115 protein-coding genes and 1 tRNA gene are annotated in these 111,586 nt (G+C 61.3%); 42 read left to right on the top strand and 74 right to left on the bottom strand.

Annotation, left to right across the window (positions count from 1 at the left end):
• The first annotated feature begins 24 nt into the window (after positions 1-24).
• Positions 25-474, top strand: a complete 450-nt coding sequence (locus IB248_RS14710; RefSeq protein ID WP_018857786.1) for a hypothetical protein — start codon at positions 25-27, stop codon at positions 472-474.
• 27 nt (positions 475-501) lie between these two features.
• On the opposite strand, the gene IB248_RS14705 is transcribed toward IB248_RS14710, so the two are convergent.
• The 3 genes from IB248_RS14705 to IB248_RS14695 form a co-directional block, all read right to left on the bottom strand.
• On the bottom strand, positions 502-861 hold the full coding sequence (locus IB248_RS14705) for a response regulator (RefSeq protein ID WP_007789408.1): 360 nt from the start codon (positions 859-861) through the stop codon (positions 502-504).
• A 138-nt stretch (positions 862-999) separates the two neighbouring features.
• On the bottom strand, positions 1,000-1,542 hold the full coding sequence (gene hpt, locus IB248_RS14700) for a hypoxanthine phosphoribosyltransferase (RefSeq protein ID WP_018857784.1): 543 nt from the start codon (positions 1,540-1,542) through the stop codon (positions 1,000-1,002).
• A gap of 75 nt (positions 1,543-1,617) precedes the next feature.
• The gene (locus tag IB248_RS14695; protein WP_113161169.1) at positions 1,618-2,325 is read right to left on the bottom strand and encodes a hypothetical protein; all 708 of its coding nucleotides are present in this window, start codon (positions 2,323-2,325) and stop codon (positions 1,618-1,620) included.
• A 148-nt stretch (positions 2,326-2,473) separates the two neighbouring features.
• Between IB248_RS14695 and ftsE the strand changes: the two genes are divergently transcribed.
• From ftsE to IB248_RS14675, 4 genes are all read left to right on the top strand, one after another.
• Positions 2,474-3,133, top strand: coding sequence for a cell division ATP-binding protein FtsE (gene ftsE, locus IB248_RS14690; RefSeq protein WP_007528031.1), 660 nt, complete (start codon positions 2,474-2,476; stop codon positions 3,131-3,133).
• Between the two features lie 55 nt (positions 3,134-3,188).
• Positions 3,189-4,136 (top strand): ABC transporter permease, encoded by a 948-nt coding sequence (locus IB248_RS14685; protein WP_245267959.1) that lies wholly within the window; start codon positions 3,189-3,191, stop codon positions 4,134-4,136.
• 69 nt (positions 4,137-4,205) lie between these two features.
• Positions 4,206-4,913 (top strand): YdcF family protein, encoded by a 708-nt coding sequence (locus IB248_RS14680; protein WP_025661883.1) that lies wholly within the window; start codon positions 4,206-4,208, stop codon positions 4,911-4,913.
• 84 nt (positions 4,914-4,997) lie between these two features.
• Positions 4,998-5,795 (top strand): 1-acyl-sn-glycerol-3-phosphate acyltransferase, encoded by a 798-nt coding sequence (locus IB248_RS14675; protein WP_018857779.1) that lies wholly within the window; start codon positions 4,998-5,000, stop codon positions 5,793-5,795.
• A 2-nt stretch (positions 5,796-5,797) separates the two neighbouring features.
• Here the strand turns inward: IB248_RS14675 and IB248_RS14670 are convergent, their stop codons facing one another.
• Positions 5,798-6,331 carry a gamma-glutamylcyclotransferase gene (locus IB248_RS14670; protein WP_192241129.1) on the bottom strand — a complete coding sequence of 178 codons (534 nt, stop codon included), beginning with the start codon at positions 6,329-6,331 and terminating at the stop codon, positions 5,798-5,800.
• A gap of 51 nt (positions 6,332-6,382) precedes the next feature.
• Between IB248_RS14670 and IB248_RS14665 the strand changes: the two genes are divergently transcribed.
• Complete coding sequence (locus IB248_RS14665) at positions 6,383-7,378, top strand: DUF2125 domain-containing protein (RefSeq protein WP_018857777.1); 996 nt, start codon at positions 6,383-6,385, stop codon at positions 7,376-7,378.
• A 10-nt stretch (positions 7,379-7,388) separates the two neighbouring features.
• Here the strand turns inward: IB248_RS14665 and IB248_RS14660 are convergent, their stop codons facing one another.
• The 3 genes from IB248_RS14660 to IB248_RS14650 form a co-directional block, all read right to left on the bottom strand.
• A complete protein-coding gene (locus IB248_RS14660) occupies positions 7,389-8,318 on the bottom strand; it encodes a prephenate/arogenate dehydrogenase family protein (RefSeq protein WP_018857776.1) in 930 nt (309 codons plus the stop codon).
• A complete protein-coding gene (gene hisC / locus IB248_RS14655) occupies positions 8,315-9,424 on the bottom strand; it encodes a histidinol-phosphate transaminase (RefSeq protein WP_192241128.1) in 1,110 nt (369 codons plus the stop codon). The genes IB248_RS14660 and hisC overlap by 4 nt, the downstream gene beginning before the upstream one ends.
• Positions 9,425-9,520: 96 nt before the next feature.
• A complete protein-coding gene (locus IB248_RS14650; protein WP_025661878.1) occupies positions 9,521-10,297 on the bottom strand; it encodes a class I SAM-dependent methyltransferase in 777 nt (258 codons plus the stop codon).
• A 54-nt stretch (positions 10,298-10,351) separates the two neighbouring features.
• On the opposite strand from IB248_RS14650, the gene gloB reads away from it, so the two are divergent.
• Both gloB and IB248_RS14640 read left to right on the top strand, forming a co-directional pair.
• Positions 10,352-11,122, top strand: coding sequence for a hydroxyacylglutathione hydrolase (gene gloB, locus IB248_RS14645; protein WP_018857773.1), 771 nt, complete (start codon positions 10,352-10,354; stop codon positions 11,120-11,122).
• On the top strand, positions 11,122-11,544 hold the full coding sequence (locus tag IB248_RS14640; protein ID WP_018857772.1) for a cupin domain-containing protein: 423 nt from the start codon (positions 11,122-11,124) through the stop codon (positions 11,542-11,544). The genes gloB and IB248_RS14640 overlap by 1 nt, the downstream gene beginning before the upstream one ends.
• A gap of 13 nt (positions 11,545-11,557) precedes the next feature.
• On the opposite strand, the gene IB248_RS14635 is transcribed toward IB248_RS14640, so the two are convergent.
• Positions 11,558-12,451 carry an EamA family transporter gene (locus IB248_RS14635; RefSeq protein ID WP_169681359.1) on the bottom strand — a complete coding sequence of 298 codons (894 nt, stop codon included), beginning with the start codon at positions 12,449-12,451 and terminating at the stop codon, positions 11,558-11,560.
• A 30-nt stretch (positions 12,452-12,481) separates the two neighbouring features.
• Positions 12,482-13,258: a DUF3108 domain-containing protein gene (locus IB248_RS14630; RefSeq protein ID WP_113161191.1), complete on the bottom strand. Its 777-nt coding sequence runs from the start codon at positions 13,256-13,258 to the stop codon at positions 12,482-12,484.
• 238 nt (positions 13,259-13,496) lie between these two features.
• Here IB248_RS14630 and rpmB point away from each other — a divergent pair, with 238 nt between their 5' ends.
• Positions 13,497-13,793, top strand: a complete 297-nt coding sequence (gene rpmB, locus IB248_RS14625) for a 50S ribosomal protein L28 (protein ID WP_024316182.1) — start codon at positions 13,497-13,499, stop codon at positions 13,791-13,793.
• A gap of 115 nt (positions 13,794-13,908) precedes the next feature.
• Positions 13,909-14,544: a queuosine precursor transporter gene (locus tag IB248_RS14620; protein ID WP_192241127.1), complete on the top strand. Its 636-nt coding sequence runs from the start codon at positions 13,909-13,911 to the stop codon at positions 14,542-14,544.
• A gap of 138 nt (positions 14,545-14,682) precedes the next feature.
• Here IB248_RS14620 and IB248_RS14615 read toward each other — a convergent pair whose 3' ends face one another.
• The 4 genes from IB248_RS14615 to IB248_RS14600 form a co-directional block, all read right to left on the bottom strand.
• A complete protein-coding gene (locus IB248_RS14615) occupies positions 14,683-15,714 on the bottom strand; it encodes an esterase-like activity of phytase family protein (RefSeq protein WP_192241126.1) in 1,032 nt (343 codons plus the stop codon).
• A gap of 21 nt (positions 15,715-15,735) precedes the next feature.
• A complete protein-coding gene (cobT, locus tag IB248_RS14610) occupies positions 15,736-17,631 on the bottom strand; it encodes a cobaltochelatase subunit CobT (RefSeq protein ID WP_192241125.1) in 1,896 nt (631 codons plus the stop codon).
• A 12-nt stretch (positions 17,632-17,643) separates the two neighbouring features.
• Positions 17,644-18,636, bottom strand: a complete 993-nt coding sequence (gene cobS, locus IB248_RS14605; RefSeq protein ID WP_018857765.1) for a cobaltochelatase subunit CobS — start codon at positions 18,634-18,636, stop codon at positions 17,644-17,646.
• A gap of 312 nt (positions 18,637-18,948) precedes the next feature.
• On the bottom strand, positions 18,949-19,560 hold the full coding sequence (locus IB248_RS14600) for a J domain-containing protein (protein ID WP_018857764.1): 612 nt from the start codon (positions 19,558-19,560) through the stop codon (positions 18,949-18,951).
• A gap of 100 nt (positions 19,561-19,660) precedes the next feature.
• Here IB248_RS14600 and IB248_RS14595 point away from each other — a divergent pair, with 100 nt between their 5' ends.
• Positions 19,661-19,942, top strand: coding sequence for a BolA family protein (locus tag IB248_RS14595; RefSeq protein ID WP_026371844.1), 282 nt, complete (start codon positions 19,661-19,663; stop codon positions 19,940-19,942).
• A gap of 55 nt (positions 19,943-19,997) precedes the next feature.
• Here IB248_RS14595 and IB248_RS14590 read toward each other — a convergent pair whose 3' ends face one another.
• The 4 genes from IB248_RS14590 to IB248_RS14575 are packed head-to-tail and all read right to left on the bottom strand — an operon-like array spanning position 19,998 to position 23,555.
• On the bottom strand, positions 19,998-20,477 hold the full coding sequence (locus IB248_RS14590) for a DUF2938 domain-containing protein (RefSeq protein WP_192241124.1): 480 nt from the start codon (positions 20,475-20,477) through the stop codon (positions 19,998-20,000).
• A gap of 53 nt (positions 20,478-20,530) precedes the next feature.
• Positions 20,531-21,841, bottom strand: coding sequence for an HlyC/CorC family transporter (locus tag IB248_RS14585; protein ID WP_192241123.1), 1,311 nt, complete (start codon positions 21,839-21,841; stop codon positions 20,531-20,533).
• Entirely contained in the window at positions 21,838-22,968 is a 1,131-nt protein-coding gene (gene aroB / locus IB248_RS14580; RefSeq protein ID WP_112667914.1) for a 3-dehydroquinate synthase, read from the bottom strand. The genes IB248_RS14585 and aroB overlap by 4 nt, the downstream gene beginning before the upstream one ends.
• Entirely contained in the window at positions 22,968-23,555 is a 588-nt protein-coding gene (locus IB248_RS14575) for a shikimate kinase (RefSeq protein WP_062374831.1), read from the bottom strand. The genes aroB and IB248_RS14575 overlap by 1 nt, the downstream gene beginning before the upstream one ends.
• A 146-nt stretch (positions 23,556-23,701) precedes the next feature.
• Here IB248_RS14575 and IB248_RS14570 point away from each other — a divergent pair, with 146 nt between their 5' ends.
• The 5 genes from IB248_RS14570 to IB248_RS14550 all read left to right on the top strand — a co-directional run bounded on the left by IB248_RS14570 (position 23,702) and on the right by IB248_RS14550 (position 27,492).
• Positions 23,702-23,878 carry a hypothetical protein gene (locus IB248_RS14570; protein ID WP_018857758.1) on the top strand — a complete coding sequence of 59 codons (177 nt, stop codon included), beginning with the start codon at positions 23,702-23,704 and terminating at the stop codon, positions 23,876-23,878.
• 4 nt (positions 23,879-23,882) lie between these two features.
• Complete coding sequence (gene xerD, locus IB248_RS14565) at positions 23,883-24,836, top strand: site-specific tyrosine recombinase XerD (RefSeq protein ID WP_025661865.1); 954 nt, start codon at positions 23,883-23,885, stop codon at positions 24,834-24,836.
• Between the two features lie 61 nt (positions 24,837-24,897).
• Positions 24,898-25,851: an acetyl-CoA carboxylase carboxyltransferase subunit alpha gene (locus tag IB248_RS14560; protein ID WP_018857756.1), complete on the top strand. Its 954-nt coding sequence runs from the start codon at positions 24,898-24,900 to the stop codon at positions 25,849-25,851.
• A 188-nt stretch (positions 25,852-26,039) separates the two neighbouring features.
• Complete coding sequence (locus IB248_RS14555) at positions 26,040-27,263, top strand: murein L,D-transpeptidase family protein (protein WP_192241122.1); 1,224 nt, start codon at positions 26,040-26,042, stop codon at positions 27,261-27,263.
• Positions 27,264-27,267: 4 nt separating this feature from the next.
• Positions 27,268-27,492 (top strand): sulfurtransferase TusA family protein, encoded by a 225-nt coding sequence (locus IB248_RS14550; protein WP_018857754.1) that lies wholly within the window; start codon positions 27,268-27,270, stop codon positions 27,490-27,492.
• 1 nt (position 27,493) lies between these two features.
• On the opposite strand, the gene IB248_RS14545 is transcribed toward IB248_RS14550, so the two are convergent.
• The gene (locus IB248_RS14545; RefSeq protein ID WP_018857753.1) at positions 27,494-28,654 is read right to left on the bottom strand and encodes a GTP-binding protein; all 1,161 of its coding nucleotides are present in this window, start codon (positions 28,652-28,654) and stop codon (positions 27,494-27,496) included.
• Between the two features lie 12 nt (positions 28,655-28,666).
• Positions 28,667-29,791, bottom strand: coding sequence for a D-alanyl-D-alanine carboxypeptidase family protein (locus IB248_RS14540; RefSeq protein ID WP_025661862.1), 1,125 nt, complete (start codon positions 29,789-29,791; stop codon positions 28,667-28,669).
• A 157-nt stretch (positions 29,792-29,948) separates the two neighbouring features.
• Here IB248_RS14540 and IB248_RS14535 point away from each other — a divergent pair, with 157 nt between their 5' ends.
• Together IB248_RS14535 and IB248_RS14530 are read left to right on the top strand one after the other, a co-directional pair.
• On the top strand, positions 29,949-31,112 hold the full coding sequence (locus IB248_RS14535) for a M20 aminoacylase family protein (protein WP_018857751.1): 1,164 nt from the start codon (positions 29,949-29,951) through the stop codon (positions 31,110-31,112).
• 72 nt (positions 31,113-31,184) lie between these two features.
• Positions 31,185-31,261: transfer RNA gene (locus IB248_RS14530), tRNA-Arg, on the top strand.
• A gap of 139 nt (positions 31,262-31,400) precedes the next feature.
• Here the strand turns inward: IB248_RS14530 and IB248_RS31755 are convergent.
• Entirely contained in the window at positions 31,401-31,592 is a 192-nt protein-coding gene (locus IB248_RS31755) for a hypothetical protein (RefSeq protein WP_245267958.1), read from the bottom strand.
• Positions 31,593-31,608: 16 nt separating this feature from the next.
• On the opposite strand from IB248_RS31755, the gene IB248_RS31750 reads away from it, so the two are divergent.
• Complete coding sequence (locus tag IB248_RS31750) at positions 31,609-31,869, top strand: hypothetical protein (RefSeq protein WP_156828757.1); 261 nt, start codon at positions 31,609-31,611, stop codon at positions 31,867-31,869.
• 40 nt (positions 31,870-31,909) lie between these two features.
• Here the strand turns inward: IB248_RS31750 and IB248_RS14520 are convergent, their stop codons facing one another.
• The 4 genes from IB248_RS14520 to IB248_RS14505 are packed head-to-tail and all read right to left on the bottom strand — an operon-like array spanning position 31,910 to position 35,408.
• A complete protein-coding gene (locus tag IB248_RS14520) occupies positions 31,910-32,707 on the bottom strand; it encodes a 3-methyl-2-oxobutanoate hydroxymethyltransferase (protein WP_113470276.1) in 798 nt (265 codons plus the stop codon).
• A 29-nt stretch (positions 32,708-32,736) separates the two neighbouring features.
• A complete protein-coding gene (locus tag IB248_RS14515; protein WP_192241121.1) occupies positions 32,737-33,963 on the bottom strand; it encodes an FAD-dependent oxidoreductase in 1,227 nt (408 codons plus the stop codon).
• Positions 33,964-33,973: 10 nt separating this feature from the next.
• Positions 33,974-34,288 (bottom strand): MocE family 2Fe-2S type ferredoxin, encoded by a 315-nt coding sequence (locus IB248_RS14510; protein ID WP_018857747.1) that lies wholly within the window; start codon positions 34,286-34,288, stop codon positions 33,974-33,976.
• A gap of 31 nt (positions 34,289-34,319) precedes the next feature.
• Positions 34,320-35,408, bottom strand: a complete 1,089-nt coding sequence (locus IB248_RS14505; RefSeq protein ID WP_026371841.1) for a fatty acid desaturase family protein — start codon at positions 35,406-35,408, stop codon at positions 34,320-34,322.
• Positions 35,409-35,551: 143 nt separating this feature from the next.
• Between IB248_RS14505 and IB248_RS14500 the strand changes: the two genes are divergently transcribed.
• Positions 35,552-36,583: a LacI family DNA-binding transcriptional regulator gene (locus IB248_RS14500; protein ID WP_192241120.1), complete on the top strand. Its 1,032-nt coding sequence runs from the start codon at positions 35,552-35,554 to the stop codon at positions 36,581-36,583.
• 25 nt (positions 36,584-36,608) lie between these two features.
• Here the strand turns inward: IB248_RS14500 and IB248_RS14495 are convergent, their stop codons facing one another.
• Positions 36,609-37,253 carry a ThuA domain-containing protein gene (locus tag IB248_RS14495; protein WP_113470297.1) on the bottom strand — a complete coding sequence of 215 codons (645 nt, stop codon included), beginning with the start codon at positions 37,251-37,253 and terminating at the stop codon, positions 36,609-36,611.
• Positions 37,254-37,428: 175 nt separating this feature from the next.
• On the opposite strand from IB248_RS14495, the gene IB248_RS14490 reads away from it, so the two are divergent.
• Positions 37,429-37,575: a hypothetical protein gene (locus IB248_RS14490; protein WP_167354926.1), complete on the top strand. Its 147-nt coding sequence runs from the start codon at positions 37,429-37,431 to the stop codon at positions 37,573-37,575.
• Positions 37,576-37,582: 7 nt separating this feature from the next.
• On the opposite strand, the gene IB248_RS14485 is transcribed toward IB248_RS14490, so the two are convergent.
• Positions 37,583-37,849 (bottom strand): BON domain-containing protein, encoded by a 267-nt coding sequence (locus tag IB248_RS14485; protein ID WP_112660330.1) that lies wholly within the window; start codon positions 37,847-37,849, stop codon positions 37,583-37,585.
• Between the two features lie 190 nt (positions 37,850-38,039).
• Between IB248_RS14485 and dxr the strand changes: the two genes are divergently transcribed.
• Complete coding sequence (gene dxr / locus IB248_RS14480; RefSeq protein WP_113470273.1) at positions 38,040-39,233, top strand: 1-deoxy-D-xylulose-5-phosphate reductoisomerase; 1,194 nt, start codon at positions 38,040-38,042, stop codon at positions 39,231-39,233.
• 33 nt (positions 39,234-39,266) lie between these two features.
• Here the strand turns inward: dxr and hemA are convergent, their stop codons facing one another.
• The 4 genes from hemA to IB248_RS14460 form a co-directional block, all read right to left on the bottom strand.
• On the bottom strand, positions 39,267-40,481 hold the full coding sequence (gene hemA, locus IB248_RS14475) for a 5-aminolevulinate synthase (RefSeq protein ID WP_169681369.1): 1,215 nt from the start codon (positions 40,479-40,481) through the stop codon (positions 39,267-39,269).
• Between the two features lie 193 nt (positions 40,482-40,674).
• A complete protein-coding gene (locus IB248_RS14470) occupies positions 40,675-41,472 on the bottom strand; it encodes a xanthine dehydrogenase family protein subunit M (protein ID WP_018855711.1) in 798 nt (265 codons plus the stop codon).
• A 12-nt stretch (positions 41,473-41,484) separates the two neighbouring features.
• On the bottom strand, positions 41,485-43,830 hold the full coding sequence (locus tag IB248_RS14465) for a xanthine dehydrogenase family protein molybdopterin-binding subunit (RefSeq protein ID WP_192241119.1): 2,346 nt from the start codon (positions 43,828-43,830) through the stop codon (positions 41,485-41,487).
• Between the two features lie 81 nt (positions 43,831-43,911).
• Positions 43,912-44,403, bottom strand: a complete 492-nt coding sequence (locus tag IB248_RS14460) for a (2Fe-2S)-binding protein (RefSeq protein WP_018855713.1) — start codon at positions 44,401-44,403, stop codon at positions 43,912-43,914.
• A 268-nt stretch (positions 44,404-44,671) separates the two neighbouring features.
• Here IB248_RS14460 and IB248_RS14455 point away from each other — a divergent pair, with 268 nt between their 5' ends.
• The 3 genes from IB248_RS14455 to IB248_RS14445 all read left to right on the top strand — a co-directional run bounded on the left by IB248_RS14455 (position 44,672) and on the right by IB248_RS14445 (position 53,216).
• Positions 44,672-44,935, top strand: a complete 264-nt coding sequence (locus IB248_RS14455) for a glycine zipper domain-containing protein (RefSeq protein WP_025662706.1) — start codon at positions 44,672-44,674, stop codon at positions 44,933-44,935.
• A 170-nt stretch (positions 44,936-45,105) separates the two neighbouring features.
• Positions 45,106-47,037, top strand: a complete 1,932-nt coding sequence (locus IB248_RS14450) for an autotransporter assembly complex family protein (RefSeq protein ID WP_192241118.1) — start codon at positions 45,106-45,108, stop codon at positions 47,035-47,037.
• 68 nt (positions 47,038-47,105) lie between these two features.
• Positions 47,106-53,216 carry a translocation/assembly module TamB domain-containing protein gene (locus IB248_RS14445; protein ID WP_192241144.1) on the top strand — a complete coding sequence of 2,037 codons (6,111 nt, stop codon included), beginning with the start codon at positions 47,106-47,108 and terminating at the stop codon, positions 53,214-53,216.
• Here the strand turns inward: IB248_RS14445 and IB248_RS14440 are convergent.
• The gene (locus tag IB248_RS14440) at positions 53,213-53,641 is read right to left on the bottom strand and encodes an Lrp/AsnC family transcriptional regulator (RefSeq protein WP_018855717.1); all 429 of its coding nucleotides are present in this window, start codon (positions 53,639-53,641) and stop codon (positions 53,213-53,215) included. The two genes, IB248_RS14445 and IB248_RS14440, sit on opposite strands and share 4 nt — an antisense overlap.
• 130 nt (positions 53,642-53,771) lie before the next feature.
• Between IB248_RS14440 and rocF the strand changes: the two genes are divergently transcribed.
• The 4 genes from rocF (at position 53,772) to IB248_RS14420 (ending at position 57,428) form a co-directional block, all read left to right on the top strand.
• On the top strand, positions 53,772-54,707 hold the full coding sequence (rocF, locus tag IB248_RS14435; protein ID WP_112825832.1) for an arginase: 936 nt from the start codon (positions 53,772-53,774) through the stop codon (positions 54,705-54,707).
• A gap of 12 nt (positions 54,708-54,719) precedes the next feature.
• A complete protein-coding gene (gene rocD / locus IB248_RS14430) occupies positions 54,720-55,919 on the top strand; it encodes an ornithine--oxo-acid transaminase (RefSeq protein WP_018855719.1) in 1,200 nt (399 codons plus the stop codon).
• 99 nt (positions 55,920-56,018) lie between these two features.
• On the top strand, positions 56,019-56,777 hold the full coding sequence (locus IB248_RS14425; RefSeq protein WP_169681377.1) for a glycerophosphodiester phosphodiesterase family protein: 759 nt from the start codon (positions 56,019-56,021) through the stop codon (positions 56,775-56,777).
• 174 nt (positions 56,778-56,951) lie between these two features.
• Complete coding sequence (locus IB248_RS14420) at positions 56,952-57,428, top strand: chemotaxis protein CheW (RefSeq protein ID WP_007796914.1); 477 nt, start codon at positions 56,952-56,954, stop codon at positions 57,426-57,428.
• 142 nt (positions 57,429-57,570) lie between these two features.
• On the opposite strand, the gene IB248_RS14415 is transcribed toward IB248_RS14420, so the two are convergent.
• The 18 genes from IB248_RS14415 to IB248_RS14330 all read right to left on the bottom strand — a co-directional run bounded on the left by IB248_RS14415 (position 57,571) and on the right by IB248_RS14330 (position 76,446).
• Positions 57,571-57,816 carry a formate dehydrogenase subunit delta gene (locus IB248_RS14415; protein ID WP_169681378.1) on the bottom strand — a complete coding sequence of 82 codons (246 nt, stop codon included), beginning with the start codon at positions 57,814-57,816 and terminating at the stop codon, positions 57,571-57,573.
• Complete coding sequence (gene fdhD / locus IB248_RS14410; protein ID WP_169681381.1) at positions 57,806-58,633, bottom strand: formate dehydrogenase accessory sulfurtransferase FdhD; 828 nt, start codon at positions 58,631-58,633, stop codon at positions 57,806-57,808. The genes IB248_RS14415 and fdhD overlap by 11 nt, the downstream gene beginning before the upstream one ends.
• On the bottom strand, positions 58,633-61,512 hold the full coding sequence (fdhF, locus tag IB248_RS14405) for a formate dehydrogenase subunit alpha (RefSeq protein ID WP_025658212.1): 2,880 nt from the start codon (positions 61,510-61,512) through the stop codon (positions 58,633-58,635). The genes fdhD and fdhF overlap by 1 nt, the downstream gene beginning before the upstream one ends.
• A gap of 4 nt (positions 61,513-61,516) precedes the next feature.
• Complete coding sequence (locus tag IB248_RS14400; protein ID WP_169681383.1) at positions 61,517-63,073, bottom strand: NADH-quinone oxidoreductase subunit NuoF; 1,557 nt, start codon at positions 63,071-63,073, stop codon at positions 61,517-61,519.
• Entirely contained in the window at positions 63,070-63,549 is a 480-nt protein-coding gene (locus IB248_RS14395) for a formate dehydrogenase subunit gamma (RefSeq protein ID WP_026371588.1), read from the bottom strand. The genes IB248_RS14400 and IB248_RS14395 overlap by 4 nt, the downstream gene beginning before the upstream one ends.
• A gap of 169 nt (positions 63,550-63,718) precedes the next feature.
• The gene (locus tag IB248_RS14390; RefSeq protein WP_018855726.1) at positions 63,719-64,612 is read right to left on the bottom strand and encodes a LysR family transcriptional regulator; all 894 of its coding nucleotides are present in this window, start codon (positions 64,610-64,612) and stop codon (positions 63,719-63,721) included.
• A gap of 170 nt (positions 64,613-64,782) precedes the next feature.
• Complete coding sequence (locus IB248_RS14385) at positions 64,783-65,553, bottom strand: SDR family oxidoreductase (protein ID WP_018855728.1); 771 nt, start codon at positions 65,551-65,553, stop codon at positions 64,783-64,785.
• A 71-nt stretch (positions 65,554-65,624) separates the two neighbouring features.
• Entirely contained in the window at positions 65,625-66,089 is a 465-nt protein-coding gene (soxR, locus tag IB248_RS14380; RefSeq protein WP_018855729.1) for a redox-sensitive transcriptional activator SoxR, read from the bottom strand.
• 137 nt (positions 66,090-66,226) lie between these two features.
• Positions 66,227-66,634 carry a F0F1 ATP synthase subunit epsilon gene (locus IB248_RS14375; RefSeq protein ID WP_018855730.1) on the bottom strand — a complete coding sequence of 136 codons (408 nt, stop codon included), beginning with the start codon at positions 66,632-66,634 and terminating at the stop codon, positions 66,227-66,229.
• The gene (locus tag IB248_RS14370) at positions 66,634-66,870 is read right to left on the bottom strand and encodes a hypothetical protein (RefSeq protein WP_018855731.1); all 237 of its coding nucleotides are present in this window, start codon (positions 66,868-66,870) and stop codon (positions 66,634-66,636) included. Before IB248_RS14370 ends, IB248_RS14375 begins: the two co-directional genes overlap by 1 nt.
• On the bottom strand, positions 66,870-68,315 hold the full coding sequence (gene atpD / locus IB248_RS14365) for a F0F1 ATP synthase subunit beta (RefSeq protein WP_018855732.1): 1,446 nt from the start codon (positions 68,313-68,315) through the stop codon (positions 66,870-66,872). Before atpD ends, IB248_RS14370 begins: the two co-directional genes overlap by 1 nt.
• Before the next feature lie 24 nt (positions 68,316-68,339).
• Positions 68,340-69,224, bottom strand: coding sequence for a F0F1 ATP synthase subunit gamma (locus IB248_RS14360; RefSeq protein WP_018855733.1), 885 nt, complete (start codon positions 69,222-69,224; stop codon positions 68,340-68,342).
• Between the two features lie 24 nt (positions 69,225-69,248).
• The gene (gene atpA / locus IB248_RS14355) at positions 69,249-70,778 is read right to left on the bottom strand and encodes a F0F1 ATP synthase subunit alpha (protein WP_007796947.1); all 1,530 of its coding nucleotides are present in this window, start codon (positions 70,776-70,778) and stop codon (positions 69,249-69,251) included.
• Positions 70,778-71,338 carry a F0F1 ATP synthase subunit delta gene (locus IB248_RS14350; RefSeq protein ID WP_018855734.1) on the bottom strand — a complete coding sequence of 187 codons (561 nt, stop codon included), beginning with the start codon at positions 71,336-71,338 and terminating at the stop codon, positions 70,778-70,780. The genes atpA and IB248_RS14350 overlap by 1 nt, the downstream gene beginning before the upstream one ends.
• 258 nt (positions 71,339-71,596) lie before the next feature.
• Positions 71,597-71,986 carry a hypothetical protein gene (locus IB248_RS14345; protein WP_025658205.1) on the bottom strand — a complete coding sequence of 130 codons (390 nt, stop codon included), beginning with the start codon at positions 71,984-71,986 and terminating at the stop codon, positions 71,597-71,599.
• A 77-nt stretch (positions 71,987-72,063) separates the two neighbouring features.
• Positions 72,064-74,280, bottom strand: coding sequence for a primosomal protein N' (locus IB248_RS14340; RefSeq protein WP_113471981.1), 2,217 nt, complete (start codon positions 74,278-74,280; stop codon positions 72,064-72,066).
• Positions 74,281-74,340: 60 nt separating this feature from the next.
• A complete protein-coding gene (locus IB248_RS14335; protein WP_018855737.1) occupies positions 74,341-75,477 on the bottom strand; it encodes an AAA family ATPase in 1,137 nt (378 codons plus the stop codon).
• 21 nt (positions 75,478-75,498) lie between these two features.
• The gene (locus tag IB248_RS14330; protein ID WP_018855738.1) at positions 75,499-76,446 is read right to left on the bottom strand and encodes a GNAT family N-acetyltransferase; all 948 of its coding nucleotides are present in this window, start codon (positions 76,444-76,446) and stop codon (positions 75,499-75,501) included.
• Positions 76,447-76,587: 141 nt separating this feature from the next.
• On the opposite strand from IB248_RS14330, the gene IB248_RS14325 reads away from it, so the two are divergent.
• Entirely contained in the window at positions 76,588-77,523 is a 936-nt protein-coding gene (locus tag IB248_RS14325) for a tyrosine recombinase XerC (RefSeq protein WP_018855739.1), read from the top strand.
• An 80-nt stretch (positions 77,524-77,603) separates the two neighbouring features.
• Positions 77,604-78,683, top strand: coding sequence for a TraB/GumN family protein (locus tag IB248_RS14320; RefSeq protein ID WP_018855740.1), 1,080 nt, complete (start codon positions 77,604-77,606; stop codon positions 78,681-78,683).
• On the opposite strand, the gene IB248_RS14315 is transcribed toward IB248_RS14320, so the two are convergent.
• The 17 genes from IB248_RS14315 to sdhC all read right to left on the bottom strand — a co-directional run bounded on the left by IB248_RS14315 (position 78,680) and on the right by sdhC (position 96,148).
• A complete protein-coding gene (locus IB248_RS14315) occupies positions 78,680-79,183 on the bottom strand; it encodes a cytochrome b/b6 domain-containing protein (RefSeq protein WP_026371589.1) in 504 nt (167 codons plus the stop codon). The two genes, IB248_RS14320 and IB248_RS14315, sit on opposite strands and share 4 nt — an antisense overlap.
• Positions 79,184-79,279: 96 nt before the next feature.
• Positions 79,280-80,686 (bottom strand): dihydrolipoyl dehydrogenase, encoded by a 1,407-nt coding sequence (lpdA, locus tag IB248_RS14310; RefSeq protein WP_018855742.1) that lies wholly within the window; start codon positions 80,684-80,686, stop codon positions 79,280-79,282.
• Positions 80,687-80,712: 26 nt separating this feature from the next.
• Positions 80,713-81,351 carry a LysE family transporter gene (locus tag IB248_RS14305; protein WP_169681385.1) on the bottom strand — a complete coding sequence of 213 codons (639 nt, stop codon included), beginning with the start codon at positions 81,349-81,351 and terminating at the stop codon, positions 80,713-80,715.
• A gap of 20 nt (positions 81,352-81,371) precedes the next feature.
• The gene (locus tag IB248_RS14300) at positions 81,372-82,124 is read right to left on the bottom strand and encodes an SDR family oxidoreductase (RefSeq protein WP_018855744.1); all 753 of its coding nucleotides are present in this window, start codon (positions 82,122-82,124) and stop codon (positions 81,372-81,374) included.
• Positions 82,121-82,645 carry a hypothetical protein gene (locus IB248_RS14295; protein ID WP_018855745.1) on the bottom strand — a complete coding sequence of 175 codons (525 nt, stop codon included), beginning with the start codon at positions 82,643-82,645 and terminating at the stop codon, positions 82,121-82,123. The genes IB248_RS14300 and IB248_RS14295 overlap by 4 nt, the downstream gene beginning before the upstream one ends.
• Before the next feature lie 78 nt (positions 82,646-82,723).
• Positions 82,724-83,968, bottom strand: coding sequence for a 2-oxoglutarate dehydrogenase complex dihydrolipoyllysine-residue succinyltransferase (gene odhB, locus IB248_RS14290; RefSeq protein ID WP_018855746.1), 1,245 nt, complete (start codon positions 83,966-83,968; stop codon positions 82,724-82,726).
• A 29-nt stretch (positions 83,969-83,997) separates the two neighbouring features.
• Positions 83,998-84,315, bottom strand: a complete 318-nt coding sequence (locus tag IB248_RS14285) for a YciI family protein (RefSeq protein WP_026371591.1) — start codon at positions 84,313-84,315, stop codon at positions 83,998-84,000.
• A 12-nt stretch (positions 84,316-84,327) separates the two neighbouring features.
• Positions 84,328-87,312 carry a 2-oxoglutarate dehydrogenase E1 component gene (locus tag IB248_RS14280; protein WP_018855748.1) on the bottom strand — a complete coding sequence of 995 codons (2,985 nt, stop codon included), beginning with the start codon at positions 87,310-87,312 and terminating at the stop codon, positions 84,328-84,330.
• 161 nt (positions 87,313-87,473) lie between these two features.
• Positions 87,474-88,379 carry a succinate--CoA ligase subunit alpha gene (gene sucD, locus IB248_RS14275; RefSeq protein WP_112655586.1) on the bottom strand — a complete coding sequence of 302 codons (906 nt, stop codon included), beginning with the start codon at positions 88,377-88,379 and terminating at the stop codon, positions 87,474-87,476.
• Positions 88,380-88,397: 18 nt separating this feature from the next.
• Positions 88,398-89,591 (bottom strand): ADP-forming succinate--CoA ligase subunit beta, encoded by a 1,194-nt coding sequence (gene sucC / locus IB248_RS14270; protein WP_018855750.1) that lies wholly within the window; start codon positions 89,589-89,591, stop codon positions 88,398-88,400.
• 40 nt (positions 89,592-89,631) lie between these two features.
• Positions 89,632-90,594 (bottom strand): malate dehydrogenase, encoded by a 963-nt coding sequence (gene mdh, locus IB248_RS14265; protein WP_112655582.1) that lies wholly within the window; start codon positions 90,592-90,594, stop codon positions 89,632-89,634.
• Positions 90,595-90,774: 180 nt separating this feature from the next.
• A complete protein-coding gene (zapE, locus tag IB248_RS14260) occupies positions 90,775-91,938 on the bottom strand; it encodes a cell division protein ZapE (RefSeq protein WP_113471984.1) in 1,164 nt (387 codons plus the stop codon).
• Positions 91,939-91,986: 48 nt separating this feature from the next.
• Positions 91,987-92,496 (bottom strand): protease inhibitor Inh/omp19 family protein, encoded by a 510-nt coding sequence (locus tag IB248_RS14255; RefSeq protein ID WP_026371592.1) that lies wholly within the window; start codon positions 92,494-92,496, stop codon positions 91,987-91,989.
• A gap of 223 nt (positions 92,497-92,719) precedes the next feature.
• Positions 92,720-93,499: a succinate dehydrogenase iron-sulfur subunit gene (locus tag IB248_RS14250; RefSeq protein WP_018855754.1), complete on the bottom strand. Its 780-nt coding sequence runs from the start codon at positions 93,497-93,499 to the stop codon at positions 92,720-92,722.
• A 12-nt stretch (positions 93,500-93,511) separates the two neighbouring features.
• Positions 93,512-95,353 carry a succinate dehydrogenase flavoprotein subunit gene (gene sdhA, locus IB248_RS14245; protein WP_169681391.1) on the bottom strand — a complete coding sequence of 614 codons (1,842 nt, stop codon included), beginning with the start codon at positions 95,351-95,353 and terminating at the stop codon, positions 93,512-93,514.
• A 7-nt stretch (positions 95,354-95,360) separates the two neighbouring features.
• Positions 95,361-95,741, bottom strand: a complete 381-nt coding sequence (gene sdhD, locus IB248_RS14240; RefSeq protein WP_018855756.1) for a succinate dehydrogenase, hydrophobic membrane anchor protein — start codon at positions 95,739-95,741, stop codon at positions 95,361-95,363.
• An 11-nt stretch (positions 95,742-95,752) separates the two neighbouring features.
• Positions 95,753-96,148 (bottom strand): succinate dehydrogenase, cytochrome b556 subunit, encoded by a 396-nt coding sequence (gene sdhC / locus IB248_RS14235; protein ID WP_025658184.1) that lies wholly within the window; start codon positions 96,146-96,148, stop codon positions 95,753-95,755.
• A gap of 312 nt (positions 96,149-96,460) precedes the next feature.
• On the opposite strand from sdhC, the gene IB248_RS14230 reads away from it, so the two are divergent.
• Entirely contained in the window at positions 96,461-96,985 is a 525-nt protein-coding gene (locus tag IB248_RS14230) for a hypothetical protein (protein ID WP_018855758.1), read from the top strand.
• On the opposite strand, the gene IB248_RS14225 is transcribed toward IB248_RS14230, so the two are convergent.
• Genes IB248_RS14225 through tsaD form a run of 5 tightly spaced genes read right to left on the bottom strand, consistent with a single transcriptional unit; the run spans position 96,975 to position 100,445 of the window.
• Positions 96,975-97,622, bottom strand: a complete 648-nt coding sequence (locus IB248_RS14225; protein ID WP_113471993.1) for a methyltransferase — start codon at positions 97,620-97,622, stop codon at positions 96,975-96,977. The genes IB248_RS14230 and IB248_RS14225 overlap by 11 nt on opposite strands.
• Positions 97,623-97,629: 7 nt before the next feature.
• A complete protein-coding gene (locus IB248_RS14220; RefSeq protein WP_025658181.1) occupies positions 97,630-98,061 on the bottom strand; it encodes an EVE domain-containing protein in 432 nt (143 codons plus the stop codon).
• A gap of 2 nt (positions 98,062-98,063) precedes the next feature.
• The gene (locus IB248_RS14215; protein ID WP_018855761.1) at positions 98,064-98,357 is read right to left on the bottom strand and encodes a YciI-like protein; all 294 of its coding nucleotides are present in this window, start codon (positions 98,355-98,357) and stop codon (positions 98,064-98,066) included.
• A 10-nt stretch (positions 98,358-98,367) separates the two neighbouring features.
• Entirely contained in the window at positions 98,368-99,351 is a 984-nt protein-coding gene (locus IB248_RS14210; protein WP_018855762.1) for an NAD(P)H-dependent glycerol-3-phosphate dehydrogenase, read from the bottom strand.
• Entirely contained in the window at positions 99,348-100,445 is a 1,098-nt protein-coding gene (gene tsaD, locus IB248_RS14205) for a tRNA (adenosine(37)-N6)-threonylcarbamoyltransferase complex transferase subunit TsaD (protein ID WP_018855763.1), read from the bottom strand. Before tsaD ends, IB248_RS14210 begins: the two co-directional genes overlap by 4 nt.
• A 73-nt stretch (positions 100,446-100,518) precedes the next feature.
• Between tsaD and hemC the strand changes: the two genes are divergently transcribed.
• The 7 genes from hemC to IB248_RS14170 all read left to right on the top strand — a co-directional run bounded on the left by hemC (position 100,519) and on the right by IB248_RS14170 (position 106,960).
• Entirely contained in the window at positions 100,519-101,448 is a 930-nt protein-coding gene (gene hemC / locus IB248_RS14200) for a hydroxymethylbilane synthase (protein WP_018855764.1), read from the top strand.
• 7 nt (positions 101,449-101,455) lie between these two features.
• A complete protein-coding gene (locus IB248_RS14195) occupies positions 101,456-102,160 on the top strand; it encodes a uroporphyrinogen-III synthase (protein WP_113471987.1) in 705 nt (234 codons plus the stop codon).
• A gap of 89 nt (positions 102,161-102,249) precedes the next feature.
• On the top strand, positions 102,250-103,476 hold the full coding sequence (locus tag IB248_RS14190) for a COG4223 family protein (protein ID WP_192241117.1): 1,227 nt from the start codon (positions 102,250-102,252) through the stop codon (positions 103,474-103,476).
• Between the two features lie 3 nt (positions 103,477-103,479).
• Complete coding sequence (locus IB248_RS14185; RefSeq protein WP_169681400.1) at positions 103,480-105,072, top strand: heme biosynthesis protein HemY; 1,593 nt, start codon at positions 103,480-103,482, stop codon at positions 105,070-105,072.
• A gap of 15 nt (positions 105,073-105,087) precedes the next feature.
• The gene (locus IB248_RS14180) at positions 105,088-105,573 is read left to right on the top strand and encodes a TerB family tellurite resistance protein (protein WP_018855768.1); all 486 of its coding nucleotides are present in this window, start codon (positions 105,088-105,090) and stop codon (positions 105,571-105,573) included.
• Positions 105,563-106,324: a glutamine amidotransferase gene (locus IB248_RS14175; protein WP_169681401.1), complete on the top strand. Its 762-nt coding sequence runs from the start codon at positions 105,563-105,565 to the stop codon at positions 106,322-106,324. Before IB248_RS14180 ends, IB248_RS14175 begins: the two co-directional genes overlap by 11 nt.
• Positions 106,325-106,474: 150 nt before the next feature.
• On the top strand, positions 106,475-106,960 hold the full coding sequence (locus tag IB248_RS14170) for a RidA family protein (RefSeq protein WP_018855770.1): 486 nt from the start codon (positions 106,475-106,477) through the stop codon (positions 106,958-106,960).
• Positions 106,961-106,966: 6 nt separating this feature from the next.
• On the opposite strand, the gene IB248_RS14165 is transcribed toward IB248_RS14170, so the two are convergent.
• Positions 106,967-108,214 (bottom strand): MFS transporter, encoded by a 1,248-nt coding sequence (locus tag IB248_RS14165; RefSeq protein WP_062374159.1) that lies wholly within the window; start codon positions 108,212-108,214, stop codon positions 106,967-106,969.
• Between the two features lie 138 nt (positions 108,215-108,352).
• Between IB248_RS14165 and IB248_RS14160 the strand changes: the two genes are divergently transcribed.
• Both IB248_RS14160 and IB248_RS14155 read left to right on the top strand, forming a co-directional pair.
• Positions 108,353-108,643 carry a YggT family protein gene (locus IB248_RS14160; protein WP_016556606.1) on the top strand — a complete coding sequence of 97 codons (291 nt, stop codon included), beginning with the start codon at positions 108,353-108,355 and terminating at the stop codon, positions 108,641-108,643.
• Positions 108,640-108,954, top strand: a complete 315-nt coding sequence (locus IB248_RS14155) for a DUF167 domain-containing protein (protein ID WP_018855773.1) — start codon at positions 108,640-108,642, stop codon at positions 108,952-108,954. Before IB248_RS14160 ends, IB248_RS14155 begins: the two co-directional genes overlap by 4 nt.
• Here the strand turns inward: IB248_RS14155 and ppa are convergent, their stop codons facing one another.
• Both ppa and IB248_RS14145 read right to left on the bottom strand, forming a co-directional pair.
• Positions 108,955-109,491, bottom strand: a complete 537-nt coding sequence (gene ppa, locus IB248_RS14150; protein ID WP_018855774.1) for an inorganic diphosphatase — start codon at positions 109,489-109,491, stop codon at positions 108,955-108,957. It lies immediately after the preceding gene.
• A 660-nt stretch (positions 109,492-110,151) separates the two neighbouring features.
• A complete protein-coding gene (locus IB248_RS14145) occupies positions 110,152-110,361 on the bottom strand; it encodes a helix-turn-helix transcriptional regulator (RefSeq protein WP_018855775.1) in 210 nt (69 codons plus the stop codon).
• Between the two features lie 94 nt (positions 110,362-110,455).
• Between IB248_RS14145 and IB248_RS14140 the strand changes: the two genes are divergently transcribed.
• A complete protein-coding gene (locus tag IB248_RS14140; RefSeq protein ID WP_192241116.1) occupies positions 110,456-111,340 on the top strand; it encodes a LysR family transcriptional regulator in 885 nt (294 codons plus the stop codon).
• Positions 111,341-111,586 lie beyond the last annotated feature (246 nt).

Here is a 111,586-nt window from a genome sequence, read left to right as displayed (position 1 = left end):
CAGCTGAATAACTATAGCGATTCGATGGCAATTCTTTTCAAGACCGTAATCGGTGAAAACGCGGCATTCGAGTTGATCGAGAATGCGCTCTCCCGTACCGGCGAATACGATGGCTACCTAAACGTCGTGGCTGACGAAGGCGAGAAGACTCTCCCTTGGTCACCCGGCATGCATGCCGAGCAGTTCCAGGCGGAAATCACGGAAATTCTCCGTTCGACCTGGGATATCTGCCGCTTCTGGGTGATCTACGAGCGGCGCGACGACCGGCAGGACGCCGAAGCCAACGCCATCCGCAACGCGGCGTTTAGGCTGACGCGCGGCTATGCCGGCGTCATCGTCGTGACGCTCAGCCTGCTCCACAAGCGCGACAGCCTGGCCGATATCGAACTGATCTTTGTATGTTTCCAGCAGGACTTCCAGCGACGCAATTTTCGCGTCCGCTATGAAGGCAAATTCATCCCCGATGAGGGCTGAATAGTCGAGATCATGCCGTTAGCCGCCTCAGGCGGCCAACGCACGCGCGACAGCCTTGCGGATATCGGGCAAGGCAAAGGGCTTCGAGACGACATCGACGATCTTCTCCGCCAAGTCGTCCGCGCGTTCGCGCTGTTCCGCGTAGCCAGTCATCAGCAGGATCTTCAGTGCCGGGAAGGCGGATTTTGCCTGATGCGCCAGTTCGATGCCGTCCATCACAGGCATGCGGATATCCGAGAGCAGCAGGTCGTAGACGCCGTCTCTGAGTTTTTCCAGTCCCTCCGCACCGTCAGCGGCTTCTTCGGTCTCATGACCGTCAAGACGCAAAGCGCGGGCTACGAAAGAGCGTAGGGAGTCCTCGTCTTCCGTAATCAGAATTTTTGCCATGGTGTGCATCACTCCGTTTCATGCCCCGCAACGGAAATCACACGAGTTTCCTTTGCGATCGGTAAACGGCAGGAAGGGATGGACGGGATGGTTAACAACCCGTCTCATCGTGGCACATTCAGGGTCAGGTCGTGATCCCTAGGCGTCGCCGGTGACGACGCCGACAAATGGGAGTTCGCGGAAGGCGTAGGCGACATCCATGCCGTAGCCGACGACGAAATAGTCGGGGCATTCGAAACCGACATAGTCGGCCTCGAGCTTTTCCTTGCGCTTGACGCTCTTGTCGAGGAGCACGGCGATGGTGACGTTGCGGGCGCCGCGCTCGTAGAGCAGTTCCTTGGCAAACAGCAGCGTACGGCCGGATTCCAGAATATCGTCGATCAGAAGAACGTCGCGATCCTTCACGTCGCTGTCGATATCCTTGACGATCCGCACGCCTTGCGAGACCGTGCCGGTGCCGTAGCTCGAGAGAGTGATGAACTCGACCTCGGGCGCGAGGCCGCTGTCATGCAGCGCGCGGATGAGGTCCGCGGCAAAGATGAACGAGCCTTTCAGCACCGCAATAACCAGCAGGTCCTTCGTCGGTCCCGATGCAATCTGCTTCGCCATGGCATGATTGCGTTCGGCAATCTGCTCGGCTGTGAAGAGTGGCTCGATGTTTTTTCCGCGCACGACGGGCATAAGCAGGCTTGCTCCATGAATAGAAGCACAAGCCGTTACCACAAACGGCGCGATGAAACACCCCTTTAGAGCCCTTCAGGGCATGAACGAAAGCCGGACTTCCGGCATTTTTCCACCGGTGTATTGGACTCTCGTAGAAAATCCGCGGCTTTGACCTGCGTAGATGACATCCACCGGCGGGTTGATGACGATGCTTGCGGTCAACTGCTCGCCGGCAAAAAAGTTGGCGCGGATGGGGCGAACGATCTGCGTCGTGCCGCTCTGGTTGTCGATGATGCCGTTGATCAGCAACACCTGCATCCCGTTTGCCTCGCGGGGCGTGATCGTGACATGCGAGAAATGCAGCGGTGCCTCTGCCGGTGCAGCGTCGCTTTCAGAGAGGCCGGAGAAGCCACCGACGAGACCAAACACCAGCACCGAAAGCGCGACCACCAGGGCGGCGAAAGTCTTGACCGATGCCTGCTGCAGCCAGGCTTCGCCCGCTCGGACGAATGATTCCATCGAAGCTCGCGGGGACGTCGGCCGGAGCATCGAAGGCGCCGGGGGACGTCGGCGATTGCCAGTGAAGCTCCGGGCATCAAAGGCCTGGGAGCGGTTGTTGATCACTACGAATTCGGCATCGGCCACATCGGCTGGGCGGGCTCGGCGGGCCTCGCGCTTGATCGGCTCGGGCGGCAGAAAATCATAGCTGCGGCCGGGCGCCTGGCGTCTGAACGAGGAGGAGGTCATGATGACGGCCTTTCCGGTGTCCACATGGTTTCGAGCCGGACGGAAATCCGGCATTGAAACGAATCCTCCTCAGTCGTAAATTTTAATGGTTAATGCTTCGCAAAGATCGCCATCAAAGCGGCGTCTTTCCGATAAATTTACTGGTTGTTAATGCTGTTGGTTAACAAGTCGTGCGGTGAACAAACAAAAGACTGATCTATCGTTGATCCACTTCGAAAATGTCGGTTTGCGCTATGGGATGGGCCCGGAAATTCTCCGGGACCTGACGTTCGACATTCCGAAGAAATCGTTTCAGTTCCTGACCGGCCCCTCGGGCGCCGGCAAGACCACCTTGCTCAGGCTGCTGTTTCTATCGCTGCAGCCAACCCGCGGGCTGATCCGCATGTTCGGACGCGACATTTCCGATATCCCGCGGCCCGAGCTGCCGCTGCTGCGGCGCCGCGTCGGCATCATCTTCCAGGAATTCCGGCTCCTCGACCACTTGACGACCTATGAGAACGTGGCCCTCCCGCTGCGCGTTCGTGGCAAGGACGAGAGTTCCTACAAGACCGACGTGCTGGAACTTCTGAAGTGGGTCGGTCTCGGCGAGCGCATCAACGTTCTGCCGCCGGTGCTATCGGGCGGCGAAAAGCAGCGCGCCGCGATCGCGCGGGCCTTGATCGACCGTCCCGAGATCCTGCTTGCCGACGAGCCGACCGCCAACGTCGACCCGCCGATGGCCCGCCGTCTGCTCAATCTCTTCCTTGAGCTTAACCGTCTCGGAACGGCCGTTGTGATCGCCACCCACGATCTGGCCCTGATGGACCAGGTTGAAGCCCGCCGCATGATACTCTCGGAAGGGCACCTTGATATCCATGACTAAAGCAGCGCCCAAACCGCCGGCGGAGGCCGCCCCGAAAGGTCAGAAGCGGCCGGAGATGAAGGTGCGGCCGACGGCGCCGATCCTGCCGTCTGCCAACATTCAGGGCAATGCGCTAATGGTGGTGATCGCCATCATGGCCTTTCTCGCCTGCCTGACGCTCGGCGGCGTCAGCATGGTGCGTTCCACAGCGGCGAGCTGGGAGAGCCAGATTTCCCGCGAGATCACCATCCAGATCAGGCCCGATGAGGGCTTGGACATGGAAAAGACGCTGGCGCAGGCGCGCGATCTCGCTCTGACATTCGTCGGCACCAAGGACGGTCAGATCGTCGACGAAGCGGCAACCGCCCGCCTACTCGAACCCTGGCTCGGCACAGGGCTCGACATCAAGGAACTTCCGGTCCCGCGGCTTGTCATTATCACCATCGACGAAAGCAACCCGCCCGATTTCGAGGCAATGCGCTCCCTGCTCAAGGGGAGCATTCCGCAGGCTTCGCTCGACGATCACCGCACCTGGGTCGACCGTCTGGTGTCGATGGCCCACACGACGGTCATGATCGGCACCGGCATCCTGCTGCTTGTCTTCTCGGCCATGGTACTGACAGTCGTTTTCGCAACCCGAGGAGCTCTCTCTGGCAACCGCCATATCGTCGAGGTGCTGCATTTCGTTGGCGCCGAAAGCTCTTTCGTCGCCAACGAGTTTCAGAAGCACTTCCTGAAGATCAGCCTGAAGGGATCGGCGGTTGGGAGCGCCCTTGCAGCGCTGTTCTTCCTCACCGCCGGCTTCTTGCAGAGCCGGACCTTGGCGACGCCGCAGACGGACCAGGCCACCGCGCTCTTTGGCACGTTCTCGGTCGGCGCGCTTGGCTATCTCGGCATCTTTGCGACCATGATCGTCATCGCCCTGCTGACGACCTTCACGGCACGGCTGACGGTGATGCGGACGATTTACGAGATCGATACGTTGCGTTCCGACCCGACACGGGCGGATGGGCTCGTGAATTAAGCTTGTCATGCCTTTTTTGCCATGAAAGCGTCTGTTCGCCGCCGCAATCTGCATATATTTTTCCGATTCATGAGCATGGGACACATTCCGCGCACCCCGATTCGCCCTGGAGCGGAGCTTCTTCGCTCCGACGGGCGACCTGTTCGCGGCCCCGTGCGACGCATGCTGCGCTGGGGCGGCATGGCCTCCATCCTTGCCATCGCCCTGATTTTTGGTGGGTTCCTGCGCTTTGCCGATTCCGTCACTACCCTGAAACCTCCGCTTGACCCACGGGCAGACGCAATCGTCGTTCTGACGGGTGGCTACCAGCGAATCGACCAGGCCGTCGAACTGCTGCAGAAAGGCGCCGGAAAACGCCTGCTGATTTCGGGCGTGCATCCGACAACCACGCCGAAGCAGATCCGCAGGATGACCCAGGCCTCGCCGGAACTTTTCACATGCTGCGTCGACGTCGGCTACGACGCACTCGACACGATCGGCAATGCCCAGGAAGCATCGAACTGGATCCACCAGCGCGGCTACAAGAGCGTCCTCGTCGTCACCAACAACTACCACATGCCGCGCAGCCTGGCGGAACTCGCTTATGTCGACGCCGAAACGCAGTTCATTCCCTACCCCGTTGTGAACACGGACCTGAAGACCAGCGACTGGTTCACCGATCCCAACGCCGTCCGGGTCATGCTCGCCGAATATGCGAAAGTGCTCTTCGCCGGCGCGCGCAATCTGACGGGACTTGGCCGGCACCCTGGGCTCCGCTCGGCAGGCGTCTCCGGCTAAAGCCGAGGGAAACCTTTTTCTGAACGCCAATATCGTGTAGGAGGGCGCAACCGCCTCTTGCGGACATTGGCCTCGGGAAAATTTATGATCGCCCTGCGTTCCGTTCTCTTCAACACGATCTTCTACGCCAACCTCATCGTTCGCATGATCGTGCTCTCCCCCTATTATTTCGTCGCGCCACGCAAGGACGCCTACCGCATACCGAAGAACTGGGCACTGTCGAGCCACTGGCTGATGGAGAAGATCGTCGGCACGACCTTCGAGATCGAGGGCATGGAGAATCTGCCCGATGGCGGCTATATCCTGGCGCCGAAGCATCAGTCGTTCTGGGATACCTATGCCCTGCTGCCGTGGCTCAAGGATCCGGTCTACATTCTGAAGCGAGAGCTGATGTGGATCCCGCTCTTCGGTTGGTATGCCAAGAAGCAGCGGATGATCCCGGTCAATCGCGGCGCCCGCGGCAAGGTGATGGTCGAGGCGTTGAGGCGAACCAAGGAAGAGCTGGCAACCGGCCGCCAGCTGATCATTTACCCCGAAGGCACGCGCCGCCCGCCCGGTGCCGAACCGCTCTACAAATACGGCATCGCCCGCATGTACCGCGACCTGCAGCTACCGGTCGTGCCGGTCGCCATGCACCCCGGCCTGTTCTGGCCGCGCCGCAGCACGTTGCGCTACCCCGGTCACTTCAAGGTGCGGATCCTGCCGCCAATCCAACCCGGCATGGACCCCGATGCCTTTTTCGCGCATCTGATCGAGGTGACCGAGAAGGCGAGCGATGAACTGCTGGTCGACACGGTCAAGCGCAACCCGAACCTGCCGCTCCCGCCGACCGCCGCTCGTCGGCTCGCGGAATTGCAGAAAGCGAAGGCAACGACGGCCTGAACTCAGGCCGCGTTTCTTAGTCGTTCCACTTCGCTGACCACCTGCTCCAGCCAGTGGTCGCGAATGCCCATTTCCCGCAGGTGTGCCAGCGTATTGAAGACATAGGCGTCGTTCGGCCCTGATCGGCCCTCCGCACCGTGGACAACGTGCGCCGCCGCGATCGCGTCGAGCCCACCGGCATATTGCGTATGCGCTCGATCGACGACGTAGGCGACCGCCTTGCTGCTCCGGCCGTCCGCCAACTGGAGGGGCAGGCAACGCTCAAGATAGACGTTGGTTACGAGCTCGCGCTCCCTCAGATAGTCGATTGTCTCGCCCCACTGATCCGGCGCGATCCGAAAGGCCATTCCACGGCAGGAACCACCACGATCAAGGCCGAGCACGAGGCCCGGTTTCTGCTGCGTGCCGCGATGCACCCAGGAATGCACGCAGAGCGACCGTCTATAGCCATAGACAAGCGCCTGAGAACGCTCCAAAAATTCGAAGCCCGGATTCCACATCAGTGATCCGTAGCCAAACACCCAAAATTCGTCCATATCGCACGCCAGACCCACATTCCCACTCGCGCGTCACCTTTGGAGAACATCATGGCAGCGTCAAGCCCATCCCGCAGCGGCAGAAAATTCTGGTGGCTCGGCTGCATCCTCCTCCTGGTGATCGCGCTTTATACGAGTGGCTGGTTCTATGCCGCCGCGCAGCTGAAAACGACGGTGCTGAAGGCGATCGCGCCGGGCAACACCGCAGGCGTCACCGCCGAATGCGCCGATATCGACTTCCGCGGCTATCCGTTCCGGATCGGCCTGTTCTGCTCGAAGGTCGATGTCGATGACAACGTCAACGGCGTGTCGGCGAGTTTTGGCGAGCTGCGCTCCGCAGCCCAGGTCTATGCTCCAGGGCATATCGTTTGGGAACTCGACTCGCCCGCCGAGATCCGCACCGCCCACGGCCTGACGCTCAATGCCGAATGGGCAAACCTGCAATCCAGCCTGATCACCAAGCTAAAGGGCATCGACCGCTCCTCCACCATCATCGACGGGCTCAAGGGGACGGCGGCTTCCCAGACCGGCCAGACGATCAATTTCGACGCTGCTCACACGGAGATCCACCTTCGCCAGAACAACGGCGACCTGGATGGCGCGATCTCGCTGAAGGATTCCAATACCGCCATCAAGGACTGGCCGGCATTCCCGAAGCTCTCGGCGAGCGCCGACGTGACGCTGGCCGGCAAGGCCGGCATGATCGACGGCAGCGACCAAAAGGGCCTCTACGGCGCCAGCGGCGAACTGCGCAAGGTCGTGGCCGACATCGGCGACGGCAAGGTCATGACCCTGAGCGGCCCCTTCTCCTTCGACGAGGAGGGCTATCTGTCGGGCAAATTCAAGCTGGAGATCGAACAGCTCGGCCCCTGGCGCGACAGCGTCAAGCAGACCTTCCCTGAAATCGCCAAGACGGTCGACACTGCCGCCAAGCTGCTGAAAGCTTTGGCGGGCGGCGGCGACAAGGTTTCCGTCGATCTCGTTGTAGCACGTGGCAATGCCACGGTCGGCGGTTTCATTCCGTTGGGATCGATCCCGCCGATCTGAAATAGAGCCTTCAGGCTTTCTTTTCGAGCGGATGCGGACGGCCGAAGTCCGGCGCATCGACGTCCTGGCCGGCCTGGATGATCGAACGGCGGATGGCACGCGTGCGGGTGAACAGATCGAAGATCTTGTCGCCCTCGCCCCAGCGAATGGCCCGCTGCAGATAAGCGAGGTCCTCGGAGAAGCGCGCCAGCATTTCGAGGATCGCATCCTTGTTGTGCAGGCAGACGTCGCGCCACATCGTCGGATCGGAAGCGGCCAGACGCGTGAAGTCGCGGAAGCCGGACGCGGAATACTTGATTACTTCCGATTCCGTCACCGCCTCGAGATCATCCGCCGTGCCGACAATGTTGTAGGCGATGATGTGGGGCAGGTGTGAGACGATGGCGAGCACCTTGTCGTGGTGCTCGGGATCCATCTCGTCGACCTTGGAGCCGAGCGTTTCCCAGAACCGCCGCAACTTTTTCAATGCCGCTTGGTCGGTTCCGGCGATCGGGGTGAAGATGCACCAGCGCCCTTCGAAGAGCCCGGGAAATCCGGCGTCTGGGCCGGATTTCTCCGTGCCGGCAAGAGGATGGCCGGGAATGAAATGCACGTGCGGCGGCATATGCGGCTGCATTTGGGCAATGACGGATGCCTTGGTCGAACCGACATCGGTGACGATGGCACCGGGCTTCAGGCTGCCGGCGATTTCTTTCGCCACGCTCTCCGACGCGCCGACGGGAACCGACACGATCACCAGGTCCGCATCCTTGACGGCCTCTGCCGACGAGGTCGTATAGCGATCGCCCAGGCTCAACTCCTCCGCTCGCTTCAGCGTTTCGGCGCTGCGCGTCGAGACGACGATCTCACCTGAGAGACCGAGCCGCCTGATATCATAGGCCAGCGAAGAGCCGATCAGGCCGATCCCGATCAGCGCAATGCGATCGAACTGCACCGTCATGACTTGCGTCCCATGAACTCGCCGAGCGCTTCGATGACGCCACGGTTCGCCTCTTCCGGACCGATGCTCATGCGCAGCGCGTTCGGGAAGCCATAGCCCTTTACAGCGCGCAGGATATAGCCGCGGCTGGTCAGGAACTCATCGGCTTCCGGCGCGCGCTTGCCATCGACATCCGGGAAGTGGATGAGCACGAAGTTGGCGACCGACGGCGTCACCTTGAGGCCGAGAGCCTCGAGCGCACCCGTCAGCTTCTCGATCCACATCTGGTTGAAGGAGGCGGCCTCCTGCGTGAACGCCTGGTCGCGAATGGCTGCAGCGCCCGCGGCAATGGCTGCGGCGTTCATGTTGAACGGGCCGCGGACGCGATTGACCGCATCGATGATGTCTGCCGGCGCATACATCCAGCCAACGCGAAGCGCGGCCAGGCCATAGACCTTGGAGAAGGTACGGGTCATGACGACGTTGGCATTCGACGAAACGATCTCGATGCCGGCCTCGTAGTCGTTGCGGCGGACATATTCCGCGTAGGCGGCATCGAGCACCAGAACGACCTGCTTCGGCAGGGATGCCTGAAGACGGCGGATTTCGCTGACCGCAACATAGGTACCCGTCGGATTGCCGGGATTGGCGATGAAGACGATCTTGGTCTTCGGCGTAACGGCCGCCAGAATGGCATCGACGTCGACCGTCTGATCCTTCTCCTTGACGACGACAGACGTCGCACCCGCGCCCATGATCTGGATCTTGTAAACGAGAAAGCCGTGCTCGGTGATGATGCCTTCGTCGCCGGGCCCGAGATAGACATGGCAAAGCAGGCCGAGCAACTCGTCCGAGCCATTGCCGCACATGATGTTGGCGGGGTTCAGACCATGCACAGCCGCGATCGCCTCACGAAGTTCCGTCGCCTGGCCATCAGGATAGCGCTCGAGACTGCCGGCGGCATTGCGGAAAGCTTCGATCGCCTTCGGGCTCGCGCCAAGGGGTGTTTCATTGGAAGAGAGCTTGTAGACGCGGGCAACGCCCGGCGCATGTTCCTTGCCCGGCACATAGGCTGCGATATCCAGAATACCGGGACGCGGAACGGGCTTGCTCTTCTCTTCGCTCATGGGATCGACCTTGGAAATACCGGGAAAATTCGGCTGAAATTGCCCCGTGGCAATAGAACGGAACGGCGCCCTTGTCGAGTGCCACGGCTTTAGGCTCTAACGACTGCGCGTCGTTGGAACGCCGTGCGGCGCCAGAACCGGTACGAAGACGCGCCGCGAGGCGCGGGCGGCAACCGGCAGGCCCTGATAGAGCCGCTTCTGCGCCTCGACGATAATAACGCCCGAGAATGCCGGCCATAAGGCGCGTCCCACGCGGTCGAAGACACTGCGCAGGCTCATCATCGTGCGCAGCTTCGAGGGTGGAAAGAACAATGCTTCCGCCGTCGCGCCGGGCGTGAAATTGGTCTCGCGCAGAAGGCTCGTCAGCTGCCCTCGCGAATAGGGGCGTCCAGAGCCGAACGGCGTGTGTTCCATGCGCGCCCAAACACCGCGGCGGTTCGGGACGACGATGACCAGCCGTCCGCCTGGCGCCAATACGCGCCACAGCTCCTTCAGGGTTTCCCGCGGGCTTTCGGCGAATTCCAGGGAGTGGACCATCAGCACCCGGTCAATCGAGGAATCCGGCAGTGGCAATTCCTCGTCGAAGATCAGGGCGGTCGAGGAAAGAGCGCCTACCGGCCAGTTCACCGCCCCCTGCCCGGCCGGCATGAAGGCAAAGGTTCGCTCCGTGTCGGGTTGAAAGCGATCGAGGAAGGGAACCACGTAGCCGAGGCCAACGAGACGCTCCTGCGGTAGCCGCACCCAAAGCGACGAGAGGGCCATAGCGATCGAGTGCTCGGCAATGCGCCCGAGGTCGGAATGATAGAACTGGCGTAGGTCGACAATATCAGCGTGCATCAAGGCAAATGTTATCAGTGCACGGTTGGACTTCAAGGCGCGACCCTCTACATTCCCGATATACCCGCGATAAAGAGGCTGCCTGAAACTATGAAACCTTTGGATTTAGACGTTTTTCTCTGCCGCTCCGACAATTTCGGTGTGTTGGTGCACGATCCTGAAACCGGCCTGACGGCATCGATCGACGCTCCGGATGCAGGCGCAGTGGAGAAGGCTGCGTCCCGCCGCGGCTGGACGATCTCGCATATCTTCACAACCCATCACCATACGGACCACGTCGAAGGCAATCTCGCGCTCAAGGAACAATATGGCTGCGAGATCATCGGCCCGATCAACGAGGCGGTGGCAATCCCCGGCCTCGACAAGACCATGGCCGATGGCGATACATTCCTGTTCGGCGATCACACGGTACAGGTCATCGAGACTCCCGGACATACGGCCGGGCATATCTGCTACCACTTCGTCGACGACAAGCTGCTTTTTGCCGCCGATACGCTATTTGCGCTCGGCTGCGGGCGTCTTTTCGAGCGCCCGGCTGCCGATATGTGGCACTCGCTTCAGAAGCTTGCCGTGCTGCCTGACGAAACCGCGATCTACTTCGGCCACGAATACACACTGTCGAACGCACGTTTTGCGGTCACCATCGATCCGGACAACCAGCGACTGGTAGTCCGTGCGGCCGAAATCGAAGCTCTGCGGGCCGAGAACAAGTTCACCATCCCGACCACGCTGGCGCTTGAAAAAGAGACCAACCCGTTCCTGCGCGCCGCCGATCCGGCCATCCGTCGCAACCTGCTGATGGAGAACAAGAGCAACGAGGAAGTCTTCGCGGAGATCCGCCGGCGCAAGGACAATTTCTGATGTCGCCGGACGATATTATCCGCGAGCTTGGAATGCAGCCGCATCCCGAAGGCGGTTGGTACGTGCAGACGTTCCGAGACCTCAAGGGGGGATCGCGCGGCCACTCGACGGCGATCTACTATCTCCTGAAGGCGGGGCAGCGTTCTCACTGGCACCGCGTCCGTGATGCGGCGGAAGTCTGGCACCACTATGCCGGGGCTCCGCTTGCGCTTCACTGCTCTGAGGATGGCACCAGCAGCGAGACGCTGATCCTTGGGACTGACATCCCCAAGGGCGAGCGTCCGCAGGCGATCATTCCCGCCAACTGGTGGCAGTCAGCCGAAACAACGGGCGATTACACGCTAGTCGGATGCACGGTTGCGCCCGGCTTCGAATTCGCATCCTTCGAAATGGCACCGCCGGACTGGAAGCCGGCGGATTAGAGCCTTTCAGCGTCTAGGCTATTCCGCCTTGCTCAACCATCGTGGCCTTGCGGCGAAACATCTCGTTTGCCGCAAGCACGGCACCGCCTGTCACGAGCACGCAGGCGAGGGCGATCCGCCAGCTCGGCTCGGCAAAGCCGAACAGCGTGAGGTTGAGCGTCGAGAGAAGCGGCGCGGCATAGCTTGCGGCACCCAGGATCTGGATATCGCCGTTCTTGACACCGTAGTCCCACGCATAAAAAGCCGCTCCCACAGGAAAGAGCCCGAGGCCAACCACCGCGATCCACTGCAACGCCGTTTCCGGCCAGACGGTTGTCTCGAGCCCGAGATGGCAAATGAGCGACAGGATCGAGGTCGCGATGCAGAAGCCGGTGACGACGTCGGTCGAGACCGCATCGAACCGCCGTGTCAGCAGCGAATAGCCCGACCATGTGAAGGCGCAGAGGAAAGCCGCTCCATAGCCGACGGCATAGGCGCCATCGAAATTGATGCCGTTGCGTCCGACGATCAGGAAGGTGCCGCAGAGACCGGCCAACGCCCCAGCCACATGATACCAGCGCAGTCGTTCGCCCGGCAGCAGCGCCGATCCGACGACGATCAAGAGCGGCCAGAGATAGGCAATCAGCCCGGCTTCGACGGCCGGGGCGTTTCTGATGGCCGTGAAATAGAGGAAATGATACCCGAACAGGCCGGCGATCCCTGTCACCCAGACCTTGGCCGGCTGCTTGAGCAGCGCCAGGCGCGAACGATTGAGGAGCAGCACGACGATGCCGGGAATGCTGCCGATGGCAAAGCAGATAGCCGATAGCTGGAACGGCGGCATGGTGCCTGATGCAGCTGTCAACAGCGCCAGGATCGACCACATGAGAATGGCCGTAAAGCCGATTAGCGTCGCCCGAAGCTTCACCTGTCCCCCTTCACGGAGGCCCCTGCTCCGTCAGCTCGCACCGTACTTTACAGCGGTGATCGTCACCGGTCCGTATTGCGTCGGAATACGAACATAAACAGGAGCATATACATTTGCCGCATCTGACTTGGCAAACCAGATTTCCATCCGGCTGCTCTTGCTCAGATAATCGATATCCTTCCGCCCCTTCTTGTAGCCGGAGCGAGGGACGAACCGCACACTGCAGACGGTCGCCTTGCCGTTGAAACCCGTGGTCGAGAAATTCTGGGCACCCTTCGGCGAGAGCACGAGATCCATGCGCATCTCGCCGTCATAAATCGGCAGCTTCTGCGCGCAGACATTGGCATCTGCGGGGAAGATCAGACCCGAGATCGGATCGAGGACCGAGCGCATGTCGCTTGCCGGTACGTTGACCCAGTTGTTCGGAGGCTTTCGGGGCGGCTTCACCGTCGTCGAGGTGATATTGCCGTTGCTGTAGCGCACCTCGTATGTCCGGGCGCGCTTGCCGCTCTTGTAGTAGAGATAGTAGCGGGACGCCTGCAGTCGGTCGCCGCGCAGAACGCCGTCGACGCTCGTCTTGGCGGAGATGTTGGTAACGAGGTCGGCAAGGCCGGCCGAGCTGATGTCACCCGACACCTGGTAGCTCTTGTCGTCCTCGATCTTCGTCAGGAAGGCGGCGCGCGCAATCGTCAGTATACCGAGCGAGACCCTGTATTCCGTCCGATGCACGATCTCGCTCGCGCTGGCCGGAACGGCCATCAGCGCCGCGACCGCGGAAACAAAAATGCGTTTGCCCAGATGAGCCATGAAATGAACCTTGTTCAAGCGGCTGGTAAAGCCGTTCATCACGGTCTATACGCCTGTGTCACGACGAAGCAAACACAAGCTTTTTGACAGAATTGCGGGAAACGCCAAGGTTTGGCTTGACGCACGCGGCCTGCCTGACTATAGAACCGCAACTTTCCAATCATGGCCCGTTGGATTGCTAGCCCGATTTTGCGCGGGTCCGCAACCGATGGCCGAGAAAAACAAGAATAGGTGTTCCATGTCCCGCATGTGCGAATTGACCGGCAAGGCAGTCCTGACTGGTAACAATGTCAGCCATGCCAACAACAAGACCAAGCGCCGGTTCCTCCCGAACCTGTGCCAAGTTACGCTGATCTCCGACGCGCTCGGCCAGCGTTATCGTCTTCGCGTTTCGGCTGCTGCTCTTCGTTCCGTCGAGCATCGCGGCGGTCTCGATGCCTTCCTGCTGAAGGCAAGCGAAAATGAACTGTCGATGCGCGCTCGTCTGCTGCGTCGCCAGATCGTCAAGAAGACTGCCGAAGCTGCTGCTGCGTAAGCTTCGACCGCTTCTTCTTCATACGGCTTCAAAAGGCTTGCACGGATAATATCCGGACAAGCCTTTTGCTTTGCCGATTGTTCCTCGAACTGGTGGCATACCCCAGGATAAAAAAATGCTGACGACTCGCTCTACGCTGATCTATGTCGCACTGATGACGCTGGTTGTCGTCGCCTCGAACTTCCTCGTCCAGTTCCCGCTGCATGCCGAGCTCGCCGGCATCAATCTGGCCGACATCCTGACCTGGGGCGCCTTTACCTATCCGGTCGCCTTCCTCATCACCGATCTGACCAACCGCCAGTTCGGCCCGCAGGCTGCCCGCAAGGTTGTCTTCGCCGGCTTCGTCGTTGGCGTGACGCTGTCCTTCTATACCTCGGTTCCGCGTATCGCGATCGCCTCCGGCTCGGCCTACCTCGCCGGGCAGTTGCTCGATATCTCGGTCTTCAACCGCCTGCGCCGGCAGGCCTGGTGGCGCGCACCGCTCGTCGGTTCGCTCATCGGGTCGATGCTAGACACGGTGATTTTCTTCTCCTTCGCCTTTGCGGCCTTCTTCGTCTTCCTCGGCCCGAACGATCCGTTCGCGCTTGAATCGGCGCCAATCCTCGGCGTCTTTTCCGCTGCGGCACCGCGCTGGATTTCCTGGGCGATTGGCGATTTCTCGGTAAAAATGATCGTCGGCCTCGTGATGCTGCTGCCCTATGGCGCACTGATGAACGTGCTGCGCCCGATGCAGGCCGCACGCGCCAACTAAAAAGCCCGAAGCCACTATCTCGGACGGACGACGGAGCCGATGCTCCGCCGTTTTGCGTTCGAGCACACGGAAACTCGCTGCACGATTGGCTATTTTGCGGCTACGCTGCTTCGAGTGATCGGCGGCTGATGCCACGTTTCAATTCTGTAAGCGGGCCGTGTCGCCGGCTCGCGGTTCCACCAACCGGAACTCCAGCATCAGATTTCGCTGCAGGATGGAGTGATTGTCATCGGAGACGATCACCACGTGCGTGGTGCCGTCTTCGGCTGCGAAGGCATCCAGACCTTCCATATTGTCGATCTGGTAGCTGAAGTCGCCCTGCAGCAATATCTCGCCGTCCATGACGGCGCCCGGGCGGATGTCGGCCGCCTTGATGCGGCGAATGCGCATTCCGATACCTTCCGCCATGTTGAAACGGCGCTCCAGGAGCAGGAGATCACCATTCGGCAGGAAGGTGCCGTCCGTTGCATCGAAATCGCCATAGTGAGCGAGCGCAAGGCGTCCCTTCTGCGGCCCGTCCAAGATTGCTGCATAGGCATTCCCGTCAGCGTCCAGGCTGCGCTCCGCGACGATCAATGTGCCCCCTTCCAGAACGCTGTCGACGGGCGCAACGGCGATCGTCTCGAAGCCGCGATTCCCCCGCAGCGATTTCTTGGGAAAGGGAATCGGAAGGGCATCGATCGCACGCGATGTCTCGAAACCCGGATCGGGATAGACATCGACGCGATGATCCTGCTCGAAGGAAACGAGGATCCGGTCGCCATGCAGCGTCAGGCCCTCGGCATCCATATACCCCTTGCCTTCGAAGCTGCGCCCCACGCGGTTCTTCATCGGCGTGATGGCGACTTCGGCGAGACCCGACAGGCGTCCCTGCGGATCGCGTTCGATATGGCCCGTCATCCAGTGACCGGTGTCCAGCACGCCGACGAAATGCGTCTTGTCCGATCGAAACCGGATCGACGACAAAGAGCCGAACAGTCGATGCGGCGAGACCATTTCCAGCCCGCCGAGAAACTCGAGAGAGCCGAATATGATCTCATCGGAGCCGATCTTGAAATCGGTGATGACGCGACTGCGGACCTCGACGTCGCCCTCGGCAAGCGCCGACGACGTGAGAGCCGCCAGCCCGAAAGCAATTGACATGACGCTGGCGAAGGGCTTCCGGAGCATCCAGAAAGCGTCCTTTCGCGGTTAACCGGCGCGGCGGAGGCGACCGCCCCGCGGCTGGGCGGTCTTATCTTCAAACAGCGACGCAAGCTGCTCGGTCATGGCACCGGCCAGCTCGTCAGCATCGACGATCGTTACGGCGCGCCTGTAATAGCGCGTCACGTCATGGCCGATGCCGATTGCCAGCAGCTCTACCGGTGAGCGCGTCTCAATCCGGTCGATGACGGCACGCAGATGTCGCTCCAGGTAGTTGCCCGGATTGACCGACAGCGTCGAGTCATCCACCGGCGCACCGTCGGAGATCATCATCAGGATCTTGCGCTGCTCACGGCGGCCGATCAGGCGGTTATGCGCCCACATAAGCGCTTCGCCGTCGATGTTCTCCTTGAGCAACCCTTCGCGCATCATCAGGCCGAGATTGGGCCGCGCGCGACGCCAGGGAGCGTCGCCCGACTTGTAGATGATATGCCGCAGATCGTTGAGACGGCCCGGCGTCTGCGGCTTGCCGCTGGCAAGCCACTTCTCGCGCGCCTGTCCGCCCTTCCAGGCCTTCGTCGTGAAGCCCAGGATCTCGACCTTGACGCCGCAACGCTCCAGCGTGCGGGCCAGGATATCGGCGCAGGTGGCGGCAACCGTGATCGGACGGCCGCGCATCGAGCCCGAGTTGTCGATCAGAAGCGTCACCACCGTATCGCGGAACTGCGTGTCGCGCTCCATCTTGAAGGAGAGCGCCTGCATCGGGTCGATGATCATGCGCGTTAGGCGTGCCGGGTCGAGATAGCCTTCCTCGAGATCGAAATCCCAGGAACGGTTCTGCTGCGCCATCAGGCGGCGTTGCAGGCGGTTGGCCAGTCGACCGACCGCGCCCTGCAGGTGCGCAAGCTGCTTGTCGAGGAAGGCCCGCAGGCGCTCGAGCTCGGCCGCGTCGCAAAGCTCTTCGGCGGTAATCGTCTCGTCGAACTCCTCGGTGAAGACGTGGTAGTCCACCTTCTCGTTGAAGTCGTCGAAGGGCGTGTTCGGACGGCGGGTCTCGCCCGGCGTCTCGGAATCTTCCTCGCCTTCTTCCTGCATGTCGTCGTCGGAGATCTCGGCGCCTTCGGTCTCGCCGTCCTCCATCTGCTCGTCGGCGACCTCGCTGTCCTCTACGGGCGCGGCATCCGAACCCGCATCGTCATCGACCTCCTCCTGATCCTGCTCGTCGCCGTTCGGCTGGTCTTCCTGCTCAGATTCATCGTCGGACTCTGGCTGACTGTCGTCGTCACCGTACTCTTCCGCCATTTCCATGACGGAGAGCATGTGGCGGATCACCTTGGAAAAGGCCTGCTGGTCGCCGATGACGGAGGGAAGGTCGTCGAGGTCGGACCCAGCCTTCTCCTCGATGAACGAGCGCCAGAGATCGAGCACCTTGCCGGCGGAGGCTGGCGGCTTCTCGCCCGTCAGCTTCTCACGCACCATCATGGCCATCGCTTCGCCGATCGGCGCGTCTTCCTGCCGCTCGATGCCGGAGAAATTCGCCTTGGAGTATTTCTCGTCGGTCATCGTCCGGAGATTCGTGGCCACGCCTTCCATCCGCAGCGCACCGATCGATTCCACGCGCGCCTGCTCGACGGCGTCGAAGATTGCCCGCGCGTCGGAGCCTTGCGGGGCCATCGTCGCATGAACCTTGTCATCGTGGCATGCGAGCCGCAGCGCCATCGAGTCGCCGAGACCGCGCGTAATCGCCAGCTCACGCATGGTCGGGCGCTTGGAAAGCTCCGGCAGACGGATCCTTTCGGCCGTCATTCCAGGGCGTTCATTGGCGAAGGTCACCTCGACGTCGCCGGCGATCGCGCGCACGCTGCCGGTTATCGCCCGGCGCAACGGCTCGACGTCGACAGGCGAGCCGGGCTTTGCTTTCGAATTGTCACCGCGAGCAGCCATGATCGGTCGGCCTTAGGCCTCCAGGACGATGTTGGCGGCGCTTTCCTTCAGCTCGACGCCGAAGGCGCGCTGGTAATGCTCGGCAACCAACGGACGCTCCAGCTCGTCGCACTTGTTGAGGAAGGTGGTGCGGAAAGCGAAGGCGATGTCACCGAAAATCTCGGCATTCTCGGCCCAGGTGATAACCGTACGCGGGCTCATGACGGTCGACAGGTCACCGTTCATGAAGGAAGCACGGGTCAGATCGGCGACGCGCACCATCTTGGAGACAAGATCGCGACCTTCCTTGTTCTTCCCGAAGCTCTTCACCTTTGAAGCGACGATGTTCACTTCATGGTCGTGCGGCAGGTAGTTCAGCGTGGTGACGATCGACCAGCGGTCCATCTGCGCCTGGTTGATCTGCTGCGTGCCGTGATAGAGGCCGGTCGTGTCACCAAGACCAATCGTGTTTGCGGTCGCAAACAGGCGGAAGGCCGGGTGAGGACGGATGACACGGCTCTGGTCGAGCAGCGTCAGGCGGCCGGACGATTCCAGCACGCGCTGGATGACGAACATGACGTCAGGGCGGCCGGCATCGTATTCGTCAAAGACGAGCGCGACATTGTGCTGGTATGCCCAGGGCAGGATGCCGTCCTTGAATTCGGTGACCTGCAGGCCGTCCTTGAGCACGATTGCATCCTTGCCGACGAGGTCGATACGGCTGACATGGCTGTCGAGGTTGATACGCACGCAGGGCCAGTTGAGGCGGGCGGCGACCTGTTCGATGTGCGAGGACTTACCCGTGCCGTGATAGCCTGAAATCATCACGCGTCGGTTATGGGCGAAGCCGGCAAGAATGGCGAGCGTCGTCTCGCGGTCGAAGAGATAGTCGGGGTCGAGGTCCGGAACATAGGCGCTGCCCTGGCTGTAGGCCGGCACGCGAATGTCGGAATCGATACCAAAGACCTCCCTGACCGAAACGGTGGTGTCCGGAAGCTCCGAAATATCAAGGTCAATCTTGCTCATCATGTCTCCAAGGCGGGTGCCCGACACCCGGCCATACTGTCTCAGCCCATTTCGCAACCATGACGCCGCAGTTTACCCCGCGCTCGTTCATGTCGGAACGTCGGCGATGCTTCTCCGGGACTGAAACGAAACCTCGGGGGCGATAATCTACCGCTAGCGAGCATTCTTGAACAAAGTCCCGGACAAGAAACGCCGCGCCCGGAAGTGGCCGAGGCGCCTGTGGGACAAACGCAGAAACTTATGCCGCGGTTGCCTGCGGCCTCAGCCGATTTGGGACCATACCTGATTGAAGACCAAGAGCAAGGACGGGAATTAACAAAAACCGTTCTGCTTCAATAATTGATAGGCCTGGATGACGGCGCGGAAGCGTTCCTCCGAGCCGCGGTCGCCGCCATTGGCGTCCGGATGGTGCTTCTTGACCAGTTCCTTGTAGCGGCTCTTGATCTCAGAGGAGGTGGCGCTAGCATCAAGCCCCATCGTGTCGAAGGCCTTGGCTTCCAGGCTTTTCAGCTTGCGCTGCTCGGGAAAGCGCGGGCCGCTCCCCTTGGTGCCGTTGACGAAGCCGAAGGGATCGCGCACCCGGTAGGAGCCCGAGCGCATATCGGAGTGCAGCGGGCTGTTCTTGGCGGCCTTGTTGACGCCGACCGTCCAGGTCGGGCGATGCCCTGTTATCGCTTCCTTCTGGTAGCGCGCAATCTCGCCGTCGGAAAGGCCGGAGAAGTAGTTGTAGCCCTTGTTGTATTCCTTGACGTGCTCGAAGCAGAACAGGAAGAACTGTCCCTCGGCATTGCGTCCGACGGGAGCGCGATGCACGCCTTTTTTGTCGCAGCCATCCCACTGACAGGCAGGGGGTGCCTGTTCGGTTTCCTGCTCGCGTTTGCGGCGGGTGCGGATGCGGTCGAAGTATTTGGAATCGAGTCTCATGACGGCGCTAATTATGGGCCTGCGAAGAGGCGACAACAAGAATTGACAAACCGGAATGTTGCTGGCTTGGTGGGAACCTTTTTCGCCAAGCAACGAGACCATGACACTGCAGACCCGCATCGAAGAAAAGCTGACCGCCGCGTTCGCGCCGGAGCGCCTCAGCGTCATCAACGAAAGCCATCTTCATGCGGGCCATCAGCCTGACATGACGGGCACCGGCGAGACCCATATCCGGGTGCGCATCGTATCCGCCAAGTTTGCCGGCATGCCGCGACTGGCGCGGCACCGTGCGATCACGGAGCTTCTGAAACCAGAACTGGATGCCGGATTGCATGCACTCGCCGTCGAACCGGCAGCCCCTGGGGAGCCGGTGCGTTGGTAGGCGGCTGCGTGAATATAGGAACTGGGCGGCGCTCTCCCAAGAGCGCCGCAAAGACTTAGCGGATGAGAAGCGCGGTGCCGTAGAGCCCGAGCGCAAAGAAGGTATGCGCAACGAGATTGAGAACGCGCACCTTGTTCGGATTGGGCGTCTTGGAGGCCGCCACTCCGAGCCCCATGCCCGGCTGCATCAGGAACCAGCCGGCGCCGACGGCGACGATGGCGAAGATCCAGGCAGGCAGGAGAGTCGGCGTATCGAGCCAGGCGGAGCCGACGATCAGCACCAGCAGCAGACCGTAGATAATGCCGACGGCATAATGGCCAATCCAGCCGAGCGCCCGCTCGTGCCGATAGGGTTCGGCGGCATTGATGTCGTCGTGAAAGACGCTTCCCTTGGCCACTTCCTTGAACCAGCGCCCGGCCGGCGCCCAATTCGGCAGCCCGCCACCAGACGTGACGCCGTAGAGCACGGTCCAGATATCCATGAGCGCGGTCGCGCCGATACCGATGATCACAGAGCGCCAGATAATATCAAGCATGTGAAATCCCATCAAAAATGTGCCGCCGGCCCCCTCGGCCAGATCGGCGAAGGTCAGGCCGGCTTCGCCCCGTCCTCCTCGGCCGAGCGGATACGAAGCCTGGTGATACGGTTCTTCTCGCGCTTCATGACGATGAAGCGCTTCCCATGAAAGGTGAAGGCCTGGCGCTCTTCCGGAATGGTCATGGATTCGTGGATGACCAGACCAGCGATCGTCGTCGCCTCCTCATCCGGCAGGTGCCAGTCGAGCGCCCGGTTGAGATCGCGGATCGGCACCGTTCCGTCGACGACGATCGAGCCGTCGGCCTCCTGGCGCACGCCCTGCATCTCGATATCGTGCTCGTCGGAAATATCGCCGACAATCTCTTCCAGAATGTCCTCCAGCGTCACGATGCCCTGCACCTCGCCATATTCGTCGACGACGACGGCAAAGTGCTGCTTGCGGCGCAGGAAGGCGTTGAGCTGGTTCTCGAGACTGGTGCTATCGGGCACAAACCAGGGCTTCTGGGCGATCTTCGAAATGTCGAGATTCTCCGGCTCAACATTCGGCTCGGCAAGCGCCCTCAGAAGATCCTTCGCATGAACAACGCCAATAATATTATCCGTCGTGCCACGCCAGAGCGGCATGCGGGTAAAGGGGCTTTCAAGGATTGTCCGTACGACGACCTCAGGCGCATCGTCGGCATTGATCGCCCGCATCGCGGTGCGGTGGACCATGATGTCGGAGAGCTCGAGTTCGCCGAGATCAAGGACGCCGCCCAGACGGTCGCGGTCTGCCTTCACCACCGATCCTTCGCGATGCAGCAGATCGACGGCGCCGCGCAGTTCCTCGTGCGCGGAGAGCATCGAGACTTCGCGCGACAGATTGATGCCGAAGAGCGACAGTATCCGGCGAACGATCGCATTCACAAAGGACGAAACCGGACCGACGACGGCGACAAACATCTTGACTGCAGGAGCCGTGTTCAGCGCAAACCGATCGGGGGTGGAAATCGCCCAGCTCTTCGGCAGCACTTCGGCGAAGATGACCAGGATGACGGTCATCGCCAAGGTGGCGAGCGCCACGCCGGAATTGCCGAAGACGCCAAGAAACAGGCTGGTCGCCAGCGACGAGGACAGGATGTTGGCGAGGTTGTTGCCGATGAGCAGCGCGCCGATCAGTCGGTCGCGGCGTTCGATAAGCTGACGCACGATCCCCGCACGTTGCTCGCCGTTGGCTTCGAGCGTGTGGATGCGGCTGCGGGAGACGGCGGTCAGCGCGGTCTCCGAGCCGGAGAAGAACGCCGACATGAGGACGAGGGCCACGATAGAGACAATTTCCGGCCAGTATGCGGAAAAAAATGCCAACGTGCCGTCGAGGGTCATCGCGGGTGTTTCTCCTTGAGGAAGCTCAGCACTTCCGACGCAGGTACGTCATCGGCGACGAAGGACTGCCCGATGCCGCGGGTCAGGATGAAGGTCAGCTTGCCGCCCTTCACCTTCTTGTCCTGGGCAATCGTGTCCATCAGCATTTCGGCCGGCGGCAGCGCTCCCGGTATTTCCGACATGCGGGTGGGCAGGCCGACGGCCTTCAGGTGGGTTTCGACACGGCGGGCGTCATCCGTGCTTGCCAGGTTCATGCGCGCCGAGAACTCGTGCGCCAGAACCATGCCGATCGAAACACCTTCGCCATGAACGAGGCGAGCGCTGTCATAGGCGGTCGCAGCCTCCAGCGCGTGGCCGAAGGTGTGGCCGAGATTGAGGAGGGCGCGTTGTCCAGTTTCGCGCTCGTCGGCAACGACGACATCCGACTTTGCCTGACAGCTGGTGGCAATCGCCTCGATGCGCGCGGCACCGCCGGCAAAGACTGCCTGCCAGTTGGCTTCCAGCCAGGAGAAGAAATCAGGCTTATCGATCAGTCCGTATTTCGCGACCTCGGCGTAGCCGGCGCGAAACTCGCGAGCGCTCAGCGAATTCAGGACATCGGTATCGGCGAGCACCAGATCCGGCTGATGAAAAACGCCGATCAGGTTCTTGCCGTGGCGGCTGTTGATACCCGTCTTGCCGCCGACCGAGGAATCGACCTGCGACAGCAGCGAGGTCGGAACCTGCACGAAACGCACGCCGCGGCGCACGATGCCCGCCGCAAAGCCCGTGAGGTCGCCGATAACGCCGCCGCCAAGGGCGATCACGTAGTCGTTGCGCTCGATCCGCGCTTCGAGGACCTTGTCGCAAACGGTCATCAGGTGCTCGAAGCTCTTGGTCTTCTCGCCCGCCGGAAGCACGAGGGTGGCAGACGCGATGCCCGCTGCCTCGAGGCTTTGAACCAGCGCATCCAGATAGAGCGGCGCCACATGTGCGTCGGTGATGACAGCCGCCTTGCGGCCCTTCAGGCGCGAGGCGATCTCAGTACCGGCGCGTGCGATCAGGCCCGGCCCGATCAGGATATCGTAGGCGCGCTCTCCGAGCGGTACGTGAACCTTGCGTTCGGAGGCGGAGGCATCAGCATTCATCAGGCTGCACTTTCGGTTCGGGCGTCGATCACGGCTTTGAGTACTTCTTCCGCCATCAGCTCCTTGCGCACATCGCGCGAGAGGACGGTGAGGTCGGCGAGCTCGTAGATCGGATAACGCGCATTCATCAAGTTTTCGAGGGTCTGCTTGGGATTCTCGGTCTTGAGCAACGGCCGCGTGTCACGCTTGTTGACCCGCTCCCAGAGAACGTCGAGGTCGGCCTTCAGCCAGACGGAGACGCCGCCCTTCTTGATATGCTTGCGCGTCCGGTCGTTGATGAAGGCGCCGCCGCCGGTGGAGACCACCCGCGGACCATTCTTCAACAGGCGTTTCATGACGCGGGTTTCGAGCGCCCGGAATTCTTCTTCGCCATAGGCGGCGAAGAGCTCACCGATGGACATGCGGGAGACCCTCTCGATCTCGGCGTCGCTATCGACGAAAGGGATGCCGAGCTGATGCGCGACGATCCGGCCGACGGAGGACTTGCCCGCGCCCATCAATCCGACGAGGATCAGATTACGAGAACCGAGCGCAGCACGAGCCCTGTCTTTCAAGCTTTCGGCAACGGTCAGAACTGGGTCGCTCATTGGTCCATTCACACTTTGTTTGCGAACGGTATCGACAAATGCAGGTGTAGCGTCAAGTCGCGGGCAAGGGAAACGTGGTCCAAATGCACCTTCTTGCACTTGCAAACATGCTTCTTCATAAAGAAGCAGAGCCATGGAGTCGCCGAATGCCGAGTCTGTTCCGTTTTCTCGCCATATTGGCGATCATCGCCGGTGCGATATACGGAACGATGTGGGCATTGGTTGCTTTTGTCGAGCCACAGGAGCGCGACGTGACGATCCGCCTTCCGTCCGAGCGGGTCAATCCTCCGGCCACCGGCGCCATTAACCCGTCCAAGAAGTGAGACAATGAAGGATCTCGGCTGGGTTCACGTCGAAGCCTTTCTGGAAATGATGAGCGCGGAGCGGGGCGCTGCGGCCAATACACTCTCTTCCTATGAGCGGGATCTTGACGATCTGCACGGTTTCCTGAACGGCAAGGGAGTGCGCCTGCTGGAGGCGGCGTCGGCCGATCTTTCGGCCTACCTGTCTTCCCTTGCCGCCCAAGGCTTCAAGCCTTCCTCGCAGGCGCGGCGACTGGCGGCAATGCGCCAGTTTTATAAGTTCCTTTACGCCGAGGGTCTGCGCACCGACGATCCGACCGGCGTTCTCGATGCGCCGAAGAAAGGCCGGGCTCTGCCGAAAACGATGGGGGTCGACGAAGTTGGCCGGTTGCTCGAGCAGGCGGAAACCGAAGCGCAGGATTCCGCGCCCGGACAGTTGCAGCGCCTTCGCATGCTGGCCCTGCTCGAACTGCTCTACGCAACGGGGATGCGCGTCAGCGAACTCGTCTCGCTTCCGGCCCGCGTGCTCGACCAGGACGGACGCTTCCTGATGATCCGCGGCAAGGGCAACAAGGAACGGCTTGTGCCGCTATCGCAATCGGCGATCGTGGCGCTCAAGCTCTACGGCCGTATGCTCGCCGCTGAAAACGACGCCGCCAAAGTGCCGCAGGAAAGCCCTTGGCTGTTTCCCGCAGCGTCCAAGGAGGGCTATCTGCCGCGTCAGGTTTTCGCGCGTGATTTGAAAAATCTTGCGATCCGGGCAGGTCTTACCCCATCTATGATCTCGCCGCATGTCATGCGGCATGCATTTGCAAGTCATCTTCTCGCCAATGGCGCGGATCTTCGCGTTGTTCAGGAACTGCTCGGCCACTCGGACATTTCAACCACGCAAATCTATACGCATGTGTTGGAGGAACGGCTTCAACAACTGGTCCAAACGCACCACCCCCTTGCCAAACAGGCCAAAAAGCAGGAATAGGACCGGCGACAAAGGGCGAGCTCATCAAACTAGCCCCGGCAAAGGAACGGAAACGCACCTCATGCACAACTATCTCGACTTCGAAAAGCCGATCTCCGACCTCGAAGGCAAGATCATCGAACTGAAGAAGCTCGCCACGGAAGACGAGAGCATCGACACGTCAGATGAAATCGGCAGGCTCGAAGTTCGCGTTCGCGAAGCGATGGTCGACATCTACTCGAAGCTCAACGCCTGGCAGAAGACGCAGGTTGCGCGCCATCCGCAGCGACCGCATTTCGTCGACTATGCCAAGACGCTGTTTCAGGAATTCACGCCGCTTGCCGGCGACCGCAAGTTCTCCGAAGATGCCGCAATCCAGGCAGGCCTTGCCCGCTTCCGCGGCCAGCCCGTCGCCGTTCTCGGCCAGGAAAAGGGCAACGACACGAAGAGCCGCCTGAAGCACAATTTCGGCAGCGCCCGCCCCGAAGGCTATCGCAAGGCGATCCGCGTTCTCGAGATGGCTGACCGCTTCGGCCTTCCTGTTATCACGCTCGTTGACACGGCAGGCGCCTATCCGGGCGTCGGCGCCGAAGAGCGTGGCCAGGCCGAAGCCATCGCCCGCTCGACGGAAATGTGTCTCTCTGTGAAGGTACCGATCGTTTCCGTCGTCATCGGCGAAGGCGGCTCGGGCGGCGCGATCGCGATCGCCACCGGCAACCGCGTCTACATGCTGGAGCATGCGATCTACAGCGTCATCTCGCCGGAAGGTGCAGCCTCGATCCTCTGGCGCGATTCCGCCCGCGCCAAGGAAGCCGCCACCAACATGAAGATCACGTCCGAGGACCTGAAGGCGCTCGGCATCATCGACGGCGTCATCAGCGAGCCGCTCGGCGGCGCGCATCGCGATCCGGACAGCGTGATCGCCACGACCGGTGATGTCATTGCCAAAGCTCTGGGCGAGCTTTCCAACCGCACCGGCGAGCAGCTTCGCAACGAGCGTCGGCAGAAATTCCTCAACATGGGCCGCAATTTGTAGTGCACAAACGCGCGGCTGCGCCGTGAATGAGGCCAAACCTTGGCCACAATAATGTTATCAATAACATTACTACTTGCGGGGGACGCGAGCGCGCTTCATAGGCTGCTAAGAGTTTGTGAACCATAGTCAGCCTATGATTCGCTCCGCGTGCCGGGGCCGGGTTGCATACTGTTGATGGGCTTTTTTGAATGCGCATTCGTCATTTTGCATATGTTTCCCTGGTGGCGCTGGCTTTGGCCGGCTGCAACGATGCATTGGAAACCGCCCAGGTCGATCTTTCCAGCGTCAAGAACAAGGTCGAGCAGCCATTGCCGCCACGCATCCTGTCCGAGATGTCGGCCAAGAGCATGCAGCGCAACTCGCCGATCATGATCCGCATCTTCAAGGAAGAAGGCGCGCTGGAGATCTGGAAGGCGAAAACCGACAATCGCTTCGACAAGATCGCCGACTACAAGATCTGCGCCTGGTCTGGCCGCCTCGGCCCGAAGGTAAAAGAGGGCGACCGGCAGGCCCCGGAAGGCTTCTACAACCTGACGCGCGCCAATCTCAATCCGAACTCCAAATACTACCTCGCGATCAACACCGGCTTTCCGAACCGCTATGACGCTGTGAACGGCCACAATGGCACCAACCTGATGATTCACGGCGCCTGCTCTTCGTCGGGCTGCTACTCGATGACCGACCAGCAGGTACTGGAGATCTACGCCTTTGCCCGTGACGCCTTTGCCGGCGGCCAGTCGACAGTGCAGCTTCAGGCCTTCCCCTTCCGCATGACCGCGGAAAACATGGTGCGCCATCGCCTGAACCCGAACATCGAGTTCTGGAACATGCTGAAGGTCGGCTACGACAATTTCGAGGTCACCAAGCGTCCTCCCGAGGTGAATTTCTGCGAGAAGAAATACGTCTTCAACCAGCAGTCAACCGACAATGGCGAGTTCAATCCGGCCGGCAAGTGCCCGGCAATGTCGACGCCGCCGGCGCTGACCGCCGCGCTTGCCTCCTACGGCAAGACCTATGATGCCGACTACGCCAAGGCCATGAAGAAGTATGATGGCATGGCCTGGTACGACCCGAGCGAGGCGGAGCGCAAGGCCGTGGTCGCTAAGCTGCGAAAGGGTCGCGAACTGGCCTATGCACCGACCGGCACCTCGCTGGAGGCGGGCAAGATGGTCAAGGTCGCGGACCTCGAAGAGATGATGGCGAGCAAGACCGCGTCCGCGGTTGCCGCAAATGCGGCGCCCAATGCTACGCCGGCATCCTCCGAAGCAAAGGAAATTGCCGTCGCCGCTGCCGTTCCGGCTCAGGTTCCGATCCCAACGCCGAGCCCGCTGGCATTCGCGCCGGTACAACAGCCCGAACCGGTGGAAGTCGCCTCGAAGAAGCCGTTCTGGAAATTCTGGGGCAGGGACTGACGGCGTGAGCGCCATCCTCTATGACCTACGCGGGCTAAAGTGCCCGCTTCCCGTGCTGAAGACCCGCCGCAAGATGTCCTCCCTTCCGAGCGGCTCACTGATCCGCGTCGAAACGACAGATCCGCTCGCTGGCATCGACATCCCTCATTTCTGCAACGAAGACGGCCACGAACTGATCGAGGCTGAGACGACGGAAGGCGGCCACCGCTTCCTCATCCGCAAGCGATAGATTAAAATCGCATTCCCGGCACGGCAAGCGGATTGTCGTGCAGCGCGGTGCGATCCGGCGTGTCGATGCGCGGCTTGCCGAGAAACGCGTCGAACAGATCCTTGACGAAGGCTTCCGGCAGATCCTTGGTGATCAGCACCATGCGCGTGCGCCTGTCCTGAGGGTCGGGCCATGCGGGCAGGCGCGATGGCTGATGGAAGATGCTCTGCACGCCGTGAAGCACCAGCGGCCGATCCGGGCGGTCCGAGACCGCGACGATCGCCTTCATCCGCAGCAGCTTGTCGCCATGCGCCGAACGCAAGAGATCGATGAACATGTCGAGCGCCATCGGGTCGATCGGCTTGTCCTCGACGATCGAGAAGGACCGGATCGATGCATCGTGGCGGTTCACATCATGTGGGTCCTGGTGATCGTTCCCGTGATGATGATGGTGATGGTCGTCAGCACCATGGTGATGATGGTCATGCTGGTGATGCGCCTCATGCGCATCCTCATCCCGCAGCCAGCGTCCGACGTCGGCAATCTTGTTTGTCGGATCGTAGAGGCCGTTGACGAGCACACTGACCTGCCCTGCTTCGGCGCTGTCGGCATCCATCAATGCGGCACGCGGATTGAGCGCATCGAGACGCGCCTCCAGTGCTTCCAACACGTCTGGCGAAGCCATTGTCCGCTTGGAGAGAATCAGCCGATCGGCAACCGCGGCCTGCTTCACCGCTTCCTCGTGATTGTCGAGGGTCTGCGAGCCGTTGACTGCATCGACCACCGTCACGATGCCATCGAGGTCGAAATTGGTGGCGATGATGGGGTTGCCCATGATCGCCTGCATGACCGGTGCCGGATCAGCAAGGCCGGTCGTCTCGATCACGACGCGCTTCACCGGCTTGACGCGGCCCGTCTGTACCGCGTCCATCAGATTTGCGAGGGTATCGACGAGCTCTCCGCGCACCGTGCAGCATAGGCAGCCGTCCGACAGTTCGATGATCGCATCGCCCGAGCTTTCCACCAGTAGATGATCGATGCCGACATCACCGAACTCGTTGATGATCACGGCGGCGTCCTTCATCGCCGGATCCTTGAGGATCCGGTTCAGCAAGGTGGATTTGCCGGCGCCAAGAAAGCCGGTCAGGATGGTGACCGGTATCCGATCGGAAACAGCGCTCATGTCAAAGTGGCCTCAGAAAGTGGTCGGGCGTGGCAGCGGAACCGGGACCTTGGCAATCGTTCCCGCGGTATCCGCGGTCGCCAACTTGTCCGGCTGCGGTTCGTTCTGGCCCGGGATCAGTCCTGCGAAGACGAAGTTGGGGTCGTGGTCCATTTCCTGGATATAGGGAGACTGAACCTTCATGCGGCCCACTTCGTCGCGCGTTTCGCTGCGGACCTTGGCACCCTTGGCGCTGCAGATATCGGCGGTAATATCGGCGACCTGATCCTGACCCGGGCCATAGGGCCGTAATGAACTGAGCGTATCGGGCGCGGCAAACTGCGAAGTGAAGCCCTTTTGCAGCAGGTCGGCGGAGGCATCCGCCCGCGCCGCAAGACTGTCCGTGCCGAGCACGACAGAGATCAAGGTACGGCCGTTGCGCGTCGCCGAACCGATCTGGTTGAAGCCCGAGGCGCAGATGAAGCCCGTTTTCATGCCATCGGCGCCGGCAAAACGACCGATCAGCACGTTGATGCTCGGCACGTTCTTGGTGCCCGTCGTGATGCCTTCAAGCGAGAAGTATCCGGCGTATTGCGGGAACTCGCGACGAAGCGCCACGGAAAGGACCGCAAGATCGCGCGCCGTCGTATACTGGCCCTTGCCGGGCAGGCCGTTCGGATTGACGAAATGCGAGTCGGTCATGCCGAGCTTCGCCGCCTCGGCGTTCATCTTCAGCACAAAGGCTTCCTGCGTTCCGCCGACGGCCTCGGCAACGGCAACCGCAATGTCGTTTGCCGACTTGACCATCAGGATCTTCAGCGCGCTGTCGAGCGTCAGCTTCTGTCCCGGCTTGAAATACATCTTTGCCGGCGGCTGGGCTGCCGCCCGCTTGCTCATGACGATGGGGGTATCGAGGCTGATCTGGCCGGCGCGAACCGCGTCGAAAACCGTATAGACGGTCATGAGCTTGGTGAGCGAAGCCGGATACCATTTGCGGAAGGCTTCCTCGTGCTCCAGCACGCGGCCGCTCTGCACATCCACCAGAATATGCGGATTCGCATAGGCCTGAGCGGAGGCCGAGAGCGCGATGGCGGCTGCGGAAGCTACGATTGAAAGCGGCCGCAAGGCGGCAAGCAAACGGTTCTGGCGCGTCAACACGGTTCGTCCTTAAAGATGTCCGGAAGTCTCGAAAGTTTCCCCTATTTAACGTATATGGCCATGACATGGCAAAGGGCCTTGATTAAGTTATTTCTGCGGCATCGTGTCCTTGCGACCCGATCCCGTCCCCGTTTCGATTTCACGACAGGAAGCTGACATGCCGATTTTGAACAGAGCCGCCGAACTTCAAGACGAGGTGACAGAGTGGCGCCGGCATATCCATGCACGCCCCGAACTTCTTTTTGCGGTCGAGAACACCGCCGCCTTCGTGGCTGAAAAACTCAAGGAATTCGGCGTCGACGAGATCGTCACCGGCATCGGCAGGACCGGCGTCGTCGGTCTGATCAAAGGCAAGGGCGAGGGCGGGCGCACCATCGGTTTGCGCGCCGACATGGACGCGTTACCGCTTACCGAAATCAGCGGCAAGCCCTGGGCTTCCACGACACCTGGCAAGATGCATGCCTGCGGTCACGACGGCCATACGGCCATGCTGCTCGGCGCGGCCAAGTATCTGGCCGAGACGCGCAACTTCAACGGCAACATCGCGGTCATCTTCCAGCCCGCGGAAGAAGGCGGCGGCGGTGGCAACCTGATGGTCAAGGACGGCATGATGGAGCGCTTCGGCATCGAAGAGGTCTACGGCATGCACAATCTGCCGGGTCTTCCTGTCGGGCACTTTGCCATCCGTAGCGGCGCGATCATGGCCGCCACCGACGAATTCACCATCGCCATCAAGGGCCGCGGCGGCCATGCGGCCCAGCCGCACCGCACGATCGACCCGATCGCCATCGGCGCTCAGATCGTCAGCAATCTGCAGCTGATTGCCTCCCGCAATGTCGATCCGCTGCGTTCGGTCGTCGTCTCGGTCACCAAGTTCAACGCGGGCTTCGCCCACAACGTCATCCCGAACGACGCGACGATCGCCGGCACCGTGCGCACGCTCAATGAGGAGGTGCGTAACCTCGCCGAAACCCGCCTGAAGCAGGTCGTCAACGGCCTCGTTGCCGCCCACGGCGCAGAGGTTGATATCGACTTCAACCGGAATTATCCCGTCACCTTCAACCACGCGACGGAAACCGGCCACGCCGTCCGCATCGCCGGCGAGATTGCTGGCGCAGGCAACGTCAATGCGGAGATCGACCCGATGATGGGCGGCGAGGATTTCTCCTACATGCTGAACGCCCGTCCCGGCGCCTTCATCTTCATCGGCAACGGAGACACGGCCGGCCTGCACAACCCCGCCTACGATTTCAACGACGAAACCATCGCCCACGGCATTTCCTACTGGGTGCGGCTCGCCGAACAGCGCCTCGGCGCCTGAAATCTGACGTCAGTTACACATGCAAAAGAGCTTGGCTTCCGGCCAAGCCTTTTGTATGCATGACGCTCAAGTGGTCCCGTAGCTCAGCAGGATAGAGCATCAGATTCCTAATCTGAGGGTCACGCGTTCGAATCGCGTCGGGATCACCATTATTTTCAGTAACCGTGTCGTACTGCGCGCTTCCGCTCTGAGTTCAGGGCAACGGAACCGGCGCGTCGCTGAGCGTTCGCAGATATGCGATCACGTTCAGTCGATCAGTTTCATCAGGCGCTCCACGAATCTCCATGTTTACGCCTGGGGTTGTGAGGGTTGGACCGGCGAGAAAAATGTTGAGGTCCTCGAACGTCCAAGTCCCCTCCCACGCCAACAGGGAGTTGTCAGGGCGGCACCGGCGATCGGCAGACCGATCGCCGACTCCTTGTTCACGTTGGCGCCGCGCTTGATCAGCAACTCTGCCGCTTCGGGATGTTCGCTACGAATGGCCAGGAAAAGAGGATTGGCTCCCTTTGTCCTGCTCTTCGATGTCAGCCCCGGCGTCGAGGGCGGCCGCGATGGCAGTCGGGTCGCCGCTCTTCACCGCCTCGTGAAGTGGGCGGCCTTGCGTAGCCCACGCATCGGTCTTCCCCTCCGCCAACACGATGATCGCGAAGCATATACCCCGATCCCCCACCCGAATAGCTCGATCTGCCTTGCCGGCGGTCACGCGCGCCTTCTCGACCCACTGGGCGGCAATCATTTCCACGTGCCAGCGAGGTAGTCAGGCGATGAGGAGAGAAACGCTTTTGGTCTCCGACTACCTAAAGCCGTGACAAAAAACCTTCCAACTCCTCCCCATCGACAGACACGCGATGCCGTTCCTCCGGATAGGCGCCGCTGGCGATGTCGGTAGCGTATTCGCGGAATGCCGCGATCCGTTCAGCCTGGATGCGGTCATATTCGGCCGCCAGGTTGCGATAGACCTTGGCATGGCGCGGATATTTCCCGCGGTTTAGGCCGAGCACGTCCTCGGAGAAGAGATACTGGGCGTCGCATCCGCTGCCGGCGCCCATGGAGATCATGAGCATGGAGGTGCGTTCAGAAATCGCTGCCGCTACCTCGGCCGGCACGACCTCGATCTCCGCGCTGAAGGCACCCGCGGCCTCCAGATCCTTCACTTGCTTGTAGACAAGAGCCGCCGTTTCGGCCGTCTTGCCGACCGCGCGAAAGCCGCCCGTCCATGTGGCATGCGACGGGATAAGCCCCGTGTGTCCGCAGACCGGAATATGCTCGTCGCGCAGCCGCCGGATCGTCTGCAGGCTGGCGGCGCAATAGATGGCATCGGCCGAGGCCGCCCGCATCTTTACCGCCGAGCGCAGGATCTCATCGGTGGTGGCGCCGCTCTGGCCGTATTCGCCACCCGGAATGGCAAAACGCCCCGGGGCGGCATCGCGGAACCGCGGATCGAAAAGAAGTTCCGGCGGCACGGAAATCAGGTCGATGCCGGCAGCCTCGGCCGCTTCCGCCTCTTCGAGCGACACGACGCGCAGCATGCTGAGCTGCCGCTTGCCCTTCATCGCTAGGAGGTCATGCACAGTCGGTCGCAGTTGTTTGCCCATCGCCGATACCTTGAGAATGCGGCAGCCAGTCAGGCGGCCAGGAGGGATTTAAGTTTGACGCTGCTTGCGACAAGCGCTGCGGGATCCGGATGCGCACGCGCCGCAATCAGCATTTCGGCAAGCCGGATATCGCGCGCGACCACGTTGCCGCGACCGATGCCGCTGGCCGCAAGCAGCCTGCCGGCTTCATCTAGATGAAAGAGAATGAAAGCGCCGTCGCCGAGGTCGCGGCGCAAATGGCGAACGGCGCCCTCCGCGAGGCCGACGATCTGCAGCGTTACGTCATACTGATCGGACCAGAACCAGGGAACGGCGGAAACGGACGTGCCAAGCCCCATCATGTTGGCGGCGGCCAATGCTCCCTGTTCCTGGGCATTCCGCCAGGATTCGAGCCGCACACGCCGGCCGCCATAGATCGCGAGGGGGAACGAGCAGCAGTCGCCGGCTGCGTAGATGTCAGGCGCCGAGGTGCGCAGGAATTCATCGACGGCAATCCCATTGTCGATTGTGAGACCGGCCCGCGCGGCAAGCTCCGTATTGGGAGTGGCGCCGATTCCGATAAGCACGAGGTCCGCGCCGATCATATTGCCGTCGGACAGGTGGACAACGGCCTTTTCGTCGTCTTCCGCAATGGCTGTTATAGCCACCCCGCAGCGGATATCGACGCCCTCGAGCGAATGCCGTTCGCAGATCACCCCGGCAACTTCCTCCGGGACGCCGCGCTTCAGCACGCGTTCCAGGCCCTCGAGGACCGTTACGGAAGTTCCGAGCGCACGCGCCGTCGCGGCAAGCTCCAGGCCGATAAAGCCGCCGCCGATGATGACAATATGCTTTCCGGGCACCATTGCCCTGCGAAGTGCCACCGCATCGGCATGGGTGCGCAGCGAGCAGATATGCTTGCTGTCCTCGGCAATATCAGGAAGCACCCGCGCACGGGCGCCGGTCGCGAGCAACAGCTTGTCATAGGCAATGGTAGAGCCATCGGAAAGCGTAACGGACTTTGCTTGACGGTCGAGATCCTGAACCGTCAGGCCGGTCAGCAGACTGATGCCGCCTGCGGCATATCTCTCCAGTTCGGCGATGAATTTCGGTTCCTCAGTCCCTTGGTCGGACGCCTTCGAAAGCGGCGGCCGCTCGTACGGCGCGAGCGCCTCGCTTCCAATCAGCGTGATCTCGCCGTCAAATCCCTTTTCGCGGAGGGCAAATGCCGCGCGGGCGCCGCATTCCCCTGCCCCGATGATCACGAAATGGGTCATGACAGCCTCCTCAGATCGAGATGAAGACAGCGCCGTCTTCGACCTTCACGGGATAGGTGCCGAGGTTGACGCAAACCGGCGCTCCCTTCGCCTGCCCCGTTTTGTAGTTGAAACGGCCATTGTGCTTGGGACATTCGATGATCTCGTCCATGACCAGGCCGTCGGCCAGATGGACCTGCTCGTGCGTGCACAATCCGTCCGTTGCAAAGAATTCATCGTCGGGGCTGCGATAAACCGCGAACGTCCTGCCCTGGTGATCGAACCGCATCACGTCCTCTTCGTCGATGTCCTCGACGGCACAGACCTCGATCCAATTTCCGCTCATCTCGTCCTCCCAGGCTTATGCTTGGCGTTGTTTATTGGGCAGCCGGCGCAAGCTCGGCGTGGAATTCCTCGCGATAGGGACGCGCCGTCGCCGGCAGTTCGCGCTTCAGGAAATAGTCCTCATTGCGCAGCTGGCGCAGGAATGCCGGGAGCATCTCGCGATAGCCGGACCAGATCGACGGGTTTGCCGCCGGCAGGTCGTGCTTGATCATCGCATGCAGGCGCGGCAGCGCATGGTAGGGCACCATCGGGAACATGTGGTGCTCGACGTGATAGTTCATGTTCCAGTAGATGAAGCGGCTGATGGGGTTCATGTGAACCGTGCGGCTGTTCAGACGATGGTCGATGACATTGTCCGCGAGGCCCCCATGCTGCAACAGTCCGGTCAGCACATGATGCCACGCGCCATAGAGCCTGGGCAGGCCAATCAGCACCAGCGGCAGGATGGAGCCCATCGCAATCGCAACGGCGATCGTCGCGACATAGATGGCAAGCCAGATGCGGGCGATAAGTATCGCGCGGGGCTGTTCCATCTCGGGGATGAAGGTCTTCTCCTCTACGCCGATGACGCCGACGGCATTGCGCAGCATGTCGACCATCGCGTGCCAGACATCGAGAATGCCGAAGAAGTTCAGGATCAGCCGCAGCAGATCCGGCGGACGCATTACCGCAATTTCGGGATCGCGGCCGACGATGACAGTGTCGGTATGATGGCGCGTATGGCTCCAGCGCCAGGTCACCGGATTGCGCATGATCATGAAGCAGGCGATCTGATAGACCGCGTCGTTCATCCAGCGCGTCTTGAAGGCCGTGCCGTGACCACACTCGTGCCAGCGGCTATCCGATGCCGAACCGTAAAGCACCCCATATGCCAGAAAGAAGGGCACGCAGAGCCACGAGCCCCAGAAGTAGACGCCAAGTCCGCCAAGGAGGATCATTGCGCCCAGCCAGATGATCGTGTCAAGGATAGCCGGAGCGTCGGAGCGCTGCATCAGCGCTTTCATGTCCTTGCGCGCAACCTCGGTGTGATACCACTCGGCGGCGGCCAATCCCATGTCAACGGCTGTGCGGCCGCTTTCACCGAGCAGGCTGTAGTCCCGCTTCCTCGTCTGATCAGCCATCTCAACCTCCCGCATGCCATCCCTCCCGGCCTATGCAGACGAGAATATGTTGACTTTCATCAAGCGACAATGCAGCCTTGATGTATTCTATCAAAAGACATCATTGCGACCACATCACAATGATGGATTCTTGCAAGGACCGAATGGTGAAGCGACCGACAATACAGGATCTGGCGAATGCTTCGGGCGTCAGCGTCGCGACGGTCGATCGTGTGCTGAACGGCCGGCATCGGGTTAGGGAGGAGACGGCACGGCGGGTCTATAACGCGGCGGCCTCTATCGGCTACCATGCGGTCGGCTTGCTCCGGCAACGGGTATTCCAGGACCTCCCGCATCATCGGCTGGGCTTTCTTCTGCAGCGTCCGACGCAGTCGTTCTACCAAACGCTCGCCAGGGAAATCGAGCAAGCGGCGCATGCCAACACATCGTCTCGCATAACCGCCCAGATCGAATATGCGACGGCGTCCACGCCTGCTGCGATCATTGAAAAGCTGAAGCTTCTCGCCAGCCGCAACCAGGCGATCGCATTGGTCGGTCCGGACTATCCGGCCGTCGCGGCCGAGGTTGAAGATCTGAAGGCCAGGGGCATTCCTGCCTTTTCCATTCTGTCCGATCTCGCCAGTGGCGTGCGACAGGGTTATATCGGGCTGAACAATCGAAAGGTCGGCCGCACGGCCGCCTGGATGATCGCAAAGGCTGCCAAGAAACCCGGCAAGGTCGCCTGCTTCGTCGGTAGCCACCGCTATCATGGACATGAACTGCGCGAGATCGGCTTCCGCTCTTATTTTCGAGAGAACGCCCCGGATTTCGAGGTTCTCGAGACGCTGATCAACCTCGAAACCCCTGAAATAACGCACGAAGCCACCATCAATCTCCTCAAGCAGCACCCTGATCTCGTCGGCTTCTATGTCTGCGGCGGCGGCATGGAAGGCGCGATCTCCGCCGTTCGCGAAGAAGGTCTCGCCGGCAAGCTTGTCGTCGTCGTCAACGAACTGACGCCGGACTCGCGCTCGGCACTCGCCGACGACGTGGTGACCATGGCGATCGCGACGCCCGTCAGGAACCTCTGCACCGAGCTGATCACATTGATGACAACCTCGATAGGATCAGAGGACGACGCGGTCCCGGGTCAATCGTTCCTGCCCTTCGATATCTACACCTCGGAGAACATCTAGCCCTGCCGGCGACCCGTCCTCCGCCTTAGCGCCGTGCGGCCCAGGACAATCCGCGTCGAAGAATGAGGCGCATATAGGGGTGGTCGAACTCGCTCGCGACATGGCCGAGAGCGGAATAGAACACACGCCCCTGTCCGAACTGGCGCTTGAAGGCAACGGGCATTGTCACGTTGCGGGCGGCCGAATCATACTCTCCGGAAAAGCGCGTCGTCGCCAGGATTTCGACCGACGGATCGTAGTGGAGGTAGTACTGCTCGGACCGATAGTCGAAGTCGGGAATCCCCGCCATCACAGGATCATGCTGACGGGTCACGTTGACGCGGAAATCGATGATGTTGCCGGGATGGGAGACCCATGTTACCCCGGAGACATACCGGAACGGTGCGCTCTCCTTGAATGAAGTCGCCAGCGCGCCGTGATGCCCCCCGAGGCCGAGACCGCCGCGCACAGCCTCCACCAGCGCGTCTGCGTGCGCCTTCTCGATTTTCTCGCCGGTAACTACAGGCACGAGCAGATCGGCGCCCGCGATCACAGCTGACCCGAAGATGCCAAGGTCGCCGGTCACCTCGACGGCAAAGCCATCCTCGCGCAACAGGTCCGCGACGCGGTGGGCGCACGCTTCAGGCTCGTGGCCGCTCCAACCGCCCCAGACGATGATCGCTTTGCGCATAAGCACTCCCTTGCCGAACACATTGGGCCGCCGAGAGCGGCCAGATCTTCTTTACGACAAGACGGGTCGAGCAAGCCAGTGCAAGCCTTGCCGGACCATATTTTCTTCCGACTCTCGGAAGGCGGAACTTTCCGACCCGTTCTGCGTTTCGCGGAAAACGGAGGGAGTGCTCGCCATGCGTATGAAACTGACGTTGCTTGCATTCGCATATCTTGTCGTCAGCGGCCTGTTGCTGGCAACCACCTATAAATCGGCGGGACCGATCACGACGCCAAAGACAGATCGGGTCGCAGCCTTCCAGATGGAACGCTTCGCCGGCTGAGGGATAACTACGCTACCTTGATATCATTGCGCACGGGCCGCGTTCCCGCGAGAGCGCGCGCGACGGCGGTTGCACGCTCGATCTCGGCTGCCGTGGCAACCATGCCGGTCAGCACGACCTCACGACCTTCAAGCGTCACCTTCACATCAGCCGCATCAATCCCACCAGCGACAGCCAAGGCATTCGCTACGGCCTCCTCGAGCGCGGCATCCTGGTTAGCTCCAGTCTCGGGTTCGAAGGGTTCGCCATAGAACGTCGGTTGCTTGAAAACCATGTGCCTTCCTCCTGTCTCGATTACGAAACGCAGCAATTGGCCGATTGGTTTCGCGCCACCCTGTTAGACATGGCAAGGGGGCAACCGCCCTCTCCCGGATTCGCTGGATTTCTGCTGCGCCGCACACTTGCCGCTCATTTCAATCCCCTGTACAGCCAGAGCCAATGCAAGAGTTTTGGCGAAATCACCGATGATGGCAGGCGAAAGTGCGCCGAGGCGCCTCAGTATTTTTGGCTCAACCGGCTCGATCGGACAAAATACGCTCGACGTTATCGAGCAGTTGGGCGGTCGGGACTGCTATGAGATCTCCGTCGTAACGGGCAACGAGAACGTCCAGCTTTTGGCGCAGCAGGCGAAATCGTCAGGCGCCAAGCTTGCGGTCACCGCCAGCGACGGCAAATATCACTCGCTGAAGGAAGAACTGTCCGGCAGCGGCATTGCGGTTGCCGCCGGCGTATCGGGCCTGGCTGAGGCCGCCGACCTCGAGGCGGATTGGGTGATGGCCGCCATCGTCGGCACGGCCGGCCTCGCGCCGACACTGGCCGCCGCCCGCAAGGGCGCAACGATCGCGCTCGCCAACAAGGAATGCCTGGTGTCAGCCGGCGACTTGTTCGTCGATGCAGTGGCAAAGGGCGGCGGACGGCTGATCCCCGTCGACAGCGAACACAGCGCGATCTTTCAGTCTCTCGACGAAGACCAGCGGCACGCCGTCGAACGGATCATCCTGACGGCTTCGGGCGGTCCGTTCCGCACCTGGTCGCGCGCCGACATGGCGAATGTGACCGCTGCAACGGCGCGAGCGCACCCGAACTGGTCGATGGGACTGAAGATCTCGGTCGGAAGTGCCTCGATGTTCAACAAGGCGCTGGAGATGATCGAGGCGAAGCATCTCTTCGGCGTTCGCCCGGACCAGATCGAAGTGATCGTCCACCCGCAGTCGATCATTCACTCGATGGTCGGCTACACGGATGGATCGATCATCGCCCAGCTCGGCAGCCCCGATATGCGGACGGCGATCGGTTACGCGCTCGACTACCCGCGCCGACCGACACTGAACGTCGAGCGACTGGATTTCGCCAAGCTCTCGCGCCTCGACTTCGAGGCACCGGATGAACAGCGTTTCCCGGCGCTCAGACTGGCGCGCACCGCGCTGGAACGCGGCGGCCTACAGGGCGCCATCATGAATGCGGCCGAGGAAATTGCGTTTCACGCGTTTGTCGAGGAACGGATCGGCTTCCTGTCCATGGCCGACATTGCCGAAGCGGTGATGGACAAGATGATCGCAACCGGCGAAGCGAAGACGATGGACGACGTCTTTGCCGCCGATGCCGAAGCCCGCAGGCTCGCTGCCGAACTGGTAGCCCTCAGCGAAAAGGCCGCCTGACGGCGGCCCAATCTTTTCCCAAACAATGTACCTTTAGGCCACGTGCCGCGCCAGCGCGCAGCGCGCCCAGAGCGAATGCAGCGCCTCGACGAGATGTTCGATGTCGGCGTCGCTGTGCAGCGGCGTCGGAGTGATGCGCAGCCGCTCGGTCTTCTTCGGCACCGTCGGGTAGTTGATCGGCTGCACGTAGACACCGCAATTGTCGAGCAGCAGGTCGGAGATCCACTTGCACTTGGCGGCATCGCCAACCATGACCGGCACGATGTGGCTCGGGTTCGGCATGTGCGGAATGCCGCGCTGATCGAGCAGCGCCCTCAGCTTGCGGACACGATCCTGGTGGCGCGCCCGCTCGAACGGGCTGACCTTCAGATGCTGGATCGAGGCAACCGCACCGGCAGCAAGGGCCGGCGGCAGCGCCGTCGTGAAGATGAAACCAGAGGCAAACGAGCGGATGAAGTCGCACAGCGCCGTCGAGGCGGCGATGTAGCCGCCCATGACGCCGAATGCCTTGCCGAGCGTGCCTTCGATGACCGTCAGGCGGTCCATCAGGCCCTCGCGCTCGGCAATGCCGCCGCCGCGCGGACCATACATGCCGACGGCATGGACTTCGTCGAGATAGGTCATCGCGCCGTATTTGTCGGCGAGGTCGCAGATCTCCTTGATCGGGGCGATGTCGCCATCCATCGAATAGACCGATTCGAAGGCGATCAGCTTCGGCGCCTTCGGATCGGCGGCGGCCAGCTTGGCTTCGAGATCATGGATGTCGTTGTGCTTCCAGATCACCTTGTCGCACTTGGCGTAGCGAATGCCTTCGATCATCGACGCATGGTTCAAGGCGTCGGAGAAGATGATCAGGCCGGGGATCTTGGCGCCGAGCGTGCCGAGCGCTGCCCAGTTGGAGACATAGCCGGAGGTGAAGATCAGCGCCGCTTCCTTGCCATGCAGGTCGGCCAGTTCGTGCTCGAGCAGAACGTGATAGTGGGTGGTGCCAGAGATATTCCGGGTGCCTCCCGCACCCGCGCCACAGTGATCGATGGCATTCTTCATCGCCTCGATCACCTTCGGGTTCTGGCCCATGCCGAGATAGTCGTTGGAGCACCAGACCGTGACTTCCTTCGGGCCGTCCGCCGTGTGTCGCGTGGCGCGCGGAAAGCTGCCGCGGTGACGCTCAAGATCGGCAAAAACGCGATAGCGACCTTCGCTGTGAAGGCCATCCAGCTCGCTTTTGAAAAACGCTTCGAAATCCATGTCATGCTCCAGTGTCGTGCGAGCGTTTGTTGCCAACCGACGCACGCACGTCAACCCTTTGCCATCGCTTTACCATCAACTGCGGCAAAAGGCCCATAGCCTTGAATTATTTTAATTCGAAAAAGCTCGTTTTGGCCAGACGCAGCGAAGAATCGCGAGGCAGACACGCCGCCTCGCGATCCGACCGTTTGTGTCAGCCCGCCTCGGCGACGGCGCGTTTGGCCATCACTTTGATCAGGTTGGCGCGGTATTCCGCACTCGCATGCAAATCCGACATCAGTCCGGCAGGATTGACATCGATGCCAGCGATCGAACCGGCGGACCAGTTCGCTTTGAGGGCGGTTTCCATGGCGGTTTCGCGGAAGACGCCGTTGGCTCCCGCCCCGGTGACGGCAACCCTTACGCCACCAGCGCCCTTGGTAACGAAGACCCCCGTCATCGCATAACGCGATGCCGGATTTGGAAACTTCGAATATCCCGCTTTCTCGGGCGTCTCGAAACTGATGGCGGTGACCAGTTCACCATCTTCCAAGGCCGTCTCGAACAAGCCGGTAAAGAAATCGTCAGCAGCAATCTCGCGCTTGTTGGTGACGATGCTGGCATTCAGCGCCAACATGGCCGAGGGATAGTCCGCCGCAGGATCGTTGTTGGCAATCGAACCACCGATCGTGCCCATATGACGGACATGCGGATCGCCGATCATGCCGGCAAGGTCGCAGATGGCGGGACAAACCGCACGCAGAGCCGCTGATGCAGCGACTTCGGCGTGCGATGTGGCCGCCCCGATGGTCACCTTGCGACCATCGACCTTGATGCCCTGCATCGCCGGAATATGCCTGAGATCGACGAGGTCGCTCGGCGCGGCGAGACGCTGCTTCATCGTCGGTATGAGCGTCATGCCGCCGGAGACATATTTGCCTTCGGATGTTCCCGAAATCATCCTGACGGCTTCATCGACCGAGGACGCGCGGTGATAGTTGGTCTGATACATCGTCGTTCCTCCTCAATGAACCGCGCGCGCTGCCATCCACACTTTCTGTGGTGTGGCGGGCATCGTCAGCATGTTGTTGCCGATGGCATCGGTGATGGCATTGATGAGTGCCGGAGGAGACCCGATCGCGCCAGCCTCGCCGCACCCCTTGATGCCGAGCGGATTGCTCGGGGACGGCGTTACCTGATGCGACACCTTGAACGACGGCAAGTCGTCGGCGCGCGGCATGGCGTAGTCCATGAAACTTGCCGTCAACAACTGACCGTTCTCGTCATAATGCACGCCCTCGAGCAGGGCCTGACCGATCCCCTGCGCAATACCGCCATGCACCTGGCCCTCGACAATCATCGGATTGATGATGTTGCCGAAATCGTCCGCAGCGACGAACTGGATGATCTCGGTCTTGCCGGTTTCCGGATCGACCTCGACTTCGCAGATATAGCAGCCGGCGGGGAAGGTGAAGTTGGACGGGTCGTAGAAGGCAGTTTCCTTCAGCCCCGGCTCCATGCCGCCCGGCAGGTTGTGTGCGGTGTAGGCGGCCAGCGCCACCTGGAACCAGGGAAGGCTCTTGTCTGTACCGGCAACCTTCACCTCACCGTTCTCGATGACGATATCGCTTTCGTCGGCTTCCATCAGATGGGCGGCGATCTTCTTGGCCTTGGCTTCGACCTTGTCGAGCGCCTTGACCACAGCAGACATGCCGACAGCGCCTGAACGCGAGCCGTAGGTGCCCATGCCCATCTGCACCTTGTCGGTGTCGCCATGCACGATCGACACGCTCTCCAGCGGAACGCCGAGACGATCCGACACAAGCTGCGCGAATGTCGTCTCGTGCCCCTGCCCGTGGCTGTGCGACCCGGTGAGCACTTCTATCGTGCCTACCGCATTGACGCGAACCTCTGCCGACTCCCACAAGCCGACGCCCGCACCAAGCGATCCGACCGCCTGCGAGGGCGCTATGCCGCACGCCTCGATGTAGCAGCTCATGCCGAGACCGCGCTTCAGGCCGCGGTTGGCAGCCTCGGCCTTGCGCGCCGGGAAGCCGTTCCAGTCGGCCGCCTGCATCGCCGCATTGAGCGATGCTTCGTAGTCGCCCGCGTCATAGTTCATGATCACAGGCGTCTGATGCGGGAAGGCCCGGATGAAGTTCTTCCGCCGCAACTCGGCGGGCGAAATACCAAGCTCGCGGGCCGCCGTTTCCATCGTCCGTTCAAGCAGGAAGGTCGCCTCGGGACGGCCGGCACCACGATAGGCGTCAACCGGCGCGGTGTTGGTGTAGACCGTCCGCACGTTGGCATGGATGGCCGGAATATCGTATTGGCCGGACAGCAGCGTCGCGTAGAGATAGGTCGGAACCGCCGACGAAAACAGCGACATATAGGCGCCGAGATTGCAGATGGTGTCGACCTTCAGCCCGATGATGCGATGGTCGCTGTCGAAAGCCATTTTGACCTTGGAGACGTGGTCGCGGCCATGCGCATCCGTGAGGAAGGCCTCCGTGCGATCGGAGTTCCATTTCACCGGCACGCCTGTTTTCTTGGAAGCCCAGAGACAGACGATCTCCTCAGGATAGATGTAGATCTTCGAGCCGAAGCCGCCGCCGACATCTGGGGCGATCACCCGAAGCTTGTTCTCGGGCGCGACATTGTAGAACGCGCTCATCACGAGGCGCGCGACATGCGGGTTCTGGCTGGTCGTGTAGCAGGTATAGTGATCTTCGGCAGCGTCATAGATACCGAGCGCAGCGCGCGGCTCCATCGCATTGGGAGACAGGCGGTTGTTGTGGATCTCGATTTCCGTGACGTGCGCCGCTTCGGAAATGGCCTTGTCGGTTGCCGCACCATCGCCGAGCTGCCAGTCGAAGATCAGGTTGTTCTGAGCTTCCGGATGAAGTTGCGGCGCTCCTGGTTTCAGCGCCTCGACTGCCTCGACGACCACAGGCAATTCCTCGTAGTCGATGACGACGGCTTCCGCGGCATCGCGCGCTTCGGCGAGCGAGTCTGCGACAACGATGGCAACGGCATCGCCGACATAACGAACGGTCTCCACCGCCAGCGGGCGCCAGGCGCCCATCTTCATCGGCGAACCATCCTTCGAATGGATCATCCAGCCGCAGATGAGGTTGCCGATCCCGTCAGCGAGCAACTGCTTGCCATCAAGCACGTCGATAACACCCGGCATTGCCTTTGCCGAGGCGGCATCAATCCTCGTGATCTTGGCATGCGCATGCGGACTGCGGATGAAATAGGCGAATTTCATGCCCGGCACGACCATGTCGTCCGTGTAACGGCCCTTGCCGGTCAGGAACCGCTTGTCTTCTTTTCGTGCGACGCGCGCACCAATTCCTTCAACACCCATAATGTCCTCCCAATGGGGTTTCGGGCCTGGCATTCCGCCAAAGAGAATCGTGTTCGGCAGTCAGCCAGACAATCCTGAGAGCTACTCGGCCGCCTGCTTGGCAGCGCCATGCATCTGCTCGTTGGCAGACAGAACGGCTTTGACGATGTTGTGGTAGCCGGTGCAGCGACAGATATTGCCGTCGAGCTCATGGCGGACCGTTTTCTCGTCCAGATCGCCTCCGTGGCGCGAAATCATGTCGACGGCCGTCATCACCATGCCTGGCGTGCAGAATCCACATTGCAGGCCGTGGTGTTCCTTGAAGGCAGCCTGAACGGGATGCAGCTCACCGTTGCTGGCAAGCCCCTCGATGGTGGTGATCGTCGAACCCGACGCCTGGACGGCAAGGATCGAGCAGCTCTTCACTGACTTGCCATCCATGTGAACGACACAGGCACCGCATTGGTTGGTATCGCAGCCGACGTGCGTTCCCGTCAGGCCGAGTTTTTCGCGAATAAAATGGACAAGAAGCGTACGCTCTTCACAGTCACCGCTGACTGCCCGGTCGTTCACCGTCAGTTTCACTTTCGCCATGATTTCCTCCTCGCGCCTCCTCCAGGCGCGGACGGTATCATTTGACGTTTTCGCTTTGGGATCAACCACTACTTTAGGGAGGCTAATTAAAATTCAGCGCGTTCGGTTGTGGCGCATTTGCGCGCAATTGCACCACCAATTGTGCGAAAGCGGAAGCCGAAGGCAGGGTCGCTGCTTTTGCGCCACAGTTTGACGGCTAGCATGACAAAAAAGAATCAGGGACGGCCACAGCTCTTATTGAGGGCGACCAACCTAGGAGAATATTTTGATAAAGAAGATTGTCGCATTCGCCTTGATCGGCCTGTCGATCGCAAGCTGTACACCGACTGAGCGCGGGGCAGGCATCGGCGCAGCCTCCGGCGCGATCATCGGCGGCGCGGTGACGGGAAATGTACGCGGGGCAGCCGTTGGCGCGGCGGTCGGCGGCGTTTCGGGCGCTCTTATCGGCCGCGTCGCGGAGCAGCCGGGACAGTGCTACTATCGCGACGAGTATGGCCGCCGGTATATCGACGATTGCCGCGGCGACTATTGAGCCGGTCCGAAATCATCTCGAATCCCGGGTTCGGCGCCCGGGATTTCTTTTTTTTCCACCATTTCAGCGGCTAAGCGATTTAAAACGGTACACGTCGAGGAATTTTGCCGCTAAGGTTGCCGCCGGCCGGGGGGCGCGAAGCTTAATTCTAGTGTAACCAAAAGCGGTGTATGCAGATTAGAGGGACGGCACCGAAACCGGGTATAGCGTATCGGCGCGTAGGCACCATGTTGGTGGTCGCGGCTGCATTTGCGTTTTCGCCGGCTCTCGTCTCAGAGGCTTTCGCCTTCAAGCTTTTCGGCATCACGTTGTGGGGCAAGGACGACGAATCGGCCAGCGACCAGGTGCCCGATCCGGTGCGCTACGATGTGACACTGACGACCGACGCGAGCGATCCCGATCTCAAGGAAGCATTGGAAAACAGTTCCCGTCTGGTCGGCGACAAGGATCGGCCCGTCTCGGGCGATCTGGGCGTCGTCGTCAAGGCCAGAGACGACCGCGAACGCCTGCTTGCCGCCCTCTTTGAAAAGGCCCGCTACGGCGGCATCGTAACGATCAGGGTTGATGGTCGAAACATCGATGACCTGCCGCCCAATCCCACCTTCAATCGCTCGCGCCCAGTACCGGTGACAATCAGCGTTGCCGCAGGTCCCGTCTTCAAGGTCCGTGAGGTGCAGTTCGGCGGCGATGCTGCACGACGCAATCCAGCCGACTACGATCTTGCTCCGGGTGAGACAGCCGGTTCGCTGACGATCATCAAGGCTGGCGACAAAATCGTCGAGCAGCTGAAAAGCGAAGGCCGGCCGCTGGCGAAGTTGACGACCCGCAAGGTCATAGCCGACCACAGGACGAGCACGGCTGACATTGTCCTCGCCGCCGAGGGTGGCCCGGTCGCCCCAATTGGCGATGTCGGCGTCACGGGCGAAAAGGCCGTTCGACCGGGCTTCATCCAGCGCTATTCGCGGCTGAACAAGGGTGAACAATATTCGCCGGAGGCGCTGCGAAAGGCAGGCGAACGACTGCGCGCATTGGGCGTCTTCTCGAGCGTCACCATCCACGAGGCTGACGAACTGGCGCCAGACGGCACTTTGCCGATGACGATCGAGGTGTCGGAGGGCAAGCGGCGCTATCTCGGCATCGGCGCCCAGTATTCGACAACGGACGGCTTCGGCATCAACGGCTATTGGGGTCATCGCAATCTCTTCGGCGAGGCGGAGGCGCTGCGCATCGAAGGGTCTGTGGGCCGCTTGGGCGAAACGACCAACATCGGCGATCTCGACTATTCAGCCGGTATTACCTTCACCAAACCCGGCGCGTTTGTACCGGCCGCGACCTTGCGGGCCAGCGTCCTTGCCAAAACCGAAAACCCCGACGCCTATACTGCAAAACTCGTCACCGCCTCCCTCGGTCTTTCCTACGAGCTGTCGGACCTGGATACGATAACCGGCGCCGGCGAGGTGAGCTGGGAACGCGATGACGATGCCTTTGGCAACAACAGCTACCTGACCTTCTCGCTGCCTTTCCAGTATGACCGCGATGCGCGCGACAACAAGTTCGATCCGACCGAGGGCTATCGGGGGATGCTCAAGGCAACGCCAAGCTACGAGACCTACAACGGGACCTTCTTCTCGAGCTTCGAGGGCTTGATCACCGGATATCATGCGCTGGGAGCGGAGGACCGCATCGTTCTTGCCGGCAAGCTTGCCGCAGGTTTCCTTGTCGGGGCAGACGATCTCCAGAACATTCCTGCTACACGCCGATTCTTTGCTGGCGGTGGCGGCTCGGTTCGCGGCTTCAGTTACCAGGAGATCTCGCCCCGCAACGCCGACAATGAAGAGACCGGTGGCGCATCCTATGTCACTGCGTCGTTCGAGACCCGGATAAAGGTTACCGATACGATCGGGATAGTGCCCTTCATCGATGTCGGGACGGTTTCAGCAGACATTGCGCCCGATTTTTCCGACATTCGGGCCGGTGCAGGCATCGGCGTTCGCTATGCGACGCCATTTGGTCCACTGCGGCTTGATTTTGCAGTACCGCTCAACAAGTACGAGGATGGCACGGATTTCGGCATCTACGCTGGCATCGGTCAGTCATTCTAAACCCGCTCGCGGCTCGTGGCGCCTCGCGCGCCTTGAGCCGCCATAGAAACGGAGTAATGTCCGCGGCCATGCAGACACTGGCGAAAATCTTGAACTGGATCGTGCGACTGCTGGCCTATTCGGCTGGTGTCGTGCTGGTCCTTCTTGCCATCGCCATCGGTGTTTTCGGCTTCACGTCCTTTGGCGCGCGCATCGTCACCGACAGGGTCGCCTCGAGCCTTTCGAATCGGGATATGACCATCAAGGTTCAGGATCCCGGCGGGCTGCTGACTGGCGGGCTGCGCGCCAGCCAAATCGTGCTCTCCGACACCAGGGGCGTCTTCGCTCGGGTCGACAGGCTGGCGATTAACTGGAATCCCTTGGCGCTCCTAACCGGCCGGTTCCATGCCACAAGCGTCGAAGCCGCGGCAATCCACATCCTCAGACAACCGGTGCGCACACTTCCGTCCCGTCCGGCTGCAGAGGGTCAAAGCGACAGCGGCTTCTCGTTGCCGATCAAGCTCGACATAGACAAGATCGCCCTGCCGGAGATCAACCTCGCCGAACCGCTGATCGGGCGGGCCTTCACACTTGCCGCGGACGGCAGCCTGCGTGCCGACAATGAAGGCGGCAATGCCTCGATCAATGTCCGCCGTCACGATGTTCCGGATGCCAAGCTGATCGCCGATGTCGCCTTCATGCCGGATCGCAACCAGTTGCGGGTGAAGGCAAAACTGACGGAACCAAAGGGCGGGTTGCTCGCAGGTGTCCTGGCGCTGCCCGGCAACCCGGCGGTGGAAATCAGCCTGACCGGAGATGGACCGATCTCGGATTGGCGAGGCCAGCTGCAGGCAGCACTCGACGGACAGCAACGCGCCTCGATCGAAGCGCACCACACGCTGACGCCGGAAAGCCTTCACCACCTCGACCTCAAGGGTGGTGGCGACCTCAGCTCGCTGCTGCCAGCGGCCTTCCGTCCGCTCTTTGCCGGGCAGACGAACATCGACGTCGCCGCGAACTTCGACAACAGGGGAAAGATCGACATCCAGACCGGCAATCTGGCAACCGGCGCGATGGTCATCGCCGCATCGGGCACGCTGGATCCACGAGGCAAGAACAGCCTGAACGCCAATCTCTTGGGAACATCGGGACCCGTCGATTTCCGCTGGCCGCTGACCGAAGGCGAAGCGCGGTTTCTAATTTCCGGCATCAATCTTTCCCTGACCGGCGACGCCAAGGCCTCCCGCCTCAACGCCAGTGCCTCCCTCGATTCCGCCATGTTGCCCCAGGCGACGATTGGCAACGTGAAGCTGACGGCAAAGAGCGACAATTTCAATCTCGCCGGTCGCACCGGAAGCGTTCAGATTACGCTCGCCGCCGGTGATACGTCCTTCGTCAATCCCGACATCAACCGGGCAATTCAAGGCCCCGTTACCATCACCCTGCCATTGCAGATTTCGCCGGATGCGCTCGGCTTCAACGGCGCCACGATCGAAAGCGCTTCGGCAACAGCAGCCCTCAACGGTTCCTACAAATTGAGCGCCAGCGCGTTGACCGGCAATGCCAAGCTGACCATCCAGCCAGCCGCGCTGCCGCCTGCGGTCGCGACGCGTTTCAACGCACCAATCGTGATCGAGGGCCAGGTCGCGGGAACCGTTCCTTCGAAATTCAACGTCTCGAACCTCTCCATCAAGTCGAGCTCCCTCGAGGCGACCGGCGCGGTCGTGCTCGACGAAGATAGGCTCGATGCCAACCTCTCGGGTCGTATTCCGGATATGCAGCCGCTGCTGGCAGGCGCAGCGGGCGAATTGAACTACCAGCTAAGCGCAAAAGGCAATGTTTCGGCTCTCGCAATAGCGGCCAATATCAAAGGGCCATCACTGGTAATGGCCGGCCGGCAGGTCAAAGACCTCGACATCAACGTTTCCGGAACGGCGGACCCGAAGGCGCCGCAAGCAGACATCACCGCCAAGGGCACGATCGACAACCAGCCGATCAACGTCAGCACCGCTGTTCAGGCCGTGGACGGAAACATCCGGCTGCCGTCGATCGCCGCCGACGTCGGCAACAATCGCCTGACCGGCCACGTCGAACTGTCGCCGGCGTTTGCGCCGACCGGACAGGCGACGTTCGACTTCCCGGATATCAGCCTTCTCGCGGCACTTGCCGGACAGAAGGCAGAAGGCGACCTGAAGGGATCGGTCGATATCGCCAACGACAACGGCAGGATCGCCCTCAAGGTCGTAGCATCTGGCAGCGGCCTGAAACGTGACACCTTTGCCATCGTCAGGCCAGACATCAACGTCGCGGTCACCGACCTCAAAGCATTTGCCGCGACTGGCACGATCAAAGCGGAGGAACTTGCTTCCGGTCCTAACAAGGCTGAAAGCCTGGAGCTGAGTTTCACGCAGCAACAGAACCGGACGAACTTCGATCTCGGCGCCAGCTATGATGCCAATCCGTTGGTCGCATCGGGGAATGTCGAGGTGAACGCCGGCACGACGCTGCTTCGCCTCGACCGTTTCTCGGCGAAACCGCGCAACATTCCGGTGGAGCTTGCGTCGCCGTCGGAAGTGTCGATCAGTGGCGGCACCGTGACGCTTGATGCGATGGAACTGAAGACCGGCGATGGCTCGGTCCACCTGAGCGGTACCGTCGGCGAGACTCTTGATATCAAGGCGGACATCCGGAATTTGCCCGCAAGCCTTGCCAACAGTTTCGTGCCGAAGCTCGATGCCGCAGGCACAATTTCGGGGAAGGTCGTCGTGACCGGCACACCGGCAGCGCCGATTGCCAACTTTGACCTGAATTGGAAGGATGCCGCCACCAGCCAGACAAAGGGCGCCGGCCTGTCGCCGCTGGCGATCGGTGCAAACGGGACCTTTGCCGACAACACACTCAATTTTCAAACGAACCTCAGCGGCAAGGGCGGCGTATCGCTGAAGGCCGCTGGCAATGTCGTGACCGGTGGCCCGAACGCGCAGTCGCTGAAGGTGGATGCTGATATCGTCAACATCCCGGCCGGATTGGCGAATGCATTTGTTCCGGATCTTGCCGCCGAAGGTTCGATCTCGGGCAACGTCACGGCGGCCGGGAAGCTGCCCGACCCGGCGCTCGATTTCAAACTGAACTGGAAGAATGCCGCGACGAGCCAGACCAGAAGCGCCAAGCTCTCGTCGCTTGGGCTGACGGCGAGCGGCAACCTCAAGGACAATATTCTCAGCTTCAACACCTACGCACGCGGTAGCGGCAACATGTCGCTAAAGGCGACCGGCACCTACACCGTGGCAGGCGCCGACGCTCAGACGCTGAAGCTCGATGGGCAGCTCGCCAACATTCCGGCTGCCCTGGCCAACGGCTTCGTGCCGAATCTTGCCGCGGAAGGCATGATATCAGGCACGATATCGGCCTCCGGCAAGTTGCCGAAACCGACAGCAACCTTCGACCTTTCCTGGAAGGACGCGGCCACCAGCCACACCAGGGCAGCCCGCCTCTTTGGCATCAACTTGACGGCGACGGGCAATTTCGCGGATGAAAAATTGACCGTCCAGAGCGACCTTAGGGCGGACGGCGGGGTGGCGTTGAACGCCTCCGGCAACGTCTCCCTGGCGGGAACGAAAATCCAGGACCTGACGGCCAACGCCACGATACGCAATCTTCCCGCAAGCCTGGCAAACGCGTTCGTCCCGAACCTCGGCGCCAGTGGTACGATATCAGGCACCGCGTCCGCTTCCGGGACGCTGCAACAGCCGACGGCAAACTTCGACGTCAGCTGGAAGGACCTCGCAACCACTCAGACGAGGGAAGCACGCCTTTCCGCCCTCGCACTTGGCGCCAAGGGAACCTTCGCCAACAACACGCTCGATTTCGAGACGAATCTCGACGGCGATGGCGGCTCCGCCCTCACGGCGAAAGGAAAGGTTACTGTCGAAGGTACGGCCGTGAAGAGCCTGCAGGCGGATGCCACGCTTCGCAACCTTCCTGCCGCGCTGGCAAACAACTTCATGCCTGATCTCGGTGCCGAAGGAACAATCTCGGGAACGGCAACCGCGTCCGGATCGCTACCGATGCCGGCCGTCGATTTCAAGCTCGATTGGAACAACGCCGGGACTCGTCAGACCAGGGCTGCCGGCCTTTCTGGCCTTCGGCTGAACGCGACCGGCAACCTCGCCGACAACAGGCTCTCCTTTGATGCAACGCTGAACAGCACTCGCACCACCCTGCTGAAGGCAAGGGGTACGGCAATCCTCCAAGGCGCCGGAGTCGCGGGCCTCTCGGTCGATGCCGATATCGTGGATCTGCCCGCGAGCCTCGCTAATGGCTTCGTCCCGAACCTGGGGGCGGAAGGAACCATCTCGGGCACGGCAAGGACGTCGGGAACAGCGACCAACCCAATCATCGATTTCAGGCTGGACTGGAGGAATGTCGCAACCACGCAGACGAGGGCATCCGGTATCCGGCCGCTTTCGGCGAATGCAAGCGGAAGGCTTGCGGACGGCAGGGTCGACTTCATGACGAACCTAAGCGGCAGCGGCGTGTCGATGAGAGCTGGCGGCAACTTTGTCATCACTGGACCGAATGCCCCGTCGCTGACGGCCAATGCCGACATCTCCAATCTTCCCGCCGGGCTTGCCAACGCTTTCGTTCCGGGGCTTGCCGCCGAAGGCAATGTTTCGGGCACCGTCAGGGCATCGGGCCGACTGCCCGTGCCCGCTGTGGAATTCAACCTTGACTGGAGGGGCGCCGCCACCAGCCAGACCAGAAGCGCCGGGCTTTCGCCGCTCAGCATAACTGCGAACGGAAGACTGCAAGACAACCGGCTGACGATCGACACCAATGTGACGGGCGAGAGCGGGCTGTCCCTGCGGGGCGGTGGCAACGTTGGCATTACAGGCAATCGCGCGCTGGACCTGCGCTTTTCCGGCAACCTGCCGTTCGCCGTGCTCGGTGCGCAGCTTGCCGCCCAGGGGTTCGTTGCCGATGGCAGGGCCAATTTTGATCTGCAGATTGGCGGCACCGCGGCCGCGCCGTTGATCAACGGCACGGTTGCGACCAGTGGCGCAAGGATCGTCGATGTCCGTCGCAACCTTGCGATCAACAATCTGGCGGCAGACATCCGGTTCACCGGAAACCAAGCCGTGATCTCGCGCCTGACTGGCCAGCTTGCCAGCGGTGGCAGCATCTCAGCATCCGGCAGCATCGGAATCCAACCTGCCTCCAACTTCCCTGCGAACATCGACGTCAGGCTCGACAGAGCGGTCTACGTCGATGGAACGCTCGTGGTGGCGACCGTCGACGGCACGATCGGTTTGCGCGGTCCGCTGCTCGCAAATCCCACCCTGAACGGCAGGCTGCATCTGGAAAGAGCCTCGATCACCGTCCCCGAGAGGCTGCCGACCTCGCTGCGCGAAATCGACGTCAAGCACGTCAACGCCCCCAAGGGGGTTCTTGCCCAGTTGCGCGACGAGTCGCAGCAGGGTGCCCGCGCGAAATCCAACTCCTTCAATCTCGATCTTCAGCTGGACGCTCCCTCGCAGATCTTCGTGCGTGGTCGCGGTATCGATGCCGAACTGGGCGGTAGCGTCACGATCAGGGGAACGGCGGCGGAGCCCGTCGTTTCCGGCGGCTTCACCATGCGGCGCGGTCGCCTGACGATTCTCAACCGACGCCTCGATTTCACCAATAGAAGCCGTATCACCTTTGCCGGTGACCTCACCCCCGCCCTTGAGCTGGAGGCAAGCTCCACTTCCGGTTCCACGACGCTGACGGTCGATGTCAGCGGGCTCGCAACCGATCCCTCGATCACCTTCTCGTCGTCTCCGGCCCTCCCGCAAGACGAAGTTCTGGCGCAACTGATCTTCGGTCAATCAATGTCGAGGCTGTCGCCGGTTCAGATCGCTCAGCTTGCCGATGCCGTCGCCCAGTTGGCCGGCGGGCGCTCCGGATCGCTGTTCCAGGGCCTGCGCAATCAGCTTGGCGTCGACGATTTCGACATCAGCACCGATGCCAAAGGCCGCACCACCGTCAGCGTTGGCCGCTACCTGAATGACCGGACTTATTTCGAATTGCAGCAGACCACCGGCAAGGGCGGCGCGAAGGCAATCATCAATTTCGATGTCGGCCGTGGCGTGAAGTTGCGCGCCGGCGCGGGTGGCGACGGCGAAGGGGAAGCCGGCGTCGTTTACGAACACGAATACTAGAAACCGGTCTTGCTGGTTTTCAGCAGGATGTTGGTTTCCGTCGTATTGATGCCATTGATGAGCCGGATGCGGCGAAGCGTTTCGTCGAAGGAGACGAGGTCGCGGTCCTCAAGTTCGGCAATGAAGTCCCATTTCCCGTTGGTGCTGTGCAGGGCACGCACCTGCGGCAATCCACGGAGCTGATCGGCGACCTTGTCCGCAAGCTTGCCGAGTACTTCGATCATGACGATCGCGCGCACTCCGGCCGCGCGGGTTTCATGGCCGGTGCGAACGGTGAACGCCGTGATTGTGCCGTTGGCAACCAGCCGGTCGATGCGCGCCGCGACCGTCGCACGCGATGCACCGGTCATTGCCGCCAGCGAAGAAACCGGCGTGCGCGCATTGTGTCGCAAGGCGCTGAGAAGTTCTTGGTCGAGATCGTCCATGGCTGCCACTTTGTCAAAATGCACTTATCAAACTGGTCAATCATAGCGCATTATCGGCACTTTTTCATCTATTTGTCGCCGCGCCGATATCTCAATATGCTTTCGGAAAACACGAGCTAAAGAGGGACGCATGCAGCCACAAGCAAGATCGGTCACGCTCATTGGAGCACCACTGGAAGAGGGTTCGGGGCGCAGGGGCGCCGCGATGGGTCCAGCTGCCCTTCGCATCGCGGGCGTCGACCAGACACTGATCGATCTTGGCCATGATGTGGTCGATGCCGGGGATGTTCATGTCGTTCCGGCGCGCGATCTGCCGAACCATCCGAAGGCCCACAACCTGCGTGTCGTCGGCGCATTTACCCGTGCGCTCGAAGCCGGTGTCTATGATGCGGCCGCGGCCGGACGCTTTCCGCTGATCCTTGGCGGCGACCACAGCCTGTCGATGGGCACGGTATCAGGCATGGCGCGCTACGCCGCCCAGCAGGGCCGGCCGCTCTTCGTCCTCTGGCTCGACGCCCATTCCGATTTCAACACCCCGGCGACCTCGCCCTCCGGCAATATCCATGGCATGCCGGTCGCCTATTTCTGCGGCCAGGCCGAACTTGCCGAGATCCTGCCGAAGGACCGCCCCTTCGTTGATCCGCGAAACGTCTTTCAGGTCGGCATCCGGTCGGTCGATGCGTCTGAACGGGAGCTCATCAAGGAGCATGGCGTCAACGTCTTCGACATGCGTTGGCTCGACGAACAGGGCGTTGCCGCGGCGATCCGCCAGATCCTTGGCGTCGTGTCCGATGCCAACGGCCTGCTGCATGTAAGCCTCGATGTCGACTTCCTCGATCCGGAAATCGCGCCCGGCGTCGGCACGACGGTGCCCGGTGGCGCGACGTTCCGTGAAGCGCATCTCATCATGGAGATGCTCTGCGACAGCGGCCTCGTCTCCTCGCTCGACCTCGTGGAGCTGAACCCCTTCCTGGACGACCGTGGCAAGAGCGCCCGGATCCTAGTGGAACTGACGGCAAGCCTCTTCGGCCGCCGCATTTTCGACCGTCCGACCCGCGCCGCCTGAGGAGAACCGACCATGAGCAACTCGAAGAACCTGATCGACACCGAACAGCGCCTCGGCGCCCACAACTACAAGCCGCTCGATGTCGTGTTGACCCGGGGCGAAGGCGTCTATGTCTGGGATACCGACGGCAAGCGGTATCTCGACTGCCTGTCGGCCTATTCGGCGGTGAACCAGGGCCATTGCCACCCCAAGATTCTGGCGGCGATGGTCGAGCAGGCCGGCAAGCTGACGCTGACCTCCCGCGCCTTCCGTAATGACCAGCTCGCCCATCTCTACGAGGAACTCGCGGCGCTGACCGGCTCGCACAAGATCCTGCCGATGAACTCGGGCGCCGAAGCCGTTGAAACCGCCATCAAGGCAGTGCGCAAATGGGGCTACGAGGTGAAGGGCGTGCCTGAGGGCAAGGCCGAGATCATCGTCTGCGCCGACAATTTCCATGGCCGGACCCTGAGCATCATCAGTTTCTCCACGGACCCGGACGCCCGCACCGGCTTCGGTCCCTACACGCCCGGCTTCCGCACGATCCCCTTCGGCGACGCCGACGCGTTTGCCGCCGCCATCAACGAAAACACGGTTGCGGCGCTGATCGAGCCGATTCAGGGCGAAGCAGGCGTCATCATCCCGCCAACCGGCTATTTCAAGCGCGTGCGGGAACTCTGCACTCAACACAAGGTGACCTTGATCCTCGACGAGATCCAGACCGGCCTCGGCCGTACTGGTAAGCTTTTGGCGGAAGAGCATGAGGGGATCGAGGCCGACGTGACGCTGATCGGCAAGGCGCTCTCCGGCGGCTTCTATCCGGTCTCGGCGGTCCTTTCCAATTCCGAAGTGCTGGGTGTCCTGAAGCCGGGGCAGCACGGCTCGACCTTCGGCGGCAACCCGCTTGCCTGCGCCGTGGCGCGCGCGGCACTCAAGGTCCTGACCGAGGAAGGCATGATCGAGAACGCCGCCAAGATGGGCGACTATTTCCAGGAAGGGCTGCGCTCCATCCGCTCCAACATCGTCAAGGACGTGCGCGGCCGCGGACTGATGATGGCGGTCGAACTCGTGCCTGAAGCCGGTGGCGCCCGCCAGTATTGCTACACCCTCAAGGACCGCGGCCTGCTCGCCAAGGACACGCACGAGAACACGATCCGCCTCGCCCCGCCGCTGGTGATCACCAAGAGCCAGGTCGACTGGGCGGTCGAGCAGATCGAAAAGACGCTGGCCTAGTGCTCATCTAGATCGCTGCGAAACAACGACTGGTGTAGCGGCCGTTTGAAACCTATGGTGAGCCCGATCGAGTTGGTCGAGCTCTCTATAGGGGAATGTATGGCCATTGGCTTATGGAAGCGCTCGCCGGACCGTCGCCCGCTTGCGATCGCCCATCGCGGGGGCGCAGCACTGGCTGCGGAAAACAGCATCTCTGCCTTCAAGGCTGCGGCGGCTGCCGGAGTTGACGCCATAGAGACTGATGTCCGGTTGACGCGGGATGGCGTTCCTGTTTGCGTCCACGATCCGGATCTTTCTCGGCTTTGCGGCGACGCACGAACCGTGTCGGACCTCGATCTGGCGACATTGCGCAGCCTGCTGCCAAGCATAATGACCCTTGGTGATGCCTTGGCTGCGTCTGACCCTTTGGGTATCCTGTTGGACATCAAGCTGAGCCACGAGGGTCAGATTGCGCAGATCATTTCCGACGTTGCGCAGCGCGGTGCGATGCGACGCGCGCTCATTGGACTGCGCAGTATCGCACTGATCGACACCACCCGCCGCTTGTCGAAAGACGTCGCGATCCTAGCCTTTCTCGAGGATCCTGCCTGCGCTGATGCGGCGCGCGCAGCTGGAGCCGACTGGTTCAGGTTGTGGCAAGGGTGGGCCACTCCAGCTGTGTCTGACACCGTTCGTGAGGCGGGGATGCGCGTCGCTGTCATGGTTGGGCAGCCTCGTTCGATCGCACTGCCGGAATACCCACCCTTTCCGGTGGGCCAGGTCGACCAGTACGGCCTCGAGCGCATCCTTGCCATCAAACCGGACGCCATCCTGCTTGACGATCCACGAATGATGACGCGGCCTACCGTTTCCACCTGACCAAAAATCAGCGGCCCCAATTTAGATTTGGGCAATACTCTTCGATTAAGGTCCGGAGTAACCGTATCGATACTCATCCACGGGACGAGCGCGCACGGTTTGAAGGCAAGTCGATCCGCGCCAATGGTGGCGCGGTTGCTTCTGCCCTGGCTTTTGGCGGTTGGGACAATACTTATGGCTACAATCAATTCCACGAATTTCAGCGGCGATACGCTCGAGATCATTGCCTTCAGACTTCACGATCAGGAATTCTGCGTAAAAACCACGACGATCCGCGAAATCCGCGGCTGGGCCCCGTCGACACCGATCCCGCACGCGCCAGCCGATGTCATCGGCGTAATGAACCTGCGCGGCTCGGTGATCCCGATCATAGACCTCGCCTTCAAGCTCGGCATGAAGAGCACGGTCGCCAACGAGCGCAGCGCCATCGTCGTGGCCGAAGTCCACAACATGGTCATCGGCATGCTGGTCGACCGCGTCTCGGACATCCTCACGATCTCCTCCAGCCAGGTACAGCCGGTTCCTGAAGTCACCGCTTCCTTCGATCGCGCCTTCTGCGAGGGTATCATCGCCTCGGAGAACGGCATGATCTGCTTCCTGAACCTCGCCAAGATGTTCAAGGAAAGCGAGACGGACGATCTCGCCGCCTGATATCGGCTCTTTACCCAGATAAAAAGCCGCCTGGAGGGCGGCTTTTTGTTGATGCTGCAGTAGCAGGAGAACTGTGGTCGCAGACTGGCCGGACGCGGACGCTGGCGTCGATACGTCAGCGCTGACGCTGCTGTTCGAGATCCTACTGGGGGGCGCTGGCCGCCGGCTCAGGCCGTTTGATCAAGGGCGCGGCTTGGACAACCAGCGGACTGAGGCCATTGCCCTCCCGCTCCATGATCTCGAACAACTGCCGCCGCATGCGCGGTTCCCAGAACTTGTTGATATGCGTCGCCACGCCCTGCGCGGCTTCGCTCTCCGGCTGGGTCTTGAAGAAGGTCGCGATCTGGTTGGCCATATAGACGAGCTTGGACTGCGTATCATGCGACATCGGATATGCTTCCCGGATGAATGCGGTGCGGATGCGTGAAAATCTCGAAGTCCTCGCCTCGCACCAGGGCGACGAGGGTCATGCCGGCCTCTTCGGCGGTACGAATTGCGAGAGCAGTCGGTGCGGAAATGGCAACGAGGACGGAGGCGCCGAGGATTGCCGCCTTCTGCACCATCTCGACGGACAGGCGGCTGGTAACGGCGACAATGCCTGCCGCGCCGGATTGCCGTTGCCGAGTGATCGCGCCACACAGCTTGTCGAGCGCATTGTGCCGGCCCACATCCTCGCGCACCGCCAGCAGTCCCTTGCCCGGCACATAGAAGCCGGCGCCGTGCACGGCGCGCGTCTCGCGATGCAGCGGCTGCGCACCGTTCAGCAGCGAGATGGCCTGAACGATATCGCGATGAGTGACTTGAAGCGACACATCGGCGACGTCAGGAACCTTGCGAACGGCCTGTTCGATCGACTCGATGCCGCAGAGCCCGCAGCCGACCGGTCCGGCCATGCTGCGTCGGCGGGCTGTCAACGCGGCGGCGACCTCGTCAACGAGAGAGATCTGGACGTCAATGCCCTTCTTGCCATTGACAATCTCAATTGCAGCGATCTGCCCGATGTCGGAGATGATCCCTTCCGTCAGGCTGAAGCCGATGGCGAAATCCTCGAGATTGCCGGGCGTTCCCATCATCACCGCATGCGTGCTGCCACCATAGGAAAAGGCGATCGGCACCTCCTCCGGAACGATCCGCTCGCCGGGCATGACGACGCCGCCGCTGCGGGCGGCGCGCTTCACGGCAAGGCGGGTCGGGCGGTCGCTCATCACTCGGCAGGCTCCAGTTTGCCAACGATGCGGCGGCTTTGGCGTGCCTGCTCGTCATAGTCGCGCTGCCAATCGGTCGGGCCGTTGGAAGGCGAGACCTGCACCGCCGTCACCTTGTATTCCGGGCAGTTCGTCGCCCAGTCGGAGAAGTCGGTGGTGATGACATTCGCCTGCGTGTCCGGATGGTGGAAGGTCGTGTAGACGACGCCGGGCGCGACGCGATCGGTGATCAGCGCACGCAAGGTGGTGTCGCCCGAGCGGCTCATCAGCTTCACCCAATCGCCATCGCGAATGCCGCGCTGTTCGGCATCGTGCGGATGGACCTCCAACCGGTCTTCGGAATGCCAGACGACATTTTCGGTGCGGCGCGTCTGGGCGCCGACATTGTACTGGCTGAGAATGCGCCCGGTCGTCAGCAGCAGCGGGAAGCGCGGTCCCGTCCGCTCATCGGTCGCGACATATTCCGTGCGGATGAACTTGCCCTTGCCGCGGACGAAGCCGTCGACATGCATGATTGGCGAGCCCAATGGATGTGCCTCATTGCAGGGCCACTGCACGGAGCCCACCTTGTCAAGATAGTCGTAGGAGACCAGCGCGAAGCTTGGCGTCGTTGCGGCGATCTCGTCCATGATCTCCGAAGGATGCGTGTAGTTCCAGGGAAGGCCCATGGCCTGCGCCATCTTTTGCGTCACCTCCCAATCGGCATAGCCGTTGCGGGGACTCATGACCTTGCGAACACGGTTGATGCGGCGCTCGGCATTGGTGAAGGTACCGTCCTTCTCAAGGAAGCTGGACCCCGGCAGGAAGACATGCGCGTAGTTCGCCGTCTCGTTCAGGAAGAGGTCGTGCACGACGACGCATTCCATGGCGGCGAGGCCGGCCGCGACGTGCTTGGTATCGGGGTCGGACTGCAGGATGTCTTCACCCTGGACGTAGAGGCCCTTGAACGATCCGTCGACCGCTGCATCCAGCATATTCGGAATGCGCAGACCCGGCTCGTTGCTGATCTTGACGCCCCACAACTTCTCGAAGATGTCGCGCGTCGCGTCGTCTGAGATGTGGCGATAGCCGGGCAGCTCATGCGGGAAGGAGCCCATGTCGCAGGAGCCCTGCACGTTGTTCTGGCCACGCAGCGGGTTCACGCCAACGCCGGGGCGACCGATATTGCCGGTGACCATGGCGAGGTTGGCGATCGCCATGACAGTGGTCGAACCCTGGCTATGCTCGGTAACGCCGAGGCCATAGTAGATCGCGCCGTTGCCGCCGGTGGCGTAGAGACGCGCCGCGCCGCGCACGAAATCGGCTGGAACGCCGGTGAACCTCTCCGATGCTTCGGGGCTATGATGCGGCTCGGCGACAAAGCTTGCCCAATCCTCGAACTCTGACCAGTCGCAGCGTTCGCGAATGAAGGCTTCGTCAAACAGCCCCTCGGTCACGATGACATGCGCGAGCGACGTCAGGATCGCGACGTTGGTGCCGGGCTTCAGCGGCAGGTGATAGGAGGCTTCGACATGCGGCGAACGCACGATGTCAGTGCGGCGCGGGTCGATGACGATTAGCTTGGCGCCCTGCCTCAACCGCTTCTTCAGGCGCGAGGCAAAGACCGGGTGTCCATCGGTCGGATTGGCGCCGATGATGACGACGACATCGCTTTTCTCGACGCTGTCGAAGTCCTGCGTGCCGGCCGACGTGCCGAAGGCCTGGCCGAGACCGTAGCCGGTCGGCGAATGGCAAACGCGGGCGCAGGTGTCGACGTTGTTGTTGCGGAAGCCGGCGCGCACTAGCTTCTGCACCAGATAGGTTTCCTCATTTGTGCAGCGAGACGACGTGATGCCGCCGACCGAGTCGCGGCCATACTGATACTGGATGCGGCGGAATTCCGAGGCGACATGCGCGAAGGCCTCGTCCCAAGTCACTTCGCGCCAGGGGTCGGTGATCTTCTCGCGGATCATCGGATTGAGGATGCGGTCCTTGTGGCTGGAATAGCCGTAGGCGAAGCGGCCCTTGACGCAGGAATGGCCGCGGTTCGCCTGTCCGTCCTTCCAGGGCACCATGCGCACCAGTTCTTCGCCGCGCATCTCCGCCTTGAAGGAACAGCCGACGCCGCAATAGGCGCAGGTGGTGACAACGGAATGCTCCGGCTGGCCGATCTCGATTACCGACTTTTCGATCAGCGTCGCTGTCGGGCAGGCCTGCACGCAGGCGCCGCAGGAAACACATTCGGACGAGACGAAGTCCTCATGCATTCCGGCTGAAACACGTGAATCGAAGCCGCGGCCTTCAATGGTCAGCGCGAAGGTGCCCTGCACTTCCTCGCAAGCGCGCACGCAGCGCGAACAGACGATGCATTTGGCCGGATCGAAGGTGAAGTAAGGATTGGACTCGTCCTTCGGCGCCCATTTGAGATTGAGATCGCCGTTGTTGCGTGCCTTGACGTGATTGTCGCCATCATAGCCATAACGCACGTCGCGGAGACCGACGGCGCCCGCCATGTCCTGAAGCTCGCAATCGCCGTTGGCCGCACAGGTCAGACAGTCGAGCGGATGGTCGGAGATGTAGAGCTCCATCACGCCCTTGCGGACATCCTTCAGCCGGTTCGTCTGTGTCGAAACAACCATATCAGGTGCAACCGGCGTCGTGCAGGACGCAGGGAGACCCGCCCGCCCCTCAATCTCGACCAGGCAGAGCCGACAGGAGCCGAAGGCATCCATCATGTCGGTGGCGCAGAGCTTCGGAATCTCGATGCCCGCGTCCATCGACGCGCGCATGACGGATGTTCCCTCCGGCACCGTCACCTGGTTACCATCAATGGTGAGCGTCACCATGGTTTCGGAGGTCGAGGCCGGCGTGCCGTAGTCTATTTCGTGGACGAGAGGCATGGTCTTACTCCGCCGCTTCGATAAGAGGTGTGGGAACGAAATCTTCGGGGAAATGCGTCATGGCGCTCATGACCGGATAGGGCGTGAAGCCCCCGAGCGCGCAGAGCGACCCGAATTTCATGGTGTTGCAGAGATCGGCAAGCAGCTCGCGGTTCTTCTCCGGCTCGATGCCGCGGGCGATCTTGTCCGCCGTTTCGACGCCGCGCGTCGAGCCGATGCGGCAGGGCGTGCACTTGCCGCAGCTTTCGACGGCGCAGAATTCCATTGCGAACCGGGCCTGCTTCAGCATGTCAGCACTCTCGTCGAAGACGACGATACCGGCATGGCCGATCAGTCCGTCCTTGGCAGCGAAAGCCTCGTAGTCGAATGGCGTGTCGAACAGGGAGCGCGGGAAATAGGCGCCGAGGGGACCGCCGACCTGAACCGCCTTCACCGGCCGCCCGGATGCCGTTCCGCCGGCAATGTCATCGACCAGGTCGCCAAGCGAAATGCCGAAAGCCGTCTCGAACAGACCGCCATGCTTCACATTGCCGGCGATCTGGATCGGAATGGTTCCGCGCGACCGGCCGAGGCCGAAGTCGCGGTAATAGGCCGCCCCCTTGTCCATGATCACGGGCACGGAAGCGAGCGAAATGACATTGTTGATGACGGTCGGACAGTCGAAGAGGCCCTTGTGGGCCGGCAGAGGTGGCTTGGCACGGACGATACCACGCTTGCCTTCGAGGCTGTTGAGAAGCGCCGTCTCCTCGCCGCAGACATACGCGCCCGCGCCGGTGCGGACTTCCATGTCGAAAGCCTTGCCAGAGCCCAGAACCGACGTGCCGAGAATGCCGGCGCTGCGGGCAATATCGATCGCCCGGCTCATCGCCGCGATCGCATGCGGATATTCCGAGCGGGTATAGATGAAGCCCTTCTTCGCGCCCGATGCAAGGCCCGCGATCGCCATGCCTTCTATCAGCACGAAGGGATCGCCTTCCATGATCATTCGGTCGGCAAAGGTGCCGCTGTCGCCCTCATCGGCATTGCAGACGATGTATTTGCGATCACCGGGAGCGTCGAGCACCGTCTTCCACTTGATGCCCGTCGGGAAACCTGCGCCACCGCGGCCACGCAGGCCGGAATCGGTGACTTCCTTGACGACATCGGCGGGCGACATCGAAACCGCGCGACGCAAGCCGGCGAGGCCGCCGTGAGCCTCATAGTCATCAAGGGAAAGCGGATCGGTGATGCCGCAGCGGGCGAAGGTCAGGCGCGTCTGACGCTTGAGGAACGGAAGTTCCTCGACCTCGCCAAGACAGAGGGGATGATCGGCGCCGGTAATCAATCCGGCATCAAACAGCGAAACGACGTCCTTTGCCTTCACAGGCCCATAGCCGATGCGCTTGCCCGAGACCTCAACCTCGACCAGCGGCTCCAGCCAATGCATGCCGCGCGAGCCATTGCGCACGATCTTGGCGTCGAGGCCGCGCGCCACAATCTGCTCGGAGATCGCCTTGGCCACATGCTCGGCGCCCAATGCCATGGCCGCGGCGTCGCAGGGAACATAGATCCGGACGGTCATCGGCGTGCCTCCGAAATCAGCGCCTCGAGATCGGCGGCATCCACCCGGCCATGAACCTCGCCATCCATCATCGCGGACGGGGAGCAGGAACAGAGCCCCAGACAGAAGACGGGCTCGAGGGTAATCGCTCCATCCGGCGTCGTACCGTGCCAGTCGATGCCCAGCAGCGCCTTGACGCGTTCGGCAAGCGCATCGCCTCCCATCGATTGGCAGGCCTCGGCACGACAGAGCCTCAGCACATGCCGGCCAGCGGGATGGTCGCGATAATCGTGGTAAAAGGTAACAACGCCGTGCACCTCTGCACGCGAGAGATTGAGCTCCTTCGCGATGACGGGCAGCGCTTCTTGCGGCACATGGCCGAACTCATCCTGGATCTCGTGCAGGATCGGCAGAAGCGGACCTTCGAGATGCTTGAGTTGATCGATGATCGCGATGGTGCGCGTTGCGATATCGCCTTTGGCGACATGGATATTCATCAGCAGCCCTCCCACGGCCTGCACATTGCGCGTCGCGGGCCTGGGCAGGCGGGCTTTCCTCAGAACCCTATGGCCGACAGAACCGCTCGCGTCCGTTCATTATAGAACTTTCTCAGGGATGGACGAAGCGATCAATAATGCTGTTCCGTCAATCGATAGAAGATTCCTATCAAGAATCGGGGTCTTCAGCGAGAATCCGAGCCTCATGCAGCAAGGCGGAAACCAATGGCGTGAACGGTTCACGATGCGTCGCAACCAGACCAACAAGATGATGTGCCCGCGGCTCGGTGATCGGGATCATCCGTATTTCGGCCGGAAAGCCGAAGGATTTCGCGACATTGCGGGGCATGATGCTGGCCCATCGCCCGGTTCGGACGTGCGAGAAGAGCACGATCATCGAATTCGATTCGAGCGTCGGATGCGCCGTGACGCCCACTTCGGCCAGATGCTGGTTGATGATACGGCGGTTTTGCATGTCCGCAGTCAATAGACAAAGCCGAAGATCGCCCACTTCCTTCCAGGTGACGCTGTCGCGCTCCGAAAGAGGGCTGCCGGCGGCGGTAATGAGATTGTAGTGCTCGGCATAGAGCGGCACGCTGGTTACCCGCCCGAGCGGCTCGTTTTCCAGATAGGTGATGCCGGCATCGATCTCGAGATTCTCCAGCATGCTCAGCACTTGCAGCGAATTGCGCGACACAATCGAAAAGGTCACATCCGGATGGCGCTCCTGAAACGGCGTCGTAATGCGCGGCAGCATGGCCAACGCCGTCGGGATTGCCGCAATCTTTATATGTCCCGAAAGGCCCGTACGCGCCGCCCGCATCTCCTGGCGCATCGTGCGGGCATCGCCGACGATGCGCCGCGCCCATTCGAGCACCCGCTGTCCCTCGGGCGTTAACCCCTGGAAACGCGAGCCGCGCTGCACCAGCATGACGCCAAGCTGATCCTCGAGCTGACGAATGGCGGCAGATAACGTCGGCTGCGAAATGCCGCACTCTTCCGCGGCCCGGCCGAAGTGCTTCTCGTTGGCGAGCGCGATAAAGAATTCCAACTTGTCGATCATCCGGCCTCCGCACCGAATTGCAGCACAGCGTCATTTTCACGCTCGGGAAAGCGCTCCGCAAGGTCGGTTAACTGCCTTACGTTCTCGAAACCGTCGCGAACGAAAAATGCAGCAGCAAGGTCGTGTCCGAATGAGCGACGCTGGGAGAACACCTCCAGAAGGGCCCCTCGTCAGCAGATGAGCTGGCCACCATTGATCTCCAGCACCTGCCCGGTGATGTAGCCGGATAGAGAAGGCGCCGAAAGGAAGAGATAGGCGGGGGCGCAATCTTCCGAGGTCCCCAATCGCTGCAAGGGAATGGTCTTGCGAGCCTGTTCCAGCTTTTCCGGCGACGAGTACCGTTGGTGAAAGTCGGTCTCGATCGTTCCCGGCGACACGCAGTTGACGCGAATGTTGTCGGGTGCGAGTTCCCTTGCCAGCGCCTTCGAATAGGTCGCGACGAAGGCTTTCGACGCCGAATAGATCGCCGAACCGGGACTTCCGCCCGTCAGCGCGGAAATCGAGACCGTGTTGACGATCGACGCTTCCTGCGATGCGCGGAGCGCCGGCAGGAGCCCACGCGTCACTTCCACAACCGACGTCTGGTTCAGCCGTACGATCACTTCGTATTGTTCGTCGGTCAGCGCACCGGCCGGAAAGCGACCGACCATGGTGCCGGCGTTGTTGACCAGCACGTGGATCCGGTCGAACGTTGCGAGGGCTTTTTCGGCAAACGCGCTGGTGCCGCCCTGTGTCGAAAAATCGGCGGTAACGAGAAAAGCTCGCCGGTCTTCCTCCGCCGTCAGCAGGAAATCCGGCAAATCGCGCGCGGCGCTGCGCCCGAGGTGCACCAATACCCTCGCTCCGCAGTTGAGAAACTGCCGCGCCACCTCCAGGCCGATGCCGCGACCGCCACCGGTGACAACCACGTTGCGGTTTTCGAACAGCTTGGGGTGAAACATCCAGTCCTCCACAGCGTGAGCGAGCTGTTTGCAGCTCTTGCATTGTTCTGATGCCGCGCGGGGAGCGCTGCCTAGTCGTCGGTTTCCAGCAGGCGCGGACCCGGCCCATCTCTGGCTAGCCGATCATATGGATTGCGCAGCGGGCAGCTTTCAACCGAGAGGCAACCACAGCCAATGCAATCCGTCAACCTGTCGCGCAAAGCAACGAGGCGATGGATGCGGGCATCGAGATCGTCCTTCCAGAGGGCCGACAGGCGCTGCCAATCCGTAGCAGTCGGCGTGCGGCCCTGCGGCAGCGTATCGAAAGCGGCCTGGATCTCCGCCAACGGAATGCCCACGCGCTGCGCCACCTTGATGATGCCGAGACGGCGGAGCACGTCGCGACCGAACCGGCGTTGATTGCCACGAGAGCGGATACTCGAGATGAGGCCCTTTGCTTCGTAGAAGTGTAGTGCAGAGACGGCAAGGCCGCTGCGCTCGGCAACTTCGCCGATGGACAGCAGCTTCCTGAATGGATTGCTGGAGCCTTCTTCCACAGTCTCAGCCTCAAGTTAACTTGAGGTACTATAGCCGAGTGCTTCGCGATCGGAAGCCTACATCGTGGCGAGGACAGACGGCAGAAAAGAAAAATGCGGCCCGAAGGCCGCTTCAAAACGCCGGACGTTGGCGTAGATCAATCCTGGTCGATCACACCCTGCAGGTGCGTCAGTTCCATGATGTAGTGTTCCAGGCGCGACTTGTGCTCATGATGCACGGCGTCTTCGATCTCGCGCTTCGCCGCTTCGATGCGAAGCGTCAGCTCGTCCTTGGAGAGATCCTGAACGATGACCGCGGATTCAGCCAGCAGCGTGCAGCCGGTCGGCAGAATATCGGCGAAACCGCCGAAAACCACGTAGTCCTGCTTCGAGCCATTGGCGAAACGAACGCTGACGATGCCGGGCTTGATGGTCGTCATCGTCGGGGCGTGGTTCGCCATAACCGTCATCTCGCCGTCGGTTGCCGGAATGACAACTTCGGTCACCATCTCCGAAAGGAGCAGGCGCTCGGGAGACACGAGTTCAAAATTGAAATTGTCAGCCATCAGTGACTTACCTTCTCGGCGGCTTCTGTATCTTGCAAGTTCGTCCCGCAGAACGGGCAATGTGCTATCGCCTGATCGAGATATCCAAGACCTTCCTCGGTCTGGATCAGTCCTACCACCATCATCATCTTGCCGTCGTTCGATCTGTAGATCGTCGGTGCGGCCGGGGCAGGAAGCTCTGCTGCGACTTCCCGAAGGGCGTCGCAGCAGAAGATCTCGTTAAGAGCGTCGCTCATCAGGCAGCTGCGGACAGCTTCTTGGCCTTCTCGATGGCTTCGTCGATCGAGCCAACCATGTAGAAGGCAGCTTCCGGCAGGTGGTCGTATTCGCCGTTGACGAGGCCCTTGAAGCCCTTGATCGTGTCTTCGAGGGCGACCAGCTTGCCCGGCGAACCGGTGAAGACTTCGGCAACGAAGAACGGCTGCGACAGGAAGCGCTCGATCTTACGGGCGCGGGCAACGGCCAGCTTGTCCTCTTCGGACAGTTCGTCCATGCCCAGGATGGCGATGATGTCCTGCAGGGCCTTGTAGCGCTGCAGCGTCGACTGAACCTTACGAGCCACTTCGTAGTGCTCTTCGCCGACAACGATCGGGTCGAGCATGCGCGACGTGGAGTCGAGCGGGTCGACCGCCGGGTAGATACCCTTTTCAGCGATCGAGCGCGACAGAACGGTCGTTGCGTCCAGGTGGGCGAACGAGGTTGCCGGAGCCGGGTCGGTCAAGTCGTCGGCCGGAACGTAAATGGCCTGAACCGAGGTGATCGAGCCGGTCGTCGTGGTCGTGATGCGCTCCTGCATCTGGCCCATGTCCGTTGCGAGCGTCGGCTGGTAGCCAACGGCCGAAGGAATGCGGCCGAGCAGAGCCGACACTTCGGAACCTGCCTGCGTGAAGCGGAAGATGTTGTCGACGAAGAACAGAACGTCCTGGCCCTGGTCGCGGAAGTTTTCAGCAACCGTCAGACCGGTGAGAGCGACGCGAGCGCGGGCGCCCGGCGGTTCGTTCATCTGGCCGTAAACGAGAGCGGCCTTGGAGCCTTCGCCGCCGCCGTGCTTGTTAACGCCGGATTCGATCATCTCGTGGTAGAGGTCGTTACCTTCGCGGGTACGCTCACCCACGCCGGCGAATACCGAGTAACCACCGTGCGCCTTGGCGACGTTGTTGATCAGTTCCATGATGAGAACGGTCTTGCCGACGCCTGCGCCGCCGAAGAGGCCGATCTTGCCGCCCTTTGCGTAAGGAGCGAGAAGGTCGACGACCTTGATGCCGGTGACGAGGATCTGTGCTTCCGTCGACTGATCGACGTAAGCCGGAGCGTCCTGGTGGATAGCGCGCTTGGAAGCGGTGACCAACGGACCTGCTTCGTCGACCGGCTCGCCGATGACGTTCATGATACGGCCGAGCGTTTCCGGACCAACCGGAACGGCAATCGGAGCACCGGTGTCAGAAACCGCCTGACCGCGAACCAGACCTTCGGTCGAGTCCATGGCGATCGTGCGAACTTCGTTCTCGCCGAGGTGCTGCGCTACTTCGAGAACCAGGCGGTTGCCGCCGTTGCTCGTTTCAAGCGCGTTCAAAATCGCCGGCAGTTCGCCTTCGAAAGCAACGTCCACGACGGCGCCGATAACCTGCGTGACCTTGCCGGCAGAGCCTGCCGCAGTCTTGGGGGTAGCTGCCTTAGCCATCTTCTTACCCTCTTTTCCCTAACCTCAGAGCGCTTCCGCGCCCGAAATGATTTCAATGAGTTCCTTGGTGATCTGAGCCTGACGCTGACGGTTGTAGTTGAGCGTCAGCTTGTTGATCATTTCACCAGCGTTGCGCGTTGCATTGTCCATCGCGCTCATCTTGGCGCCCATTTCACCGGCGACGTTCTCAAGGAGCGCGCGGAAGATCTGGACGGAAATATTGCGCGGGATCAGATCCTCGAGGATCGATGCCGGATCCGGCTCATACTCGTAGACTGCGCCGGCGTGCTCCGCATCCTCTGCAACAGCCGTGGGGGCCGATGCGGGGATGAGCTGCTGTGCCGTCGGAACCTGCGAGATGACCGACTTGAATTCGGAGTAGAACAACGTGCAGACGTCGAACTCATCGGCTTCGAACATGTCGATGATGCGCTTGCCGATCTGGTCGGCATTCTCGAAACCGACCTTCTTCACATCACGCAATTCCTTGCGCTCGACGATGAGCGAAGCGAATTCGCGGCGCAGAACGTCGTAGCCCTTCTTGCCGACGGTAAAGATCTTGACGGTCTTGCCTTCAGCGAGAAGCCTGCGAGCGTGATCGCGCGCAAAACGCGAGATCTGCGAGTTGAAGCCGCCGCACAAGCCGCGTTCGGCGGTGCAGACGACCAGCAAGTGAACCTGGTCCTTGCCGTTGCCGGTCATCAGCGCCGGCGCACCGTCGGCCTCCGTCATCGCACCGGCGATGTTTGCCAGAACGGCACCCATGCGCTGCGAGTACGGACGGGCGGCCTCGGCCGCCTCCTGGGCACGCCGAAGCTTCGCCGCGGCGACCATTTTCATCGCCTTGGTGATCTTCTGCGTCGCCTTGACGGAGGCGATCCGGTTTTTCAGATCCTTAAGTGAAGGCATCCGTTATCCGTCCTTTGGGTCCGATTAGGCGAAGGACTTCGCGAAGCTATCGATGGCAGCCGTGAGCTTGCCCTTCGTATCGTCGCTGATTGCCTTGTCCGTACGGATCGTGTCGAGGATAGCCGAGCCTTCCGAGCGAAGGTACGACAGCAGGCCCTGTTCGAACTTGCCGACCTGTGCGACCGGGATCTTGTCGAGATAGCCGTTGACGCCAGCGAAGATCACCGCGACCTGCTCTTCCGTCTTCAGCGGCGAGAACTGCGGCTGCTTCAGGAGTTCGGTCAGGCGCGCACCGCGGTTCAGCAGGCGCTGCGTCGAGGCGTCGAGGTCGGAGCCGAACTGAGCGAAGGCGGCCATTTCGCGATACTGGGCGAGTTCGCCCTTGATCGAGCCGGCAACCTGCTTCATCGCCTTGACCTGCGCGGCGGAGCCGACGCGCGAAACCGACAGACCGACGTTAACGGCCGGACGGATACCCTGATAGAACAGGTCGGTTTCGAGGAAGATCTGGCCGTCGGTGATCGAGATCACGTTGGTCGGAATGAACGCCGAAACGTCGTTGCCCTGGGTTTCGATGACAGGCAGAGCCGTCAGAGAGCCAGCGCCCTTTTCGTCGGAGAGCTTTGCAGCGCGCTCGAGGAGACGCGAATGCAGATAGAAAACGTCGCCCGGGTAAGCTTCGCGGCCCGGCGGGCGGCGCAGCAGCAGCGACATCTGGCGGTAAGCAACAGCCTGCTTGGACAGGTCGTCGTAACCGATCAGCGCGTGCTGACCGTTGTCACGGAAGTATTCGCCCATCGTGCAACCAGCGAACGGCGCCAGGTACTGCATCGGAGCCGGATCGGAAGCGGTCGCGGCAACGACGATCGAGTACTTCATTGCGCCGCGTTCTTCGAGAACCTTGACGAACTGGGCAACGGTCGAACGCTTCTGGCCGATAGCGACGTAGACGCAGAACAGCTTCTCGCTGTCCGGGCCGTTGTCGTGGATGGCCTTCTGGTTCAGGATCGTGTCGAGAATGATCGCGGTCTTGCCGGTCTGGCGGTCGCCGATGACGAGCTCGCGCTGGCCACGACCGACCGGGATGAGCGCGTCGATGGCCTTGAGGCCGGTCGACATCGGCTCATGAACCGACTTGCGTGGAATGATGCCCGGAGCCTTGACGTCGACGCGCGCGCGGCGGGTCGAATTGATCGGGCCCTTGCCGTCGATCGGGTTGCCGAGAGCGTCGACAACGCGGCCGAGCAGTTCCGGACCAACCGGAACGTCAACGATGGCGCCGGTCCGCTTGACGGTGTCGCCTTCCTTGATGTCGCGGTCCGAACCGAAAATAACAACACCGACGTTGTCCGATTCCAGGTTCAGCGCCATGCCACGGATGCCGCCGGGGAACTCGACCATTTCGCCTGCCTGAACATTGTCCAGACCGTAAACGCGAGCGATACCGTCACCGACGGAGAGAACCTGACCGACTTCCGAGACTTCTGCCTCTTTGCCGAAGTTTTTGATCTGGTCTTTGAGAATTGCGGAAATTTCCGCCGCGCGGATATCCATCAGCCGACCTCTTTCAATGCAAGCTTAAGGGTAGAGAGTTTCGTACGAAGAGACGTATCAATCTGACGGGACCCGACCTTCACGATCAGACCACCAAGAATTGACGGATCGATCGTGACAGCAATCGCCACGTCTTTGCCGGTGACGCCCTTGAGCGCCGCCTTCAATTCAGTTTCCTGCGCCGCAGTCAGCGCATGGGCCGAGGTAACCTCGGCAGTAATTTCGCCGCGATGGTTTGCAGCGATGATGCGGAAGGCCCTGATCATGCCCGGGAGAGCAAAGAGGCGGCGGTTACGCGCCACGACCTTCAGAAAGTTCGCGAAGAAGCCGCTGATACCAGCCTTCTCGCTGATGGCGACAATCGCCTTGAGCTGATCGTCGGCCGAAAAAACAGGGCTCGAAACAAAACGCTTCAGGTCGCCGCTCTCGTCGAGCATCGCCTGGAACCGGTCGAGGTCCTTGGTGACGCTTTCGACTGCGCCCTGCTCAAGCGCCAACTCGAACAGCGACGAGGCATAGCGCTCTGCAACACCAGAAGTAAGCTGGGATGTGTCTGCCACTGGCCCAAATTTCCCTGATTTCAACTCAAAATCCGGTCCCCGGCGGGCGCCTGACCTAGGATCTTGAATTCGTTATGATTTCCCCCAGAAATCGCAAGAGAGCCTCTTGCTTCTTCCGAAATTCGGGGTCCGTCTAACATAGGATGTTCGGACTCGCAACACGCGTAACGCCCGAATACGGCTTTCCCATCGATTTCTAACGCAAAAATGCTCAAAGCCCGGCAGCGAAGTGCTCAGCGCGAGAAATATCAGCTCAACTCAAGCGGAAAAGAAACCAAATACATAGGCGAGCGGAAGCGCAGCCAGAACGATTTGCACAACCAGAAGTAAATAGTTGAGAATCGTGCTCCCCTTATCTGAAAGGAGCGAAATGATGCGCGCAAATGCGGCCATGGCGAAGGAGGCGCCAAGGGCCATGTAGATCCAGTTCTGCGCCAACATGATGGCCGAGAGACCGAAGCCGAGATAGAAACCGCCGACCGATCGTTGCTCGGCGTAGCCGTCACGGCGGCCCTCGCGCGGCATGAGGCCGAACAACCGCATCGCATAACCTGGCGCGAACATGATGACAAAGCCCGCCAGCGCCGCGAACGCGGCGGCTGCGAAAGCGAGCTGTTCCCCAAGCTCCGTTGGAAAGTAAAAATCCATCATCGACCCCGAATCCCTTGTTTCGGCTTCCTTATGCCATGATTGGCTTGCCCGGCAAAAGCCCGTTCGGGAGCGATCTACAGGAAGCTTTGGGGATCCACGTCGAGCTGTACATGCACCGATCCGCGCTCCTTCGGCGCCTGCGCAAGCATGGCCCTGAGAAATGCCTGCATGTCCGAGTTCCTCCGTCCATGCACGAGAAGCCGGAAGCGATAGCGGCCGCGCACCAGCGCAAGCGGCGCTTCCGCAGGCCCGAGCACCGAGATGCCGGAGACATGAGGCGCGGCGTTTCGGATGCCGCGGGCATGGTTTTCCGCATCATGGCGCGTTTCCGCCGAAACGATGATCGACGCCAGCCGTCCGAACGGCGGCAGGATGGCGCGCTCCCGCTCGGCGATCTCGCGTTCGTAGAAGGCGCTTGCATCGCCCGACACGATCGCCTGCATGACGGGATGCTGAGGCTGGTAGGTCTGCAACAGGCCGTGGCTTTTCAGGCCGGTGCGGCCGGCGCGGCCCGTCACCTGCGACAGCAGCTGAAAGGTACGCTCGGCGGCACGCGGGTCGCCATTGGCGAGGCCGAGATCGGCATCGACGATGCCGACCAGCGTCATCAGCGGGAAATTGTGACCCTTGGCGACAAGCTGCGTGCCGATGACGATATCGGCCTCGCCCTTGGCAATGGCCTCGAGCTCAAGGCGCAACCGTTTGACGCCGCCCATCATGTCGGACGAGAGGACGATGGTTCGCGCCTCGGGGAAATGGCGTTCCACCTCCTCGGCAATGCGTTCGACGCCCGGTCCGCAGGCAACGAGGTGATCAAGCGTTCCGCATTCGGGGCAGGCTTCCGGGGTGTGCTCGGCATGGCCGCACTGATGGCATTGCAGCTGCCTCTTGAACCGGTGTTCGACGAGCCAGCTGGAGCACTGCGGGCACTGGAAGCGATGTCCACAGACGCGGCAGAGCGTCAGCGGCGCATAGCCCCGCCGGTTCAGGAAGAGGAGCGCCTGCTGCTGCTTTTCGACCGTCTTGCCGATCGCGCGGATCAGGACCGGCGACAGGAAGCCGCCGCGCTCGGGGGCATGGCGGCGCATGTCGATCAAGTGCAGATCCGGCAACGCCGCATCGCCGAATCGGGTCGGCATGTGAATGGTGCTGTAACGCCCGCTCTGCCCATTGACCTGGCTTTCGACCGAGGGGGTGGCGGAGACGAGAACCACCGGGAAATCGCCGATGCGCGCACGCACGACCGCCATGTCGCGCGCATTGTAATAGACACGGTCCTCCTGCTTGTAGGCCGGATCATGCTCTTCATCGACGATGATAAGACCTAGATCCTCGAACGGCAGGAACAGAGCCGAACGCGCGCCGGCAACGACGCGGACCTCGCCGGTGACCGCCTGACGCCAGACCTTCTCGCGGGTGCGCGGGGCCAGATCGGAATGCCATTCGGCGGGCTTGGCACCGAAACGATATTGGAAGCGCTCGAGAAAGCTTGCCGTCAGCGCGATCTCCGGCAGCAGAATCAGAACCTGCTTGCCGCGTCTCAGCGTTTCCGCGATCGCCTCGAAATAGACTTCCGTCTTTCCCGAACCGGTGACGCCGTCGATCAGCGAGACGGCGAACTCACCCTTTCGAACTTCGGCGAGAATCTCGTCGGCCGCCTCCCTTTGCGGGCCTTCCAGCCGCGCGCCCACGAATTCGGGATCGGGTTTGGCGACCACCGGCGGTGGCGGCAGGAAGACGGTTTCGAAAATGCCCTGGCTTACCAGACCGTCGACGACGCTCGTCGAGACGCCCGCGGCATGGGCAAGCCCGCTTCGCGTCCAGGACAGGCCGTCGCCCGCAATGTCGAGCACCCGGGCGCGCGCTGGCGTCATCCGCTCCGGCTCGCCGCCAACGAAGCGCAGGCCCTCCACCATCGGTTCCGGTTCAAAGGCATTCGGCGCACGCAGCGCCATGCGCGCCACCAGTCCCGGCGGGGACAGCGTGTAGCTCGCGACCCAATCGATGAAGTCGCGCATCTCCTTGCTCAGCGGCGGGCAATCGAAGACATGGCTGATCGGCCTCAGCTTCTTCGGATCGACATTGTCTTCGCCGCCGTCCCAGACGACGCCGATCACCTGCCTCGGACCGAGTGGCACCTGGACGACCGAGCCGGGTTCCACCGCCATCCCTTCCGGGACGGCATATGAATATGGCTTCGGCGCGGGCATGGGAACGAGCACCGGAACCGTACGGTTTGCCGGCGGCGTCTCAAACAACGCTCCAAAGAGATCGGACGAATCTGTGCTCATCGGGCGAGACCATGCCCGGATCGGCGCGAAAAGAAAACCTGCAAGACGTCCGTCACCAGCCTACTCGTCCTCGTCGACTACGCCGGTGAGCCGCATGCCCTCGATCCACGTGGCGCCGTCCCGCCGCACGACATGGCGGGCACAGGCGCCGCATTTCTCGCGCACGGCGGCCGCCAGCGCTTCCGAATGCGTAACGATCCAGATCTGGCTGCTGCGGGCCGCCTCCGCGATCATGTCCGCCAGAGGCAACAACATATCGGGGTGCAGGCTTGCTTCCGGTTCGTTGAGCGCAATCAGTGGCGGCAGCCGATAGGACATCAGCGCCGCGGCCAGGCCGAGGAACCGTATCTGCCCGTCCGACAGTTCGCGCGGCTGGAACACGCGGTTCGGAAATTCGGGAAAGGAAAGGCCGAACGACGCCGTCTCCTCGGGCAGCGGCACCGCGAGTCGCGCACCGCCGAGGGCAGCGGCGACGGCACGATCGAGATCGACCGTATCCTCCCGCGTATGCACCAGCGTTGCGAAGACCGCTGCAATGTTGCTGCCGTCCTCATCGAGCAGTGGCGCCGTGACCGCAAGGCAGGGTGCGCGCAGCGGTGAGAAACGATCCGTCCGGAAGCCGTGGAAGAAGCGCCAGCCGTCGATCGCACGGCGGAATGTCCCAATCTCGGGATAGTGCCCAGCGTCGCCAAGCAGTGCGATCGCGGTTTCCGAGGTCAGCGCCTGCTCGGGATAATCCTGCATCCGCCCATTCGGCCCGCGAACGGAAATCGCCGGGCCGGCACGCTTCATCATCGTGACAGGTCGGGTTCCGGTCTCGATCGAAAGCTCTTCGGTCTTGATTTGCGGTTCAAAGGGAAATCCCGCCGCAGCCGCCGGCGGTCGTAGACCGGCCTCGACCCTATACCGGAACGTGATCGCCCTTTCCTCGTCCAGAAGCTCCGCCTCGAGGCGAATCCGGAACGGCCCGTCGACATCCCGGCGCGGGCCGGACCACAACGCCGAGAACATCCCGCCCTCGGCGGCGATCTCATGCGCCAGACGTCCGCGCGTTGCCGCCTGGATGAGCTGGAGAGCCCGGTAGAGATTGGATTTTCCGACCCCGTTTTCGCCGATGAAAAGGTTGATCCCCGAAAGATCCATGCGGATCGATCGCAGGGACCGGTAGTTCTGGGCGAACATCGAGCGGAGCAGCATGCCTCGCTTTAGCCTATCCGATTAGGGAATTGAATGGGCACCGACCAGTTCCGGTTCCGCAGGCGGAACCAACGGCAGGAATTGCGTGTCACCATCCGCGGCGAGCGCATGGACAGTGTGGTCTTCCAATGCCTTGGTGACTTCGTTGATGTCGCCGTCGAGATGCTCCACCGGGATCAGATTGCCGACCACGAAGTCGAATCGGTCGCCGCGCTTGTTCAGAAGCTCGTGAAAGACCGTCATGTCCCTGAGCTCGGTCGACCATTTCGCGAACCAGTAGAATAGGCCCGAGTTCCGCGCCGTCATGTGTACCGGCAGGATCGGCAGATTGTATTTCCGCGCAAGGCCGACGGCGGAGGTTTTCCAGGGACGTTCGTTCAGCCGGCCGTTCGCCCAATAAGCGATGCGCCCAGACGGAAAAAGAACCGTCGCCTTGCCTTCTTTGACGGCACGGTTGGTGATCTGCAATGTCTCACGGGTCTTCAGCTTGCTCTTGTATTCCTCGCGCCATTCCACCGGAATGATGACCTCGGCAAAACGTGGATTGACGCGTATGGCATCGCGGTTGGCAAACACCATGATGTCCGGCCGCTTGGTTTTCAGGAGGTCGAACACGGCAACGCCATCGGCGATCCCGGTCGGATGGTTGCTGACGAGCATGAAGCCGCCGCTATCCGGAATGCGTTCGCCGTGCCGAATATTGATCTCGAGCTTCAGCAGGTTGCTCATGTACTCGAAGCACTGGAGCCCCGGCATTTTCGCAACGTCATTGGCGAAGCTGATCGCCCTGTTGTAGCGCAGCAGTGTGTGGAGGAACGGCCGCATGACGGGCCAGAGCGGATGCTTCACGATCTTCTGCCCACGCTCGGCGATCAAGGTATCGACGATGTGGCCCGGCTTGCCATGGGAGACGAGCGCGATCGTCTCCGCGAACTGTCCAATTGCGGTCGTTGGATGGCGCCGTGACATTCAAGATCCTGCGTCGTTGGGAAACCGGTCACGTGGAATGATATGATAGAAGCATGACAAGCACTTGGCCGGCATTAGGAATTCCATAACTATCGCTCCTTCAGAATTGGCGGCAGGATTGGCAAATTCAAGGCCGGATACGTGAACGAACTCCTGATCATCGCCGACCCCGGCCTGATGGCCGAGCGCTCGGCATGGCTCGATAGCCTGGCTCGCGAGCGACGTCTGTCGGAGCACACGCTCGATGCTTACGAGCGTGATACGCGTCAGTTCCTGACGTTTCTGACCGGTCACCTCGGCGGCCCCGCAACGCTGAAAGATATCCAGGCGTTAAGGCCCGCGGACTTCCGTGCTTTTCTGGCGGCGCGACGCAAAGAGGGCTCCGGCGCTCGTTCGCTCGGTCGCAGTCTCGCCGGGCTGCGTTCCCTCCTGCGTTACCTCGAAAAGAAGGGACTGGTGAATGCCGCTGGCGTCAGTGCCGTCCGCTCGCCGAAGCAGCCGAAATCACTACCGAAACCCTTATCCGACCGGCAGGCCATCACTGTCGTCAGCGACGAGGCTCAGTTGCACGAAGAGCCTTGGATTGCCGCACGCGATGCCGCCGTTTTCACACTGCTCTACGGCTGCGGTCTGCGCATCTCCGAAGCGCTCGATCTGACGCCTGGCAACTTCAACCGCGGCGCGGCCACGCTGCGCATAACCGGCAAGGGCAACAAGACCCGCCTTGTGCCGATGCTCACCGTCGTCTTCGACGCCGTCGAGAAATACCGGTCTTTGTGCCCCTATCATCTCGAAGGCGAAGAACCCCTCTTTCGCGGCGCGCGCGGCGGCAAACTGCAAGCTGCGATCATTCAGCGCACCATGCAAAAGATGCGCAGCGCCTTCGGCCTTCCGGAAACAGCGACACCGCATGCGCTGCGCCATTCGTTTGCCACCCACCTGTTGGCAGGTGGCGGCGATTTGAGAACCATCCAGGAATTGCTCGGCCACGCCAGCCTTTCCACCACCCAGGTCTATACAGGTGTGGATTCCTCACGATTGCTTGAAGTTTACGACCGTGCCCATCCCCGGGCGTAATCTTTTGTTAACGGCTTCTCTTAAGGGAATATCCGCACGCTGGGCGTAGGCTTAGCGATCATAGTGACCGGAACACCATCATGACGATCTCCATCGGCCACCGCAGCCTGCACATCGCATCGCCGAGCAATCTCCTGCTCTGGCTGATTGCCGCCTTTCACATGCTGCTTGCGGCAACCCTGATCGCTGCGCTGTTCTCGGTGTCCCCCGCCGCAGCGGCCGACGAGGATGCCTGTACCGGCCACAATATCCTGACCGATCTCAAGCAGAGCGATGCCGCCCGCTACGCCGAAGTGGTGAAGGAGGCCGATGCCGTGCCGAACGGCAAGGGCATTTTCTGGAAGATCGAGAAGGCGGGGATAGCCCCGTCCTGGCTGCTCGGCAGCATGCATGTGACCGATCCGCGCGTGCTGACACTCCCACCACGCACGCAGGCAGCCCATGACGCTGCCGACACGATCGTCATTGAATCCGACGAGATCCTCGACGAGAAGAAGGCTTCCGCCGCTCTGCTGATGAAGCCTGAACTGATGATGTTCACGGACGGGACGACGATTGAACAGCTTCTGTCTCACGACGACTACGTTCGTCTGGAGGAAGGCCTGAAGCAGCGCGGCATCCCACTTGCCGCGGTCTCGCGCATGCGCCCCTGGATGATATCAAGCGTTGTTGCCCTGCCCGGCTGCGAAATGGCCCGCAAGGCGAAGGGCGTACAGTTCCTCGATCAGAAGATTGCCGCAGATGCCGTTGCTGGGGGCAAGCAGGTCAAGGGCCTGGAAACGCTTGCCGAGCAGCTGCAGGCAATGGCCGAGCTGCCGACCGAATTCCACATGAAGTCGCTGATCGAGACGCTGGCCTTGGGTTCCAAGATGAACGACGTGGTGGAAACCATGACCGATCTCTACCTCTCCGGCGATATCGGCATGACCATTCCGATGCTGAAGACAGTCTCGCCCGACGGCGAGGATGAGGACGGCGACTATGCCGCCTTCGAACAGCGCATCATTCTCGACCGCAACAAGGTGATGGCCGAGCGAGCAGCCCCGATCCTTGCCAATGGCAACGTCTTCATGGCCGTCGGCGCGCTCCATCTTCCCGGCGAAGGCGGCGTCATCGAACTGCTGCGCAAGCAGGGCTTCACGGTGACGGCCGTCAACTAGCTCCCGACGGTCATGCGCCTGAGAACATTGGTCTTCCAGTAGAACTGGTGGGCCAGCGCGCCGGCAACATGCGCCGCGATCAAAGCCCAGAGGATTGCCTTGAGGATACCGCCATGAAGCTCGCCGGAAAAATCGATCCCTAGATAGTAAGCCATCATGCCGGTCAGCGGCAGGAGGAAGATGAGCAGATACAGCGCTGCATGCGCGACCTTGGCGCCAATCCGGAATATCTTCGGCTCCGCCGCCGGTTCAGCGGGCGCGCCCTGAATAAGGCGCAGGCAAACGCGAAAGATTGCCAGAACGAGAATGCCGATGCCGACATAGGCATGCACATTGGCAGACGCGATCTGATCTGCCGAGGGGATGCCACCATGACGAACCGTCCGGTTCCAAGCGTTCATACCATCCGGAAAGAGCAGGTTGAAAAAGATCATGAGCGCCATGACCCAATGCAGCAATCGCTGTGGGAGGCTATATGCATCACGAGAATCAGTAGGCATGTATCTATCCTCAAAACAGCAATTAGAACCGTTCTAAGGTAAATGGGCCGCCTGCTGTGAAGCAAGCGGCCCATCCCATATTGCGAAAATTTAATATTACATATGGATCGGCTTGAAGAAGGCGGCGAGAGCCGCTTCCTTAACCGCTTCCGACATGGTCGGGTGCGCGTGGCAGGTGCGGCCGAGATCTTCCGCGGAACCACCAAACTCCATCAGAACGGCGATCTCGTGGATCATCTCGCCGGCGCCGAAGCCGACGATATGGCCGCCGAGGACGCGGTCCGTTTCCTTGTCGGAGAGGATCTTCACGAAACCGTCGGTCGCCAGCATCGCGCGGGCTCGGCCGTTCGCGGTGAAGGGGAACTTGCCGACCTTGTAGGCGATGCCTGCCGCCTTCAGCTCTTCCTCGGTCTTGCCAACGGAGGCGACTTCCGGCTGCGTGTAGACGACGCTCGGGATGACGTCATAATTCACATGGCCATGTTGACCGGCGAGGATTTCGGCGAGCGCCACGCCTTCGTCTTCAGCCTTGTGAGCCAGCATCGGACCCTTCACCACGTCGCCGATCGCGTAGATACCAGGCACGTTGGTACGGAAGTGTCCGTCGATCTCGACGCGGCCACGATTGTCGAGCTTAACGCCTGCTTCTTCCAGACCGAGGCCGGCTATGTATGGCGTGCGGCCAGTCGCGATCAGAACGACTTCGGCGTCGAGCGTCTGTGCATCGCCACCCTTGACCGGCTCGAAGGTAACCTTGGCACCCTTGCCGCCCTTCTCAACGCCCGTCACCTTGGAGCTAAGGTTGATGGTGACACCCTGCTTGGCGAGCATGCGCTGGAACTGTTTGGAGACTTCGCCATCCATGCCGCCGAGAATCGTGTCGAGATATTCGACGACGGTGACCTTGGCGCCGAGGCGCAACCAGACGGAACCGAGCTCGAGACCGATGACGCCACCACCGACGACGATCATCGTTTCCGGCACCTTCTCAAGCGCGATCGCGCCCGTTGAGGAAATGATCACCTTCTCGTCGAGATCGACCTTCACGCCCGGAATGCCTGCCACGTCGGAGCCGGTCGCGATGACAATGTTCTTGCCTTCGATTTCCTGGACCTTGCCGTCTTCGGCAGTCACGGAAACCTTGCCAGCCGATACGATCTTGCCGGTCCCCTGGAATGCATCGATCTTGTTCTTCTTGAAGAGGAAGGCAACGCCATCGACGTTGGCCTTTACCGTCGCATCCTTGTGCGCCAGCATCTTTCCGAGGTTCAGCTTCGGAGCAGCGACCTCGATGCCGAGCGCGTCCATGCCGTGGCCAGCCTGATGGAACATTTCGGAGGCATGCAGCAGCGCCTTGGACGGGATGCAGCCGACGTTCAGGCACGTGCCGCCGAACGTTGCGCGCTTTTCAACGACAGCGACCTTGAGGCCGAGCTGGGCTGCCTTGATGGCAGCGACGTAGCCGCCAGGGCCGGTTCCGATAACGATCACATCGTAGGACATTGTTTCTTTTCCTTTTCGTTATTTGCTTAGTCAGCCGCGCGGGCGAGCGCGAGGCGGAAACCGAAGCCGACCAGTGCGGCGCCGGTGATACGGTTGAACCATCTGCCGCTTGCGATGAAGCGGTCGCGAATGGGCTTTACGGTGAAGAAAGTGGAGACGCCGGCGAACCAGGCGACGAGTGCGGTGGCCATTCCGATGCCGTAGCTGAACTGGATCAGCGCCGGGGTATCGTGATGCACCAGCGTCGAGAAGAGGGACAGGAAGAACAGGACCGGCTTCGGATTGAGCGCGTTGGTGATGAAGCCCATGCCGAGGCATTTCAGCGCCGAGATCGGCGCGCGGTCTTCGTCCGTCACCTCGATCTCATTCACGTTGAAGCCCGGCTCGCGGAAGGACTTGATGCCGAGGTAGACGAGATAGGCGACGCCGGCCCATTTGATCATGGCAAACAGCATCAGCGATTTGGAGACGATCAGGCCAAGGCCGAGGATCGTGTAGCTGATGTGAAAGAGCAGCGAGAAGCCCATGCCGAGGCCGGTCATCATGGCGGCACGGCGCCCGTGCACGATGCTCTGGCGCAGGATGACCGCAAAGTCGGCGCCCGGTACGACGATGAAGATCGAAAAGACGGCCATGAGGCCGAGAAATTCGAAGAAGTATTGCATGGCGATATGGTCTCCGTGCCCTAACGGCCGCCGCTGACGTTGAGTATGGCGCCCGTTATATAGGAAGCCGTCGGCGAGAGAAGGTAGAGGACCGCATCGGCTATCTCCTCTGCCGTGCCGGGCCGCTGCATCGGAATGCTCGGTGCGAGGTCGCGTGCGCGGTTCGGCAGGCCGCCGGATGCATGAATGTCGGTATCAATGACGCCGGGACGGATAGCGTTCACACGCACGCCCTCATTCGCCACCTCGCGGGACAGGCCCACGGTGAACGTATCGATCGCGGCCTTCGAGGCAGCGTAGTCGACATACTGCGAGGCCGAGCCCAGCACCGCTGCCATTGACGAAATGTTGACGATCGCCCCGCCCTTGCCGCCGTGGTTCGACGACATGCGGCGAACGGCCTCGGCCGCGCAGAGGATCGAACCGGTCACGTTGACACGCATCATCCGTTCAAGCCGCTCGACGCTCATCTCGTCGACGCGCTGCTTGGCATCGACGATGCCGGCATTGTTGACCAGCCCGTCCAGCCGTCCGAAATGCCTGTCGACGGCCTGAAACATCGAAACGATATCCTGCGCGCTGCCGACATCGCCCTTGATGGCGATGGCGTCGCCACCCTCTGCCTTGACCTCGGAGACGATAGCATCGGCAGCGGCGCGGTTCGCGGCGTAGTTCACGGCGACGTCCCAGCCCTGGCGGGCAGCGAGACGGCAGACCGCCGCACCGATGCCTCGGCTCCCGCCGGTAACGAGAAGGACGGGTCGTTGTGTCATTTCGCGCACTCCTCGAATGCCAGGACATCCCACGGCGCAACCGTCGCCTTGTCGTTGCCCCATATCTGCGATTGGCGGATCGCCGGGCCGAGACCCGGCAGAAAGATATTCTCGGTGGCTGCCGCGGCTTCGGACTGCAGATTGTCGATTTCGCCCTTGGCGTTTACGCTATAGACCGTGCCCCGCCAGATCGTGCAGGCATCCAGATCGGCGCCCGTCACGTCGCCGCCAGGGCAGTTGAACATCAGGATACCGACGGCGCGTTCCGGATCGTCGGACGGCATCACATAGCCGTCCAGCTCGATCGAAGTTTTGAGAACCTTTAGCGTGAACCGGTTTCTGGCAGCGGCTGCTTCCGAATTGATCGGCGTAAAGCGAAGCTCGTAGGCGCCGTCGCGGTCGGCATAGACGGCACTTGCCTGCGTGCAATCGGGAGCACCAAAAGCAGTCGCAGGCAGCGCCAGCAAAAACGCGAGCGACGCCCAGACCCTACCCTTGGCAAAGGGAGGCATCCCGGTCATACGCCCTGTGGAGATTGCCAGCGACATTGCGCGCCCCGCTGAGGTGGAAAGGGCCGCTCACGCGGCCCAGTCGAATGCTTAGAGATCGAGAACCAGGCGCTCCGGATCTTCCAGGCTTTCCTTGACGCGGACGAGGAAGGTCACGGCTTCCTTGCCGTCGACGATACGGTGGTCGTAGGAGAGCGCGAGATACATCATCGGACGGATGACGATCTGGCCGCCAACGACGACCGGACGGTCCTGGATCTTATGCATGCCGAGGATGCCGGATTGCGGCGCGTTCAGGATCGGCGAGGACATCAGCGAGCCGTAAACGCCGCCATTGGTGATCGTGAAGGTGCCGCCCTGCATGTCGGCCATCGAGAGCGAGCCATCGCGCGCAGCCTTTGCGAGACGCGCCAGTTCCTTTTCGACTTCAGCGATCGACATCTGGTCCGCGTCGCGGATGACAGGGACGACGAGGCCCTTGTCCGTGCCGACGGCCATGCCGATGTGGCAGAAGTTCTTGTAGATGATGTCGGTGCCGTCGATCTCGGCGTTAACAGCCGGAAGTTCCTTCAGCGCGTGGGTGATAGCCTTGGTGAAGAAGCCCATGAAGCCGAGCTTCACGCCATGCTTCTTTTCGAAGACGTCCTTGTACTTGGCGCGCAGGTCCATGACAGCCTTCATGTCCACCTCGTTGTAGGTGGTCAGCATGGCAGCCGTGTTCTGTGCGTCCTTCAGGCGCTTGGCGATCGTCTGGCGCAGGCGCGTCATCTTCACGCGCTCTTCGCGAGCCGCATCCTCGACAGTCGACGGGCCGCGGGCGGCAGCCGGAACGGCAGGAGCGGCAGCGGCAGCCGGGGCGGAGATGCCCTTGGCAACAGCAGCGATCACGTCGCCCTTCAGAACCTGGCCACGCTTGCCGCTGCCGTCGATCTGATCGGCCGACAGGTTGTTTTCGGCGAGCATCTTGGCGGCAGCCGGTGCCGGCGGCATCGCGGAAGCAGCAGCTGCCGGAGCAGCGGCGGCAGCGACAGCCGGTTCGGCTACCTTTGCCGGGGCGGCGGCGGGAGCAGCAGCAGCCGGGGCGGCGGCGGCACCAGCGCCTGCGGCGATCTGGCCGAGCAGCGCGCCGAGACCGACGGTTTCGCCAGCCTGGGCGACAATCTCGGACAGCGTACCGGAAGCCGGTGCGGGCACTTCGATGGTCACCTTGTCGGTTTCAAGCTCGAGAATCGGTTCGTCGGCCTTGATGGCATCGCCGACCTTCTTGAACCAGGTACCGACGGTTGCCTCGCTGACGGATTCACCGAGAGTTGGAACGCGGATTTCTGTGGCCATTGTTCAAATCCTGATTTGCTTGTGTTCGTTTATTCGTTTCCGGCTCCTGACGGCCGGAGAATGATCGAGGGCATTGGCAATATGTCGAAGCGAAAACCGTAACCGGACTGGATGATCGGATCGGCATCGGCAAGCGCTTGCGCTGCCTGCTGATCCTCCACCGAGACGACTGCCATGCCCCAGCCTCCTTCACCTTCGAAGACGGGACCGACGGCGATCGCCGATCCCTGTTCCGCGTTCTGGTGCCAGTAGGCGGCATGGCGCTTCATCGCGGCCATTTCCTCCCCGGTCGCGTCGTAGGGGAAACGGGGGCGAGGCGGCACAAGTCTGAAGAAGAAATATGCCATCGCCCCGATCCCTTAACCGCCCAGCGCATCCTCGAGGAATGCGGCGAGCTGCGACAGATGCTTGGACATCAGACCCGTTGCCGGCGAAGCGGCAGCCGGACGGCCGGTGTAACGGACGCGCTGGTACTTCGCATCGATGTGGGCGAGCACCCACTCCAGATACGGGTCGATGAACGACCATGCGCCCATGTTCTTCGGCTCTTCCTGGCACCAGACCATCTCGGCGTTCCGGAAGCGGGAAAGCTCGTTGATGAGCGCCTTTGCCGGGAACGGATAGAGCTGTTCGACGCGCAGCAGGTAGATGTCGTCGATGCCGCGCTTTTCGCGCTCTTCCAGAAGGTCGTAGTAGACCTTGCCGGTGCACATGACCACGCGGCGGATCTTCGCATCCTTCTGCAGTTTGATCGGGCCGTCCTTGATGACCTCCGCATCGTCCCAGAGGAGGCGATGGAAGGAAGACTCGCCAGCGAGTTCGGCAAGGCTGGAAACAGCCCGCTTGTGACGCAGCAGGGACTTCGGCGTCATCAGCACGAGCGGCTTGCGGAAGTCGCGCTTCAGCTGACGGCGCAGGATGTGGAAGTAGTTCGCCGGCGTCGTGACGTTGGCAACCTGCATGTTGTCCTCGGCGCAAAGCTGCAGGAAGCGCTCGAGGCGGGCCGAGGAGTGCTCCGGACCCTGGCCTTCGTAGCCATGCGGCAGCAGGCAGACGAGACCCGACATGCGCAGCCACTTGCGTTCGCCCGAGGAGACGAACTGGTCGAAGACGACCTGCGCACCGTTGGCGAAGTCACCGAACTGGGCTTCCCAAAGGGTCAGCGCATTCGGGCGAGCCAGCGAATAGCCGTATTCGAAGCCGAGCACCGCTTCTTCCGAAAGCATCGAGTTGATGACTTCGTAGCGAGCCTGGTTGGACGACAGGTTCGCCAGCGGGATGTAGCGCTCTTCCGTCTCCTGATCGTAGAGAACCGAATGACGCTGCGAGAAGGTACCGCGCTCGCAATCCTGACCGGAAAGGCGGATCTTGTGGCCTTCGACAACAAGCGAACCGAAGGCAAGCGCCTCGGCCATCGCCCAGTCGAGATTCTCGCCCGTCTGGATCATGTTGGCGCGGTTTTCCATGAAGCGCTGGATCGTGCGGTGTGCATGGAAGCCTTGCGGAATTTCCGAAAGCTTGCGGCCGATATCCTTGAGCGTCTTCATCGGAACGGCGGTCTTGCCGCGGCGCTGTTCGTCGGCGTTGTCAGCCGTGCGCAGGCCCGACCACTCGCCATCCAGCCAATCGGCCTTGTTCGGCTTGTAGCTCTGCCCGGCGTCGAACTCCTGCTCGAGATGCGCGCGCCAGTCAGCCTTCATCTTCTCGACGTCGCCATCGGTCAGCAGGCCTTCGGCAACGAGGCGATCCGCATAGATCTGCAGCACCGTCTTGTGGGCGCGGATGACCTTGTACATCTTCGGCTGAGTGAAGGACGGCTCATCGCCTTCATTGTGGCCGTAGCGACGATAGCAGAACATGTCGACCACAACGGGCTTGTGGAACTTCATGCGGAATTCCATGGCGATCTTGGCAGCATAGACAACTGCTTCCGGATCGTCGCCGTTGACGTGGAAGATCGGCGCTTCGATCATCTTGGCGACGTCGGACGGATAGGGCGACGAACGCGAGAAGGCCGGGTTGGTGGTGAAGCCGATCTGGTTGTTGATGATGACGTGCATCGTGCCGGCAACGCGGTGACCGCGCAGGCCCGACAGGCCGAGGATTTCGGCAATCACGCCCTGGCCGGCAAACGCCGCGTCGCCGTGGATCAGCAGCGGCAGAACCTTGGCGCGCTCCGACAGCGGAATGGTATCGCCGTCCCAGACGGTGGCGCCCATGTCCTGCTTGGCGCGAGCCTTGCCCATGACGACGGGGTCAACGATTTCAAGGTGCGACGGATTGGCCGTCAGCGAGACGTGGACCTTGTTGCCGTCGAACTCGCGGTCGGAGGAGGCGCCGAGGTGGTACTTGACGTCGCCGGAACCTTCGACTTCGTCAGGCGCGTAGGAACCGCCCTTGAATTCGTGGAAAATCGCGCGATGCGGCTTGCCCATGACTTGCGAAAGCACATTCAGACGACCGCGATGGGCCATACCGAATACGGCTTCACGAAGGCCGAGGTGGCCGCCGCGCTTCAGGATCTGCTCCAGCGCCGGGATGAGCGATTCGCCACCATCGAGACCAAAGCGCTTGGTGCCCTTGAACTTCACGTCTAGGAACTGCTCGTAGCCTTCGGCCTCGACCAGCTTGGCAAGGATCGCCTTCTTGCCTTCCGGGGTGAAGGCAACGCCCTTGTCCGGACCTTCGATGCGCTCCTGGATCCAGGCTTTTTCTTCCGGATTGGAAATATGCATGAATTCGACGCCGAGGGTCGAGCAGTAGGTGCGCTCGAGGATCTCGATCATCTCGGGAAGGGTGGCGTATTCAAGGCCGAGAACGTTGTCGATGAAGATCTTGCGGGAATAGTCGGCCTGCGTGAAACCGTAAGCTTCGGGCGACAGTTCCTTGTAGTCTTCGACGGGTGCTGCGATCCCGAGCGGATCGAGCTTGGCATGCAGGTGGCCGCGCATGCGATAGGCGCGGATCATCATGATGGCGCGGACGGAGTCGCGGGTCGCCTGCAGGATGTCGGCACCTTCGGTCGGCTTGCCTGATGCTTCCGCCTTGCCCTTGACCTTGGTCTCGATGATCTTTTCAACAGTGCCCCAATCGCCGTCGAGCGCCGAAACTAGATCGCTCTTCGGCTGCAGGGGCCAGTTCGTCTTGCGCCAGGATGCACCCTTGGCCGCCTTTTTCACATCTTCCGGATTGTCTTCCAGAGCCTTGAAGAAGGACCGCCATTCCTCGTTGACCGAGCTCGGGTCTTCTTCATAGCGCGCATAGAGCTGCTCGATATAGGCAGCATTGGCGCCATCCAGGAACGAGGTAATCTGAAACTGCTCGTTGGCTTCTTGCCGTGCCATGGTTGCACGCGGACGCTTTCGTCCGCCTCCTGACTTGTGATTCCGCCGGATACTCGACCGGCTTGCCGCATCTGTCGATAGCCGCCTGTCCGCGGCTCATTCCATTTCAAAGTCGAGACCCGGGCGAGCGGCGAAAACCGTTGCCCGGGTTATAGATTGGATTAGCCCTTGAGGACTTCAACCAGCGTCTTGCCGAGGCGCGCCGGCGAAGGCGAAACCTTGATGCCAGCCGATTCCATGGCCGCGATCTTCGATTCCGCGTCGCCCTTGCCGCCGGAAACGACAGCACCGGCATGACCCATGGTGCGGCCCTTCGGAGCCGTACGGCCCGCGATGAATCCGGCCATCGGCTTCTTGCGGCCCTTCTTGGCTTCGTCGATCAGGAACTGGGCCGCGTCTTCTTCAGCCGAGCCGCCGATTTCGCCGATCATGATGATCGAGGTCGTGGCTTCATCGGCCAGGAACATTTCCAGCACGTCGATGAACTCGGTGCCCTTGACCGGGTCGCCGCCGATACCGACAGCCGTCGTCTGGCCGAGGCCTTCGTTGGATGTCTGGAACACCGCTTCGTAGGTCAGCGTGCCTGAACGGGAAACGATGCCGACCGAACCCTTGCGGAAGATCGAGCCCGGCATGATGCCGATCTTGCACTCTTCCGGCGTCAGGATGCCCGGGCAGTTCGGTCCGAGCAGGCGTGACTTCGACTTGTCGAGCTTGGCCTTGACGCGCACCATATCCATGACCGGGATGCCCTCGGTGATGCAGGTGATGAACGGGATTTCGGCCTCGATCGCCTCGATGATCGCATCAGCAGCACCGGCCGGCGGGACGTAGATCACGGTCGCATCGGCGCCGGTCCGTTCCTTGGCTTCGGCAACGCTTGCGAAGATCGGCAGCGAGGTACCGTCGACGCCCGACGACCAGGTTTCGCCACCCTTCTTCGGGTGAATACCGCCGACCATCTTGGTACCGTAGTAAGCAAGCGCCTGTTCGGTGTGGAAGGTACCGGTCTTGCCGGTCAGGCCCTGAACGAGAACCTTGGTGTCTTTGTTGACGAGAATAGACATTCTTTCGGTCCTTCCGGATTAGGCCTTGATCGCCGCGACGATCTTCTTCGCCGCGTCGTCGAGATCGTCGGCAGCCGTAATCGCCAGACCCGACTCGTTGAGGATTTTCTTGCCGAGTTCGACGTTGGTGCCTTCGAGGCGAACGACGAGCGGAACCTTCAGACCGACTTCCTGCACAGCTGCGACAACGCCTTCGGCGATGACGTCGCAACGCATGATGCCGCCGAAGATGTTGACGAGGATGCCCTCGACCTTCGGGTCAGCCGTAATGATCTTGAAGGCTGCAGCGACCTTCTCCTTGCCGGCGCCACCGCCGACGTCGCAGAAGTTTGCCGGCTCCTTGCCGTAGAGCTTGATGATGTCCATCGTCGCCATGGCGAGACCGGCGCCGTTGACCATGCAGCCAATGTTGCCGTCGAGGGCTACGTAGGCGAGATCCCACTTCGAGGCCTCGATTTCCTTGGCGTCTTCCTCGGTCTCGTCGCGCAGCGCCTTGACGTCGTCGTGGCGGAACAGCGCATTGCCGTCGAATGACATCTTGGCGTCGAGAACGCGCAGGTGGCCATCCTTCATGACGATCAGCGGGTTAACCTCGAGGAGAGCCATGTCCTTCTCGCCGAATGCCTTGTAGAGCGCCGGAAACAGCGACTTGGCGTCTTCGGCGGCGGCGCCGGTCAGTTCGAGAGCCTTGGAGATCGCAGCAACGTCAGCCGCGGTGACGCCGGCTTCCGGATCGATAGCGATCGTGTGGATCTTCTCGGGCGTATCGTGAGCGACAGCCTCGATGTCCATGCCGCCTTCGGTCGAGACGACGAAGGCAACGCGGCCAACCGAGCGGTCGACCAGCAGCGAGCAATAGAGTTCGCGGGCAATATCGGCGCCGTCTTCGATGTAGAGGCGGTTGACCTGCTTGCCAGCTTCGCCCGTCTGCGCCGTTACCAGCGTGTTGCCGAGCATTTCCTTGGCGTGAGCAACGACTTCGTCGATCGACTTGGCGAGACGAACACCGCCCTTGGCGTCGGCGCCGAGTTCCTTGAACTTGCCCTTGCCGCGGCCGCCGGCATGGATCTGGCTCTTGACCACATAAAGCGGGCCCGGAAGCGACTTGGCGGCAGCTTCGGCTTCCTCGACCTTGAGGATCGCCACACCTTTTGCGACCGGCGCGCCATAGCCCTTCAGCAGAGCCTTGGCCTGATATTCATGAATATTCATGGATCTATTCCTGTTTGGATTGCGTCAGCGCGCGGTCTGATTACTTCAGCGCAGGCGCAATGTTGATGCAGGCTTCGCAAAGACCGGCGACAGCAGCGACCGACTTGTCGAAGGCTTCCTTTTCGGCCTTGTTGAGGTCGATCTCGATGACGCGCTCGACGCCGCCGGCACCGATAACAGTGGGAACGCCGACATACATGTCCTTGACGCCGTACTGGCCAGTCAGCTGTGCTGCGCAAGGCAGGACGCGCTTCTTGTCCTTGAGGTAGGACTCGGCCATTTCGATCGCGGAAGCAGCCGGCGCATAGTAGGCCGAGCCGGTCTTCAGCAGGCCGACGATTTCGGCACCCCCGTCACGGGTACGCTGGATGATTTCTTCGAGGCGTTCCTTGGTGACCCAACCCATCGTGACGAGATCCGTCAGCGGAATACCGCCAACCGTCGAATAGCGGGCGAGCGGCACCATCGTGTCGCCATGGCCGCCGAGAACGAATGCCGTGACGTCCTGTACGGAAACGTTGAATTCCTGGGACAGGAACAGGCGGAAGCGCGACGAGTCGAGAACGCCGGCCATACCGACGACCTTGTTGGCCGGAAGGCCGGAGAACTTCTGCAGCGCCCAGACCATCGCGTCGAGCGGATTGGTGATGCAGATGACGAAAGCGTTCGGGGCATACTTCTTGATGCCGGCGCCGACCTGTTCCATGACCTTGAGGTTGATGCCGAGAAGGTCGTCGCGGCTCATGCCCGGCTTGCGCGGCACACCGGCGGTGACGATGCAGACATCAGCACCCTCGATCGCCGAATAGTCGCTGGCGCCCGTCAGGTTGGCGTCGAAGCCCTCGACCGGAGAGGACTGAGCGATGTCGAGGCCCTTACCCTGAGGAATGCCGTCGGCGATATCGAAGAGAACGATGTCACCCAGTTCCTTCAGGCCGGCGAGATGCGCCAGCGTGCCACCAATCATGCCAGAACCAATGAGTGCGATCTTGTTACGCGCCATTTCGCTGTTTCCTTTGCGATCAAAATTCGTCAGGCGACGCGCGGAGGGGGCATCGCCCAATGCCGCAATCGCATAGCTCCAAAGCCAAAAAATGGCAAATGATTATTTTTGAGCAAGGAATTTCAATCGTTTAGATCATAAAATTCTTACGTAAACGTAAGATTATTTGTCGCCAGAACGTTACTCCGCGGCCCGCCGCTCGTGATGCAATGCAAGATATTCCAAACTGCGCATTTCGAAAAGTCGCGAGACAGTACGATCGAATTCGAAGCCTTCGGTGCCACGCGCCTGTGTCAGCAAGTTTTCAGGCATCGCCGCAGCGGAGACATAGAGCCGTACCGCATGATCGTAAAGTGTATCGATCAGGATGATGAAGCGCTTGATCTGGTTTCGCTTGTCTGGCCCCAGCAGCGGCACGTGATCGATGAAGATGGCGTCGAAACGTTCGGCAATGGCCAGAAAGTCCGCGGCACCCAACGGCTTTTCACAGAGATCAGCGAACGAAAACCGCGCCAGCCGATCAACTGCCAGCGGCACGTGGATCGACCGCCCCTTCATCGGAATCTCCAGCGGCTGCGCCTTTCGGCCGTGAAGCGCCTGCATCCAGGATGCATCCATGGCCATGTCGGTCCGGTTATCGATCGGCGTCAGATAGACCGGCTGGCTGTCGAGCTTCTCCATCCGGTAGTCAGTCGGCGAGTCCAGTGTCACGATCTCGACGTTCTGCTTCAGGAGATCGACGAAGGGCAGGAACAAGCTCCGATTGAGGCCGTCCTTGTAGAGGTTGTTGGGCTCGACATTGGAGGTCGCGACCAGCAGGCACCCGCGCCGGAAAAGTTCGGAAAACAGCCGCGACAGGATCATCGCGTCGGCGATGTCAGTCACGGTAAACTCATCGAAGCACAGCAGTTCGGCTTCGTCATAGAGGGCAGCAGCAACGACCGGAATGGGATCGGCCTGCTTGGTCTCGCCCTGCTTGAGCTTCAGCCGGTGTGCCGCGATGCGGTTGTGCACGTCGGCCATGAATTCGTGGAAGTGCGCGCGCCGCTTCTTCGCGCAAGGCGCCATGCCGAAGAACATATCCATCAGCATCGTCTTGCCGCGGCCGACGCTGCCATGAATGTAGAGTCCCTTGACTGCTTCCGCCGGCTTCTTCTTGTTGGCGAACAACCAGCCGAGAGCGCTTGCCTTTGCCGCCGGCCGCCGCTGCTTCAACCCCGACAGTACCCGATCCAGGCATTTCGCCACGTGCATCTGGGCTGAATCGATTTGAAGCGCGCCCGAAGCCGTCAGCGACTTCAATTGTTCACTGACGCTCAGGGTGTAGTCTGGCATGGGTTGCATAAAGGAGGTCCGCCTATGCAGGATCGGCGGCCTTCGCCGCCGGATCTTTTAACGGCTGAGGCTGATCGGCTGACCGGTATTGGTCTGGCCGCTGAAAGCGTTGTCGGCGGTCTTGTAGACGCTGCCGATCTGGTTGCCGCTGCGGTCCTTCAGGATAACCTGCTTGCCTGAAACTTCCCAGGAGCCCATCGCCGTCAGTTCGCCGACGCAGCCGCGCGTACCGCCACGCGAGCCGCTGCCGAGATTGGTGAGCGTCAGGAACATGTCGCAGGAGCCGTTGACGCGCCAGCTGCCGACCATCGATTCCTTCGTGACATCCATCGCATTCGCAGCCATCGCGCCGGGCTGGCCGCCGGCGACTGGCGCCGTGGCCGTTGGAGCGGCCGGGAATTGGGAAGCACCGGAAGGCGGCGGAAGCTGTCCGCCCTGAACCGAAGGAACCGGCTGGGCCGTCAGCGGCGCCGGCTGGCTAAAGCTTGCATTGTCATAGGCGGTGCGCTGGCAGCCAGCTAACGACAGAATAACCACGAGACCTGTCGCCATATGTCTGAACTGCATCATCATACTCCTGATTTTTCCAGTATTGCCCTGAAGTTGCCGCGCAATCACGGCGGAATTATCTTGAAAGGCTGTACTGAATCAAGCCAGCGCGAGGAGAAATTGTGTCGATGTGGGAGCAACGCCGTAACGCCGAGACAAATTTGGCGCAATCCCGGACAGATTAAGGCTTCGCGAGCGGATAAAGAAAAGGGCCGCATCCGCGGCCCTTTTGCTGGATTGATCAAACACGACGCTCGACCATCATCTTCTTGATTTCGGCGATTGCCTTGGCAGGGTTCAGGCCCTTCGGGCAGGTCTGCGCGCAGTTCATGATCGTGTGGCAGCGATAGAGACGGAACGGATCCTCGAGATTGTCGAGACGCTCGCCGGTCGCTTCGTCGCGGCTGTCGATCAGCCAGCGGTAAGCCTGCAGGAGAACGGCCGGACCGAGGTAGCGGTCGCCGTTCCACCAGTAGCTCGGACAGGAAGTCGAGCAGCAAGCGCAGAGAATGCACTCGTAGAGGCCGTCGAGCTTCTGGCGGTCCTCATGGCTCTGCTTCCATTCCTTGGCCGGCGTCGGCGAAACCGTCTTCAGCCATGGCTCGATCGAGCGGTGCTGGGCATAGAAGTTGGTGAGATCCGGGACCAGGTCCTTGACGACAGGCAGATGCGGCAGCGGATAGATCTTCACCGCGCCCTTGATGTCGTCGAGACCCTTGGTGCAGGCGAGCGTATTCGTGCCGTCGATGTTCATCGCGCAGGAGCCGCAGATGCCCTCACGACAGGAACGGCGCAGCGTCAGCGTCGGGTCGATTTTGTTCTTGATGTAGAGCAGACCGTCGAGCACCATCGGACCGCAATCGTCGACATCGATATAGAAGGTGTCGATCGACGGGTTCTGTCCGTCATCCGGGCTCCAGCGGTAGACGCGGAATTCGCGAGTGTTCTTCGCGCCCGCTGGCTTCGGCCATACCTTGCCTTCGCGGATCTGGGAGTTCTTGGGAAGAGCGAGTTCAACCATGTCCGGTTCCTTTTAGTACACGCGAGCCTTGGGCGCGATCTTCTTGGGATCGATGCCCTCTGCGATGAGCTCGGTGTGAACCGGGCGGTAGTCGAGCTTGACGTCGCCTGACTCGTTGACCCAGGCAAGTGTGTGCTTGCGCCAGTTGACGTCGTCACGGCCGGCAAAAGCGCCTTCCGTGTAGTCTTCGCGTGCGTGCGAACCACGGCTCTCCTTGCGAGCCTCGGCGCCGTAGATCGTCGTGATGGCGTTGGCCATCAGGTTCTGCAGCTCGAGGGTTTCCACGAGGTCGGAGTTCCAGATCATCGAACGGTCGGTGACCTTGATGTCGCGCATTTCCTGCCAGATGGCCGAGATGCGCTTGCAGCCCGACTCCAGCGATTCCTGCGTACGGAACACGGCGGCGTCTTCCTGCATGGCGCGCTGCATCTTCTCGCGCAGCACCGCCGTCGGCGTGCCGCCGCTGGCATTGCGCAGGCTGTCGAAGCGATCCATGATCTTGTCGCAGGCGGCGACGTTGAGATGCGGGATCGGCGCGCTGCGATCGATGACCTCGCCGGCGCGGATCGCAGCGGCGCGGCCGAAGACCACGAGGTCGATCAGCGAGTTGGAGCCGAGACGATTGGCGCCGTGCACCGAGGCGCAACCGGCTTCGCCCACGGCCATCAGGCCGGGGATGATGCGCTCCGGATTGGAGCTGTCGGCATTCAGCACTTCGCCCCAGTAGTTCGTCGGAATACCGCCCATGTTGTAGTGGACAGTCGGCAGGACCGGGATCGGCTCGCGCGTCACGTCGACGCCGGCGAAGATCTTGGCGCTCTCGGAAATGCCCGGCAGGCGCTCGTGCAGAACGGCCGGATCGAGATGGTCGAGATGCAGGAAGATGTGGTCCTTGTTCTTGCCGACGCCGCGACCTTCGCGGATCTCAAGCGTCATGCAGCGCGAAACGACGTCGCGCGAGGCAAGGTCCTTCGCCGAAGGGGCATAGCGTTCCATAAAGCGCTCGCCCTCGGAGTTGACGAGGTAGCCGCCTTCGCCGCGCGCGCCCTCGGTGATGAGACAGCCCGAACCGTAAATGCCGGTCGGGTGGAACTGTACGAATTCCATGTCCTGCAGCGGCAGACCGGCGCGGGCCACCATACCGCCGCCGTCGCCGGTGCAGGTATGGGCAGAGGTTGCCGAGAAGTAGGCGCGGCCATAACCGCCGGTCGCCAGCACCACCATCTTGGCGGCGAAGCGATGAATGGTGCCGTCATCGAGGCACCAGGCGACGACGCCGGTGCAGCGGCTGCCGTCATCCGACATGATCAGGTCGAGCGCGAAATACTCGATGAAGAACTCGGCGTTGTTGCGCAGCGACTGACCATAGAGCGTGTGCAGGATCGCGTGGCCGGTACGGTCGGCAACGGCGCAGGTGCGCTGCACCGGCGGGCCTTCGCCGAAGTTCTGCATGTGGCCGCCGAACGGCCGCTGGTAGATCTTGCCTTCCTCGTTGCGTGAGAAGGGAACGCCGTAATGCTCAAGCTCATAGACCGCCTTCGGCGCTTCCATGGTGAGATACTGCATGGCGTCGACGTCGCCGAGCCAGTCGGAGCCCTTGACGGTGTCGTAGAGGTGCCACTGCCAGCTGTCGGGCGTCATATTCTGCAGCGAGGCGGCGATGCCGCCCTGGGCAGCGACCGTGTGCGAGCGGGTCGGGAATACCTTGGTGATGCAGGCGGTGCGGAAACCCTGTTCGGCCATGCCAAGCGTGGCGCGAAGACCGGCGCCGCCGGCGCCGACGACGATCACATCGTATGAGTGATCGACGTATTTGTAGGCCTTCCCATTCTGAGCGGGTGAAGTCGGTGCCATGATACGGTTATCCTACGAATGCAATTTTCAGAATGGCGAAGAGACAGAGCCCCGCCATCAGGATCGAAAAGAACGTGTTCAGCATCAGCAGGGCGATCTTGGCGAATTCGCCATGAACGTAATCCTCGATGATGACCTGCATGCCGAGCCGCATATGAATGACGCCGGAAACGACCATCAGACCCATTACGACCGCAACAAGCGGGTTGGACAGGGCGTGAACCACATCGGCATAAGGCTCGCCGGCGTGAATGATCATGAAGATGATGAAGAAGAGAAAAAGCGGCACGTTGGCAACCGCCGTGACGCGCTGGCGCCAGAAATGATCAGTTCCTTCCTTGGCCGAGCCAAGGCCGCGAACCTTACCCAGGGGGGTGCGCATATCCATGAGAACAACCTTCAGAAGCGAATAAGGAAGCCGATCACCCAGACCAGCACGGTCAGACAGAGCGATATGACGATCGAAGCTTGAGCCATCTTGGTCGAGACTTCCTTGTCGAAGCCGTAACCGAGATCCCAGACGAAGTGACGGAAACCGCCAACCATGTGGTGCAGAAGCGCCCAGGTGTAGCCAAGCAGCACGAGCTTGCCGACGACGCTTCCGAGGATCCAGTTGACCCAGTCATAGTAGGCTTGGCCAGTCGCGGCGGCGATCAGCCACCAGGCGACCAGCAGCGTACCGACGTAAAGCGCGCCACCGGTAATACGGTGAACGATCGACATGACCATGGTGGGGATTGGTTTGTAAATTTGCAAATGCGGCGACAGGGGCCGGTTATTTGTCACATTCGCCATCAGAACCTCGCGGCGTCTTCTCTGCGCTCCTCCATCAGGGAGCATTCAAGGCGATCACACGAATGACAAATTTCTTTGTGTGCGTCGCATCAATGGCGACGTTTAATCACGTAAGCCCCTAACGACAAGTATAATTGCACCCCCAATTTAATTTAATCGATTTGCGTCTCTGGGTGGCGCGAACTGCGCTTGACGGCCTGGCCCGCGCTTGGCGCGAACGGCATGGCCAGACGTCTTCTGGACAATCGGCGGCTTTTGGCGCATTTTGCAGTTAACGCTTTGTTAAGCATTTCATTTTCGGAGATCCGCGCGATGCTGAAGTCTATGTCCGCGCTCGTTTCACTTGTCGCCGCTGTTTTGATCGCACTGCCGATGTCGGCGGACGATTTTGGGAGGGGTTCATTCTCTCGCCACGGTGGTAAGGGATTCTTCAGGCATCACGCACCCACGATCGTCGGTCGGCCTTTTTTTGGATGGAACGACGGACGCATCCGATTCTCGGATGGTTCCAAACGGTTCGGCCATCGCTTCGGTCGGACGCCCCTAATCAAGCCTGCGTCATTCCCGTATCGCGGCAATAGTGGTTATCGCGGTTATGGCGGACGCAACGTCATCGTCCTCGTTCAGTCGCCGACAGGCACAGGCGTAAGCGGCACCTATTCGGGATCGTCCTACGTGTATGACGCCGACGGCGGGACTTACGTCACAGCGAGCGGCTATAGCGTCGGTGCCCAGCAAAGAACCATTACCCTTGCGCCAATGGCCAAGGTGATCAACGTGACCACAAAGAGCAGCAGCTGCTCCTACGAGGCCGGCGTCTGCGTTATCAGGCCGTGAAGCGCCAAACGGTCGTTTTCTTCACCTCGCTGTCTTCAAGCGCCCGGGTAACCGGAACCTCGTAGACTGCGCAGAATTCCAGGTTCTCCTTGGGAAGATAGCTGCGTCCCGGATCCCCGACGAAGATGGCGATGCCTTGGCGACTGAGCATATTGAACCATGGAACGATCGCGGCCGCAAAGCCGGCGTCGTAGAAGACGTCGCCGGCGAGCAGAATGTCAGCCTCGACGTTGCGGCCGATCAGATCGGCACCGATAAAATCGATATCCGCCTTGTTCAGTTCGGCGTTCAGCCACACAGCGGTTTCGGTCCAGGGGTCGATGTCGGCGGCAACGACCTTCGCCGCTCCCGCGAGCTTTGCCGCAATCGCAACAAGGCCGGAACCCGTGGCAAAGTCGAGGACGCATTTGCCGGCAACGATATCAGGATGATCGAGTACGTAGCGTGCCAGCCCTTGGCCGCCCGCCCAGGCGAATGCCCAGAAAGGCGGCGGCAGGCCGATTTCCGCAAGCTCCTCTTCCGTCTTTAGCCATAGCTCGTGGGCTTCGTCCGCCAGATGCAGCCGAATTTCGGGCACATGCGGCGGCGCCATTGGACTGGTATTCGCGCGGATGAAGACCTCGGGTTCGGTTTTCAACGGCGGCTCACCGCGGCGGATTGTCGAGGCCACCCAGCCGGCAAATCTCGAGATACTCTTCGTCTGTTACCGGCTGGACCGAAAGCCGCATGGAAGTGACGAGCGACATCTTGGCAAACTTCTCGTTGGCCTTGATGTCCTTCAGCGAAACCGGCTTGGGGATATCGCAGACGGCGCGAATGTCGACGCAGTCCCAGCGGTCATCACCGGCTGCTGTCGAGTCCGGGTGAGACAGAGCGCAGACCTCGACGATACCGACGATCTCGAGACCTTCGTTGGAGTGGTAGAAGAACCCCTTATCGCCAAGCTGCATCGCCCGCATGTTGTTGCGGGCGAGATAGTTGCGGACACCGGTCCATTCGGTGCCCTTCTCGCCGGCCGCCTTCTGCTGCTCCCACGACCAGGAAGCGGGTTCTGATTTGTAGAGCCAATGCGCCACGCTCAAGCCTCCGGATTGTTGAAGACCCAATTGAAGGGCTTGATGTCGACGCTCTCAAAAAGGCCGGCCTTGGCGTAGGGGTCGCTGTCCGACAGCGCCTTCGCCGCTTCGATCGTATCGGCATGAATGATGACCAGGCTGCCGCAGGGCTTGCCATCAGCGTCGAGAAACGGGCCAGCCATCTTCAACACGCCCTCGGCATTGAGCTTGTTGAGATGTTCCACATGGGCGGGCCGCGCCTCCATGCGGACGTTGAGGTGATCGGGCTTATCCTTGCAGAGGAGGGCAAAAAGCATATCGGAACTCCTATTCAGTCGTAATCGGACGCGTCATGAGCTGATCGATGGCCTCGGCAATTCCGAGCTTGCCTTCGATGATAGCGGATACGGCATCGGTAATCGGCATGCTGACATTGAGCGACTGCGCAAGGCGCGACGCAACAGCCGCCGCAAAGGCGCCCTCTACGAGTTCGCCATGAGTGGGATCGACGGTCTCGCCGCGACCAAGGGCAATGCCGAAGCGCAGGTTACGAGATTGATGGCTGGTTGCCGTCAGCACCAGGTCGCCAAGGCCGGACAACCCGCGCACCGTGTCCGCCTGCCCGCCTTTGGCGACGACAAAACGCGACATCTCGGCAAGCCCGCGCGCAATCAGCGCCGCCCGCGCAGAGTCTCCGATACCGGCGCCTTCGACAATGCCGCAGGCGATCGCCAGAACGTTCTTCAGCGCTCCGCCGAGCTGGACGCCGATCCGGTCTGACGAGGCATAAAGCCGGAATGTTCGGCCAGAGATCGCATGCGCCAGCCTTTCGGCAACATCGATATCCGCAGCGGCGATCGCCATGGCAGTCGGCAAGCCCTTGGCGATATCGGCGGCAAATCCCGGCCCCGATAGCACGGCGATAGGGTGGCCCGGTATTTCGCGCTCCAGCATGTCGGTCAGCAGATTGCCGGTTGTCCGCTCAATGCCCTTTGCACAGGTCACGACGATCGCATTGTTCTGGAGATAGGGGCGGTATTGTCTTGCCGCATCCGCCTGCGCCTGTGAGGGCATCGCGAAGAGGACTATGTCGGCGTCGCTGATCGCGGCCGGCTCGGCAGAGAAGGCGAGCGACTCCGGCAAGGCGATGCCTGGCAAGACAGCGTCATGCAAATGCTCAGCCTTCAAGTCCGCGATCAGCTCAGGATCTCGGCCGACGAGCGTCACCGCATTGCGCTCGGTCAGCGCGATCACCGCGGCAAGCGCGGTTCCAAAAGCACCAGCTCCGATAACGGCGATCTTCTCGCTCATGCTTTCGCTCCCCGTTTGCCAAAGCCAAGCAGCGTTTCGGCGTTGGAATCCAGCGGCCAGCGCGAACGCGGCTGCACGTCGAGATCATCCGGCTCGACGCCTGTCGCCATGCGCTCCAGACCCGCCCAGGCGATCATCACGGCGTTATCGGTGCACAATCTGAGCGGCGGCGCGACAAAGCGAAAGCCATGCTTGTCGCAAAGCGACTGCAGGGTGCTGCGAACCTCCAGATTGGCAGCGACCCCGCCAGCAACCACAAGGGCCGGTCCGCCGTCGACCTGCGGAAACTCGGCCTTGAAGCGCTCCAGACCCCGGCCAATACGATCCTTCAGCGTTCGCGAGATCGCCTTCTGGAATGAGGCACAGATGTCCGCGACATCCTGCTCCGTCAATGGCGCGATTTCGGTTGCGGCCTGGCGTACGGCCGTCTTCAGGCCGGAAAACGAGAAATTCAGTTTCGCCTCGCCAACCAGAGGGCGCGGAAAGTTGAAGCGGTCCGGGTCACCGCTCTTGGCCGCGCGCTCGACCGCCGGTCCGCCTGGATACGGCAGGCTCAGCAACTTCGCCGTCTTGTCGAAAGCTTCGCCGAGGGCGTCGTCGATCGTCGTGCCCCAGCGCTCGTATTGCCCGACACCCCGGACAAGAATAAGCTGCGTATGGCCGCCGGAAACGAGCAGCATCAGATAGGGAAATGCGAGCCCATCCGTCAGCCGCGCCGTCAATGCGTGCCCTTCGAGATGGTTGACGGCATAGAGCGGTTTTCCGGACGCCTTGGCGATTGCCTTTCCGGTCATGAGGCCGACAAGCAGACCGCCGATCAGGCCAGGCCCCGAGGTTGCCGCGATGGCATCGATATCGGAGAGCGACACATTGGCGCGTTTCAAGGCTTCGTCGATCAGCGTATCGAGTGCCTCGACATGGGCGCGGGCCGCAATCTCCGGCACAACGCCGCCATAGGCGCTGTGCTCCTCGAGCTGGCTCAAGACGACGTCCGAACGCACCGTCGGCTGCCCGTCGACGGCTCGCTCGACCACAGCCGCGGCGGTTTCGTCGCAGCTTGTTTCGATGCCGAGAATACGCAGAAAGGGCGCCATGAAACCTGATCGTTGATTGCGATGGATCTTAAACCTGTTTACGAGGAACTCCGGTAACAACGGATCAATGCGGATGCAAACAAAACCTTTCCGGATCGGTACTCGAGGCAGCCCGCTGGCGCTTGCCCAGGCTCACGAGGCACGTGACAGGCTGATGGCGGCGCATGGACTGCCCGAAGCAATGTTCGAAATCGTCGTACTGAGCACCAAGGGCGATCGCATCACCGACCGTTCGCTGGCCCAGATCGGCGGCAAGGGACTTTTCACCGAAGAGCTGGAGCAGCAACTTGCGAGCGGCGACCTCGACATTGCCGTGCATTCCGCCAAGGACATGCCGACACAGCTTCCGGAGGGGCTCTGTCTTTCGGCCTTTCTGCCGCGCGAGGATGTCCGGGACGCGGTGATCGGACGCACTGCGCCAAAACTGATGGACCTGCCCCACGGCGCGACGGTCGGCTCCTCTTCGCTTCGCCGTCAGGCGCTTATCCGCCGCATGCGTCCAGACATCAACGTCATCACCTTTCGTGGCCTCGTCGATACGCGGCTTAGAAAGCTGCAAGAAGGCCAGGTCGACGCCACGCTGCTTGCGCTTGCCGGCTTGAAGCGGCTCGGCAAGGTCGAGGTGATAACCGATATCCTCCCTGCTGAAACCTTTCCGCCTGCGCCGGCACAGGGCGCCATCTGCATTGAAAGCCGCATCGGCGACACCCGCATCGATAGCCTGCTTGCGCCCATCAACGATGCCGCGACCTTCGACGCGGTTTCCTGTGAAAGGGCCTTCCTTGCCGCCTTGGACGGCTCCTGCCGCACGCCGATCGGCGGTTACGCCGTCTGCGAAGGCGACCAGGTCCGCTTCTCCGGCTTGATCATCACACCTGATGGCCGCAACCAGCATGCCATCAGCGTCGATGGCCACAGGCGCGATGCGGCCGCTTTGGGCACCCGCGCAGGGCAGGAGATCCGCGCCCGCGCCGGCAGCAGTTTCTTCGACGACTGGAGCTGATGTCCTAATGCGCGTGCTCGTGACCCGTCCTCAGCATTCGGGCGAGCGCACCGCCAAGCGTCTTCGCGAGCTAGGACACGAACCGATACTGCTGCCCCTGTCGCATCCGGTTCACGACGCCAACGCGGCGTTGCGCGGCTTGAGCACGACCAAGGGCAGCATCGCGATCACCAGTGCCGAAACGATCCGGGCGCTCACAGCCCATGACGCCGAGCTGGCCGTTCACCTCGCTCGCCCCCTCTTTGCGGTCGGTGATGCGACGGCTGAGGAAGCGCGGGCGATCGGCTTTAGCTCCGTCACGGCATCGGGCGGCAGCGGCGCCGAGCTTGCTGAGACGATTGCGAAAAAAGCAGGGGGCTCCGTTCTCTATCTGGCGGGATCGCCGAGAGCGGAGACCTTCGAGAAGCGTGCAAGCGAAATCGGCCTGCGGATTACCGTCGCGGAGTGCTACCGGATGGAGCCGACACCGATCGCGCCGCAAGCGCTGGACACAATCTTTGAGCAGCGGCCGGATGCGATCCTGTTTTTCTCGCGCCAGACAGCAGAAGACTTCTTCCGTGTCGCTGAGCCGCAGATGCGACCCGATCGGGTAGACGGAATACGTCTTCTCTGCCTCAGCAAATCCGTTGCAGAGATGGTCCCCGCGTCGCTGCGGGGCGCTGTGAGCATCGCGGCGATGCCGGAGGAGCGCAGCCTTTTGTCGCTCCTTTGAACGCGCTGCGTGCCCAAATTTCGTCTAACCTCTTTCCTTGTCTGGCATCACTGACTAGTTTCGTTGCATTGCATAATTAAGAGGGTCTCATGGCACCAGGAAATCCGCCTCGCCACTCGAAGAGCACCGAGAAGCCGGTCACTATCGATCTGGATAAGCAGGAATTTGCTTCTGCCAAGGATGCCGAGACGAAAGCCGAGGAACCGGCCGATGTGCCGAAACCCGGTGCCGTGGATGAGCCTCAAGCGCAGCCTGAATTGACCGACGAGCCATCGCCTGACGAAGCGCCAAAGGCTGCAGCCGAACCCGCACCCGAAACGAGCGAGCCGGCACCGCCAGCACCGCCCACCTTCCCGCGCAACAGCACATCGGGCCTGATCGCCGCCGGCATTGTCGGCGGCCTGATCGCACTTGTCGGCGCCGGAGCCATTCAATATGCCGGGTTTCTGCCCGGCTCGTCCGCGCCTGCTTCACCCCCTGCCGATGTCTCCAATCTCTCGGCTGAAATCGACGGGCTCAAGCAATCGGTCGCCAATCTCGCCGCTGCCCCCTCCACGCCAGATAACGGCGCGCTGGAACAGCGTATTGCTGCGCTGGAAGTGACGGCCAAGACCCTGCCGGCTGCTGCCGACACGGCTGCGGTCGATGCTTTCAATCAGAAGATCGCCGACCTGACCGGCCAGATCGACCAGCTGCGGGCCGCGGTCTCCCAGACAACGGAACAAAAAGCCGCCGACGGCGCCGATATCACGCAACACCTGGCCGAAATCGAGAAGAAACTGAACGAGCCGCGGCGCGACGTTGCCGTCGCCAAGGCCATCGCGGCCGCCGCTTTGAAGGCGGCGATCGATCGCGGCGGACCGTTCGTCGCCGAGCTCGACACCTTTGCCGGCGTCTCTCCTGACGATCCGGCCGTTGCAGATCTGCGCAACTTCGCCGAAACCGGCGTTCCCTCGCGCGCCGAACTGATCCGCCAGGTCCCGGATGTTGCAACCGCCATCGTCGGTTCCGTCAATCAGGCCGCTCCCGACCAGATTTGGTCCGACCGGTTGATGGCAAGCGCCAAGTCGCTGGTAACGATCCGCCCCGTCGGCAATATTGAGGGTGAGAGCGTCGAGGCAATTGCCGCGCGCATGGAAGACAAGGTGAAGAACGGCGACCTGCAGGGCGCCGCGTCCGAATGGGCCGATCTGCCTGCTCAGGCAAAACAGGCCTCCGCCGCTTTCAAGCAATCGCTGGAAGCCCGCATCCGCGTCGAGGATCTTGTGGGCAGCGCCCTGTCCAACGCGGTCTCCAGCGCCGGCAAGGAGGGCTGAGGCATGGTCAGGCTCGTCATATTTGCCCTCGTCGTCCTCGCACTAGGCTGCGGATTTTCCTGGCTGGCAGATCGCCCGGGCGATCTTTCGCTGGTCTGGGAAGGGCAGCTTTACCAGACCCGGCTGGTCGTGGCGGCAAGCGCCCTGATCGCGCTCATCGCGGCCGTGATGGCCGCGTGGTGGCTGCTGCGCACACTCTGGACGTCGCCCTACTCCGTCACTCGCTATTTCCGTGCCCGCAAGCGCGACCGCGGTTATCAGGCTCTGTCGACTGGCCTGATCGCGGCTGGTGCCGGCAATGCGCTGATGGCGCGCAAGATGGCCGCCCGTTCGCAAGGATTGCTCCGCGCCGATCAGGAGCCGCTGATCGCCCTCCTTGAGGCGCAGGCGGCGCTGATCGAAGGTCGCCACGACGAAGCGCGCGCCAAGTTCGAGGCGATGACCAATGATCCCGAGACCCGCGAGCTCGGGCTGCGCGGACTGTATCTGGAAGCCAAGCGGCTCGGCGCCAATGAGGCGGCGCGTCAATATGCGGAAAAGGCCGCGGACAACGCGCCCTATCTGCCTTGGGCAGCACAGGCAACGCTTGAGTATCGCAGCCAGGCGGGTCGCTGGGATGATGCGATGCGACTGCTGGAACAACAAAGGGCTGGCCGCGTCATCGAAAAGGCTGAGGCGGATCGGCTTCGCGCGGTTCTGCTTACCGCCCGCGCCACCGAGAAGCTCGAGAACGATCCGGCGGGAGCACGCGACGACGCCACGCATGCCCTGAAGCTCGCCGCCGACTTCGAGCCTGCCGCGATTGTCGCCGCGAAGGCGCTGTTCCGCGAAGACAAGCTGCGCAAGGCGGCATCCATCCTCGAACAGGCATGGAAATCGGCCCCGCACCCGGACATCGGCCGCACCTATGTTCGCGCCCGCAGCGGCGATTCTGCCGCTGATCGCCTGAAGCGCGCCGAGCGACTGGAGGGGATACGGCCGAACAACGTCGAATCCCTGCTTCTCGTGGCGCAGGCTGCCCTCGACACGCAGGATTTCGCCAAGGCCCGCACCAAGGCGGAGGCTGCCGCCCGGATTGAGCCGCGCGAAGCAACCTTCCTGCTGCTCGCGGACATCGAAGAAGCCGAAACGGGTGATCAGGGCCGCGTTCGCCACTGGCTTGCCCAAGCCCTCAAGGCGCCGCGCGACCCGGCATGGGTCGCCGATGGTTACGTTTCCGACAAATGGTTGCCGCTTTCGCCTATTACCGGTCGGCTGGATGCCTTCGTCTGGAAGGCACCGTTCGACCATGTGGATAATGTTGCCGATGAAAGCAAGACGATCTCCATAGACCGCGCCCTGAAAACGCTGCCGCCGGTGCGCGAAGCTCGCTCCGAAGGCCCGGCCAGCGATCACCGCATCATCGAACTCGAGCGGGCTGCCACGATAGCTGAGGCGGCGCGTCCATCGCCGAAACCGCCGGCATCAAGCAAGCAGGCGGCGGAAGCTGCAACTTCACCCGAACCGCGCCCCTTCTTTGGCGGCCTGCCGGACGATCCCGGCGTTCGCAATCCAGCGGCGGAGCCAGAACCCAAGACACGGCTTCGCCTTTTCTAGACAAACAGGATCTAAATGTTCGAACGCTTCCAGGAATTCTTTCAGAATCTGACTTCCGACAACACAAAGAAAGGCTTCGCGCCGGACGACCCGCGCATCGCGGTGGCCGCGCTCTGTATGCAGGTCATGGAGGCGGACGGGCAGGTCAAGGACAGTGAGACGAAGCGGCTTCGCAAGCTGTTGAAGGACCAGTACGGGCTTGACCGCAAGCAACTCGACGCGCTGATGGCCGCGGGCCGTGAGGCGGAAAGCGATGCCGTCGACTACTACCGCTTCACGTCGGATCTCAAGCGCCACCTCAACACGGAACAGCGGCTCGAGCTGATTGGGGTCCTCTGGGACATTGTCTATGCCGATGGCGAGCGCAGCGAAATGGAAGATGATGCAATCTGGCGCATTGCCGAACTCCTCGGTGTTTCCGCGCGCGAGCGGATCCAGAAGCGGCAGGAAGCAGCACGACGGGTCACGGATACCGAGGTAGTGGGGGACGATGCCGACTGACCGCTTACCGGAGCACGAGAAGCGCCCAGTCCTGATTGTTCTGCATCAGGAGCGCTCGAGCGCTGGCCGGGTCGGTCAGCTGCTGGCCGAGAAAAGGTATCGGCTCGATATCCGGCGCCCGGTTCTCGGCGACAAACTGCCCTCCACACTTGCAGAGCATGCGGGCGCCGTTGTCTTCGGCGGCCCGATGAGTGCCAACGATACCGAGGACTTCGTCAAGTCGGAGATCAACTGGCTGGACGTGCCGCTCAGGGAGAAGCGCCCGCTACTCGGGATCTGCCTCGGCGCACAGATGCTGGTGAGGCAGCTCGGCGGCAAGGTTCAGGCGAACGCCGATGGTTCCACGGAGATCGGTTGGTATCCGCTGCGCCCGACGGAGAAAGGCCGGCTGCTGATGCACTGGCCGAGGATGGTTTACCACTTTCATCGCGAAGGGTTTGACCTGCCGCATGGTGCCGAACTGCTGGCTGAGGGCGATACCTATCCCAATCAGGCGTTTCGCTACGGCGGCCATGCCTGGGGGCTGCAGTTCCATGCCGAGCTGACACGCGCGATGATGCACCGCTGGGTGGTTCACGGCGCCCACCGCTTCATTCTTCCCAATGCGCAGCAGGGTCGTGAGCATCTGGAAGGACGTATGCTCTTCGACGCGCCGCTGAAGGCATGGCTGAACGAGTTCCTCGACATCGTCTTCGAGGGCAAGACGTCCAAATCCGTCGCAGCAGCCAAGGCCGCCACACTTCCCGCCTAGACGGGTGCGCCAGGCACCGCGTCGTGCTAAGGTCGGCGCGTACCATCACTCTGGCTATATTCACCAGCAGGAATGCGTTCCGATCCACGACCCGGTCTTGGAATTGCCGCGCGCGCAATGACGGACCAAAGCTATGTCCGGAGGAATTCCATGGCCAACTATGAGCAGAGACTTGCCGCGATGGGATTGGTTCTACCGCAGCCCCTGAAACTGCCCTCCAACATGGTCCTTCCTTTTCCGTGGGTGAATGTGCGCGGCAATCGCGCATTCGTCTCAGGCCATGGCCCGCAGAATACCGATGGAACACCTGCCGGCCCGTTTGGAGCCGTCGGTGAAAACATCTCCATCGAGGAGGCCAAGGCATCTGCGCGGAAAGTCGCGCTTTCCATGTTGGGCAGCCTGAAGCGGGAGCTGGGTAGTCTCGATCGCATTACTGGCTGGTGTCGTGTGTTCGGCATGGTCAATTGCGCGCCCCGCTTTGCCAATCCGCCAGCCGTAATCAACGGCTTCACCGAGCTGATCATCGAGGTATTTGGACCTGAGGTGGGCAGTCACTCCCGATCCGCGATTGGCGTTGCCGGTCTGCCGCTGAACTTTCCGGTCGAAATCGAAGCGGAAGTCATCGTCTCGACCTGAAGGCCGTCACACCGGCTCCAGCCGCTCCGGCGCATCAAGCGTGTCGATCTTGCGCAGCTTCGGAAAGCTCGTGGCCCAAATTGCCGCGACGGCAAGCGTTCCGATGCCGCCGATAATAACCGCAGGGACGGCGCCGAAAATGGAAGCCATCGTGCCCGCGCGGAATTCGCCGAGTTCGTTGGAGGCACCAACGAAGACCATGTTGACGGCATTGACACGGCCGCGCAGTTCGTCCGGCGTCCAGAGCGCGATCAGGCTCTCCCGCACATAGACGGAAATCATGTCGGCCGCACCCATGATGGCGAGCGCCGCGATCGACAGCTCCGTGCTGGTCGAAAATCCGAAAACGATCGTACCGATGCCGAACAGGGCAACGCCGATGAACATGGCAATGCCGGCACTGTGCTTGAGCGGATAGGCGGCGAGAAAAATCGCCATGGCGATCGCGCCGACCCCGGGTGCCGCGCGCAGGAGACCGAGCCCCCAGGGCCCGAGTGTCAGGATATCGCGCGCAAAGATCGGCATCAGCGCCGTCGCACCGCCGAGGAGCACCGCGAAGAGATCGAGCGATATGGCACCCAGCACGACTTTCTCGGCACGAATGTAGCGGAAGCCGCCGAGGATCATATCCCAGCTCTTGGCTTCACCCATCGTCTTCTGCGGCGGCTTGGGGATCATGTAGAGCAGCGCTGCGCCAAGAGCAGCGAAGATGACCGCGACCGTATAGGCTGTATGAGGGTTGATGCCATACAAAAGACCACCGAGAACGGGGCCCGTGATCGCCGCCAGCTGCCATGAAGACGAATTCCAGGCGATGGCGTTTGACAGATCCTCCGGCGGCACAAGGTTCGGCGCCAGCGATTGCACAGCCGGCGACATGAAGGCGCGCTCGATGCCGAAAACCAGCAGGACGGCAAATACCGGCAACGGCGAGAACGTCCCTGTGATCGTCATCAATAGCAGCGCCAGCGTGCACAAGGCGCTGATGAGCGAGCAGATGGCGGCGATCGCACGTCGATTGTGCCGGTCGGCTACGGATCCGGTGACAAGGATCAGGACCAGCGAAGGCAGAAATTGCACTAGGCCTATCAGTCCGAGATAGATGGCACTGCCGGTCTGGTCGTACATCTGCCAGCCGACGGCCACACTGACGATCTGCTGCGAAAAAGACAGCAGAAACCGCGCGAAAAAGAACCGGGTGTAAGACGGATACCGGAACGCGGCAAAACGATCTCCGGTTGGCGAAAAAGACATGGAGACTTTCCAGAAAACAGGCCAGACGCCAACGCACGACGCCGCTGTTAAACATGATTTACAATGCGTTTCGAGACAGCACTTGCCGGTTTAGTCGCCAATGTCTACATGTCTGTCAACAACGAACTGGAGATTGCAATGCTTGCGCTTTTTCAAACCATTGATTTGGCTTTGAATCTCTACACTTGGGTGCTGATCGCCAGCGCTATTTTTTCCTGGCTGTATGCGTTCAACGTAATCAACTCCAGCAATCAGTTCGTCAATTCGGTTGGCATGTTCCTCTACAATGTGACGGAACCGCTGCTGCGTCCGATCCGCCGCGTACTGCCAAATCTCGGCGGCATCGACATCTCACCGATCATTTTGCTGCTGATCATCTTCTTCGTGCGCTCTCTGATGTGGAATTCAATCTTCCCGCTGGTGGCATGAGCCAGCCCTGGGCGGCGTTCAACGACCACATTGCTCTGACCGTTCGTCTGACGCCGAGTGGCGGACGCGACGCAATCGACGGCGTGGAGACAGACGCCGAGGGCAAAGCCCATCTCAAAGCCAGAGTGACTGCCGTTCCCGAGAAGGGCAAGGCGAACAAGGCGTTGATCGAGTTCTTGGCGAAATCGCTTCGCATCGCAAAGTCATCGGTCAGCCTCGCCTCAGGCGAAATGTCGCGCAAAAAAATCCTCCGGATCGACGGCGACCCGGAGGATTTGATCAGGAAATTACAAACTCTTCTCGAAAGCTGATCAGGCCTTTGCCTTCTTGGCGCGTTCGATCGCCTCGAGGATCAGTGCGCCGGCTTCCTTGGAATCACCCCAACCGAAGATCTTCACCCACTTGCCGGGTTCGAGATCCTTGTAGTGCTCGAAGAAGTGCTCGATCTGCTTCAGCGTGATCTCGGGAAGGTCGGTGTAGTCGTTCACCTTCTCGTAGCGCAGCGTCAGCTTCGGCGACGGCACGGCGATGATCTTCTCGTCCTTACCGGAATTGTCTTCCATCTTGAGAACGCCGATCGGGCGCACGTTGATGACGCAGCCCGGAACAAGCGGACGCGTGCTGGCGATGAGGACGTCGATCGGATCGCCGTCTTCCGAAAGCGTGTGCGGCACGAAGCCGTAGTTGCCCGGATAGGTCATCGGCGTATAGAGGAAGCGATCAACAACCAGCGTACCGGCTTCCTTGTCCATCTCGTACTTGATCGGATGGCCGCCGACGGGCACCTCAACGATTACGTTGACATCTTCCGGCGGGTTCTTGCCGATGGAAATCGCGTCAATGCGCATAGAGCTTCCCTTTAACGGTTAAGTCGATGGTTGCCAGATACTGGGAATCATCCCGCAACGCAACACGCCAATGTGGATTGGCCCGTCTAAGAGGACCGTCAAGGTGACACGCGACTTCTCTGCTGTTCGCTTGCAAGAGGCGGAGCGGATCCGAACGACACCCCCTGTCGGCCTGACAGTAGATGGCGCAGGTAATCACCGAGTCGGCTCAATCCTGCCCATAATCGCTGACCAAGCATGATGCGACGCTGGAGCTGATAGGCAAGTATGCCGCTAATAGACCGGACACGACCGATACTGCGACCGGTAGCGGCGCGGTAAAAGTCGCGGGATTGGCGCGATCAAACAGGCCTCCGGCAGAATCCGGTGCAGTAGGTAAATGTGATAGCTCGCCGCAGCGATCGAGACCAGCGCGGCGGCAAGCATTGCGGGCAGCTTGGACCGAGACACGTAAAGAAGGACTGCAAGTACCGGCAACGGCATACCATAGAGGACCCATGACCCTGCCCAGTTTCTGCCGGTATAGGAGCGAGACGGGCCGCTTCAGTCCATGAAAGCCATTCTGGAGAAGTAGGCTATGTCGATTTACGTGGGCCCTTGTCGATGAGCAGCGCGCATTTGATGCGTCAGCGGTTCGAATACCTTCAAGAGCATCATTTTTTAAAACGGCTTAAGTAGCTCGGCCGCATCAGTCCCGAGCGCTTTGGCGAGCTTGTCGACGACTTCGATGGTAGGGCTGTAGACTGCTCTCTCCAGTGAGCTAACGTACGTTCGATCAATGTCGGCTTTGTAAGCGAGGTCCTCCTGCGACAGGCCCTTGGCCTGACGCATCCGCCTCAAGTTTCGCGCGAATGTCTCCCGAATTTCCATCTAAGCAGGAAAATTCTTGTGGAGTATTTCTCCACGGAGTATACTCTACAAAATCGCTGTCGAGTGATTTTATTGGCCTGGAGGAGCACAACAAGTGGAACTGCGCCAACTCTCCTATTTCAAAGCAGTGGCCGAGGAACTGCACTTCGGCCGTGCGGCAGCCAGGATGCACATTGCCCAGCCGGCCCTCAGCAATCATGTGATGTCGCTGGAAAGGGAGCTTGGCTGTCCGCTGTTCATCCGCTCGACCAGAAGGGTGGAACTGACGAGGGCAGGCGAGACCTTCTACGATCGCTGTGTGCGGATCCTGAGCGACATCGACCTGACCACCGAACTGACCCGGGCAGCCGGCGGCAGCCGCATCCGCCAGATCAGGATCGGCAGTATCTACCCGGCCACCATGGGCATGCTGCCAACCTTCCTTGCCAAGATCGCCCGCAAGTATCCCGATGTCCGCATCCACATCGCGTCGGGCAATACCGGCGAGATCATCCGCGGCCTGGAGACCGGCCAGCTCAATCTGGGCTTCATCCGCCCGGTGGAAAACATCGGCTCGTTACGCTTCGTCTCGCTTGCCCATGAGCGCTACTACCTGGCGGTTGGCCATGCCAATCCGCTGGCCGCCAAGGAGGAGATCAGCATCGACGATCTGCGCAACCAGAAGATCATCGCCTTTTCCCGGCAGAACCTGTCCTTCACCGAACGGTACTTCAATGAGAAGTTCGCCGAATACGACCTCACCGCCAACATTGCCTTCAGCTGCGATGACACCTATGCGCTGGTGTCGCTGGTCTCTGCCGGGCTTGGCATCGGCTTTGCGCCGGAATGGACGCTTGATCTTCCCAATCGCGGCTTTGAGCTGAAGAAGGTAAGCGGGATCGACTTTAGGATCGGGCTTGGGATCGCCTGGAACAAAGAAGATCCAACCGCTGGTCGCGACGATATCGTCGACATCGCACGGTCGCTCGCTCGGCGCTGACGTTGCAGCTCGTCCGGCGCGACGAGCGGCGTATCTCCATGTCGAGCAAACTGGCGCAGTTCCCCTTCGTACGTGAACTCTGCCGAAATCAACACATTGCCTGTCACAGGAAGGATTGGTGCCGTTTCAGGGGCTCAAATGGAGAATTGCCGTGCAGCGATGGCGGCTGACTTCGGAGAGCGATTTACGGCGGGCGACGAATTCGCGCAGTATCGGCGGAAGAAGTCCTTGCTGAACCGGCCAATT

It is taken from the genome of Rhizobium sp. RHZ01, assembly GCF_014851595.1.
Lineage (GTDB): Bacteria > Pseudomonadota > Alphaproteobacteria > Rhizobiales > Rhizobiaceae > Rhizobium > Rhizobium altiplani.
The sequence above is the reverse complement of the archived record's forward strand: the minus strand, read 5'-3'. Positions and strand labels throughout refer to the sequence as shown.

What these genes read in the sequence shown, in the direction of transcription:
- IB248_RS14560 (WP_018857756.1), top strand. Translation starts at nt 24,898, where the DNA reads ATGCACAACTATCTCGACTTCGAAAAGCCGATCTCCGACCTCGAAGGC.
- IB248_RS14570 (WP_018857758.1), top strand. Translation starts at nt 23,702, where the DNA reads ATGCCGAGTCTGTTCCGTTTTCTCGCCATATTGGCGATCATCGCCGGT.
- IB248_RS14230 (WP_018855758.1), top strand. Translation starts at nt 96,461, where the DNA reads ATGCTGAAGTCTATGTCCGCGCTCGTTTCACTTGTCGCCGCTGTTTTG.
- IB248_RS14330 (WP_018855738.1), bottom strand. Translation starts at nt 76,446, where the DNA reads ATGTCACGGCGCCATCCAACGACCGCAATTGGACAGTTCGCGGAGACG.
- IB248_RS14630 (WP_113161191.1), bottom strand. Translation starts at nt 13,258, where the DNA reads ATGGCTCATCTGGGCAAACGCATTTTTGTTTCCGCGGTCGCGGCGCTG.
- IB248_RS14510 (WP_018857747.1), bottom strand. Translation starts at nt 34,288, where the DNA reads ATGAGCGGAAATTGGATCGAGGTCTGTGCCGTCGAGGACATCGACGAA.
- hemC (WP_018855764.1), top strand. Translation starts at nt 100,519, where the DNA reads ATGCAAACAAAACCTTTCCGGATCGGTACTCGAGGCAGCCCGCTGGCG.
- IB248_RS14590 (WP_192241124.1), bottom strand. Translation starts at nt 20,477, where the DNA reads ATGCTTGATATTATCTGGCGCTCTGTGATCATCGGTATCGGCGCGACC.
- IB248_RS14195 (WP_113471987.1), top strand. Translation starts at nt 101,456, where the DNA reads ATGCGCGTGCTCGTGACCCGTCCTCAGCATTCGGGCGAGCGCACCGCC.
- IB248_RS14390 (WP_018855726.1), bottom strand. Translation starts at nt 64,612, where the DNA reads ATGATCGACAAGTTGGAATTCTTTATCGCGCTCGCCAACGAGAAGCAC.
- IB248_RS14335 (WP_018855737.1), bottom strand. Translation starts at nt 75,477, where the DNA reads ATGCTGCTCCGCTCGATGTTCGCCCAGAACTACCGGTCCCTGCGATCG.
- IB248_RS14155 (WP_018855773.1), top strand. Translation starts at nt 108,640, where the DNA reads ATGAGCCAGCCCTGGGCGGCGTTCAACGACCACATTGCTCTGACCGTT.
- IB248_RS14345 (WP_025658205.1), bottom strand. Translation starts at nt 71,986, where the DNA reads ATGGATTTTTACTTTCCAACGGAGCTTGGGGAACAGCTCGCTTTCGCA.
- IB248_RS14145 (WP_018855775.1), bottom strand. Translation starts at nt 110,361, where the DNA reads ATGGAAATTCGGGAGACATTCGCGCGAAACTTGAGGCGGATGCGTCAG.
- IB248_RS14665 (WP_018857777.1), top strand. Translation starts at nt 6,383, where the DNA reads ATGGCAGCGTCAAGCCCATCCCGCAGCGGCAGAAAATTCTGGTGGCTC.
- sdhC (WP_025658184.1), bottom strand. Translation starts at nt 96,148, where the DNA reads ATGGCGAATGTGACAAATAACCGGCCCCTGTCGCCGCATTTGCAAATT.
- IB248_RS14585 (WP_192241123.1), bottom strand. Translation starts at nt 21,841, where the DNA reads ATGACCCTCGACGGCACGTTGGCATTTTTTTCCGCATACTGGCCGGAA.
- IB248_RS14500 (WP_192241120.1), top strand. Translation starts at nt 35,552, where the DNA reads ATGGTGAAGCGACCGACAATACAGGATCTGGCGAATGCTTCGGGCGTC.
- sucD (WP_112655586.1), bottom strand. Translation starts at nt 88,379, where the DNA reads ATGTCTATTCTCGTCAACAAAGACACCAAGGTTCTCGTTCAGGGCCTG.
- IB248_RS14680 (WP_025661883.1), top strand. Translation starts at nt 4,206, where the DNA reads ATGAGCATGGGACACATTCCGCGCACCCCGATTCGCCCTGGAGCGGAG.
- IB248_RS14685 (WP_245267959.1), top strand. Translation starts at nt 3,189, where the DNA reads ATGAAGGTGCGGCCGACGGCGCCGATCCTGCCGTCTGCCAACATTCAG.
- sdhA (WP_169681391.1), bottom strand. Translation starts at nt 95,353, where the DNA reads ATGGCACCGACTTCACCCGCTCAGAATGGGAAGGCCTACAAATACGTC.
- IB248_RS14460 (WP_018855713.1), bottom strand. Translation starts at nt 44,403, where the DNA reads ATGGCGAAAGTGAAACTGACGGTGAACGACCGGGCAGTCAGCGGTGAC.
- IB248_RS14190 (WP_192241117.1), top strand. Translation starts at nt 102,250, where the DNA reads ATGGCACCAGGAAATCCGCCTCGCCACTCGAAGAGCACCGAGAAGCCG.
- IB248_RS14340 (WP_113471981.1), bottom strand. Translation starts at nt 74,280, where the DNA reads ATGAGCACAGATTCGTCCGATCTCTTTGGAGCGTTGTTTGAGACGCCG.
- IB248_RS14160 (WP_016556606.1), top strand. Translation starts at nt 108,353, where the DNA reads ATGCTTGCGCTTTTTCAAACCATTGATTTGGCTTTGAATCTCTACACT.
- atpD (WP_018855732.1), bottom strand. Translation starts at nt 68,315, where the DNA reads ATGGCTAAGGCAGCTACCCCCAAGACTGCGGCAGGCTCTGCCGGCAAG.
- sdhD (WP_018855756.1), bottom strand. Translation starts at nt 95,741, where the DNA reads ATGGATATGCGCACCCCCCTGGGTAAGGTTCGCGGCCTTGGCTCGGCC.
- IB248_RS14620 (WP_192241127.1), top strand. Translation starts at nt 13,909, where the DNA reads ATGCTGACGACTCGCTCTACGCTGATCTATGTCGCACTGATGACGCTG.
- mdh (WP_112655582.1), bottom strand. Translation starts at nt 90,594, where the DNA reads ATGGCGCGTAACAAGATCGCACTCATTGGTTCTGGCATGATTGGTGGC.
- fdhD (WP_169681381.1), bottom strand. Translation starts at nt 58,633, where the DNA reads ATGAGCGACCGCCCGACCCGCCTTGCCGTGAAGCGCGCCGCCCGCAGC.
- lpdA (WP_018855742.1), bottom strand. Translation starts at nt 80,686, where the DNA reads ATGTCCTACGATGTGATCGTTATCGGAACCGGCCCTGGCGGCTACGTC.
- IB248_RS14180 (WP_018855768.1), top strand. Translation starts at nt 105,088, where the DNA reads ATGTTCGAACGCTTCCAGGAATTCTTTCAGAATCTGACTTCCGACAAC.
- IB248_RS14555 (WP_192241122.1), top strand. Translation starts at nt 26,040, where the DNA reads ATGCGCATTCGTCATTTTGCATATGTTTCCCTGGTGGCGCTGGCTTTG.
- IB248_RS14490 (WP_167354926.1), top strand. Translation starts at nt 37,429, where the DNA reads ATGCGTATGAAACTGACGTTGCTTGCATTCGCATATCTTGTCGTCAGC.
- IB248_RS14320 (WP_018855740.1), top strand. Translation starts at nt 77,604, where the DNA reads ATGACGATCTCCATCGGCCACCGCAGCCTGCACATCGCATCGCCGAGC.
- IB248_RS14505 (WP_026371841.1), bottom strand. Translation starts at nt 35,408, where the DNA reads ATGGCTGATCAGACGAGGAAGCGGGACTACAGCCTGCTCGGTGAAAGC.
- IB248_RS14175 (WP_169681401.1), top strand. Translation starts at nt 105,563, where the DNA reads ATGCCGACTGACCGCTTACCGGAGCACGAGAAGCGCCCAGTCCTGATT.
- IB248_RS14360 (WP_018855733.1), bottom strand. Translation starts at nt 69,224, where the DNA reads ATGCCTTCACTTAAGGATCTGAAAAACCGGATCGCCTCCGTCAAGGCG.
- IB248_RS14515 (WP_192241121.1), bottom strand. Translation starts at nt 33,963, where the DNA reads ATGACCCATTTCGTGATCATCGGGGCAGGGGAATGCGGCGCCCGCGCG.
- IB248_RS14485 (WP_112660330.1), bottom strand. Translation starts at nt 37,849, where the DNA reads ATGGTTTTCAAGCAACCGACGTTCTATGGCGAACCCTTCGAACCCGAG.
- IB248_RS14300 (WP_018855744.1), bottom strand. Translation starts at nt 82,124, where the DNA reads ATGACACAACGACCCGTCCTTCTCGTTACCGGCGGGAGCCGAGGCATC.
- IB248_RS14375 (WP_018855730.1), bottom strand. Translation starts at nt 66,634, where the DNA reads ATGGCTGACAATTTCAATTTTGAACTCGTGTCTCCCGAGCGCCTGCTC.
- IB248_RS14395 (WP_026371588.1), bottom strand. Translation starts at nt 63,549, where the DNA reads ATGAATATCCATGTCGCCAAAGGCGATATCGCAACGCGCACCATCGCG.
- aroB (WP_112667914.1), bottom strand. Translation starts at nt 22,968, where the DNA reads ATGAATGCTGATGCCTCCGCCTCCGAACGCAAGGTTCACGTACCGCTC.
- IB248_RS14400 (WP_169681383.1), bottom strand. Translation starts at nt 63,073, where the DNA reads ATGACCGTCCGGATCTATGTTCCCTGCGACGCCGCGGCCATGGCATTG.
- IB248_RS14445 (WP_192241144.1), top strand. Translation starts at nt 47,106, where the DNA reads ATGCAGACACTGGCGAAAATCTTGAACTGGATCGTGCGACTGCTGGCC.
- IB248_RS14710 (WP_018857786.1), top strand. Translation starts at nt 25, where the DNA reads ATGGCAATTCTTTTCAAGACCGTAATCGGTGAAAACGCGGCATTCGAG.
- IB248_RS14215 (WP_018855761.1), bottom strand. Translation starts at nt 98,357, where the DNA reads ATGCTTTTTGCCCTCCTCTGCAAGGATAAGCCCGATCACCTCAACGTC.
- IB248_RS14255 (WP_026371592.1), bottom strand. Translation starts at nt 92,496, where the DNA reads ATGCAGTTCAGACATATGGCGACAGGTCTCGTGGTTATTCTGTCGTTA.
- IB248_RS14535 (WP_018857751.1), top strand. Translation starts at nt 29,949, where the DNA reads ATGCCGATTTTGAACAGAGCCGCCGAACTTCAAGACGAGGTGACAGAG.
- IB248_RS14615 (WP_192241126.1), bottom strand. Translation starts at nt 15,714, where the DNA reads ATGCTCCGGAAGCCCTTCGCCAGCGTCATGTCAATTGCTTTCGGGCTG.
- xerD (WP_025661865.1), top strand. Translation starts at nt 23,883, where the DNA reads ATGAAGGATCTCGGCTGGGTTCACGTCGAAGCCTTTCTGGAAATGATG.
- IB248_RS14285 (WP_026371591.1), bottom strand. Translation starts at nt 84,315, where the DNA reads ATGGCATATTTCTTCTTCAGACTTGTGCCGCCTCGCCCCCGTTTCCCC.
- rocD (WP_018855719.1), top strand. Translation starts at nt 54,720, where the DNA reads ATGAGCAACTCGAAGAACCTGATCGACACCGAACAGCGCCTCGGCGCC.
- atpA (WP_007796947.1), bottom strand. Translation starts at nt 70,778, where the DNA reads ATGGATATCCGCGCGGCGGAAATTTCCGCAATTCTCAAAGACCAGATC.
- IB248_RS14670 (WP_192241129.1), bottom strand. Translation starts at nt 6,331, where the DNA reads ATGGACGAATTTTGGGTGTTTGGCTACGGATCACTGATGTGGAATCCG.
- hisC (WP_192241128.1), bottom strand. Translation starts at nt 9,424, where the DNA reads ATGAGCGAAGAGAAGAGCAAGCCCGTTCCGCGTCCCGGTATTCTGGAT.
- IB248_RS14470 (WP_018855711.1), bottom strand. Translation starts at nt 41,472, where the DNA reads ATGTATCAGACCAACTATCACCGCGCGTCCTCGGTCGATGAAGCCGTC.
- zapE (WP_113471984.1), bottom strand. Translation starts at nt 91,938, where the DNA reads ATGCAACCCATGCCAGACTACACCCTGAGCGTCAGTGAACAATTGAAG.
- IB248_RS14315 (WP_026371589.1), bottom strand. Translation starts at nt 79,183, where the DNA reads ATGCCTACTGATTCTCGTGATGCATATAGCCTCCCACAGCGATTGCTG.
- hpt (WP_018857784.1), bottom strand. Translation starts at nt 1,542, where the DNA reads ATGCCCGTCGTGCGCGGAAAAAACATCGAGCCACTCTTCACAGCCGAG.
- IB248_RS14185 (WP_169681400.1), top strand. Translation starts at nt 103,480, where the DNA reads ATGGTCAGGCTCGTCATATTTGCCCTCGTCGTCCTCGCACTAGGCTGC.
- cobS (WP_018857765.1), bottom strand. Translation starts at nt 18,636, where the DNA reads ATGAGCAAGATTGACCTTGATATTTCGGAGCTTCCGGACACCACCGTT.
- IB248_RS14600 (WP_018857764.1), bottom strand. Translation starts at nt 19,560, where the DNA reads ATGAGACTCGATTCCAAATACTTCGACCGCATCCGCACCCGCCGCAAA.
- IB248_RS14250 (WP_018855754.1), bottom strand. Translation starts at nt 93,499, where the DNA reads ATGGTTGAACTCGCTCTTCCCAAGAACTCCCAGATCCGCGAAGGCAAG.
- IB248_RS14210 (WP_018855762.1), bottom strand. Translation starts at nt 99,351, where the DNA reads ATGAGCGAGAAGATCGCCGTTATCGGAGCTGGTGCTTTTGGAACCGCG.
- rpmB (WP_024316182.1), top strand. Translation starts at nt 13,497, where the DNA reads ATGTCCCGCATGTGCGAATTGACCGGCAAGGCAGTCCTGACTGGTAAC.
- cobT (WP_192241125.1), bottom strand. Translation starts at nt 17,631, where the DNA reads ATGGCTGCTCGCGGTGACAATTCGAAAGCAAAGCCCGGCTCGCCTGTC.
- fdhF (WP_025658212.1), bottom strand. Translation starts at nt 61,512, where the DNA reads ATGCCTCTCGTCCACGAAATAGACTACGGCACGCCGGCCTCGACCTCC.
- tsaD (WP_018855763.1), bottom strand. Translation starts at nt 100,445, where the DNA reads ATGGCGCCCTTTCTGCGTATTCTCGGCATCGAAACAAGCTGCGACGAA.
- sucC (WP_018855750.1), bottom strand. Translation starts at nt 89,591, where the DNA reads ATGAATATTCATGAATATCAGGCCAAGGCTCTGCTGAAGGGCTATGGC.
- IB248_RS14450 (WP_192241118.1), top strand. Translation starts at nt 45,106, where the DNA reads ATGCAGATTAGAGGGACGGCACCGAAACCGGGTATAGCGTATCGGCGC.
- IB248_RS14305 (WP_169681385.1), bottom strand. Translation starts at nt 81,351, where the DNA reads ATGCAATACTTCTTCGAATTTCTCGGCCTCATGGCCGTCTTTTCGATC.
- IB248_RS14370 (WP_018855731.1), bottom strand. Translation starts at nt 66,870, where the DNA reads ATGAGCGACGCTCTTAACGAGATCTTCTGCTGCGACGCCCTTCGGGAA.
- IB248_RS14705 (WP_007789408.1), bottom strand. Translation starts at nt 861, where the DNA reads ATGGCAAAAATTCTGATTACGGAAGACGAGGACTCCCTACGCTCTTTC.
- IB248_RS14640 (WP_018857772.1), top strand. Translation starts at nt 11,122, where the DNA reads ATGTCGCCGGACGATATTATCCGCGAGCTTGGAATGCAGCCGCATCCC.
- ppa (WP_018855774.1), bottom strand. Translation starts at nt 109,491, where the DNA reads ATGCGCATTGACGCGATTTCCATCGGCAAGAACCCGCCGGAAGATGTC.
- IB248_RS14465 (WP_192241119.1), bottom strand. Translation starts at nt 43,830, where the DNA reads ATGGGTGTTGAAGGAATTGGTGCGCGCGTCGCACGAAAAGAAGACAAG.
- IB248_RS14520 (WP_113470276.1), bottom strand. Translation starts at nt 32,707, where the DNA reads ATGGGCAAACAACTGCGACCGACTGTGCATGACCTCCTAGCGATGAAG.
- IB248_RS14545 (WP_018857753.1), bottom strand. Translation starts at nt 28,654, where the DNA reads ATGAGCGCTGTTTCCGATCGGATACCGGTCACCATCCTGACCGGCTTT.
- IB248_RS14420 (WP_007796914.1), top strand. Translation starts at nt 56,952, where the DNA reads ATGGCTACAATCAATTCCACGAATTTCAGCGGCGATACGCTCGAGATC.
- gloB (WP_018857773.1), top strand. Translation starts at nt 10,352, where the DNA reads ATGAAACCTTTGGATTTAGACGTTTTTCTCTGCCGCTCCGACAATTTC.
- IB248_RS14440 (WP_018855717.1), bottom strand. Translation starts at nt 53,641, where the DNA reads ATGGACGATCTCGACCAAGAACTTCTCAGCGCCTTGCGACACAATGCG.
- IB248_RS14495 (WP_113470297.1), bottom strand. Translation starts at nt 37,253, where the DNA reads ATGCGCAAAGCGATCATCGTCTGGGGCGGTTGGAGCGGCCACGAGCCT.
- IB248_RS14675 (WP_018857779.1), top strand. Translation starts at nt 4,998, where the DNA reads ATGATCGCCCTGCGTTCCGTTCTCTTCAACACGATCTTCTACGCCAAC.
- IB248_RS14415 (WP_169681378.1), bottom strand. Translation starts at nt 57,816, where the DNA reads ATGTCGCATGATACGCAGTCCAAGCTCGTCTATATGGCCAACCAGATC.
- IB248_RS14695 (WP_113161169.1), bottom strand. Translation starts at nt 2,325, where the DNA reads ATGCCGGATTTCCGTCCGGCTCGAAACCATGTGGACACCGGAAAGGCC.
- IB248_RS14425 (WP_169681377.1), top strand. Translation starts at nt 56,019, where the DNA reads ATGGCCATTGGCTTATGGAAGCGCTCGCCGGACCGTCGCCCGCTTGCG.
- IB248_RS14595 (WP_026371844.1), top strand. Translation starts at nt 19,661, where the DNA reads ATGACACTGCAGACCCGCATCGAAGAAAAGCTGACCGCCGCGTTCGCG.
- IB248_RS14575 (WP_062374831.1), bottom strand. Translation starts at nt 23,555, where the DNA reads ATGAGCGACCCAGTTCTGACCGTTGCCGAAAGCTTGAAAGACAGGGCT.
- IB248_RS14385 (WP_018855728.1), bottom strand. Translation starts at nt 65,553, where the DNA reads ATGTTTCACCCCAAGCTGTTCGAAAACCGCAACGTGGTTGTCACCGGT.
- odhB (WP_018855746.1), bottom strand. Translation starts at nt 83,968, where the DNA reads ATGGCCACAGAAATCCGCGTTCCAACTCTCGGTGAATCCGTCAGCGAG.
- IB248_RS14170 (WP_018855770.1), top strand. Translation starts at nt 106,475, where the DNA reads ATGGCCAACTATGAGCAGAGACTTGCCGCGATGGGATTGGTTCTACCG.
- rocF (WP_112825832.1), top strand. Translation starts at nt 53,772, where the DNA reads ATGCAGCCACAAGCAAGATCGGTCACGCTCATTGGAGCACCACTGGAA.
- IB248_RS14660 (WP_018857776.1), bottom strand. Translation starts at nt 8,318, where the DNA reads ATGACGGTGCAGTTCGATCGCATTGCGCTGATCGGGATCGGCCTGATC.
- IB248_RS14295 (WP_018855745.1), bottom strand. Translation starts at nt 82,645, where the DNA reads ATGACCGGGATGCCTCCCTTTGCCAAGGGTAGGGTCTGGGCGTCGCTC.
- hemA (WP_169681369.1), bottom strand. Translation starts at nt 40,481, where the DNA reads ATGGATTTCGAAGCGTTTTTCAAAAGCGAGCTGGATGGCCTTCACAGC.
- IB248_RS14280 (WP_018855748.1), bottom strand. Translation starts at nt 87,312, where the DNA reads ATGGCACGGCAAGAAGCCAACGAGCAGTTTCAGATTACCTCGTTCCTG.
- dxr (WP_113470273.1), top strand. Translation starts at nt 38,040, where the DNA reads ATGATGGCAGGCGAAAGTGCGCCGAGGCGCCTCAGTATTTTTGGCTCA.
- IB248_RS14165 (WP_062374159.1), bottom strand. Translation starts at nt 108,214, where the DNA reads ATGTCTTTTTCGCCAACCGGAGATCGTTTTGCCGCGTTCCGGTATCCG.